General features: G+C 57.1%; 79 protein-coding genes and 10 pseudogenes. 34 read left to right on the top strand and 55 right to left on the bottom strand.

Annotated elements, in window-relative coordinates; all coding sequences use genetic code 11:
* Window positions 1-56 precede the first annotated feature (56 nt).
* The 9 genes and pseudogenes from GA0061101_RS32155 to GA0061101_RS32185 form a co-directional block, all read right to left on the bottom strand.
* The gene (locus GA0061101_RS32155; RefSeq protein ID WP_081598422.1) at window positions 57-371 is read right to left on the bottom strand and encodes a thioredoxin domain-containing protein; all 315 of its coding nucleotides are present in this window, start codon (window positions 369-371) and stop codon (window positions 57-59) included.
* A gap of 283 nt (window positions 372-654) precedes the next feature.
* On the bottom strand, window positions 655-1446 hold the full coding sequence (locus tag GA0061101_RS32160) for an amino acid ABC transporter ATP-binding protein (RefSeq protein WP_004112771.1): 792 nt from the start codon (window positions 1444-1446) through the stop codon (window positions 655-657).
* 12 nt (window positions 1447-1458) lie between these two features.
* A complete protein-coding gene (locus tag GA0061101_RS40450; RefSeq protein WP_240535386.1) occupies window positions 1459-1968 on the bottom strand; it encodes an amino acid ABC transporter permease in 510 nt (169 codons plus the stop codon).
* 5 nt (window positions 1969-1973) lie between these two features.
* Complete coding sequence (locus GA0061101_RS40455) at window positions 1974-2747, bottom strand: hypothetical protein (RefSeq protein ID WP_004112775.1); 774 nt, start codon at window positions 2745-2747, stop codon at window positions 1974-1976.
* A gap of 1 nt (window position 2748) precedes the next feature.
* Entirely contained in the window at window positions 2749-3243 is a 495-nt protein-coding gene (locus GA0061101_RS40460; protein ID WP_081598423.1) for an ABC transporter permease subunit, read from the bottom strand.
* A gap of 379 nt (window positions 3244-3622) precedes the next feature.
* Window positions 3623-4003, bottom strand: a pseudogene (locus tag GA0061101_RS40975) (amino acid ABC transporter permease); the annotation flags it as partial.
* A 94-nt stretch (window positions 4004-4097) separates the two neighbouring features.
* The gene (locus GA0061101_RS32175; RefSeq protein ID WP_004112780.1) at window positions 4098-5114 is read right to left on the bottom strand and encodes an amino acid ABC transporter substrate-binding protein; all 1017 of its coding nucleotides are present in this window, start codon (window positions 5112-5114) and stop codon (window positions 4098-4100) included.
* A gap of 114 nt (window positions 5115-5228) precedes the next feature.
* Window positions 5229-5696 (bottom strand): RidA family protein, encoded by a 468-nt coding sequence (locus tag GA0061101_RS32180; protein WP_004112782.1) that lies wholly within the window; start codon window positions 5694-5696, stop codon window positions 5229-5231.
* A gap of 9 nt (window positions 5697-5705) precedes the next feature.
* On the bottom strand, window positions 5706-6899 hold the full coding sequence (locus tag GA0061101_RS32185; protein ID WP_244441505.1) for a MalY/PatB family protein: 1194 nt from the start codon (window positions 6897-6899) through the stop codon (window positions 5706-5708).
* 164 nt (window positions 6900-7063) lie between these two features.
* Between GA0061101_RS32185 and GA0061101_RS32190 the strand changes: the two genes are divergently transcribed.
* Complete coding sequence (locus tag GA0061101_RS32190) at window positions 7064-7963, top strand: LysR family transcriptional regulator (RefSeq protein ID WP_004112786.1); 900 nt, start codon at window positions 7064-7066, stop codon at window positions 7961-7963.
* A gap of 226 nt (window positions 7964-8189) precedes the next feature.
* Here GA0061101_RS32190 and GA0061101_RS32195 read toward each other — a convergent pair whose 3' ends face one another.
* The 6 genes from GA0061101_RS32195 to gcvA all read right to left on the bottom strand — a co-directional run bounded on the left by GA0061101_RS32195 (window position 8190) and on the right by gcvA (window position 12947).
* Window positions 8190-9422 (bottom strand): MFS transporter, encoded by a 1233-nt coding sequence (locus GA0061101_RS32195; protein ID WP_015341989.1) that lies wholly within the window; start codon window positions 9420-9422, stop codon window positions 8190-8192.
* A complete protein-coding gene (locus GA0061101_RS32200; protein ID WP_004112789.1) occupies window positions 9338-10108 on the bottom strand; it encodes a cupin domain-containing protein in 771 nt (256 codons plus the stop codon). Before GA0061101_RS32200 ends, GA0061101_RS32195 begins: the two co-directional genes overlap by 85 nt.
* Window positions 10095-11126, bottom strand: a complete 1032-nt coding sequence (locus GA0061101_RS32205) for an alcohol dehydrogenase (RefSeq protein ID WP_004112791.1) — start codon at window positions 11124-11126, stop codon at window positions 10095-10097. Before GA0061101_RS32205 ends, GA0061101_RS32200 begins: the two co-directional genes overlap by 14 nt.
* 81 nt (window positions 11127-11207) lie before the next feature.
* A complete protein-coding gene (locus GA0061101_RS32210) occupies window positions 11208-11555 on the bottom strand; it encodes an FAD-dependent oxidoreductase (protein ID WP_081598424.1) in 348 nt (115 codons plus the stop codon).
* Window positions 11555-12052: a hypothetical protein gene (locus tag GA0061101_RS40470; protein WP_240535388.1), complete on the bottom strand. Its 498-nt coding sequence runs from the start codon at window positions 12050-12052 to the stop codon at window positions 11555-11557. The genes GA0061101_RS32210 and GA0061101_RS40470 overlap by 1 nt, the downstream gene beginning before the upstream one ends.
* Window positions 12024-12947, bottom strand: a complete 924-nt coding sequence (gcvA, locus tag GA0061101_RS32220; RefSeq protein WP_004112795.1) for a transcriptional regulator GcvA — start codon at window positions 12945-12947, stop codon at window positions 12024-12026. The genes GA0061101_RS40470 and gcvA overlap by 29 nt, the downstream gene beginning before the upstream one ends.
* 406 nt (window positions 12948-13353) lie before the next feature.
* Here gcvA and GA0061101_RS32225 point away from each other — a divergent pair, with 406 nt between their 5' ends.
* Window positions 13354-13617 (top strand): winged helix-turn-helix transcriptional regulator, encoded by a 264-nt coding sequence (locus tag GA0061101_RS32225; protein ID WP_004112797.1) that lies wholly within the window; start codon window positions 13354-13356, stop codon window positions 13615-13617.
* 12 nt (window positions 13618-13629) lie between these two features.
* On the opposite strand, the gene GA0061101_RS32230 is transcribed toward GA0061101_RS32225, so the two are convergent.
* Window positions 13630-14370, bottom strand: coding sequence for an AraC family transcriptional regulator (locus GA0061101_RS32230; RefSeq protein ID WP_240535389.1), 741 nt, complete (start codon window positions 14368-14370; stop codon window positions 13630-13632).
* A 274-nt stretch (window positions 14371-14644) separates the two neighbouring features.
* Here GA0061101_RS32230 and GA0061101_RS40825 point away from each other — a divergent pair, with 274 nt between their 5' ends.
* Together GA0061101_RS40825 and GA0061101_RS40830 are read left to right on the top strand one after the other, a co-directional pair.
* Window positions 14645-15103 carry an aldo/keto reductase gene (locus tag GA0061101_RS40825; RefSeq protein WP_004112801.1) on the top strand — a complete coding sequence of 153 codons (459 nt, stop codon included), beginning with the start codon at window positions 14645-14647 and terminating at the stop codon, window positions 15101-15103.
* Between the two features lie 40 nt (window positions 15104-15143).
* Window positions 15144-15590, top strand: coding sequence for an aldo/keto reductase (locus GA0061101_RS40830; protein ID WP_276307812.1), 447 nt, complete (start codon window positions 15144-15146; stop codon window positions 15588-15590).
* Between the two features lie 96 nt (window positions 15591-15686).
* On the opposite strand, the pseudogene GA0061101_RS40475 reads toward GA0061101_RS40830, so the two are convergent.
* The 5 genes and pseudogenes from GA0061101_RS40475 to GA0061101_RS32255 form a co-directional block, all read right to left on the bottom strand.
* Window positions 15687-15794 (bottom strand): annotated as a pseudogene (locus tag GA0061101_RS40475) (non-homologous end-joining DNA ligase); the annotation flags it as partial.
* A gap of 10 nt (window positions 15795-15804) precedes the next feature.
* Window positions 15805-16521 (bottom strand): GntR family transcriptional regulator, encoded by a 717-nt coding sequence (locus tag GA0061101_RS32240; RefSeq protein WP_004112807.1) that lies wholly within the window; start codon window positions 16519-16521, stop codon window positions 15805-15807.
* 274 nt (window positions 16522-16795) lie between these two features.
* Entirely contained in the window at window positions 16796-17299 is a 504-nt protein-coding gene (locus GA0061101_RS32245; protein ID WP_004112810.1) for a GNAT family N-acetyltransferase, read from the bottom strand.
* A gap of 201 nt (window positions 17300-17500) precedes the next feature.
* Window positions 17501-18169, bottom strand: coding sequence for an HAD-IA family hydrolase (locus GA0061101_RS32250; RefSeq protein ID WP_004112813.1), 669 nt, complete (start codon window positions 18167-18169; stop codon window positions 17501-17503).
* A gap of 78 nt (window positions 18170-18247) precedes the next feature.
* Window positions 18248-19534: a DegT/DnrJ/EryC1/StrS family aminotransferase gene (locus GA0061101_RS32255; RefSeq protein ID WP_004112816.1), complete on the bottom strand. Its 1287-nt coding sequence runs from the start codon at window positions 19532-19534 to the stop codon at window positions 18248-18250.
* 544 nt (window positions 19535-20078) lie between these two features.
* On the opposite strand from GA0061101_RS32255, the gene GA0061101_RS32260 reads away from it, so the two are divergent.
* Window positions 20079-21203: an ROK family protein gene (locus tag GA0061101_RS32260; protein WP_240535390.1), complete on the top strand. Its 1125-nt coding sequence runs from the start codon at window positions 20079-20081 to the stop codon at window positions 21201-21203.
* Between the two features lie 235 nt (window positions 21204-21438).
* Here GA0061101_RS32260 and GA0061101_RS40480 read toward each other — a convergent pair.
* Window positions 21439-21734 (bottom strand): annotated as a pseudogene (locus GA0061101_RS40480) (hypothetical protein).
* A 393-nt stretch (window positions 21735-22127) separates the two neighbouring features.
* On the opposite strand from GA0061101_RS40480, the gene GA0061101_RS32270 reads away from it, so the two are divergent.
* The 3 genes from GA0061101_RS32270 (at window position 22128) to GA0061101_RS32280 (ending at window position 23914) form a co-directional block, all read left to right on the top strand.
* A complete protein-coding gene (locus GA0061101_RS32270) occupies window positions 22128-22565 on the top strand; it encodes a hypothetical protein (RefSeq protein ID WP_004112820.1) in 438 nt (145 codons plus the stop codon).
* A gap of 142 nt (window positions 22566-22707) precedes the next feature.
* The gene (locus GA0061101_RS32275; protein WP_004112823.1) at window positions 22708-23301 is read left to right on the top strand and encodes a hypothetical protein; all 594 of its coding nucleotides are present in this window, start codon (window positions 22708-22710) and stop codon (window positions 23299-23301) included.
* A 31-nt stretch (window positions 23302-23332) separates the two neighbouring features.
* Window positions 23333-23914 carry a hypothetical protein gene (locus GA0061101_RS32280; protein ID WP_004112825.1) on the top strand — a complete coding sequence of 194 codons (582 nt, stop codon included), beginning with the start codon at window positions 23333-23335 and terminating at the stop codon, window positions 23912-23914.
* 146 nt (window positions 23915-24060) lie between these two features.
* Here the strand turns inward: GA0061101_RS32280 and hypE are convergent, their stop codons facing one another.
* The 15 genes from hypE to GA0061101_RS32355 all read right to left on the bottom strand — a co-directional run bounded on the left by hypE (window position 24061) and on the right by GA0061101_RS32355 (window position 39215).
* Window positions 24061-25107: a hydrogenase expression/formation protein HypE gene (gene hypE, locus GA0061101_RS32285; RefSeq protein WP_004112828.1), complete on the bottom strand. Its 1047-nt coding sequence runs from the start codon at window positions 25105-25107 to the stop codon at window positions 24061-24063.
* Complete coding sequence (hypD, locus tag GA0061101_RS32290; protein WP_004112837.1) at window positions 25104-26261, bottom strand: hydrogenase formation protein HypD; 1158 nt, start codon at window positions 26259-26261, stop codon at window positions 25104-25106. Before hypD ends, hypE begins: the two co-directional genes overlap by 4 nt.
* Window positions 26258-26485, bottom strand: a complete 228-nt coding sequence (locus tag GA0061101_RS32295) for a HypC/HybG/HupF family hydrogenase formation chaperone (RefSeq protein ID WP_004112840.1) — start codon at window positions 26483-26485, stop codon at window positions 26258-26260. Before GA0061101_RS32295 ends, hypD begins: the two co-directional genes overlap by 4 nt.
* A complete protein-coding gene (gene hypF, locus GA0061101_RS32300; protein ID WP_004112843.1) occupies window positions 26476-28749 on the bottom strand; it encodes a carbamoyltransferase HypF in 2274 nt (757 codons plus the stop codon). The genes GA0061101_RS32295 and hypF overlap by 10 nt, the downstream gene beginning before the upstream one ends.
* A gap of 2 nt (window positions 28750-28751) precedes the next feature.
* Entirely contained in the window at window positions 28752-29621 is an 870-nt protein-coding gene (gene hypB / locus GA0061101_RS32305; RefSeq protein WP_004112846.1) for a hydrogenase nickel incorporation protein HypB, read from the bottom strand.
* Complete coding sequence (hypA, locus tag GA0061101_RS32310; RefSeq protein WP_004112848.1) at window positions 29621-29962, bottom strand: hydrogenase maturation nickel metallochaperone HypA; 342 nt, start codon at window positions 29960-29962, stop codon at window positions 29621-29623. Before hypA ends, hypB begins: the two co-directional genes overlap by 1 nt.
* Entirely contained in the window at window positions 29955-30809 is an 855-nt protein-coding gene (locus tag GA0061101_RS32315) for a hydrogenase assembly protein HupF (protein ID WP_245276690.1), read from the bottom strand. Before GA0061101_RS32315 ends, hypA begins: the two co-directional genes overlap by 8 nt.
* A gap of 251 nt (window positions 30810-31060) precedes the next feature.
* Complete coding sequence (locus GA0061101_RS32320) at window positions 31061-31495, bottom strand: hypothetical protein (RefSeq protein WP_028754846.1); 435 nt, start codon at window positions 31493-31495, stop codon at window positions 31061-31063.
* Window positions 31492-32187, bottom strand: coding sequence for a hydrogenase expression/formation protein (locus tag GA0061101_RS32325; RefSeq protein ID WP_004112855.1), 696 nt, complete (start codon window positions 32185-32187; stop codon window positions 31492-31494). The genes GA0061101_RS32320 and GA0061101_RS32325 overlap by 4 nt, the downstream gene beginning before the upstream one ends.
* Before the next feature lie 326 nt (window positions 32188-32513).
* Window positions 32514-32828, bottom strand: a complete 315-nt coding sequence (gene hypC, locus GA0061101_RS32330; protein ID WP_004112857.1) for a HypC/HybG/HupF family hydrogenase formation chaperone — start codon at window positions 32826-32828, stop codon at window positions 32514-32516.
* 141 nt (window positions 32829-32969) lie between these two features.
* Window positions 32970-33551: a HyaD/HybD family hydrogenase maturation endopeptidase gene (locus GA0061101_RS32335; RefSeq protein ID WP_004112860.1), complete on the bottom strand. Its 582-nt coding sequence runs from the start codon at window positions 33549-33551 to the stop codon at window positions 32970-32972.
* A gap of 1 nt (window position 33552) precedes the next feature.
* Window positions 33553-34281, bottom strand: coding sequence for a Ni/Fe-hydrogenase, b-type cytochrome subunit (gene cybH, locus GA0061101_RS32340; RefSeq protein WP_004112862.1), 729 nt, complete (start codon window positions 34279-34281; stop codon window positions 33553-33555).
* Window positions 34278-36068: a nickel-dependent hydrogenase large subunit gene (locus GA0061101_RS32345; RefSeq protein ID WP_004112865.1), complete on the bottom strand. Its 1791-nt coding sequence runs from the start codon at window positions 36066-36068 to the stop codon at window positions 34278-34280. Before GA0061101_RS32345 ends, cybH begins: the two co-directional genes overlap by 4 nt.
* Window positions 36065-37177: a hydrogenase small subunit gene (locus GA0061101_RS32350; protein WP_004112868.1), complete on the bottom strand. Its 1113-nt coding sequence runs from the start codon at window positions 37175-37177 to the stop codon at window positions 36065-36067. Before GA0061101_RS32350 ends, GA0061101_RS32345 begins: the two co-directional genes overlap by 4 nt.
* 94 nt (window positions 37178-37271) lie before the next feature.
* Entirely contained in the window at window positions 37272-39215 is a 1944-nt protein-coding gene (locus GA0061101_RS32355) for a flavin-containing monooxygenase (RefSeq protein WP_004112870.1), read from the bottom strand.
* Between the two features lie 17 nt (window positions 39216-39232).
* On the opposite strand from GA0061101_RS32355, the gene GA0061101_RS39630 reads away from it, so the two are divergent.
* Window positions 39233-39406 (top strand): hypothetical protein, encoded by a 174-nt coding sequence (locus tag GA0061101_RS39630; protein ID WP_154660802.1) that lies wholly within the window; start codon window positions 39233-39235, stop codon window positions 39404-39406.
* A 606-nt stretch (window positions 39407-40012) separates the two neighbouring features.
* Here GA0061101_RS39630 and GA0061101_RS32360 read toward each other — a convergent pair.
* Window positions 40013-41035: an L-histidine N(alpha)-methyltransferase gene (locus GA0061101_RS32360; protein ID WP_240535393.1), complete on the bottom strand. Its 1023-nt coding sequence runs from the start codon at window positions 41033-41035 to the stop codon at window positions 40013-40015.
* Window positions 41036-41789: 754 nt separating this feature from the next.
* Between GA0061101_RS32360 and GA0061101_RS32370 the strand changes: the two genes are divergently transcribed.
* The 5 genes from GA0061101_RS32370 (at window position 41790) to tnpB (ending at window position 45125) form a co-directional block, all read left to right on the top strand.
* The gene (locus GA0061101_RS32370; protein ID WP_051043313.1) at window positions 41790-42968 is read left to right on the top strand and encodes a cytochrome P450; all 1179 of its coding nucleotides are present in this window, start codon (window positions 41790-41792) and stop codon (window positions 42966-42968) included.
* Window positions 42969-43002: 34 nt separating this feature from the next.
* Window positions 43003-43221: a ferredoxin gene (locus tag GA0061101_RS32375; protein ID WP_004112880.1), complete on the top strand. Its 219-nt coding sequence runs from the start codon at window positions 43003-43005 to the stop codon at window positions 43219-43221.
* A gap of 517 nt (window positions 43222-43738) precedes the next feature.
* Window positions 43739-44431 (top strand): porin, encoded by a 693-nt coding sequence (locus GA0061101_RS32380; protein WP_004112883.1) that lies wholly within the window; start codon window positions 43739-43741, stop codon window positions 44429-44431.
* Window positions 44353-44796, top strand: a complete 444-nt coding sequence (gene tnpA / locus GA0061101_RS32385) for an IS66-like element accessory protein TnpA (RefSeq protein WP_015341991.1) — start codon at window positions 44353-44355, stop codon at window positions 44794-44796. The genes GA0061101_RS32380 and tnpA overlap by 79 nt, the downstream gene beginning before the upstream one ends.
* Window positions 44793-45125, top strand: a complete 333-nt coding sequence (tnpB, locus tag GA0061101_RS32390) for an IS66 family insertion sequence element accessory protein TnpB (protein WP_081598427.1) — start codon at window positions 44793-44795, stop codon at window positions 45123-45125. Before tnpA ends, tnpB begins: the two co-directional genes overlap by 4 nt.
* Here tnpB and GA0061101_RS32395 read toward each other — a convergent pair.
* The 3 genes from GA0061101_RS32395 to GA0061101_RS32405 are packed head-to-tail and all read right to left on the bottom strand — an operon-like array spanning window position 45033 to window position 47886.
* Window positions 45033-47138, bottom strand: coding sequence for a recombinase family protein (locus GA0061101_RS32395; RefSeq protein ID WP_240535394.1), 2106 nt, complete (start codon window positions 47136-47138; stop codon window positions 45033-45035). The genes tnpB and GA0061101_RS32395 overlap by 93 nt on opposite strands.
* Window positions 47135-47371, bottom strand: coding sequence for a hypothetical protein (locus GA0061101_RS32400; RefSeq protein WP_028754843.1), 237 nt, complete (start codon window positions 47369-47371; stop codon window positions 47135-47137). The genes GA0061101_RS32395 and GA0061101_RS32400 overlap by 4 nt, the downstream gene beginning before the upstream one ends.
* A gap of 53 nt (window positions 47372-47424) precedes the next feature.
* Window positions 47425-47886 carry a helix-turn-helix domain-containing protein gene (locus tag GA0061101_RS32405; protein WP_004112894.1) on the bottom strand — a complete coding sequence of 154 codons (462 nt, stop codon included), beginning with the start codon at window positions 47884-47886 and terminating at the stop codon, window positions 47425-47427.
* Between the two features lie 304 nt (window positions 47887-48190).
* Here GA0061101_RS32405 and tnpC point away from each other — a divergent pair.
* A pseudogene (gene tnpC, locus GA0061101_RS32410) lies at window positions 48191-49023 on the top strand (IS66 family transposase).
* On the opposite strand, the gene GA0061101_RS32415 reads toward tnpC, so the two are convergent.
* From GA0061101_RS32415 to GA0061101_RS40490, 3 genes and pseudogenes are all read right to left on the bottom strand, one after another.
* Window positions 48914-50869 carry a recombinase family protein gene (locus tag GA0061101_RS32415; protein ID WP_004112912.1) on the bottom strand — a complete coding sequence of 652 codons (1956 nt, stop codon included), beginning with the start codon at window positions 50867-50869 and terminating at the stop codon, window positions 48914-48916. The pseudogene tnpC and the gene GA0061101_RS32415 sit on opposite strands and share 110 nt — an antisense overlap.
* Window positions 50862-51038 (bottom strand): hypothetical protein, encoded by a 177-nt coding sequence (locus GA0061101_RS40485; RefSeq protein ID WP_240535395.1) that lies wholly within the window; start codon window positions 51036-51038, stop codon window positions 50862-50864. Before GA0061101_RS40485 ends, GA0061101_RS32415 begins: the two co-directional genes overlap by 8 nt.
* A gap of 106 nt (window positions 51039-51144) precedes the next feature.
* Window positions 51145-51261 (bottom strand): annotated as a pseudogene (locus GA0061101_RS40490) (hypothetical protein); the annotation flags it as partial.
* A gap of 77 nt (window positions 51262-51338) precedes the next feature.
* Here GA0061101_RS40490 and GA0061101_RS32425 point away from each other — a divergent pair.
* Window positions 51339-51527: pseudogene (locus tag GA0061101_RS32425) on the top strand (transposase domain-containing protein); the annotation flags it as partial.
* 97 nt (window positions 51528-51624) lie between these two features.
* Here GA0061101_RS32425 and GA0061101_RS32430 read toward each other — a convergent pair.
* Window positions 51625-52641 (bottom strand): annotated as a pseudogene (locus GA0061101_RS32430) (radical SAM protein); the annotation flags it as partial.
* A 914-nt stretch (window positions 52642-53555) separates the two neighbouring features.
* Complete coding sequence (locus GA0061101_RS32435) at window positions 53556-54008, bottom strand: SgcJ/EcaC family oxidoreductase (protein ID WP_004112919.1); 453 nt, start codon at window positions 54006-54008, stop codon at window positions 53556-53558.
* A gap of 1179 nt (window positions 54009-55187) precedes the next feature.
* On the opposite strand from GA0061101_RS32435, the gene GA0061101_RS32450 reads away from it, so the two are divergent.
* The gene (locus GA0061101_RS32450) at window positions 55188-56126 is read left to right on the top strand and encodes a LysR family transcriptional regulator (RefSeq protein WP_004112925.1); all 939 of its coding nucleotides are present in this window, start codon (window positions 55188-55190) and stop codon (window positions 56124-56126) included.
* A 205-nt stretch (window positions 56127-56331) separates the two neighbouring features.
* A complete protein-coding gene (locus tag GA0061101_RS32455; RefSeq protein ID WP_004112928.1) occupies window positions 56332-57381 on the top strand; it encodes an AraC family transcriptional regulator in 1050 nt (349 codons plus the stop codon).
* Between the two features lie 603 nt (window positions 57382-57984).
* Here the strand turns inward: GA0061101_RS32455 and GA0061101_RS32465 are convergent.
* Window positions 57985-58204: pseudogene (locus GA0061101_RS32465) on the bottom strand (hypothetical protein).
* A gap of 491 nt (window positions 58205-58695) precedes the next feature.
* Here GA0061101_RS32465 and GA0061101_RS32470 point away from each other — a divergent pair.
* The 5 genes from GA0061101_RS32470 (at window position 58696) to GA0061101_RS32490 (ending at window position 64584) form a co-directional block, all read left to right on the top strand.
* Window positions 58696-59286 (top strand): NodA family N-acyltransferase, encoded by a 591-nt coding sequence (locus tag GA0061101_RS32470; RefSeq protein ID WP_004125869.1) that lies wholly within the window; start codon window positions 58696-58698, stop codon window positions 59284-59286.
* A gap of 172 nt (window positions 59287-59458) precedes the next feature.
* On the top strand, window positions 59459-61384 hold the full coding sequence (locus tag GA0061101_RS32475) for an acyltransferase family protein (protein WP_004125873.1): 1926 nt from the start codon (window positions 59459-59461) through the stop codon (window positions 61382-61384).
* A 95-nt stretch (window positions 61385-61479) separates the two neighbouring features.
* A complete protein-coding gene (locus tag GA0061101_RS32480; RefSeq protein WP_004125878.1) occupies window positions 61480-61761 on the top strand; it encodes an acyl carrier protein in 282 nt (93 codons plus the stop codon).
* Entirely contained in the window at window positions 61762-62970 is a 1209-nt protein-coding gene (locus GA0061101_RS32485) for a beta-ketoacyl-[acyl-carrier-protein] synthase family protein (RefSeq protein ID WP_004125883.1), read from the top strand.
* Window positions 62971-63144: 174 nt separating this feature from the next.
* Window positions 63145-64584 carry an amino acid permease gene (locus GA0061101_RS32490; RefSeq protein ID WP_004125885.1) on the top strand — a complete coding sequence of 480 codons (1440 nt, stop codon included), beginning with the start codon at window positions 63145-63147 and terminating at the stop codon, window positions 64582-64584.
* 465 nt (window positions 64585-65049) lie between these two features.
* Here GA0061101_RS32490 and GA0061101_RS32495 read toward each other — a convergent pair whose 3' ends face one another.
* The 7 genes and pseudogenes from GA0061101_RS32495 to GA0061101_RS32525 form a co-directional block, all read right to left on the bottom strand.
* Window positions 65050-66591: a SulP family inorganic anion transporter gene (locus GA0061101_RS32495; RefSeq protein WP_004125887.1), complete on the bottom strand. Its 1542-nt coding sequence runs from the start codon at window positions 66589-66591 to the stop codon at window positions 65050-65052.
* A gap of 4 nt (window positions 66592-66595) precedes the next feature.
* Window positions 66596-67288, bottom strand: coding sequence for a carbonic anhydrase (locus GA0061101_RS32500; RefSeq protein ID WP_004125890.1), 693 nt, complete (start codon window positions 67286-67288; stop codon window positions 66596-66598).
* Between the two features lie 549 nt (window positions 67289-67837).
* Window positions 67838-68206 carry an MFS transporter gene (locus GA0061101_RS40495; RefSeq protein WP_240535516.1) on the bottom strand — a complete coding sequence of 123 codons (369 nt, stop codon included), beginning with the start codon at window positions 68204-68206 and terminating at the stop codon, window positions 67838-67840.
* A gap of 151 nt (window positions 68207-68357) precedes the next feature.
* Window positions 68358-68816 (bottom strand): annotated as a pseudogene (locus GA0061101_RS41185) (MFS transporter); the annotation flags it as partial.
* 92 nt (window positions 68817-68908) lie between these two features.
* Window positions 68909-69877: a class I SAM-dependent methyltransferase gene (locus GA0061101_RS32515; protein WP_004125894.1), complete on the bottom strand. Its 969-nt coding sequence runs from the start codon at window positions 69875-69877 to the stop codon at window positions 68909-68911.
* Window positions 69874-71226, bottom strand: a complete 1353-nt coding sequence (locus tag GA0061101_RS32520; protein WP_004125896.1) for an STM4012 family radical SAM protein — start codon at window positions 71224-71226, stop codon at window positions 69874-69876. Before GA0061101_RS32520 ends, GA0061101_RS32515 begins: the two co-directional genes overlap by 4 nt.
* 23 nt (window positions 71227-71249) lie before the next feature.
* Entirely contained in the window at window positions 71250-71693 is a 444-nt protein-coding gene (locus GA0061101_RS32525) for a pseudoazurin (RefSeq protein ID WP_004125898.1), read from the bottom strand.
* A gap of 344 nt (window positions 71694-72037) precedes the next feature.
* On the opposite strand from GA0061101_RS32525, the gene ccoN reads away from it, so the two are divergent.
* The 11 genes and pseudogenes from ccoN to thiS all read left to right on the top strand — a co-directional run bounded on the left by ccoN (window position 72038) and on the right by thiS (window position 82837).
* The gene (gene ccoN / locus GA0061101_RS32530) at window positions 72038-73654 is read left to right on the top strand and encodes a cytochrome-c oxidase, cbb3-type subunit I (protein WP_004125900.1); all 1617 of its coding nucleotides are present in this window, start codon (window positions 72038-72040) and stop codon (window positions 73652-73654) included.
* Window positions 73655-73661: 7 nt separating this feature from the next.
* Window positions 73662-74393 carry a cytochrome-c oxidase, cbb3-type subunit II gene (ccoO, locus tag GA0061101_RS32535; RefSeq protein ID WP_004125901.1) on the top strand — a complete coding sequence of 244 codons (732 nt, stop codon included), beginning with the start codon at window positions 73662-73664 and terminating at the stop codon, window positions 74391-74393.
* A gap of 9 nt (window positions 74394-74402) precedes the next feature.
* Entirely contained in the window at window positions 74403-74555 is a 153-nt protein-coding gene (locus GA0061101_RS32540) for a CcoQ/FixQ family Cbb3-type cytochrome c oxidase assembly chaperone (RefSeq protein WP_028755102.1), read from the top strand.
* Between the two features lies 1 nt (window position 74556).
* The gene (gene ccoP, locus GA0061101_RS32545; protein ID WP_004125903.1) at window positions 74557-75420 is read left to right on the top strand and encodes a cytochrome-c oxidase, cbb3-type subunit III; all 864 of its coding nucleotides are present in this window, start codon (window positions 74557-74559) and stop codon (window positions 75418-75420) included.
* Between the two features lie 376 nt (window positions 75421-75796).
* Window positions 75797-77371 (top strand): cytochrome c oxidase accessory protein CcoG, encoded by a 1575-nt coding sequence (ccoG, locus tag GA0061101_RS32550; RefSeq protein WP_004125904.1) that lies wholly within the window; start codon window positions 75797-75799, stop codon window positions 77369-77371.
* Window positions 77368-77862, top strand: coding sequence for a FixH family protein (locus tag GA0061101_RS32555; RefSeq protein WP_004125905.1), 495 nt, complete (start codon window positions 77368-77370; stop codon window positions 77860-77862). Before ccoG ends, GA0061101_RS32555 begins: the two co-directional genes overlap by 4 nt.
* Entirely contained in the window at window positions 77859-80144 is a 2286-nt protein-coding gene (locus tag GA0061101_RS32560) for a cation-translocating P-type ATPase (protein ID WP_004125906.1), read from the top strand. Before GA0061101_RS32555 ends, GA0061101_RS32560 begins: the two co-directional genes overlap by 4 nt.
* Window positions 80141-80281: pseudogene (ccoS, locus tag GA0061101_RS40500) on the top strand (cbb3-type cytochrome oxidase assembly protein CcoS); the annotation flags it as partial. The gene GA0061101_RS32560 and the pseudogene ccoS, both read left to right, overlap by 4 nt.
* A gap of 347 nt (window positions 80282-80628) precedes the next feature.
* A complete protein-coding gene (locus GA0061101_RS32570; RefSeq protein ID WP_004125911.1) occupies window positions 80629-81309 on the top strand; it encodes an OmpW/AlkL family protein in 681 nt (226 codons plus the stop codon).
* A gap of 359 nt (window positions 81310-81668) precedes the next feature.
* On the top strand, window positions 81669-82649 hold the full coding sequence (gene thiO / locus GA0061101_RS32575; RefSeq protein ID WP_004125914.1) for a glycine oxidase ThiO: 981 nt from the start codon (window positions 81669-81671) through the stop codon (window positions 82647-82649).
* Window positions 82640-82837 carry a sulfur carrier protein ThiS gene (gene thiS, locus GA0061101_RS32580; RefSeq protein ID WP_004125916.1) on the top strand — a complete coding sequence of 66 codons (198 nt, stop codon included), beginning with the start codon at window positions 82640-82642 and terminating at the stop codon, window positions 82835-82837. The genes thiO and thiS overlap by 10 nt, the downstream gene beginning before the upstream one ends.
* A gap of 561 nt (window positions 82838-83398) precedes the next feature.
* Here the strand turns inward: thiS and GA0061101_RS32585 are convergent.
* A partial coding sequence (locus GA0061101_RS32585; RefSeq protein WP_037136713.1) for an IS256 family transposase occupies window positions 83399-83693 on the bottom strand: 295 nt, incomplete at its 5' end.

The following is an 83693-nucleotide window of genomic DNA, read 5'->3' on the forward strand; positions in this document are numbered from 1 at the left end:
CAGTATCAAACTCAGACGAAACAAAGCAGGCAGAAACCCACAATACATGGCCGAAATCATCCGAGCATGACTGTTAACCCGGATTCAGCGCCGTGCTGTTCGATGTTGCTCGATTGCACGATCTCGTCATGCCTTGCATAATAGGCATCCAGGATTTGCTGGGACTTCGGTGCGGGCTGCCGTTCGGCAAGCATCAAGATGACCATGTCCACATTGTTGCGCACAATTAGTCGGAAGACAATCCTGACCTTACCGGTGCGGACGAATTCCTCTTCGATCTGCAGTGCGACATGCGTTCGGTATTCGACGCGATGGGGGCAGGTCGGCGACGAGTATTCGATCACGGTGACGGGTGCTGAGGCGGAGCCAATCGGCGGTCCGCACGCCCTACGGGTGCATCATGTCCCCCGCGTTAGATGCGGTTGGAAGGTTGCCAATCCAAACACTGAGAATTCCCGCGGCGAGGCGCGAGAATAGAAACTTGGCCAAGATATGAATGTCTCCGGATGATTGCCGGTAAGTTCAGGGCGTCAGTGCTTGGATTTAGACCGCCTCAAACAGATGTCCGTGCAGTCCCGAGTCGGTTCGTCACTGACACTGCTGTGTCATCAAATGCTATACGGCCAGTGCCCAAACTTCAACGGTAGCTATTGCCTAGTGACCCAAGATCTGACTGAGGAATGCGCGCGTGCGTTCCGATTGCGGCGCGCCGAAAAATGCCTTGGGTTCGTTCTGTTCTACGATTTGACCCCGATCCATGAAGATCACCCTGTTGGCCACCGCTTGGGCAAAACCCATTTCATGGGTGACGCAGAGCATGGTCATGCCTTCTTCGGCAAGCGCGATCATCGTATCGAGCACTTCCTTGATCATCTCTGGATCAAGCGCGGAGGTCGGCTCATCGAACAACATCAGCCGCGGCTTCATGCAGAGAGCTCGCGCGATCGCCACGCGCTGCTGCTGCCCGCCGGAGAGCTGACCCGGATATTTATGCGCCTGATCCGGTATTTTCACTTTCTCAAGAAAGTGCATGGCGAGTTCCCTGGCTTCCTTTTGCGGCATCTTGCGGACCCAGATCGGTGCGAGGGTGCAGTTCTGAAGGATCGTCAAATGCGGAAAGAGATTGAAATGCTGGAACACCATTCCGACTTCGCGGCGGACTTCCTCGATCTTCTTCAGGTCGTTGGTCAGTTCGATACCGTCGACGACGATCTTGCCGGCCTGATGTTCCTCAAGCCGATTGATGCAGCGGATCATGGTTGATTTTCCGGAGCCGGACGGTCCGCAAATGACGATCCGCTCGCCCCGCTGCACGGTGAGATTGATGTCGCGCAGGACGTGGAACTCGCCATACCACTTGTTCATGGCGCTAATCTCGACGGCGATATCTGCAAGACTTGGCCGGTCGTCCTGTAACGACGCCGTTTTCATCATGATGTTGGTCATTATGATATCCTCCTACCGGTGGTCGGTCTTCAGCCGACGCTCCAAATATTGCGAGTAGCGCGACATGCTGAAGCAGAAGACGAAAAACACGGCGCCGATGAAGATGAAGAGCTCCCAGTATATGCCCTGCCAGTTGGTGTTGGCACGAATGGCGGCGGCAAGGGCGATCGGGTCAAGCAATCCGATGAACATGACGAGCGTCGTGTCCTTGAACAGCCCGATGAAGGAATTGACGATGCCGGGGATTGAGATCTTGAGGGCCTGCGGCAGGATGACGAGCTGCTGGGACTTCCAGTAGTCAAGGCCGAGCGCTTCCGCCGCCTCATACTGTCCTTTCGGTAGAGCGGCCAGACCGCCACGAATGACCTCGGCCATATAGGCGCTGGCAAAGAGCGTCACCATGATCACAACGCGCAGGATGAGGTCAAAGTTCGTGCCGGGCGGCAGGAAGTAGTTGAGCAGCAGCGAAGCCGTGAAAAGGAGCGTGATCAGCGGCACGCCGCGGATGAATTCAATGAACACGACGCTCAGCATATGGATGAGGGCAGGTTGGAACGGCGGCCAAGTGCAAGCAGGATCCCGAGCGGCAGCGACATAGCTATCCCTGTTACGCCAATGATGATCGATAGCAGGAAGCCGCCGACATCGCGCGAGGCGATGCTATCGAGAGCGATTGGAGCCATGCCGTCTGCGAGGGACGAGATCGGCTGGGCCGCATAAACCCACCAGACGCTCGCGCCGATGACAGCAATGCCGACGCTCGGCCCTTTTCCGGCCCGTGCTGCCAACATGAACAGTCCAGCGCCGACAGCGAAGCCGAAATAGACCGAGATCGGAAACCAGAGGCTGCCACCCCAGATCAGGAAATAGGCTATGCCGGGGTAGACGATGCTGAACCAGAGAGCCCGTCGCGGCAAAGCGCGGAGCAGAACTGGCGCCAAAGCGGCGAAGAGCAGCGCGAATGCCAGCACCGGCCGCCAGTAGAGATGCGCAGGGTAGAAACCGAAGAGAAGCTGCGGCCAGCGGTCGCGGATCACGCCCCAACACGCGCCCGGCGCATCGCCCAGGACTTGCCGACACTCGACAAGTGAGTTGGCCCGCCAGACTGAATTGCCGAGCCATGGTGCGACGGCCACGATGAGCCATGCGACCGTAAGTACGGACCCGACTGTTAGAAGCGTGCTGAGCCAGCTGTTGAAAAGATTTTTTCTCGTCCATTCGAGCGTCCCCCCTCGCCCCGAAGGCCTTGGCGATGCGGCGACCATGTCCTGGCGCACAAAGGAGAGGTTTTGCATGTTCATCTCAACGCTCCTTCAGGCTGACGCGATTGTTGTAGATGTTCATGGCAGCCGAGATGCTGAGGCTGATCGCGACATAAGTCAGCATCAGCATCAGCATGCCTTCGAGCTCGCGCCCGGTCTGGTTGATCGTGATGCCCCCGAGCGTCGAACGGAGATCCATGTAGCCGACGGCTAGGCCCAGCGACGTATTTTTCGTGATGTTGAGATATTGCGAGATCAGCGGCGGCACGATGACCCGCAGGGCCTGCGGCAAGATTACCAGACGCATCGTGCGTCCTGAGGAGAGCCCAAGCGCATGCGCCGCTTCAGACTGGCCCTTCGAAATGGCAAGAATGCCGGAACGAACGATTTCCGCAATGAAGGCGCCGGTATAGAGGCTCAGCCCTATCCAGAGCGCGATGAAGGCATTGCGCAACTGCAGACCGCCGGTGAAGTTCAAGCCCTTCAAGGCCGGACAGTCTAAGTGGAAGCCGAGTACGTAAAGGAGGATTATCATCGGCAACGCAAAGACGCCCAGGCTCTTCCACCACGTGGCCGGGCGCTGACCGGTTTTGCCTTGGACCTGCGCGGCGTGCTTTTACCAATCCCCGATGCCCGATGAGTGAAAGCGCCACAATAGTCAGAATCGCTACGTAATTGAGATCAAATGCTCCAAGCACATCAGGAGCCGGCCCCAGGCTTTGCGAGAAGGCGGGCGTGGGTAGGTAGATGCCGCGGTTCGTAACCGCGATGCTGTCCCAGAGCATTATCGCTGCTGTGGGATGCTCGCCGCGAAATGCGTTCGGTGTCGGCATCGCCTGCGACATCACCGCAGCTACGACGATGATCCAGAGCAGAGCCGGAATGTTGCGGAAGCTCTCGACATAAACCGTCATCAAGCGGGCGACGATCCAGTTGTCTGAAAGCCTCAGCACCCCTGCCAAAACGCCAAGAATTGATGCGGTCAAGCACGCCATTGCGGCGACAATCAGCGTGTTGAGCAGGCCGACGACGGCGGCACGGGCGTGTGTGCTTGTGCTGGAGTAGTCGATGGCATGCGGAGAAATGTCGTAACCGGCCGTGCTCCATAGAAAACCGAAGGAGAAGTCTTTTCCAAGTGCGGCGAGATTGCGAATCGTGTTGTCGACCAGCCACGCTGCCGCAAGCAGGAGCAGGATGAACGCCAGGATCTGGATCGTCCGTGCTCGATAACGGGTGTCGTTAAACAGCATGCCCAGGTGAAACGGCTGGCGCGGAGCACCGGTTTTCATTGTCATGCGAGATATCTCCCTGAAGGTCTGCGCGGCCTTCGGTGCGGGCAGACGAGGCGAAAGCGAAAGGCGCGGGGGCAAGCCCGCACCTTGAAGGCTCTCAGCGGAACGGCAGCGGGTACATAAGACCGCCCTGGTTCCACAAGGCGTTTTGTCCGCGGGCCAATCCGATCGGCGTTTTCTCGCCGATGTTCTTGGCGAAGATTTCCCCGTAATTGCCCTCGGCGGCAATCACACGTTTGGCCCAGGCGGCATCGAGGCCGAGCTGTTCGCCGAGATTGCCTTCCTTGCCCAACAGGCGGTTTATTTCGGGGTTGTCGGTGCCGGCGGAAAGCTTCTCGACATTCTCTGCGGTGACGTCGAGCTCTTCGGCAGCAATCAGCGCCTGCAACGTCCATCGCGCCACATCAGCCCATTGGTCGTCGCCCTGACGCACAAGCGGACCCAATGGCTCTTTCGAGATGACATCCGGAAGAATGACGTGGTCCTGCGGAGTCTTGAAGCTGGAGCGCGTAGAGGCGAGGTCCGATCCGTCGCTGGTATAAACGTCGCAGGCGCCAGCCAAGTACTTCTGGGCGATGTCGGCATTGTTCTCGACCGGTACCGGCTCGTAGGTCATGCTGTTCTTGCGAAAATATTCCGCAAGGTTCAGCTCGGTGGTGGTGCCTGTCTGGATGCAGATCGTCGCGCCGTTCAGGTCCTTGGCGCTCTTTGCGCCGAGCGCCTTTGGCACCATGAAGGCTTGCCCGTCATAGAAATTCACGCCGGCAAAGGTGAACTTGAGGTCGACGTCGCGCGAAAACGTCCAGGTCGTAGTGCGCGACAGGATGTCGATTTCGCCCGATGCGAGCGCCGTAAAGCGCGTCTGGCCGGTCGTCGGCACGAAGTTCACCGCATTGGGGTCCTTCAGGACCGCGGCGGCGATCGCCCGACAATAGGCGACGTCCATGCCTTGCCAAACGCCGGACGCATCCGGCGCGGAGAAACCAGCCTGACCACCGGTCACGCCGCAGTTGAGCTTGCCACGCGCCTGGACGTCGGCCATCGTGCCGGCCGACGCTATGCCCGCCGTCAGCGTCGCCGCGGCCACTGTGGCCAACAACAAAGTCTTCTTCATTGACATTCTCCCGGTTTGTGATCCGAAAGCAGCGGCTTCCTGCCGGTTCTCCGCTTTGGGATCGGTTGAGTTCCCGATTGTTCGTCGTTCCGCAGAGCCTGGTGACACGTATTGTTATTGGTCGATTTCGAGCATCGCCTCTATCTCGACGGGTGCATTCATCGGCAAAGCGGCGACGCCGACGGCGGAGCGCGCGTGCTTGCCTTTGTCGCCGCAGACAGCGAGGAGGACATCAGACGCCCCGTTTGCAACGAGATGTTGCTCGGTGAAGTCCTCAGCCGAAGCCACGAAGACCGTGATCTTGATGATCCGTGCAATCCGATCGAGGCTGCCGAGATGTGCCTGCGCCTGGGCGAGGATGTTCAAGGCGCATTGTCTGGCAGCCAGCGCTGCGGCCGTGACGTCAAGCTCGCGGCCGACGAGACCTGTGGCAATCAACTTGCCGTTCGACAGTGGCAGCTGACCCGACGTGAGAATGAGATTGCCGCTTGCGACGATGGGGAGATAGTTCGCTACCGACTTCGCCGCTTCAGGCAGTTCTAGCCCGAGTTCGGCCATGCGTTTTTCAATCGTTTGAGACATCGGCGCGCCTCACAGTTTAGAGATGGCGGCGTTGATGCGGGTGATCGCATCATCGACAGTCGAGCGAGGACAGCCGAGATTGACGCGCATATAGCCGCGGCCCTCAATCCCAAACTTCTGGCCCTTGTCGAGCCAGACGCGCGCCTTGGTCAGCATGAATTTTTCGAGTGTTGCGGCATCCATGCCGAGCCCACGGCAATCCATCCAGGCGAGATAGAGCGAGTCTGCCGGAAGCACGCGGACCTTGTCGGTCGCATTATTGATCCGATCCGCGAAATAGAGGTGATTGCCGCGCACATAGGCGAGCATCTCCTCCAGCCAGGGTTCGCCATGGGCATAGGCCGCTTCGCAAGCGACCATGCCCAGTACGTTGACCAGCGGGAACATGTTGCGGTCGTATTGGCGCAGCAGTTCACCACGCAGCCGCGGATTCGGCACGAAGATATTTGCGCATTGCAGACCCGGCAGATTGAAGGTCTTGCTCGGCGCGGTGCACGTGATGCTCATTTGCGCGAATTTTTCGCCCAGCGATGCGAAGGCGATGTGTTTCTTCGCCGGGTTGAGGATCAGGTCCTGGTGAATTTCGTCGGAAATCACCAGAATGTCGTGCCGGGCGCAGATCTCTCCCATGGTCCGCAGTTCTTCTTCCGACCAGACATTTCCGGTCGGATTGTGCGGATTGCTGAGGATGAAGATCTTCGTGTTGGGCCGTATGGCCGCCTCGAAAATGGCGGCATCGAACCGGTAGCCGTCCTCGGTGCGAACGAGCGGGGCGAAGGCCAGATGACGGCCATTCATCAGCATGTCGTTGTGGAAATGGGCATAGACGGGCGGCTGGATGAGAATGGAGTCGCCAGGCGCGGAAAACGCCTGTGCGGCGACCTTCAGGATGGTAATGATGCCGGCCGAGGCAACAACCCATTCCGGCGCCACGTCAAAACCGAAGCGCTTTGCCTGCCATCCGGTCACGGCCTCAAGGTAATTTTTGGTCATGCCGCCGGGATAGCCGAAGACGCCGTGCTGGACAGCCTCGGCAAGCGCATCGATGACCGGTCGCGGGGCTTTGAAATCGGTATCGGCAACCCACATGGGAAGAGGATCGGCGGCCGCTTCGTCTGCGGACAGCAGGCGCTCGGCGAAAGCCCATTTCATCGAGTTGCTGTTCTTGCGATCGATGACCTCGTCAAAAATAGATGACGGCATGGCGTGATCCCCACGCGGATGCGGCGCAGTTGCAAGCTTCGTCAATACATTTCCTTTCGTCCGTCGCGGCTGCCTCGGCAGGATCATGGTTGACGAAAAGGTTAATCGCAGTTCATTATGAATGGAAATGGTATGAATTCATGTGGTGATGAGCGGAGGTCATAATGATAGATCGGCAGCATCTTGCGATCCTGAGGGAAGTCAACCGTCACGGCAGCGTCACCGCGGCGGCCGAGAAGATGAACGTCACACAGTCGGCGCTCAGCCACACGATCGCGAAGTTCGAGGATCGGCATGGCATCAAGATCTGGATGAAAACCGGTCGGGGTTTGCGCCTAACGCAAACGGGCGAATACCTGCTCACCGTGGCCGAGCGGGTTCTGCCGCAACTGGAGCACGCGGAACGGGTCCTCATAGACTTCTCATTGGGGCGAAGAGGAATGCTCCGAGTTGGCATGGAATGCCATCCCTGCCAGCGCTGGCTCTCGAGAATGGCGACACCCTATCTGGCTCAGTGGCTCGACGTGGATTTCGACGTGCGCACCGCCTTTCGCTTCGACGGGGTCGAGGCGCTGCTCGGTTATGAAATCGACCTCTTGATAACGCCGGACCCGGTAGAGGCGCCGGAGCTGCTGTTCACGCCCGTGTTCGATTACGAGCTGGTCCTTATGGTGCACGAGTCCCATCCTCTTGCCGGCAGGACATGCGTGCAACCGCACGATCTGATGGACGAAGAGCTAATCACTGTTCCCGTCACCCTAGAGCGATTGGACATTTACACCAAGTTTCTCGTTCCCGCCCATTATCGGCCCCGTCAGCACCGCACGGCCGAAACCGTAGACCTGATGTTGCAACTCGTCTGCGCGGGCAGGGGGGTCACCGTCCTTCCGGACTGGTTGCTGCACGAGGATGGGGCAGGAATGCCGATACGGGCGCTCAGCCTCGGAGAAGCCGGCATCCGGAAGAGCATCAATCTGGGCGTCAGGCGCGGCGAGGAGACCATCTCCTATATCGATGGCTTCCTGACGCTTGCCCGAGAGATGGGCCGCACACCCCTCGCGTGATTGCGGGATGCGTGGTGAGGCAGTTTCGTTCGCCGCGCAAGTTGCGTGTCCTGCCGCATTAGCCGTCCGAGACAAAACCGATTGCCATGCCAAGGCGTCCTGGGTGACGGTTGCGCGCGCCACGCCGGAAGCCAAGCGCTCGTAGAAACGCGCTGCGGCCTCAAGACATGAAGCGCGAGTACAATCTGATCGAGCGACGCGCGGAAACCGACACTAGAGTCCTTCCTCATCTGTTGCGGGGTAAGCTGGCGGCGCGCGATACCAACGGAACGAGCATAAAAGCTACGGCCGGCAGCACAAGCCAGTTGACCGTGCTCCAGCCTGAGCTGTGCAGCAGCGAACCGGCGAAAAAGGAGGCGCAGGCAACTGTCCCGAACACCATAAATGCATTAGCGCCCTGCGCCTTGCCGCGTTCGGATGGCGAATGACACTCGGCAACCATCGCCGTGGCGCCAATGAAGCCGCAATTCCAGCCCAGCCCCAAGAGGATAAGCGATCCCCAGAAGTGCGCGATATCGACACCGCTGAGCGCAATAAGCGCCGACCCGCCGATCAGGAGAAGTCCCACCGCCGCCACGCGCTCCTTGCCGAAGCGTGCCATGAGGCGGCCGGTAATGAAGCTTGGCCCGAACATGGCGAGAACGTGCCACTGAATACCAAGCGCTGCGGAATCGACGGAATGGCCGTGTCCGACCATGGCCATAGGTGCCGCCGTCATGACGAAGGTCATCAGGCCGTAGGAGACGACGCCGGTCGCAACGGCCAGCAGATAGCCTGGCGAGGTCAGTATCTGTGCAAGCGGGCGGGCGCTGATGGCGGTGGCATGCACGGCGGCGGAACCCGCCGGGCGGCGCAGTGGCAAAAGGATCGGCACCGCGAGCAGGGCGAGCATCGCCTGGCTGAGGAAACTGCCGGCAAAGGCATGTCCCGGCAGAGCGTTACGCGTCCATATGACGAGTTGCGGCCCGATGATGGCAGCAATCAGCCCGCCGACCATCACGCGCGATATTGCGCGGTCACGCCCGGCGCCAGTCAGGCCGTCGGTCGCCGCAAAGCGGTAGCTCTGGACATAGGCCGAGTAAAAACCGGCGATCAGCGTGCCCATGCAGAAGACAATGAAGCTTGATTGGACGATGCCCATCGTGGCAACGATCCCCGCGATCGTACCGAGCGCTGCACCTATTATATATCCGGCGCGCCGTCCGAACCGGCGCATAACGGCCGCAGCCGGCAGCGTTCCCAGAGCAAGCCCCAGGTTGAGCATGCTGACCGGCAAAGTTGCTGCGGCCGGATCAGATGCCAGATGCTGGCCGACGAGCCCGCCGAGCGAAATGACGATGGGAGAATTGGCGCCCCCGAGCGACTGTGCCGCCGTCAGAACCCAGACGTTTCTTGACGCAATTTTTTCCTGTTTCGCGACATCGTCCTTGTCGCGGAACGTCGCCTCGGCGATCCCCATTTGGCCGAGGAGGGCATCGGCAGCACATCGGCGTGCTGAAGAGGGGCGTCCTTGATCCAGATTTCGGCGCCCTCTGGGCCTGTCGCCACCTCAAATGATCTGCCTGCCGGCAACCGTCCCCAGCATTGCGGCTCCAGCGTCTCGCCCTGCAATATCAGGCTGCCGGACAGCACCAGAAATTCGAGGCCACGGCGATTTTCGATGGCAATGGCTGAGCCGGACTGCCAGGTCTCGATCGAAACGCGTTCCGCGATATCCTCGAAGAGAACACGCGCCGCACGGGCGCCGGCGCGCAATGGGGCCGCTTGGCCTTCGCCTGGCTGCCGGACAATCTGCATGCTGTCGCCCTGACGAAACTGCCAAAGGCGCACGAAAATCATGCAGCCCTCCTCCGGCGCCGGTACGTGCGAGGTGCCGGGCGGGTTGCGGAAATAGCTTCCGGCCGGATAGTCGCCATGCTCATCTTGGAACGTCCCCTGAAGCACAAGAATTTCTTCGCCGCCGCTATGGACATGGCGGGGAAAGGCGCTTGCCGGCGCGTAGCGCACGATCGAGGTCGCACGCGCGACTTCACCGCCGACGCGGTAGAGCATCCGTCGGTCGACGCCGGCGGCGGGGCTCGGCACCCAGTCGAGCTTGGCCGCATGGGCGATGACCGGCTTTGTCAGGTCTTCATTGATCCGCATTGGTCTGGTCTCCCATCGTCAGAACGATCCGGAATTTCGCCTCACCGGAACGCATTCTTCGGACCGCTTCGGCGGCCTGCTCCAGCGGCATGGTTTCGATCATCGGCCGCACGCCGGCCAGGACGCTGAAGTCCAATGTCTTCTCGTTCTCGAACGGCGACCCCGTAATTGAGCCGATCACGCCTCGCTCAGCGCCCACCAGATATCCAGTCGATACCGGCAGGGGATCCTTGCCGACGCCGAGCACGACCAGGCGGCCTTCCGGTGTAAGTGCAGGCATCAAAACCAAGACGGCGTCCGGATTGCCGATCGTGGTCAGGATCGCTTTGGCGCCGCCCATCTTATTCAAAGCCTCGGCGGCATTTTCCTTGTTCGTGTCAATGTAACGATGGGCGCCGAGCTTCACAGCATCTTCGGCAATATTGTCGCCCCGACCCACCGCGACCACGCGGAAGCCCATCTTGCGGGCATATTGCAGCGCCATGTGCCCGAGCCCGCCTATTCCGAGAATAGCAACCGTATCGCCTGCCTCAGCGCCCGATTTCTTCAAGGCATTGAATGTGGCGATGCCGGCGCAAAGGATCGGTGCTGCCTCTTCCGATGAAAGCTTGTCCGGAATGGAAACGAGTCCGGTCGCGCGCGCAATCATCATTTCCGCGTAACCGCCATCGCAGGAAGAACCGAGAACGGGCTGGTTGCGGCATAGATTGAAACGGCCACGGCATTCATTGCATTCGTTGCAATGCCCGCCGAGCCGGCCAACGCCGACGCGCTGGCCGAGCTTCCAAGCCGAGGGCGTGTTTGATCCAAGCGCGATGATCCGGCCGACCACTTCGTGGCCGGGAACGCGCGGCGGCTGTAGTCTCCGGTCCGCCTTGTCGATGTCGCTTAAATCCGCGCCGCAGATGCCGCAGGCTTCAACCGCAATCAGCACTTCTTCGTCGCCCGGCGTCGGTCGGTCCACAAGCTCAAGGCCGCCGGACGTGGATATCTGCATCGCCCGATAGGTTGTTTTCATGACCTGCTCCTTTCCTCGCATTTCAAGATAGGGGATGAACGATCTCCGTCTCGCCTGGTGATCAGGGGCGTGGCCACACGCTCACCGGCTTCGATGGCCCCAGCCAGATAACCGGGATCGTTGAGTGCTGTTCGCTGCCTGCCAAACTGATCCAGCTCTGCCAGGTCTGATCGACCCCCCAACTCGCGTGCAAATTCCTGAACCGACGGATGCATGTCGGGCCAGCCAGGAAGGGCGGAGATCGAAACCGTCGTGCGAGACATCGGTTTGCGGGTCAGCCGTGAGAATGCGGCCGCCCAGCCGTTCCCGTGCCTCGACCAGGGTAAAGTCGAGCCCGTTGCGATGAAGGTGATAGGCTGCCGTAAGTCCGGCAAGGCCGCCGCCGACGATGACAATGGCCTTAGTCGATATTGTTGTCGTTGAAGCCATTAGCGGGTTATCTGGATGTTATGCTCGCTGCAGTTCAGGCGATGGCGTAAATCCGAATGTCCGGCGCTGCCGCCAGCAGCGGCTTCAATCGGTGACGTCGTCGTCGTTGAAGAGTTCGCTTTCGAGATAGGCCCTGCGTCCTCAACGCTGTTGAACCCATGGAGAACCTGCACGTCATCGTCGCGGATCAGAAGCTCCTTGGAGGTCGCTCCGATGTCTGTGAGGAACGTTTCCTTGTATTTCTGATAGATGCCGATGGCAGCGCGACGGTTCGCGGCGGCGATCTGAAGGGTGATTTGGAGATAAGCCACGGTCATACTTTCGGGTTTCGCTTGGCCGCACGCGGCGAGGGATGTTCCTCGCCAAAAATGCATATGCGCCGTTTGATGCGCCCGCATGGCCGGCTTGACAAATGAGAGTTTCTTGGGCGCGGCAAAGAAAATCTTGGCGCGCTGCGCTGCGGCCGAGTTAGGGCCGTGCCGTGCCGGCTTCTTCAAGCAGCCAGTTGCGAAAGGCCTGCAGTTTCGGCAGCGACGCATACTGCGACCGGTAGACGATGTAGTAGGCAAGCGTCGATGGCACGGTCACATCGGGGAAGAGCCGCTTGAGCCTTCCCGCAGTCAGATCGTCATGGGCGAGGATGCTGCGGGCCAGCGCTACGCCCCGACCCTCGATCGCAGCCTGCAGGACGGCAGCGGAATTATTGATACTCATGCCCCTTTGCGGCTGGGAATCTGATACGCCGCCGGCGCGCAGCCAGCGGTCCCAGGTGACAAAACCGAGTGCCGGGTCCACGGAGAGATCGTGTATGAGCGTCTGGCGCGTCAGATCGGCTGGGACGTTTAGACTTCCAATTTCTGAAAACCTGGGCGAACAGACAGGAAAGACTTCCTCGTCCATCAGCTTTTCGGCGATCAGGTCCGGCCAGCTTCCATCTCCGTAGCGCACGCCAATGTCTATTCCATGTGCCTTGTAATCGACCAGCTTCAGGCTCGTCTCGAGCCGAATGTCGGTCTCCGGACATCTGGCCTGGAAGCGGTCGATGCGGGGCAATAGCCATTTGGCGGCGAAAGCAGGACTGACGGTTACGTTGAGGATTCCGCTCGTTGCGGACGCGCGAAGACGCTCCAGCCCAATGACTAGCTGATCGAGCCCTGCCCTGATATCGGGAAGGGCATGTTCGGCCCGTTCGGTCGGGGTAAGCCTCGCCTTTCCGGTGGTGGTACGATGAAAGAGCGGCATTCCCAGCCAATCCTCCAACCCCCGCACCATCTGTCCTACCGCAGCTGAGGTGACTTTGAGTTCCTCGGCAGCCCCGGAGAAGCTGCCGTGACGTGCACTGGCTTCAAAGGCACGCAGCGCGTTCAGATAGACCGGTGACTTTCTGTTCAAAGTGACTTTCTCCTACGCGAAGAAGGGAGAATTGAGCGGCAAAGCCACGAAGCGACATCTCCATTATGGGCCACACCCCGTCAAGTCCTGTGAGGCAAAGAACGACGTTGTTTGAGTTCCGACGCGCCGCCGATCACGACTCATCGCCGGAACCAGCTTAGGGTTTGCGCGAGACCCAATCAGACTGTCGTGTGCTCTCTCGTTCCACCACTTCAAATCCCACGTCGATGATCTGGCAGGAACGGTCGTTACTGACTGCCGATGCCGCAACAACGCATATTTTCGAGGCGTAGTCACATGCATATGCCTGTCCCGCCAAATCAGCCTTATACCAAACCCCAACTGTCGCAGGGTCAACGCGATTCTCGGCCGCATCCGCGACAAATGGACCATCCTGAAGATCACGATGCTTGCCGACCGGCCGCGGCGCTTCAATGAGTTGAAACGCGTGATAGGCGAGATTTCCCAACAAATGCTCACCCGCAACCTGAAGTCTCTGGAAGCGGACGGGATGGTGACCCGCAAGGTCTATGCGACCGTGCCGCCTCAGGTCGAGTATGGCGTGACAGATCTCGGCAGGTCTCTTGCCGCACCGATCATGCAACTGGCGACCTGGGTGCTGGATCATCTGGGCGAAATTGAAGCCTGTCGCGCGCTGGTTCGTGCATGAGCTCTAAGAAGACTAGGCTACCGATTCAACGATGTTCTGCAGTTTTCCGGCGTCCTGCCGGGGTGGTGCGCCGAACAGCCGTTTGTATTCGCGACTGAACTGCGAAACGCTCTCGTAGCCGACAGCGTAGGCGACGCTTGCTGCTTCTGAGCGCTCCGCGATCAGGCGCCGACGCGCCTCGTGCAGGCGGATTTGCTTCTGGTACTGGAGCGGGCTCAAGCCGCTAATCGCCTTGAAGCGGCGATGGAACACCGACACGCTCATGCCGGCCACAGTGGCCATGGCTGCGATGCTGAGATGCTCCGTGTAATGCTCGCGAATCCATGCCATTGCCCGCCGGACATGGGACAGGCGGCTACCGTTGCCGGCAATCTGCCGGAGCAACGCCCCTTGAGGTCCCATGAGCAAGCGAAACATGAGTTCGTGCTCCCTGTGACGCGCCATGATCGGGATTTCATCCTGGCGGTCGAGAAGTTCAACGAGGCGCCGCCAGGCGTCGATCAATGCCGGCCCTGCGGGGCTGAAGCCGAATCCTTTATTCATTGGGGGTTCCGGCATGCTGCCCATCTCCAGGAGCAGTGCGGATATTACCTCCGGATCGATGTAGAGGTTGAGAGCGACATAGGGCTCCTCGGGTGACGCTTCGCTGATCTGTCCCATGGCGGCGAGTTCGGCCGCCACGACCATGCAGTGGCCGGCGCCATACTCAAGCACCTGGTCGCCGATGAAGACCTGCTTGGATCCTTGCAGCACGAAGCAGACAACCGGGTTGTAGACCGCCAGCCCGGCTCCGACGGTCGATCGAAGGTGCTGACGCTGACCCGCGGCATCTTCGGTTGGGGCTTGCCTGCATGGCGCAAGACAATGGCTTTGAGCTGGGCAAGATCGGTCATGGGGCCCTCTGCCCTCGTTAGCCTGCAAACGTCAAGCGATCAGCAGGATCAGGCAATGAAACGGTAGGATCGGACATCGTCAATCGAAGTGTCAAACTCAAAATGGGCGCATCGGATAAGAAAGGACATTCACGATGCAGCAACGCAAGCTTGGCCGACACGGCCTTACGGTCGGCGCCATTGGTTACGGTGCCACGGGCACCGCCATCGGTTACGGCCCCAGCGACGATCAGGAATCGATCACGGCCATCCGCCGCGCCCATGAGCTCGGCGTCACCCACTTCGACACCGCACGCATGTACGGCTGGGGTGAAGGTGAGAAGCTGCTCGGCATTGCGCTGCGGCCAATTCGTGATCAGGTGACGATCGCAACGAAATTCGGCTTGACGGAAAGCTACTCCCCTGACTCCCGGCCGGAGACCATCCGTGACGTTGTGGACTCCAGACTCAAGAATCTGAACATCGACACCATCGATCTGCTTTACCAGCACATTCCCGACCCCAACGTCCCGATCGAAGACGTGGTCGGCGTGATGCAGGAGTTTGTCCACGCGGGTAAGGTGAAATGCCTCGGTCCTCTCCAACTCGGATGAGGACACCATCCGTCGCGCCAGTGCCGTTGCCCCTATCTCGATTCAGCAATACCAGTATTCCATCCTCGCCAGGGACGTGGAGCCGCTGCTGCCGGTCCTTGAAGAATTAGGCATCGGACTGGTTGCCTATTCCCCGTTGGCGCGTGGTTTCCTGACTGGCCACGTAGCATCTCGCGATCAATACGCCGCCGACGATTTCCGGCAGAACCTCGGGTGGTGGGCGCCGGCGAATTTCGCCAAGAACGTCGAGATTGCAAAAGAGCTCACCTCGCTCGCCGCGGCGAAAGGCGTCAGCCTCTCCCAGCTTGCGTTGGCTTGGCTGCTCACGCGAAAGGACTACATCGTGCCGATCCCAGGTGCTCGCAATCAGCAACGTGTGTCGGAGAACATTTCCGCCGCGGAACTGGTACTGACGGACGCGGACCTCAAGCGTATCGACGAGATCGCTCCAAATGGGGGCATCGGCGGACGAATTTGGGGTGAGTAATGTCAGCAGGTGATTTGCTCGGCCCGCCGCGCGCGATCGTCCAGGTTCGATAGGGCGCTCCTCGAAAGGGTCGAGCGCCCTCGCAGGCCGCTCGGCGATGTCGAAGACAGCGGCATTATCCTGGTTTTCGCGCAAACCCTTGTAGGAGGCATGACGAAGGTTGCCGTCATGTGTCCAGCCGCGGAGCTCGATTTCGGCAATCACAACTGCATATTTACAAACTTCTCACCAGCCGAGGAAAACTTGTCGACCGCCGCCTGTTTACCTCTTGTACGACGCGTGGGAGCGCGTTCTGTTCGAGATCAAGGTGACTCATCAATGCTGATTCCACCGCGCCCGTTGCCTTGCTCAATAACCGCATCGCGTCGATCAGCCTTGCAAGGCTTTGTTCGTAGGAAGGGCCAAGCTCCGAGATAATTATTTCCATCCGGACGGGATGTGAGCAAAAACAGAATTTGTCGACAATTCGGCAGATTTCGCAGTTTGCCGACAGCTGGGCAATTTGGGCAAAGACGGCTTCGGCATGTATCGCGAGCTGGTCGCGGGGCGGGTTGTCACGCTCGCCGTCAGTATCCGGCACATGCGGCCGCATACGCCAGAGCGCGTAGGTGAGGGTTTGACGTGCGATACCATACAAGTCCAACAATGCTCCCTCCACGAGCGGCCTGGTGAAATAGCCTTTCTGAGGGATCGAAACGATCTTGCCCTCTGCGGCAAGTCGGATGAGTGCTTCGCGTATCGGTGTCCGCCCAAGGTCCAGTTCGCAGGCAAGCTCCTGATCACTAAGATGTTGCACCGGCACGCGAGCATAGCGGTAAAGCAATTGAAGTACCGCATTATAGGCCGCGTCAGCCTTTGCGGGGACCTGTTCACCAGCGGAAGTTGGAACGGCTATTCCGCGACATTGGAGAGCATTCTCGCAAAGCCACATTTTTCAGTTTCCTCTGTCGATGCAATTGAAGACCGCGTGACGCCGGGAAATTCAAACGCCACAACGCTTTGGGCTGCTTAAGGATTCGTGGGGACGTGATTTTTGAAGTCCACTATAGATGACAGTCTGGCTGAGGTCACGCCTTCCATGATCTGATGGTCCGAAACACGATTCATGGCAGTCTACGATATGTTCACACGGTCAGATCAGTTGGAGTCCCGGAGGAGGTTTGAGTACACGCAGACCAACACAGGCGCCCCTTGGCCCGTCTGACCTAGGCCGTACTTGCGACCAGCAACATCTTTGTCATTAAAGTCGCATCACCATAAGGTGTCTGTACGTGGTCCATTTCCGACCAGCCATTCTTTGTATAGAGGAGCTTTGCGCTCTCCGTGGTAAGATAAAGCCTTTCGTAGCCGAGGCGCAAAGCTTCGTGTTCCAGCCTCTTAACCAGCAATGAAGCTGTACCCTTATTGCGATGAAATGGATGGACGTACAGCGACTTTAGCCAGGGCGAAAGATCAGGCCTTCCTTTAAAATCACAATTGGAAAGGCTGATCATCCCTGTGGGTCTGCTGTCTTCGCTAGCAACCAAAGTTAGCGGCATAGAACTTCTTGAGGAGGCTTGGAACTCACGCTGTGTCTGCTCGAATGAGCCATTGGCCTGACAACCCCATTGCCCAAAGGACCAGCTTGCACAAACCGGAACCAGATCGCGACAATTCTCCAGATACTCAATCACTATTGGAGCTTGAATGTGTATTTGCTTTTCAGCCATCGTCTCTTCCTATTTGCCGAGTGTCGGGTTGCTTTAGATTGAAGCTCTTCCTAAAGAGCATTGCAGCGGGATAATCTGACGCTGATCAGTAGCCGCGGACAAAAGGGGTCCTCACCTGGGTAACCCTCCAACGCAAACGCATTTGCGCGTTTGGTTCGCTCGCTACGGCTCCAGCCTGCCTGGCACACCATCGCCCAACCATCAACTTGATAGAATTTCTGGCAAAGCCGCCATCTGGCTGAATGTTCTCATGGCGCCGGCTTCCAGCAATTTTTCAGCATGTCCAAGAGGACAATGAGAACCACCGACGAAACCAATTACCCGCATTTTAGCCGCCACAGCCGCCTGGACCCCGGCAACGCTATCTTCGATGACCAAGCAATTATCCGCCGACGTGTTCATTCTCTCAGACGCAAATAGAAAAAGATCCGGGGCGGGCTTGCCACGTGAGACTTGGGAAGCACTGAATACATTCGGCGAAAAATAATCGTAGAGGTCTGTTAGCTTGAGCGCGAAATGCAGTTCCTTCAGATTGCTGCTCGATGCCACGCAACGCGCCACATCAATGGCATCCAGAACTTCGTTGACGCCTGAGATGGCTTTGAGATCGCTGGCATACCGTCTACCAATTTCTGCCATAGCATATTCATGATGCCCCGCCGGCAAGCGCAAGCCAGACTCAGCTTCGATGGTTGAATAGGTTTGCCGATCAGTCATGCCTGTGAAGCGACGATTGTAAGTCTCCGCAGCTATATTATATCCGTGCGCTGCCAACACTTCGATATGAACCGCTGTCGCAATGATTTCGCTGTCGATTAGGACTCCATCACAATCGAAAATCAGAAGTTTTGGCGTTTTGTACGAGGTCATGGGATCACTCCGTTGTCGCTGGAAAACGGCGTTGCAAGAGAGCAAGCGCGAAGGTGACTTTGCTTGGATTCAGCTTGTTCAGACGGTTGTCATGATATCGGAAATCTTTGGGCCAAACTTGGAAAGAGCCGTCCAGACCCGATGAAATGCTTCTGCGTAAAGTTCCATTACCCCGGCTTCGTTGGGTGGCGCGATTTCCGATACGCAAAACATGGTATCTAAAAGTTTTACCGTGTTTGGAAAATCGGCGGCTTTCCAATCCTTGGCAATATTCGGCAGATATTCGAACACTGGCTTCCTGAGCCAGATCAAAACGGGCACGCCCTCCGCCTGCAGCAGTTTGACGATGGTATCCCTTGCCGTCGGACCCGGACCAAAACCGAGAGCTTCCGGCTCGATGCGAAGTGGGAAGCTGAGCATGGACTGATTGCAGTCAGATGGGTCGAAGAGGGGAAATATACCGGAGAGATCTCGGATCATTTCCCATAGAATTTTCCCATTATTCCTTCGAATCTGAAGTTGTGTCTCGAGGTTGCTCAATCGCATTTTTGCTATGGAGGAGGAGAAGACGTTCGGACGGTAGTTATATCCTGCTGAAGACGGCGAAAAAGTCCGATCTCCGTTTCGAGATGAACTCGTCAGTGAAACGCAGTCCACATGTTCAATTAGATCTTTGTCCTCCGTAATCACGAATCCGAGCTCGCCGGCTCCAAGATGCTTGGCGCCGTTGCCAGACAAAGCGAGGGCGTCTGTATCAATGTATGCCCCATTTGCGATCGCTTTTATGGCGCCGATCGATTGGCAGACGTCATCAATCACGGCAATCCCTTCGGCGCGCGCGGCAGATCTTGCATCAGGAACACGAATGTTATTCCCGAAGAGATGGGTAATGAGAACCGCTCCGACACCGGGTCCGAATCGGTCGGCTGCCGCGTCTTGATCGATCCCGGCGAGGTTCATGTCGACATCAACGAAATCGGGCTGAAGGCCACTAATCGCAATTGGCCCCACCGCGCCCGGCCAATTTAGCGCCGCAGTCACCACCTGCTCGCCTCGACCTTTAAAATAATCAAGCTCGATATGGATTGCCGCCGTACCACTGCCGACGGCGCGCACCTTCCACTTCCCCGTCCAAGTAGCGAGATCCTGCTCCAAATCGGCCACGATAGGGTGATTGACCCGATGATACTTTCCACTGTCTACAACTTCGCGGAGTGCATCCAAATGCTCCGTCTGTGTGGCTGGCCAAGGCGTGATCCGCCCGGAAGGAACGGTGGGCTCCCCACCAAGGAGAGCGAGATCCCTTTCTCGCTGGTGCCCTCCGGACTCACAGAGGTCCAGATTATTGCTGGCAAATTCGTTCATTTATTCCTCCGGCGATTGGTTACGTCGATGTCTGTCGATTTGCTGAAGAGTTCTAATGTTTTAGGAGGTCAGATCAACAGTAGTTCTGAAATATATTTAAAAGTATATTTTGCGTTTGTGGGACTTTCTGTTGTAGTGCTCCGGTTTTTGGAAATTTTAATCCCGAATATAAATATATACTCGAAGGATAATTCTTCGTTTTCGAAATGAACATTCAAACGGCGGTGGAGAAAAGCAGGTGTGTGATGATTGCTATATCGGTTCGGGGGTTCGGGAGCGTTCGGCAACGACTGCAGGCACTCAGGCGGGAGTGGCGTAAAGACGATCGAGTTTCCACAACAAGAGAAAGTCGGATCAGACGGAGTCCATGATAAAAAGAACGGAAAAACCATCAATTGCGTGTGCGAGCAACGCGAACACTCACGAAGGATCTGGCAAGCGCCTCATCAGGCCGGCCGAGGGGGACCAGAGCGACAGTAAAGGATTTAGGCCAGCTCATCCCCTAATCGCCGCGCGGACGCTAGGGATTGCAAATCGAGGACGCTTGCTGCAGGCCCTTTACGATATGGGTCCGTCCAGCAGGGTCGAGCTTGCGCGCGTCACCGGTGCCAGCCGCGCAACCATCGGCGGCATAGTCCAACCACTGATCAATCAGAGTATTCTTGAAGAAGGCGACCTGGTACCCCCCGATCGGTCCGGCGGAAAACCCGCTACAAAGCTGTGGTTCTCGAAAGGGGCCAAGCCGATCTGCGCAGTTCGGCTGATGCACGACCGTGTCCACACATGCTTGGTCTCTCTGGAGGGCGAGCTCTATGCTCAACACGAGGTGGATTTGGCGAAAGATCTGACAGATGCTGCCGATGCATTTCAGATCGTCAGTGCCTGCATTGAGAAGTCAGTCGCATCTGCCGACCAAGAGGTTCTAGGCATCGGCATGGCAGTTGCAGGAGAGCTCAACCCGCAAACGGGCTCGATCGCGGCTATGGATTTCGCGCCGTACCTTCATGGCTTTCCGATAAAAGCGGAGTTAGCAAAGCGTTTCGGGGTTCCGGCTTGCGTCGACCAAGATGCCAGAGCCTTGCTGGTTGGCGACCGTTGGTTCGGGCAAGGACGTGGACAGAGAAATTTTGCGGTCGTTTACATCGGTCAGTCGTTGGGCGCGGCCCTCTATGTCGATGGACATCCTTATAGGGCCGCCGGGGGTAAACACTGCCAGATCGGCCATACCATCGTGCAACTCAATGGCCAAATGTGCAGATGCGGACGACGCGGATGTTGGGAAACGATCGCGACACTGCCATGGCTGAGAGGCGAAGCAAGGGCCAGGGGCCTGCCGCAGGCTGGCTTGTTGGATGCGAGCCGCTTGGTGTGGCTCGCCGAAACTGGCGCTAAAGGGGCAAAAGAACTGCTTGAAGACTACGCGTCCAATATTTCTGTCGGGTTAGTGAACCTTCAACAGCTGATGGCACCCAGCTGCATCACTTTGCATGGCGACATCGTGCATGGCGGAAAATTGATGTTAGATCTTATTCGAAAGAGCGTCAGGCAACTGATGTTCAATCCCGGAGATAACGAGATCGCCCTTGCCCTCGGCGATCGTGAAGATGTCGCCGGCCTGCGCGGCGCGGCGGGTCTCGTCGTCTGCGAATTGCTGAATTTCATAATCTAAGCAGAGAACGGCCCCAGTCCTTAGAGACCGCATCTGGTCAAATCCTTTGCAATCATCCACATTTCAAATGAAAACCGCCATCTTTCTCGAAAACCGAATTGCAACAAATTGCTGGTGGATTTGGGGGTTCCTGGGCAGCTGAAGCTGTTGGCGCATGGAGTTGCGTACTGGATGTGCTCGATCCAGCCAAGGAACTGCACAGACCCTGCAATCCCAGTCTGGTGCGGACTGAGGCTTAAGAAAAAAACGACACGAGAACGGACAACCAGATCAATGCGACGCCCAGCAACAGCGCTCGCCTGGCGGCTACGATCTTTTCCTGGCCTTCCTCCGCGACAGGGGTCGTTACGATCCAAGGAACTGAGCCAAGCGCCGCAAAACCGATTAGCGCCAAGACACGACGATCAAATCGGACCGATGCCAGCCGCCTGGCTCATACACTCCCCAATAGCCAAGGAACGCCATTCCGACAGCGAACATGGTGGCGGAGGCAGAGCAAAGTCCGGGAACAGAACCTGATGGTGCACGCATTTCGTATCCTCTTTGTCGGTCAAACCAAGGGCCAATTTCCATGACGGTGCAAACGGGCTTTGCACATATCTGTCAAGAATCGGGTGCCAGCTGAAGCATCGATCTATTGCAAATGATTTAGGAAAATCCGAACATTGAATGACGTGAGCGATCGCAGAAGCTGGTAGGGGGAGCTCCCTTTCCTGGCAGATGTGGTCGCTAACTCGTCGTTCGACAGACGGTTCGACCTCGCAAGCTCTGCATTTTTTCATTGCCAAAGTCCGCAGGCCAGCCGCTCGCCTTTAGGCACGAGTTTTGAGAGGTGCTGTCCAAAAAGTAGGCCACAAAATCACCAATGTTGACTCTGTCTTTCACTCAGCCGAAAAGAACTCCTGCCGACAGAGGGAGATACTCATGGCTGACGAGAATAATACTGGCACAAGCACTGAGATGGCAGACACGAATATACCGGTAAAAACGCCGGCGCCTAAAAAACAGCGCGCTCCGCGACGCCCGAAAGCAACTGCCGAGGCAGCGGGTACTACGCAGGTTGGGAAACCCGCGAAGGCGCCGCGAGGTCGCAGGAAGCGTAGCGACCAAGCCGCAGACACAAAGTCCCAGCCTGTCGAAATGCAGGTGGCCGACATCTCCGTCAAGGAACCCATAAAGGACACTGCAGCCAAGAGGCCGGCACAGCAGTCCGTGCAAAAAGGTACGACGGCCATTTCGGCAAGGGACGAGATGGCGGATCTTCTTCAGCTGGAAGAAGAGAATAAGAGGCTGCGTAACCTCTTGGCAGAGAAATTGCGTGCCGAAAATGCCGATCTGCGCAAGCGGCTCGGGCTAGATTGATCGCCGATCAACAGCGGGATGGTGGCGAAATCGACCTGAGCTATCCTTCTCGGCAGAAGATGCGTTCGCCGGGCTCGCCTTCCGAGCCCGGTGTCAAGCTGCGGCGCCACTATGGATACGGACTGGTCGAGGTTGAGGCACTATGAAATTACCCTGGAAATTCCTTGCTCGATTAACGTCGCGGCGACAGTCCGCACCCGAAAGTTCGATTGGGCATGGTGTCGATACCGACGCAAGCCAAAGCAAAACTCAAGACGTACCGCAGCTTGCGCTAAACCCACCAGAGCCCTCCAGTAGCTCCGAGCCCGATGAAAGCCGATCTATTGAGATCATAAGGACTGATTCAAAAGAATTCGAAGGTGAGGTCGAAATTGAAGGTGCGGCACCGGTTGAAGGTGACGAGGTTCAAGAACTGTCGCCTCCGGAGGTCGGGCAGCCGAGCGCTGAAGCTTCCGCGGTGCCGCTTGAAAGCAATACGCGCAGTCGGGTCCCTGGCATACCGCGGACGAAAAAGCCGGCACATGCGAAAGGAGTTCACATTGACGTCACTGCGCAGAGCACAGCTGTCTCAAGCAATGCTCAAGATGAGACATCCTCATCGTCTGAGGACGGCTTTTTCGAAGAGGTGACAAACCTGGACGAGGAAATCACGCAACTGAGGGTTAAATTGGCTCAAAAGCTGCTTTTGCAGAATGATCAGCTTAAAAAGATGCTTGAGCGATTTGACCGATCGTAATCCTCCTTACGATCTCAAAGATGGGACATACATGAAAACACAGCAGCGAAAATTCGTTGTCGAGCTCAAATCGGCCCGGCGCAGATCAACGATCCAGCCAGCTTCTATCTGGGGTGATACCGACCTCAAGACGCTGGCGCGCGAGGCGGAGGCAGACGCACCACATCTCTTCGAGCCTGACACCGTCTCAGATGTTCCGAAGCGAGAAAGCGAGCTGTGGTCGGATCCAATACCAGAGACTCATCTCAACGACGAGGTTGAAACCGGCGATGATAAACGGATTGCGGCGTCCTCTCTCGAAACCGAACAAACGTGCCCGTCTCAGAAGGACGATGGGGCGATCTTCGCCTCTGTTTCACAACCGAAAGAGGGCTCTTCCAGCCGGTCTCGAAAGAACATAAAGCGTCGACGTGAAGCGAATATCGATAATGCCGACGAAATGACAAGCGGCCAATCAAACGCCAGCCACGACGATATCTCAGGCGAGGAGCTAATCGCACTTGAAGAAGAGAATCGACGGCTTAAGGCTTTGCTGATGAAATATCTTCGTCAAGAAAATATGCAGATTCGACAGATGCTCGCGCGATTCAGCGATCAGCGCGAGATCTTGTGAACCAATCATGTTTGTGTGCCCGCACTTAGATCTCTTCATGGCCACAGGAGGGAGTGCGTATGGAAAGTACGCATTAAAGCTGCTCACCAAGCTCGTTGCTGGCTCCGGGCACGCCGTCTTGCGTGAAGCGATATGCACAGCCGTGCTCAGCAGATCCGCGGCAACTGTTCGCCCCATAGCCAATCGACAATGCGACTGCCACCAAACGACGTCGCCATCTGGACGAAGCAATGGTCGTCATCCTCGGCATGGCCGATCAATGCGGCCTGCGCACCCAACGGATGCGCGCGCATGACGGCGAGCAGCGCATTCGCAAACTCTGGCGCCACCAATACGACGAGCTTGCCCTCGTTGGCGACGTTGAGCGGGTCGAGGCCGAGCAATTCGCAGGCCGCGGCTACTTCCGGTTTGATCGGAATGGTCTCCTCGTCGATGCGGAGGCCGACATTTGAGGCATTGGCGATTTCGTTGAGTGTCGCCGCAAGTCCACCGCGCGTTGGATCTCGCATCAGCCTGATTGACGATCCGGCGACCTCGACCATTGCCGCTACTAACCCGTGCAGCGCAGCGCAATCCGATATGATGTCCGTATCGAAATCCAGGTTCTCGCGCTTCGACATCACGGCGACGCCGTGATCGCCTATCGAACCAGAGATGATGACCGCATCGCCTGGCCGCGCGGCATCGGAGCGTAGGTCGAGACCGGCTCGAATCATGCCGATGCCGGAGGTGGATATGAACACGCCGTCGGCTTTGCCGCGCTCAACCACTTTCGTATCGCCAGTGATGATTGGCACACCTGCCGCGCGGGAGGCCGCTCCCATGGCGTCGGCAATTCGATTAAGATCTGCGAGCGGAAACCCCTCTTCAATAATGAAACCTGCCGAAAGATAGAGCGGGCATGCGCCGGCCATGGCAATGTCGTTAATCGTCCCATGCACCGCAAGCGAGCCAATATTGCCCCCCGGAAAGAACAGCGGCGAGACAACATAGCTGTCGGTGGTCATCACCATGCACCCTGCCGGAACCGCAAATGCCGACTGATCGTTGCCAGCCCGGAGCCAGTCATTGTCGAAGGCCCTGTGGAAAATGCCCTTGACCAACTGGTCCGTGGCGCACCCCCCCGCCCCATGCGAGAGATCGATGCGTCCGTTCCTGAGGTCGAGCCGCGACCTTTTGGCTTTCGTGGTCATGCGATCGTCCTGCTGCTTTCGTCCGCCTTTCCCTGCCTGCCGAAACGGCCGTAGAGCCAATACGCGGCGCAGGCGCCTTCCGACGACACCATGCAGGAACCCATCGGCGAATCGGGCGTGCAAACCTTACCAAACAGCTTACAGTCGGACGGCTTCTTCACACCGCGCAGGATGGCGCCGCATTCGCAGGCCGGATTGTCTTTTGCCGCCGGCGTCACGACGTCGAAACGTTTCTCGGCATCGTATTTGGCATATCCAGGCCTGAGGCCAAGCCCACTTTGGGGAATCGCGCCCAGTCCCCGCCATTCGAAGCTTTCCCGCAATTCGAAGACATTGGCGATCTCGCGCCTCGCCTTCTCGTTGCCAAGGGTGGTCACGGCTCGGATATACTGGTTCTCGACTTTATGGACGCCCTCATTGACCTGGCGGACGAGCATCAGGATTGAATAGATGACATCGAGCGGCTCGAAGCCTGCCACCACGATCGGCTTGTTATATTCTTCGGCAAGGACTTCAAATGGCTGCGTACCAATGACGGTGCTGACATGTGCAGGGCCGAGCAATCCGTCGATCTTGATAGTGCCGAGCGTGCGAGCATCGGAGTTTTCAAGGATAGTCTGGATCGCAGCCGGTGTTAGCACGTGGTTTGAGAAGATCGAAAAGTTTGCGAGGTCCTTAGCGATCGCGAACCGCAGCGACAGCGCCGTCGGCGGCGTCGTGGTCTCGAAACCGATGGCAAAGAAGACGACTTGCCTGTTCGGTTCGGCTTCGGAGATGTTTAGCGAATCGAGTGTCGAATAGACCATGCGAATATCGGCGCCGGTCGCCCTGGCCTTGAGCAGACTCGAGCCGTTTGAGGATGGTACACGCATCAAGTCACCATAGGTGCAAAGTGTGATTTCTGGGCACATGGCAAGCGCGATCGCTGCGTCGATGCGGCCGATCGGCAGCACACAGACTGGACATCCCGGTCCATGAATCATCTGCACATTGGACGGCAGCAGGTCTTCAAGGCCATAGCGCGAAATTGCATGGGTATGGCCGCCGCAGAATTCCATGAAATGATAGCTGCGCGCCGGATCTACCGCCGCTGCGATTTGGCGAGCAATATCTTTGGCGAGCTTGGCATCGCGGTATTCGTCTATATATTTCACGCCGGACCTCCCAGGGCAGCTTCGCGGATCAAGGCAAGCGTCCTTTCTGCTTCTTCAGTTTCGATCTTTGCAAGCGCGTAGCCGACGTGGAGGATGAGATAGTCACCGGGCGTCACATCCTCCACGAGTGCAATCGATATGACCTTTAAGACGCCGTCCAGCGTTACCTTGGCCATATTGTCTGGCAGCAATTCCACCACCTGGACCGGTAGGGCTAGGCACATGTCCGGTGCTCCCAGTTCTGGGCGCAGTCGTGTTTGATGACGTGCCGTGCAAAGGCGGCCTGACCGAGCGCTATACCCCCGTCATTGGGCGGGATCTGGTGCGGCAGGTAGGGCTCGAGGCCATGGTCGCGCAAGGCGCTGGAAAGACCTTCGGCCAGAATGCGGTTTGTGATGCAGCCGCCGCCGAGCATGATCGCTCGCGTGCCAGCCTGCGATGCACCAAGGGAAGCCCAATCGGCGAGGCCGCTGATCAGCGTGCCGTGGAATAGGTCTGCGGCCTTTCGGCGGCCAAGCTGCCGCTCCGCCAGATGGATGATGAGGGGTCGGAAATCAAGCAGGCCATCGGCGAGACTGTAGCCCCCGGCAAGACATTGGGGATCATCGACGAGTGCTTCGAGTTCCATTGCTGCCTGCCCCTCGTAGCTCTGGACGAGGCGGACGCCCGCTATCGCAGCCACTGCATCGAATAGCCGCCCCAAGCTGGACGTATCGGCTGATTGCAAGCCGCGGGAAAACATCGCATCAAGTTGCGCGACACCAGGATGTCCGGGCCAAAGCGTGGCCGCAAGGTCGCGCCGGCCGGCGGCCTGAAGAGCGGCAATTCCCATGCGCCAGGGCTCCCGCGCGACCCGGCCGGCGCCTGGCGCCGGCAAGGGCAGAAGCGAAGAGAGCCGTCGCCAGCGAGGACCGTTGACGACCAGCATTTCGCCTCCCCAACTACTGCCATCGACGCCATAGCCGTGGCCGTCGAGTGCAAGCCCGAGGACCGGCCCGCCGGCATGATGTTCCGCCGCCACGGCCGCGACATGGGCGAGGTGATGTTGCACCGGCAGAAGCGGCAAATCCAAATGTTCCGCGATCCGCGCTGAACGAAAATCCGGATGCAGATCGCAGGCAGCAAATTCGGGCCTGACATCAAGGATAGAGCAGAGATGCTCGAGGGCTTCCCGCTGGAATCTGATCGCTTTGACATTGTCGAGACCGCCGATGTGCTGCGACAGGAACGCTTCCCGGCCCCGTGTCACGCAGATCGCGTTTTTGAAGTCCGCGCCGGTGGCAATCACGCATGGGCCGTCCTCGCCAAGATCGACCGGCTCCGGGACAAAACCCCGGGCGCGCCTCAGAAAGCTCGGCGCGCCGTCAATTACCTGCATGACGGAATCGTCAGCGCGAATGGCAATGTCACGGTCATGTGTGACGATCAGGTCGGCAACCCCGGGAAGCCGATGCATGGCATCGTCATTATCTGATACGAGCGGTTCACCCTCCGGATTGGCGCTGGTCGCAATCAGAGCGGCGGGAGCGCCGGCCGCTTCTGCTGCAAACGCGGCAAACAACAGGTGGTGCACCGGCGCATGGGCGAGCAGCAGGCCGATCCGACTGAGGCCGGGAGCGATGAGCTTGGAAAGGTGATCACGCGCCTCGATAAGGACGATCGGGGCGGCGGTCGAGGCGAGCAAATCCTCTTGCGCCCGCGAGGGCCTGGCAAGTATTCGGGCTGTCTCAATGTCCGGCACCATGATCGCGAACGGCTTCTCGTCGCGCATTTTGCGTCGTCGGAGACGATCAATCGCCGTATCATTGCGTGCGTCGCAGAAGAGCTGGAAGCCGCCGACGCCCTTGATCGCAATGATCTGGCCATTCATGAGCCGCGCGGAGACCTCCGCGATAGGATGGCTAAGCTGTGGGCCGCAAGCCGGGCAGGCGAGGGGCTCACTATGGAACCGCCGGCTTTCGGGGTTGGCATAGTCTGCGCCGCAGGCGCTGCACATCGGGAACGCAGCCATCGAGGTCCGGCCGCGATCATAGGGGAGCGCACGGGTGATGGTGAAGCGCGGGCCACAATGAGTGCAGTTGACAAAAGGATAACCGAAAAAGCGGTTGTCCGGATCATTCAGTTCGTGCCGGCATTCGACGCAGGTGGCAGCGTCGGCGCCAATGCGCGTGGCGCCACGGCCGCCGACGCTTTCGAGGATTTCGAACGTTTCGTCGCCGGCCGGCTCCAGTTCCAGCTTATCGACGGTATCGACGCGGGCAAGCGGCGGCGCCTCCTTCCAGACGCGTTCCGCAAAGCAGTCGACAGCGGTGCCCTCGACCTCGATCAGCACGCCGGCGCTGTCGTTGAGCACGAAGCCGGTAAGCTGCATCATTCTCGCAAGCCTATAGACGAACGGCCGGAATCCCACCCCTTGCACGGCACCGCGCACACGCACTCGCAACCGCCGGACACGATCTTCCGCCATGGATGCCAAGGTGCTCACCATCGTCAGACTACCTGCGAAGCTTTCGCGATCCGGGCCGCCTCAGCCTCCAGCCAGAAATAGAACGCTTCCATGCCGTCGCCGCTGCGCGCAGAAACCGTGAGAGTGCGAAGGCGTGGATTGACGCGCAGCGCATTAGCGATGCAGCGCCCGACATCGAAGTCGAGATGCGGTAGCAGGTCGGACTTGTTGAGAATCATCAGGTCGGCGGCCGCGAACATGTCGGGATATTTGAGCGGCTTGTCCTCGCCCTCGGTAACCGAAAGCACCACGACCTTATGGGCCTCGCCGAGATCGAAAGCGGAGGGACAGACAAGATTGCCGACATTTTCGATGAACAAGACTGAACCGGGCTCGGGCGCCAGGTCCTCGACCGCGTGGCCGACCATGTGGGCGTCGAGGTGACAGCCCTTGCCGGTGTTGATCTGGATTGCGGAAACACCGGTCTTGCGGATGCGTGCGGCATCGTTGGAGGTCTCCTGGTCGCCTTCAATCACGCTGATCGACATTCGGTCCTTGAGGTCGTGAATGGCGCGCACCAGAAAGCTGGTCTTTCCCGACCCGGGGCTTGAAACGAAATTCAGCGCAAAGATGCTGTCACGAACGAACCGAGCCCGGTTTTCGGCAGCATAGGCATTGTTTTTGGACAGGATGTCCTTTTCGATCTGGACGATGCGCTCCGGGTTCATGCCCGGGACATGCACGCCGGCAATCCGTTGATGATGTTGGAGCGCACCGTGTTCCGCGTAGTGACGATCATGAGGATGTCCATGATCGTGCAGGTGACCGCGATGATGATCATGGTCGCCTTGCGCGCCTGTCTTGCTCTTGCCATCTTCCAATGTTGCCATCTCGCAGCCGCATACCGTGCACATCAGATCACCTCCATGTCCTTGATCCTCAATTCATCGCCCGCCGTCGCCTGCACCTGATACCGCCCACAATCCGGGCAGGCGCCAAATCGCTCATCGAGGGGCACCGTCTTCCCACAATCGAGGCACCAGCCCTCGCCGGCGATGCGGTTGATTTCGAGTGCGGCATGTTCGGCAATCGTCCCACGCCGCACAGCTTCGTAGCAGAACAGGAGCGAATCCGGATTGATATGGCTCAAGACACCGACATCGAGGCGGATCGATTTGACTGCGCTCGCACCATTTAGCTGCGCCATCTCGCAGACGATGGCGATCACACTCTCCATCAACGACATTTCATGCATGCGCGGCATCGCGAACGTTAAGCTTGAACTCGACGCAGGGATCGAACAGAGCCGCGAGGCGATAAACTGACCGGGCTGCTGATTCATGAGCACCGATCCGCGATGACAGTAGGGTTTTGACAAATGGACCGGCCGGATGAAAATTCCATTCGGTCGGGGCCAGTATCCGGTAGGCGCAAAGTTTCCCGTTCGCGTCGATCTCGGCCTGATGATAAAGTCTGCCACGCCCACATTCCACCACGCCAAAGCCGCCGTCGCCGGGCACCGAACCACCGGCCATCAGTTCGGAAGGATCATTCTGGCCCTTGGCAAGATGCGCGAGTTGCTTCAAGCAAAGGCCAACGTCGCCTATGCGTGCCATGAAGCGTTGCCTAAGGTGCGGATCGTCTGGCCTGCTGGTGTCGCAATGCCGGGCATAAGCACCGGTTTCGACGACCCGACCGGCAAGATGCGGCAAGGCGCAGTAGTGCGCATCTTTGCAAAGATGGGCAATAACTTCGGCATCATCGGCGGCACTCAGCGGATCAGGGCGCCGGCCTGAAAAAGTTCGGTCGTCCTTGATATCTCGAAAAATCGCCGCGCAAGCCGTGCCATCCGGCGACAATCCGTCGTCTTTCGAGATGCCGAGCCCCTCTGCTGCATCGGCAAGCCGCCGCGCGTTGGCAGCCAGGGCACTATGGTTCACTTTTTTCTCTCGCGATTGGCCGATGATTGCCTGCGACGCGGCCAGGGCGCCGCGCAGATATTGGCCCGCGTCAGCCACCAGACGTAACGATATTGATGAGGGCCAGTGCAAAATCAGCGCCCTCAAAGTTTCGAATATCCGTTCGGCAAGCAATCCGGCCACCGCCGCGAGCTGCTCCTCGATGGGCATCGGTAGGCCGGCTGCATTCAGGATGGCAAGGCGCGCCGCCACCGATTGCGAATAGCCACAGAGCGAAAAAACCCATCCGACAAGCATGGGCGCCTCTTCCGGTCGATGGCCAATGAACATGCGTGCCAATTCTTGCGGGCGGTTGACCCTCACGTCCACGAAACAGGCAAGCGCTTGCGACACCGTCACATCGATCCGGATCGAGCCGGCGCTAAGGAGATAGGTCATGCAACAAGCTCCCGAAGCGCTCGGAAAACCCTCCAACGCAGATCACGGCGCATGGGGCTGGCGGTTGGATGGGATGGCGGCGCGAGCGCAACGATGTTGAAAAATGCGCGCATCGCCTTCAACACCGTCCCCATCGTTTCAAACTCAAAGGCCATGAAAAACAGCAAGCAGGAATCAAAACCGCCAGTCGTCTCGGATTTTTGCCGGCGATGAATTCGATCACGCCTGCCCGCACATTCCGAGTCGTGCCTACAGCAGCCAAAATCATGAACCGTGGCGTCGCGACGATGCGGTCGTTCGCCCGCCGAATGCCAGCAAGCTCGTTTCCGAAGCGCCTTTCGCGGGCGCATAGACGTCCAGCATGTGCCGCCTTTCACCCTATCCTTATCCGAAACGGTCACATGCGTGACGAGATTCTCGAAGCTGATCATTTGAAATAAGCCTCCTCGACATCACGCAGGCGCGCGGCGGAGTCGCGGAAATCCTCTTCAGTCGCGAGGGCGAGGGATGGGATGTCGACGATTTGCAGCATGTCGAGGACGATCTCATCCATGTTGTCGTAAAACTGTACGGACCAAACGTTTCGGGCCCCTGCTGCCGTCACGCGACAGGTGCGGTAGCCGCGTGATGTCAGTTGTACGGGACCGGCTCCGAGCGTGACCTGCAGGAAATTCACATCCTCGATGCTCATCGGAAACAACGACAAAATGATAGCGTGCGCAGGATCGCCATCCCGGTACTGGACAATGCGGTCACCGATCTCGGTCAGCACCGGCATGACGTTCATAGCGCCAGGCGGCGCAGGTCCATGTGAGACCAAGGCCGGCAGCGCCGTGCAGGCCCTCCGCACCGTCATAGGAATCGGGCCGACCTCGATATATTCCGCAATGAGGTCGCCGGCGGGGTCGGTAAAGCGCATATGCCAGACGCCGGCCATAACCGCTTCCTTGAACTGCGCCAGGACCCCGGAGGGCAGCGCCGCTACCCCGCAAACCTCGCCCTTGCCGAGCGTCTGCGTGACCAATTTCTTGTCATCGTCGTCGAATTCGAAAATGTCGAATAGCTGCCCCGGCTGGCCGGCTTTTTGCACCGCAAGCGTTGCAGCAATGTCGGATATGAGCATTGCGGCTCGGCAGCTTCGGCCGTTTAGGGAGCCAACTGGGTAGGCTGGCATTGTCTGCTCCAAATCAGCGTGTAATTCATTCTCGCACTTGGGATCTGCAAGCGGCGTACCAGTTGCTGAGAAAGATGGGTCGTATTGATCTGAAGGAAAATTCCGGTCGCGGTCTTATGCGGATGCGCACACGCGGCCCCGATGCTGAGGCAGCGCGTTACGCTTCGCAATATTCAGCAATCCGCCCGCAGCCAGCAGGATCGATCTCGTCCGTCTCCGGCTGCCCTTGGACAGTCCACATGAACATGTGGCCGACAAGGAAGAGGAGATTGCGTTCAGTTGAGAAATACGAACTGCCAGTTTTCCCGCAAATGCAACGGTAATTCCGGCTCGCGGGAGATAAGATCGGCAAATAGCGTTTCGAATGACCGTCCTTCGACCGCTTCAGCAAGACCGGCCAACGCATCGTCGATCTTGTGTGCTTCGTCGGCATCGAGCACCCGGATCGCAGATCCTAGATGAGTAAGAACGTACGTCCCAACCGGTTGCGGGCCGACCAGCACCATCGAAATCGCAAAAACCGATCCGTGGCGCTCGCACTCCGCTGTAAATTCGCCACCAGTCACCTGCATCGGAATTCCTATGCACACAATCAGCCCCTCGATCTGCCTGGGTTCATGATATTGGGAACCGGAAGGGTTCTCGCGCGGGTCCTTGGGTTTTGGATGCAGCCGGCGAACAGGAACGCAACCGACGACTGCCTCGGTTGCATCGGAACCCCCCTGAACCACTCAATTCGCCCGGTCCGCTCGCCGCTCGTAATGTGCAAAATCGATGTCGTTGGCGAGGAGAGCGGGCGCGGCGGTGCGGCGCGAACTGATGGCGACGCCCCATCGCTCCAGGATGCCGGCGGCTACCATTACGGCGGCCGGGATTACGGATTTGACGGGCTCAGTCACCGGTCCGCCCCAGCTATCGAGGTCCACCGGTTGGCAGCCGATCAGTGCGAGTCTTGCGGGATAGCGATCGAGAAGGTCGGCAGCGCTCAGAACTTCCTGGAAGCCTGTCTGGTGCAGGCTCATCTTTTTGGCGCCGGTGAATTTCGGCACGTCGTCATTCTCGACGATCTTCAGCGTGCCGGGCGCGAGACCGAAGTCGACCGCGTCGAATACAATCAGATGATCGGCTTCGGTGACATATTGCACGAGATAAAGGCCCTGGGTGCCGCCGTCGAGCACGGTGACGTTGGTCGGCACCGCATAGGCCTGGTGGAAGGCTTCGACAGCGCGGACGCCAAAACCCTCGTCCGCCCAGAGAATATTGCCAATGCCGAGCACCAAAACGTTCGGTTTGCGAGAGTTCGCTTCGTCCATCCTAGTCCTCGTTGTGCTTGGACAGCCGCTCGCCCGAAATCATCGACGAAACGATGCTCTGGCGGCTGACGATGTCCTCGCGTACCGCGATATAGATATGGATCATCACGAAGATCAGGATCACCCACATTCCCAGATGATGAAGGGTATGAACGGACTGGCTGTTCGGCCAGATGAAGAATACCCGACCAAACAGCCTGTATGCCCAGCTGTCGTGGCCGACGCTTTCGCCATAGAGCGCAAATCCGGTGATCACCATGAATGTCAGCGGCAGCGTGAACGTCACGAACATGACGAATTGCGACAGCGGATTGTGGCCAGCATATTTCAACGCGCGTCCAGTAAGGAATGTGTAAACGCGCACCTCGTGCAGCCATTCGCTCCAGAACCGTCCGCTCCAGAAGGGAACGTAGAAGATTTGGCGTGCATGCACGTTGCCGACGAAGACCCAGTAGATTCTGAGGATCAGGGCCACGGCCAGGATCTGCCCGGCGGCGAAATGGACAAAACGGATATAGCCCATCAGGAAATTGGCGCTCGCCTCGCCGGGTGCCGCCGCCAATGGGCTGCCGATGAAATAACCCGTCAGCGCCAGCGCCAGGATGGAGAAAGCGTTTATCCAGTGCCAGAGGCGAACGGGCGCCTCGTAGGCATACACGTTTTCGCGCTCGCTGGCGCGTTCGTCATCGGCGTTTGAGATAGCAGAGATGCTCATGATCGTCCTCCTCATCTGACTTGGACCTTGGCCATTTCCTGTCCGTCCGGGCTCATGATATGGGTGGAGCATGCAAGGCACGGATCGAAGGAATGGAGGGTTCGGAGGATTTCGAGCGGCTGCGACGGATCCGACATAGGCGTGTCAATCAGTGAGGCCTCGAACGCGCCGATATTGCCGTGCGGATCGCGCGGACTACCGTTCCAGGTGGTCGGCACCACACATTGATAATTGTCGATCTTGCCCCCCTTGATCTTGATCCAGTGTGCGAGGGCGCCGCGCGGGGCCTCGGTGAAGCCGACGCCCTTGACCTCGCAAGGCCAAGTCTCCGGCTTCCATTTGTCGATGAAGGCGGTGGCGCTGTCGCCGGCCTTGATATTGGCGACCAGCTTGTTGTGGAAATAGCGCATCTGCCGGCCTGCCCAGACGGATTCGAGCGCGCGAGCGGCGGTACGCCCTAGTGTCGAAAATAACGCCGCGGTCGGCAGGCCGAGGTCCTTCAGGACCTTGTCGACGGGATCCTTGAATTCTGCCTTGCCCTGGGCGTAGCCCAAGACCCAACGGGAAAGCGGGCCGACTTCCATGGCGTGGCCGCGCCAGCGCGGCGCCTTGATCCAAGAATATTTTCCGCCTTCGTCCAGCTCTTGAATGTTGGTCTTGGTGCCCTTGGCATTCGGCCCAAGCTCGTAATGCGGCACGGTGACACCGTCCCAGGGATGCAAGCCCTTGGCCTCGTCCGGATATTCGTACCAGGAGTGACTGACGAATTCCTGGATCTGCTCTGGATCGGAATGGTCGACTGGCAGGACTTCGTTGAAATTGCCATTAATGATCGCACCGCGCGGAAGCTTCAGGCTCGCCTCCGTGTAGTCATTTGCGTGTTCCGGCACGTCGCCATAGGCAAGCACGTTCTTGCCCGACAACCCGCCGCCGAACAGCCAATCCTTGTAGAAGGAACCGATCGCCATGATGTCCGGTAGGTATACCTTCTCGTTGAACTCGATCAGCTGGTCGATCACCGACGAAATTTGGTTTAACCGTTCCATTGTAATCGCGCCGACGGCTCCCGTGCCGTCGAGGTTGATCGGACAGGGCACTCCGCCGACCAGCCAATTCGGATGCGGATTTTTCCCGCCGAAGATCGTGTGGATCTTGACGATCTCCCTCTGGAAATCGAGGGCTTCGAGATAGTGTGCTACGGCCATCAGGTTCGCTTCAGGCGGCAGCTTATAGGATAGATTGCCCCAGTAGCCGTTCTTGAATGGACCAAGCTGGCCGGATTGGACGAACTTTCTCAGCCGTGTCTGGATGTCTTTGAAGTAGCCCGGCGAAGACAATGGCCAATCGGACACCGATTGGGCAAGCGCCGAGGTGGCCTTCACATCGGCCGTGAGGGCAGATATGACATCCACCCAGTCGAGCGCATGCAGGTGATAGAAATGCACGACGTGGTCATGAACCTGCAATGCCAGCTGCATGAGATTGCGGATCGAATTGGCGTTTTCCGGAATGGTTATGCCGAGCGCATTTTCAACCGCCCGCACCGATGTGAGCGCATGGGTTCCGGTGCAGACGCCGCAGATCCGTTCCGTGAAAGCCCAGGCATCGCGTGGATCGCGATTTTTGAGGATGACTTCAATGCCTCGCCACATTGTGCCGGTGGAAACGGCATTGCGGATGATATTGTCCTCGTCGACATTGACCTCGACCCGCATGTGGCCTTCGATGCGGGTTACAGGATCGACCACAAGACGCTTGCCGGAATTGTCGAGCGTGAAGCCATCTGGCGTTTGGATGGTCATCGTGATCTTTCCTGTCCATTGCCGTTTTTAGGACCGGTTTTCCCGCGCTTGGCGGTGACCTGCTTGACGGCGCTGATTGCAGCATGGGCAGCAATCGCCCCACCGACAACACCAGCTGCGGTCATGCCCACCTGGTCTGCAGTGGCTTCCACGCCGAATGGGCTGACCTCGGTCAGTCGGGAGTAAAAGCTTCCTGCGTCCCAGAAATTTTGTTCCGAGCAGCCGATGCAGCCATGACCCGACTGGATCGGGAAAGAGACGCCGCCATTCCAGCGAACGGTCGAGCAGGCGTTATAGGTGGTCGGGCCTTTGCAGCCCATCTTGTAGAGGCAGTAGCCCTTGCGCGCGCCTTCGTCGTCCCACTCCTCGACGAACTGGCCGGCGTCGAAATGAGCGCGCCGATAGCACTTGTCGTGGATGCGCTGCGAATAAAACATCTTAGGCCGACCCTGATGATCGAGTTCGGGGAGCTTGCCGAACGTGGTGATGAAGGTGACGACGCCGGTCATCACCTCTGCGATCGGCGGACAGCCAGGCACTTTGATGATCGGCTTGTCGCGGATCACTTTGTCGATCGGCGTCGCCTCGGTGGGGTTGGGCGTTGCGGCCTGAACGCAGCCCGAAGAGGCACAGGTTCCCCAGGCGATGACAGCCAGGGCGCCTTCGGCCATCCATTTGAGTTTCTCGACGAAGGGTCGCCCGCCATCGATGCAGAACATCCCGCCTTCGTTGAGCGGCGGATTGCCTTCGACGGCAAGAATGTACTTGCCCTTGTGCTTCTCCTTGGTCTCTTTGAGGATCGCCTCGGCCTGGTAGCCGGCCGCCGCCATGATTGTATCGTCGTAATCGAGTGAAATCATCGACAGGACTACATCCTTGGCCAGCGGATAGGCGGAGCGGATGAAGCTTTCCGAGCAGCAGGTGCATTCGAGCCCATGCATCCAGATCACCGGCACACGCTCTTTGGTTTCAAGTGCCTCGGCCATCGCTGCGGCCGTATCGGAGCCAAGGCCGAGGCAGGCCGCCGTGAGGCTGCAGAACTTCATGAAACTGCGCCGGGTTATGCCCTGGCGACGGATAACATCGTAAAACGTTTCGGTCGCGGCCATCCTGCTCCTCCACCTTCCCACCCCTGAGGCCTTTTTATTCAGTGAGCGATTTTAATCCTCGATCTCAACTCGACCCCTGAGTGGCGACCGCTTTTCAAACCGCTTCAGCCGAGGCCTTTGACTGGTAGCCGACGTTCCCCATGATGTGGTAGTCACTGAGGTCTGCCTCCTTCGTTAGGTTCCAATAGTCGATAAGGCGCCAAGGGCTGTTTGTTACGATTCGCCCCCGGGCGTTGCGGAAATAAGTGGACATGCCGGGATGGCTCCAGATCATCTTCTGGTGCATTTCCTGGATCGTCCGGTTGTAGTGTTGATAAACGTCTTGCCGGCATTCCACCTCGGATAACTTCTTTTCTCCCATCTGGCGCAGAACGCTCAGCACGTAGTCCAGCTGGCTTTCGATCGTGAAGATGAAGTTCCCGCGATGACCGAGGGCTGTATTGGGGCCGTAGAGCATGAAGAAGTTCGGGAAACCCGGCATGACGCTACCAAGATACGCCTGACAGTCGTCATCGTCCCAAGCCTCACGTACTGTCACGCCATCGCGTCCGAATATCTGAACTGGAAGCAAGAAGCGTGTGATATCGTAGCCCGAGGCGACGATGAGAACATCTGCCTCATGGCTGTCGCCATTTATCGCTCGGATCGACTTGCCTTCGACCTGTGCAGCAGCGCTGTCCACCAGACTGACCTGCGGCTTCAGAAGGGTTCTGTACCAGCCATTGTCCAGGAGCATTCGCTTGCCGAACGGCGGGTAGGGGGGAATGACCTTCGCCAGTAGCTCGGGCCGCCCGGCGAGCTGTTCTTCGATATATCGTGTACACGTCTCGCGGTGGCCGTCGTTCAGCGCATTCACAGAGCGATCGGGATGCGGCCATGCCGGATCCTTCTGCAGGGATTCGTGCACTTGAGTATCAAAAATCCAACTCAGCCGGAGCCTATAAAGCCATTCGTAATGTGGTACCGCGCGGAGCAAGAACTGCATCGACTCGGGAACCGACATAAGAAATTTTGGAAAGGGTGCCGCCCATTGGCGCGATCGTTGGAAGATTGTCAGGGCGCTCACCCGATCGGCGATGGCCGGGACAATCTGCATTGCCGATGCTCCGTTTCCGATCACAGCCACGCGTTTGCCGTCGAGCGTAACCCCGGGATCCCAATTGGAGGTGTGCACCAACGGTCCGTCGAAGTCACGCAGCCCGGGAATGTTTGGCCATTTTGGCGTGGTAAATCCGCCCACGGCTGAAATGACCACATTGGTTACAAGGGTTTCTTCCCGCCCGTCTGGCAAGCGCAATCGAGAATGCCAAGTCCGGCTTTCCTCATCATAACGAGAAAACAGGCATTCCGTGCCGTAGCGGATTGAGCTTTCAATACCGAAGTCGCAGGCGACCCGGTTGAGATATTCATCAATTTCCTGCTGCAACGGGAAGAACTTACTCCAGTCGCCGCTGGCAAACGTGAAGGAGTATAGATGTCCGGGCGTGTCGACCCCGCAGCCAGGATAGCGATGTGAATGCCAGACCCCGCCTGTGCGGTCCTGCTTTTCAATCTGGATGTAAGAAACGCCCAGTTGTCGCAGCCGAACTGCGGCCGCGATGCCGGACATGCCGGCTCCGATGACAAGTATGCGGAAGTTGTCCGGCAAACACACCGGATCAGGAACCGCGCCTGAATACCTCCGCAGCTTGTGGATCATCATGTCAGCATATTCCGGCGGAATAGGCTCAGCTTCTGACATGGAGAGCATGCGGATCAATTCTTCTGCCGATAAGTCTGCCCTTGCGATGGGAACGCCTTGGCGCCAAGCCATGATGGCGCTCAGTGCTGCATCGCGAATCTCCGCCTGCAATTCGATTGCCAGACCACCGGAGTCGTTGTCGTCCCAGCCGCTCTTGGCAGGAATAAACCGCGGACCTAGCCAATATTCTCGTCCTGTGAACTGATAAAGCAGGAGCAACAAGGTTGGGATATTGGCCGAAGGGAGTGCTTCGGCGATACGCTGACGAAACTGGTCGATGTCTTCAAAGTGAGCCATGGATTAGGTTCCTGCGGTTGAAGGATCTGGACCAATCGTCCAAGGCCTCGCGCCTGGATGCGATTGCTGTCCAAGTTCGAGGGTTCCACGACGGGCGTTTGGGGAGATTCTGCAGCAATTCGGCAAATATCAATTCAAAACGCGCCGGACCGGTCGGCATTGATCGCCGCGAACAAAAAGCCGCCTATTGAGGCGCCGTCAGATTAGAGGTTATGACGACGATGAGGGTTTGCTCGTGCGTTCGTCGCGACCACCCAGGTACAACCTGATGCGTCTGCGTGGCCACCGTTCGATATTCCTCGGCGAACATGGCCTGTTCCTTCTTCGGGATCTGGAGCCTTCTGCTCTCGGATGACCGGGCATAGGTCCCGGCAGATAATTTGGCGCTAACATTTCGACATCTCCATGCGGTACCGTCGGACCGTGACGCGTCTGCAAATGCTTCGCAGCAATATGCGTGCCAAAGGAAAAAATGTTTTCTTGTTCAACATAATCGATCAAACCGCCCGGCGTTGCATATCGATCGATTGTCGCATATCGGACAAGGCCAAGTGATCTTGACCCGTTAACCGCCTGACGAGCGCGAGGGACTGCTGCCGACCTCCTCGCCGGGACATCGAGTTCGGGGCCGAGCGTCTCGGCCGCGAATGTTGCCCAATCCGTTATGCCCGATATTCCCTCGCGCTTTGGCCGAAAGGGCACGACAAATCGTTGCCAGACATGGGTGGAATGGCTGGTTATTGCCAATAGCATGCGAAGGATTGGCTCTTCGCCGGCAGCGGCGGCAGGACTTGTTCTTAGGTCGCCTTTTCCAGCACGTGAATGTCTGAGCCGGCGGCATCTGAAAGCACATCAACCGACACAAGCCCTGCCAGGTTCGCGCATTCTCTGAAAAACTCTTCCGAAAAAGAAAATGAGTTCTTCAAATGCAGCCGATCACCATTTTTAAGTTCGATGCTTTTTCCTTTGAGTCGAAACGACAAATTTCTATTCACCGTCGCGGTGTGGATCACCTGCATGAAGCTGTCATCACCTCTTATATCCGCCTCATACTCAAACACTCCTGGATCAAAGTTATCGTCGACGGGTAATTCTGCCTTCATTCGATAAAATACGTTTAGCTGAAATTCTGGATGCGCTTCGTAGTAGGCTTTTGCGACATTCCACCTCAGATCCGAGCCTATTGAGATCGCAAGCCAGCACTTCTCAGCGCTGTTCGATATCCTCCTCAACGCCTGGACAACCGCCGCAACCGGAGGAGCCTCACTTATGGAAGCGGCAAGATTCCCAAAAGTCCGCCCGAACATGACGACCAATGCCGTTTCCTCATCGGAAAAAAAGCGCCGCCCGGAAAAAATGTCATCTCGTATGAACTCGATCTTCAGGTCGAACGATGGTGGCGATCGCTCTATATCCGAGAGGAACTCGTTCGAGCGATCAACCAGTACGCAACGTGAGGTTTTTCCGCGCAACTCCGTTGCAAGGGGAAGGGTCTTCTGCTGAAATGCTCGCACTGTTCCGGGGCCAAAGTCGAGAATTGACACCCCTTTTTGAGATCGCTTGCCCTGAGGCCATCGGACATACTCTTTTACTCTCTGCTGAAGGTCTCGTGCCAACTTGATCTCGGCGTCGACCATATTGGTTGTCCCGGTATCCAACGCATTGTTCATCCTCTGGGTTTCAGCCCTTGCCCACAACAGCGAGCCGCTCATCGAATTGCCGTCCCGATCACATCCAGTGTGGTGAGCGTATTGTTCTGGACCTAAGTCTGGCGCATATTTTTGTTGAAACAGCTTCAAACTCGTTTCAAGAAAGCTCACAATTGCTCTCCTCTGTGGGTGGCGATGGATTGGCGACAGGCGAAACTTTTGCGCAAAAAATTCTTTTGCCCGTCGCATTGAGCGCACGGATCGTGGCGGCGGCTTTCTGTGCCATACGTATGGCGGTGTCTTTGCAGCTACCCACCTTTTTGTGTGGGGCCGACTGTCGGATTTTCCTCCTCCAGCAAGTCGGCGGCGGTTCAGGCATTATTCAGGCCAAGGCAGAACATCGTTTTAAAACAATGAAGTGCTACTCATGCGCCTTTGACCGTGTCCGGCATTGTCGGAAGCGCGACACCGTAATGTCGCGTGTTTGCTCGTCGACCTCTACGCCAAGTTGCTTGCGCGAGCGCGATCGCGTTTCACCGGTTTTTGTTAGCTCCTCGACACAAGCTTTTTCAGCTTGCTCGGGATCAAATAGCCGAAGAGCAACGGGAAGATCGCTTTTCGGCCGACCAAAGGGAACTGGCATGAATTTTGAACTCTCTCTGCGAGGCGATCAGCGCTGCCGGCACCTTGAGTGGCCTCATAATCGGGGGATGTCGGGTCGCGATCGACCGGACAACCAGATCGCGACGGTCAATAGCCGGAGTTGCCGAGTATCGCCACTCGCCCTCTTGGCTTTTCGATCGGCAGATGAAGAGCGGCAATGGGACTTCAGCCGTCAAAGAACATGACGGGCTAATGCAGCCAGCCGCCGTTCAGGAGAAATCAATTCGTGGGTGACCCAATTCCAGATCATGTTCCGCGCGAAATGGTGAGCGACTTCAGCTTGTTCACGTCACCCGGCATGCAACGCGTCTCCAATGGAGATCCTCATGGAGCCGCCGCTCGTGTTCACGCCGGACCACCAGTGTTTTATTCACTCCACAATACGCGTGATGGTCGTGGCACGTGGCTCAGAACCCGGGCCAAAGACCAACGCAAAGTGCTGCAGGACCCTGATACTTTTTCCAGCAATCGCAGCATTTTCGCCTCTGCGCTCGGTGACGACTGGCCGTTGATCCCACTCGAGCTTGATCCACCGGCCCACGGCATCTTTCGCTCCCTGCTTAACCCCCTGTTCTCGCCAAAACGAGTGATGGCGCTGGAAGCGTCTATCCGTGCGCAAGCGATCACCATTGTCGAAAAGATCTCCGTGTCGGGTAAAAGCTGCGAGGTGATGAAAGATTTTGCCATTCCATTCACAGTTGGCGTCTTTCTTCAGTTTTTGGGATTACCGAACGAGCGGCTCGACGTATTTGTCGGCTGGGCGAAGGCCTTGCTCCACGGAGATAAGGTCCAACGATCGGCAGCCGCTCGGTCTATTCTGGAGTTTATCGATGAACTTGCGGCCTTGCGCCGGAAAGAGCCTGCAGGCGACTTCATGACCTTCGTCGTGCAGGCACAGATCGATAGCCGCCTGCTGGCCGAAAACGAAGTCCGTGGCATCGGCGTACTATTGTTCGTCGCGGGGCTCGATACGGTCGCAGCCGCGATCGGCTTTGACTTGGCCCATCTGGCACGCAATCCAAAAGACCAAAATTTGTTGCGCAGTGAACCGGAACGGATCGTGCTCGCAACCGAAGAATTGTTGCGGGCATATTCGACCGTACAGATGATTCGTGTGGCAACGAAAGATATCGATTTCGAAGGCGCGCCGATTCGCAAAGGGGATTATGTTTGCTGCGCTACGATGATTGCCAATCGTGATCCGGCGGAGTTCGAGGATCCCAACGTGATTGACCTGGCACGCGAGGACAACTGCCACACCGCGTTCGCCGCAGGTCCCCATCGTTGTCTTGGTTCGCACCTTGCCCGGCGGGAGATCATCATCGGCTTGGAGGAATGGCTGTCTCATATTCCTCATTTCCGTATCAAAGAAGGTACGGCCCCCATAACCCATGGCGGCCATGTGTTCGGGATCGAAAATCTGGTCCTGGAATGGTCATAACTCGAGCGCCGCTATGCAGCTTCGGAGGTGCGGCATGCACATCATCGTCCACACTGCCAAATGCCAGGGACACGCGCGATGCTGGTTCCAAGCGCCGGAGATCTTCAAGTTGGATGAGGATGGTTATATCCTGCCCGGCAATATCGACGTTGCTGCAGGGAACGAATTTCGCGCATCCCGGGGTGCTCGATCATGCCCCGAACGTGCGCTGGAAATCACCCGCTCATTCGATACAGTTGGAGTCACGGCGTGAACTGAGGCTTTAGACCTGCAAGCGATAAGCAGACGGTTGATCGACGATCCACCCGTGTTTCAAAAGCTGCTACCTGCAAACATCATGCGCCGATGTCGCTCAGGTCTGTCTGACATGCGACAATGGCGGACTTGCCGGAGAGCTGCTTTAAGAAAGTTACTGCAAAACAAAGGGTTTTTCCTGCGGCATGCATATTGCTTCGAGCCATTTGCGAACGCTTCACGATCAAAGTCAACTGAGCGGAAATGTCGAAAATGTCAGCAAAATGCTCTCTGCCGCCGCCTACCTCCTGCCATCAGATTTCCGGACGTAATGGAGAGATCTGGTCTTGTCACCAAGGAATATTCAGGACGAATTGCTTCTCTTGAAAACGTAACGATAGTCCTTGCTTGCTCAGGGATGGGAATGAATCCCTGATCCCAAATCTCATGCATAAAATTCGCTTTCCAGGACGATTGTTGAGCACGCGTTTAGCGCGGGCGATGAATTTCTCTTTGACCCAAACATCGGAGCTTCAGTGAATATCAGACCCATTCTTCTCGGCGGGATTGCAACACTTTCAGTCGCGCCTTCCGTATGCGCTATCGATCAAGTCGTCGCCGTCGAGCCGGAACCGGCTGAACTTGTCCGCATCTGCGATGCCTACGGCAAGGGCTATTTCTATATCCCTGGATCTGAAACCTGCATGCAAGTCGGGGGTATGGTCCGCACGCAGGCATCGTCATACAATCCTTACGCCCCAGTTGAACCCAGCGGCACCACCTGGCTGACGCGAAGCGAAATCTATGTCAATGCGGCAACGGAGACTGAATATGGCCTCCTGAAGACGACGACGACTCTACGGTTCGATTATACGGACGATAGTAGCACGATCGGCGCCGATCTACCTGTGGCGAATATATCGCTTGGTGGTTTCCTCATCGGCCGCGCCGGCTCTCAATATAATGATTGGATCGGCTATGTCGGCAATGTCATCAATCCGGATGTAATCGGCAATGGCCCTCTCAAATTGAATCAACTTTCGTATTTTTATGATTGCGGCGTAAGCGCCGTCTCCGCCCCATTGAATTGGCTATATTTTGAGGCTTGCCGGGTGTGCGAGAAGGTTTCCAGGACTATCTGGAGATTTGCATGGCAGATGATGGATTTGTTGGGCGTTACGAAGTTGTCGAGCCGCGCCGCGGAAACCGGCGTTGGCCGGACGATGTGAAGGCGCGGATCGTGGCGGAAAGCCTTGAGCCTGGCGTTCGTGTTGTTGATGTCGCGCGCCGTCATGACGTTGTTGCGCACCAGCTTTCCTTGTGGCGCCGGCAAGTGCGCGAGGGCATTCTGGCGTTGCCTTTTGAGACTATGTCGGGCCAGTCGGAGAGCGGCGATGCCGAGCCTGCATTTGTGCCTTTGGCGATTGCGGCAGAGCCGAGCGAGGCTGTGAGTGTTTTGGCGCCGCCGCTGCCGGCGACGGTTTCGTCGGTCTTGACATTGGAGATCGGCCCGGACGTTGTGATGCGGGTTCCCGGCGATGTGCCGGTTGAACGTGTGGCGGCTCTGGTGCGAGCCATGCGAGGGACGGCATGATCGTCGCGGGCCAACGCCTGCCGATCCTGATTGCAACGCGGCCGGTTGACTTCCGCTGTGGGCATCAGGCGCTGGCTCTGATGGTGCAGACCGAATTGAAGCTCGATCCGCATTCCGGGGTGACGGTGATCTTCCGGTCGAAGCGCGGCGATCGCCTGAAGATCCTGGTGTGGGATGGCACCGGAATGGTGCTAACCTACAACGATCTGCATTCATACTGCATCTCTCTTTCGGATTCAGTTGAAGGTTTTGGCGTGTCTGGCATTTTCCTTATGGGCGGCGAGGCGATCGACGAGTTGGTTCCATCGACTGCATTGCTTTTGCGGTAAATCGCTCTTCGGAAGCTCGTACAGGTAATAGTGTCCGTTGTAGGCATGGCTGGTGACGAGGCCATGTTCAGCCCATCTGGCGAGGGTATGCTCATGGATATTGAGGTGTGCAGCCGCCTCCTTCTTTGTCAACATCCCACGATCCCGGAGCCGGTCATAGCGTGATCTCAGCTTGTATTCGCGAACAAGATAGGTGACGCGTTTGGTTGTGAAGCGGGCGTTGCGCTGGTCACGGCGCGTCACCGAGCCCGGACGGTATCCCTGATTGTTGAGAATGTCGGCGATCTCGGAAAAAATATGATCGTCGAGGAGTTTATCGATCAGTTGGATGACGTCGGGGCTCGTCTTGACCTGCTGGCTGGGCGATTTTGGGCTGATGGTGACGAGTGTCTGGGTTTTGCCGCCTTTGAAGCGAATATGAGCCTTGGTTGTGCCTCTCTTCGGTAGTTTGAGGAGGGTGACATCCTCAATGATGTGGGCAAGCAAGCGCTTTCGTTCGCGGTTCGGGGTCTCTGAATTGGTCCAGAGCTTTTTGAAGTCCGCCGTCATTGTGACCAACCGCTCTTGGACGGCCTTATTGAGGATGAATTGATCGTGCTCCTGGGCGCGCTCGCGCTCTTCGCGGGCATTAGCCAAGATGCGGAGCTTCTCGTTCCATTCCCCTTCGAGCGTGTCGGCGACAAGGCGGTTATTGGGATCGACGAGCATGAAACGGCGCTGGGCGAGATCGGCCTCGGTTTGGGCGCGCTCGATTGCGCGACAGCGCAGCCGGTCCGCCTCTTCATGTCGCGCTTCGATTTCTTTGCGGACTTCAATTGCCAGTTCGACGGCTGCCGGCGTCATCTGATCCGCGATCAACATGCCGATGGCTTCGTCGACGGGAGGAGCAGCGATCGCCTGGCACACGTGTTCTCCGCGATTGCTACGGGCGCGGTCACAAACGTACCAGGCTTCCTGTCGACCGCGTCGGGCAGCGTAGCGCATGTGAAAATGCCTGCCGCATTGCCCACACACGGCCCGTCCCTGCAGCAGCGCCGGTCCTTCCCGCGGAGGCGATGCGACACCGGCGTTCCATTTATGGCAGATGTTCGACTTTAGAATCCTCAGGTTCTCTTGGTGCTGCTCCCAGCTGATATAGCCGGGATGGGCATCTGGAATACACGCCGTCCAATCGTCGGTACCTTGTTCACGGACGAGCTTTTTGCCATCGATGGTTCGTCGATAGCGACGGCGACCATAGGCATAGGCTCCGGCGTAACGTGGATTATGCAGCACGCGCATCGCCGTCGAAGGCGTCAGTGGCCGAAAAACAGTCTGGCTATCGTGCAGGCGGGAGGGAAAGAGAATACCTTCCTGACGAAAGGCCTTGACGGTCTGGGAGGCGGATCCGACGCGAGAGAACGTCTCAAAGAAATGAGCAATCGTCTCTCTAATTTGCATGTCCGGATCGAGAGCCACATTGCCGGAATGGTCATAGACCAGTCCGGTTGGCAGGGGGCAACGGAACTCGCCGCGCCGTGCCTTGTTGAGAATACCGCCGCGCAGCCTTGCCTTGATCACATGCAGTTCGGCCTCACTCATTGTTCCCTTGAGGCCGAGCAGGAGGCGGTCGTTGAAACTTGCCGGGTCATAGACACCGTCCTCGTCGAGGATCAGGGTGTCAGCAAGGGCGCAGATCTCCAGTAGACGCTGCCAGTCGGCATTGTTGCGCGCCAGCCGGGAGACCTCCAGACCCATGACGATCCCGGCATGCCCCATGCCGACATCGCTGACCAGCCGCTGAAATCCCTCGCGCCAGACCGCCGATGCGCCGGATTCACCCTGATCGTTATCGATGACGATAATTTGCTCCTCGCGCCAACCAAGTGCGATAGCGCGCCCGCGAAGCGCATATTGCCGCATGGCGCTCTCGGTATTGTCGATGACTTGCCGCATCGAAGATTGGCGGATGTAGAGGTAGGCGCTGCGTTCACGGTGATGGGACTGGACTTTGAGGTGTACATTCATGTTCATGGTGCTCTCCGTTGGTGGATGCTCATGGCGATGGTCGCCAGGACATGAACGACGGCGCTGAGGTCGTCGCGCGCCGGTCGGGTGGCCAATGACAGGTAAAACGGGTCTTGATCAGGGCTTGCCGCCGCAGGCAGTGCACGGGCCCATCCCCACATGCCGCGGCGCAGAAAAAGCATGAGGCCGCTACGGGCCTTGAGCGGCAGAACTTCGCCGAGAGCTGCACTGCGCAGCATCTCGTACTGGTCCGCGATGGCCGGCAATGAACATGCCGGTCCCGTGGCAACGTCTAGCGGATCGTTTTTTTTAACACCCGCTCGATCGTCCTGGGATGAAGCTCGATATCGAGTTCGTTGCGGACCATCTTGGCGAGCTCGCGTGCATGAACGGGTACGCCCGGAACCAGCCTTGCCTGCAGAAATGCCAGGACTTTGTCGTCGACCTTGTGGGGCCCGCGGGGACCCGGCTTTGCCGGCACCAGTCCAGCAATCCCACTCGTGTCGAAGTTTGCCTTGGCCTGGTAGTAGGTCGGTCTGGAAACACCATACTCGTCGGAAGCGTCCGTTACCGAGACGTTGTCGACGGAGACGCGTCGCAGCATCTCGTATTTGACCTGGACGGCGTCGCGCGGATCGAAGAACTCGCTGCCGCGGAACTTCGGGTCGCGCACCTTCTCGGAATTTGGATTGAAGGTGCCCTCGTCGATGAGGGCATCCATCTTTGATCGCTTGCCGCCGTACTTCGCAGGCATTGCGGGCTCCGGGTATGAGATCGAGCATTAATGTAATGCTAATTATACCGCACTTCTGATTTGTATCAAGGACATTCTCTGAGCAAATTAGGGAAATATGCCATACAGCGAGTCCTCTTGCGGCATAATCTCGTTTACATTAGCGGCATAATTGTCCTTACACTCCGCTCGCCACCGCGCTGCCAACCTGTCACAAAGGTGTTCCACCATGTTGGCCAATTCCATCAAGTTCGAAACCAGCAAGAGCGCCCGCCCGTTGCTCGCGGCAACTTCCGGATCAACGCTCACAAGATTGGTCGACTACATGGCAAAACGGCTGCTGTTTGAAAGCACGCGGCTCTATGTCGACGAGACCACGGCTCCGGTGTTGGATCCGGGGCGAGGCAAGACGAAGACCGGTTATCTCTGGGCCGTGTTGCGTGACGACCGCGGCTGGAACGGTTCTGCGCCGCCGGGCGTGGTGTTCCATTATCGGCCCGGGCGTAAAGGCGAATATGCCGCTGAAATCCTCGACGGGTTCAACGGGACAATCCAGGTGGATGCCTACGGTGGTTACTCTCACCTCGCCACGTCGGACCGGATGGGCGGTGATCCCTTGAAGCTGGCTTTCTGTTGGGCGCACGGGCGCAGAAAGCTGATCAAGGCCGCGCCAAAGAGTGGATCGCCCATCGTCGACGAGGCGCTGGTGCGGATCGCCGCGCTCTACAAGATCGAAGGCAGTATCCGGGGCTCAGATCCCGAACATCGCCGGGCAGTTCGACAGGACCTGTCCCTCCCGCTGGTGGACGAATTCTTCACCTGGCTCGCAGCGCAAGCCAGCGCGTCTCACGCAAGTCCGACCTCGGAAAAGCCCTGGCCTATATGCTGACGCGGCAGGACGGATTCCGGCTGTTTCTGGACGACGGCCACGTCGATATCGACTCCAACCTGGTGGAAAACGCGATCCGCCGACCAGCCATGAATCGCCGCAATGCGCTCTTTGCCGGTAGCGACGTTGGCGCGACATACTGCTCATCTGACGATGTCCTTAAAATAAAAGGGGATTTTGAACCGGATCCTGAGATATCGGACGTCTTGATCGCCTGGCATCTGCTTCGCGGCGAACAGTGTCGTCTTGAAGGTCGGAAAGTTGAATGATCCAAGGCGCTCCAGCACATAGCTGTCGAGCGGGAAGGACGCCGCTGCTTACCATCCGATAAGCCGTAGCTCGACTTACCTTCAGAATGTCGGCGGTCTCGTCGAGGGTTCTCTCGCCGCGTTCAGCCCGTTCGCCTTCCCGATAGACGGGGATGCCGTGGATGTTGCGAAGACTGCAGACGTGGCTTCGTGTCCAGCTGGCGCCATGTCCAGTCCGCTTGCCGGAGCGGTTCAGGATCGCTGCGATTGACAAATCAGGTAACTGCCTTGCCAAGGCGCGCACGAGATCGACAACAATTTCCGTGATTAGTAGCCGAATGATCTTTTTGCGCGTCTCAATGGATACGCTGGGGCTGTCCCATGCCTGCCCCAGGTCCCTGCCGAGCTTCATCAGTCTTGCACGGTCATCTGCCGATAGCGCGGGCATGTCGCGGTCGGTCGAGAGCGTCTCAAGCTCGATCTCCAGGTCACGCAATTGGATCAGTTTCTCATTCCAGCGTCTTTCCAACTCGCCCGCGACCAACCGATTGTCGGGATCGACAGCGTCATACTGGCGCCGCGCTCGAGCAGCCTCATATTGTGCTTGCTTGATTGAGTTCTCGAGTTGCTGACGCTTATCGCTATGACGCTGCGTGTGCGCCTCCATTGCCTGCAACGCCGCCTCGATCCCGAGGGGTTGCAGTCGTTCGAGAACTTCCTGCGCGACGGCCCGATCGACGCGCATGCCACCGAACCCGATGCAGTTTGCAGCCGCCATGTCGCCGAATGTGCCGCGACAAACGTATCGCTGCGTGTTGCCGCCTTTCCCAGAATATTGAATATGCAGTCGACGACCGCAGCGACCGCAACGAAATAGTCCAGGCAACAAAGCTTCGCCACGCCTTATCGAACCCCGCCCTATGTAGCTTTTTCCATTCGCATTCTCGGCGATCAGATGCTGATTCCTTTCAAACTCGGCCCAGCTAATATAGCCTTCATGATGGTCGTGGATCAAAACTTCCCAGTCCTTCGAATTACGCCGCAACGTATCACGGATGACCCGTTTGCGCCCATCCTTGATCATCACCCGTGTCCCACGCCGGCCGTAGGCGTACGAGCCAGCGTAGACGGGGTTTGTCAGTATGTGATGAAGGGTATGATAAACCGGAGCTTTCCACTCGATCGGCGGTTTGCCGCGCCCTTGATTGACAGACGGAACCAAGACATTCTCTTGCCTGAACCAGAGCAACACCTGGCGGACGGTCTGCAGTTCGGCGAATTTACGAAAGACGAGCAGAATGCTCTCCTGAACGCGCCGATCAGGATCTTTCTCGACACGGGCATCATCCGTCTTCACATATCCGACGGCAACAGTCAGATGAAGTTCGCCGCGCCGCGCTTTTTGGCGCATGGCCTCGACGGATCGTTGCCGAAACACGGATAACTCCATCTCGCTCATCGTACCCTTCATGCCAAGAAGGAGACGATCGTTAGGCGAGCGCGGATCGTAAATAGCCTCTTCGTCAACGATCAGAGTGCCGACCAGACCACAAAATTCCAGCAACGTATGCCAATCACGGCCATTGCGCGCCAGACGTGAGGCCTCAAGCGATACGACTGCTCCCACCCGACCTTCACATATCGCCGCCAACAGCTTCTCGAATCCTGGGCGGGCGATGCCACCTCCGGATCGTCCAAGGTCATCGTCGACGATCTCGACGGTCTCCCAACCCAACTGTCGAGCACGCTCGACTAAGCCGTACTGCCGTCGTTGGCTTTCCAGGTTATTGGCAACCTGGTAGGCTGTCGACTGCCGGACGTAGACGAAGGCGCTAAGGCTAAGATGGTCGGCGGTAATCTTACTCATTGCCCGCCTCCTTTCCGCCGTCGGCGAACCGCTTGCCGGCCAGCTTTGCCGCCGCTTCCGTCAACAGTAATTGAAGGAGTGTTAAGGCTTCCCGGCGCTGGGTGTCGCTCAGGTCTACCGGCCGGGCTGTCACGAACAGATCCAATTGCATGCGAAATTGCTTTCTCATGGCTTATCCCTTCGGCTTCTTGAACCGAGCGAAAAGGTACGTGAGAATCAATGAATGCGCGCAGTTCAATAAGCTTGGCTGCCGAAAGGCGCGGCTCGGCTACAATCTCGATCGAACTTGCCGCAGGATCAAACATCCATGCGGGGATTTGAAATGAGCCACCATGGGCTTGTCGAATCAGCAGATAATGAACACCTTCGTGCTCATGGCTGCCGGTTACCAATACGGTTTGGTCAACCAGTGGATGGAAGGGATAAGTGACCGTGGACTCGAATGCCAGAAACCCGGCATTATGAACCCGGCTTCGAGGGAGGGGGCCGCAACTGGGCCCGGTTTGCCAGCCTGATCGGCACTTGTAAAATGAACAGCGTTGAACCCTACGCCTATCTGTGCGATCTCTTCGTCAGCCTCGCAAACGGCCACCTAGCAAAAGACATCGATGCCCTCATGCCCTGGGCCTACGCCGCCCGCATCAAGGCCTCACAATGAGCTCGTCAGGTACTCTTCGGTGAGCTCATTTGACGGGCCGTAGATCAACCTCAGATCACTGCAACTGAAAAATCGATGGGGCGTGGACGCCGCATACGTTTTGAACGTAGCCTTCGCCGCAACGACCGATGGCCGACGCGCCGAAGCCGATCACAGTTGGGCGTGTTTCGGCCGAGTAACCAAGCAAATTGCGCCGCAGACGACCAGTTCTCTCCGCTAATGCAAGCTCATCATCCGGCAGCGCGAAATGGTCGAGCCCGATTTGCAGATAGCCGGCAGCGGCTAACGTTTCGGCCATGACCGAGGCCTGCTCAGCGCGCCCGGCTATATCGGGCAATGCTGCCCGGTCAATCAGGAGCTGATTTTTTCTATAGGATAGATCGTGCGAATAACCGAAGACCGCGAGACGGTCGGGACGCATCTCAATAGCTAACTTCGCGCTCTGGCGACAGGACTGGACTGTTTGATAGGGCAATCCAAACATCAGGTCGAAATTGATGCGCCCTATTCCATGCAGGCGAAGGTTCTGGACGGCAGTCATCACCTGCGCCTCGCTCTGAACCCGGTTGATCGCCTTTTGTACGATGGGATCAAAGCTCTGCACACCAACGCTTGCGCGGTTCACACCGGCTTTCTCCAAGGCTTCGGCCATATCGGTGGTGAAGGTGCGCGGGTCGACCTCGATAGCGATGTTAGCCGCTTTCTCGAACGCGAAGTGGCCGCGCAAAAGTTCCATTAGCGACAGGAAGTCTGCTGGCGGCATGATGGTCGGGGATCCGCCCCCGAAGTGCACGTCGCTCACGCCAAGTGCCTTCGGCGCTTGCTCGGCGACCAAGCGGATCTCCTCACGGAGCATTGCTAGATAGTGGATGATCAAATTATCCAGACGAGTGATGCTCGTTGGAAAACCACAATACCAGCACATCGAGCGGCAAAATGGAATGTGCAGATAGAGCGAAACAGCGTCATCGGTTGGCAGGCTCCGCAGCCATTCCTCATACGTATGGGCGCCGATTGCAGAGGAAAACTCCTGTATCGTTGGATAGATGGTATACCAAGGTAAATGCGCCTCGCTATGTTTTTTCGAGATGAAAGTTGATGATGAGGCGCGCAATGACTTTCGTCTCCAGTCCGGCTTATCATGTCCAGATTTCACGCGTCGTCTTCCTTTCGATCAGATGGGATTCTGCGCTCGAGGGGTGCTTTTTCGCCGCCAGGCATCATGGCTTCCCGTCTTCCAATGCCGGTCGCCCGTTCCCGCCGCCCTTAAATCGCAAACGCAAAGGTCATTCCAGTCGAGTGAACGATCCAGGACTTGCGTATCATCGACGTCGCTGAAATGAGCTGTCCTTAGTTCGAATGCCGAAAGACGTTTGTGCTTAAATTCGGATTGTGACGATGACCCAACGCCTTGAAGCCAAATGCAACGTTGTCCTTTCGACAATGTCCGACATAGGACAAGCGCGCCGCCCAATCATCTCGATGTTTTGAATCCCATTTGTCGCTTGGCATGATGGATGCGTAGCTCCACAATGCACTGCGTCAAGGAGGAGGAGCCGTCCCGCGATCGGCCTCTCCGAGGAGGCGGGCACCGTTGCTGAGAGTGGGCTCTGGTCGAACGCTTTGAATTTGTACTCTGATTGATCGCTGCGCCGGCTAAGGGCGGAGAATCTGTTCGGCCCCTGGCGCCGGTTGACAGAAACGGCCTCAAAAGGTGACGGGCCGCGGCAGCCTCTTCCTCGCCGGCAATTTCGACCAGTGCTTTTGCAAGAACGACGGAGACGACGTGTCGACGAGGCCGCCGGAAGCCGCTTTTTCAAAGATGACGCCGGCATAGACCTTCATGCCATGACCCTTTCGGCGGTTTCAAGCTCACGTTATGGCCCGTCATACGATCCAGCGATTTTCGTTGGGAAGAAAGAACAGTGAGGCAAGTGTTGCTGGCGAAAGTTCTGGCTTGGAGTGATGAGCTGGAGTTCACCGCAAGCGTGTGCTGGCATATCGCCAGCACGCGTGCTCGAGCCATCCCTATGTCTCAGGCATCGATGAGGAGTGATGGGCTGTAATCATCCATTTTCCGTCCATGAATTCATAGGTGTAGGTGTAACGTGCGGGAATTTTGGTGCCATCGGCGAATGAAAAAGTATAAATGCCGCTGTCCGTTGCCATGTTACATCCGATCCTGATCACGCGCAGATCGATCGATCCTTTCGGCCGCTTTTTGAGAAAGTGCTCGAAATAAGCGGCTCGCTGCTCGTGTGTCAGGCGCGGTGTGTTCGACAGCGTCGGCAGCAGGATCGCATTTTCCGCATAATTCGCGGCAACTTTTTCGGAGTCGAGTGTTCTGAGCGACGCATTCCAGCGATCGAACAATTCTGCTACCTGCTGCTCGGTGATCGGAGCGCAGTTTACAGTGCCAGCGACGGCTTGCTGCAAAGATAAAGTGGAAAGTACCGCCGCGGCGGCAAGTGTAAGACGCATGCTTCATCTCCGGTTTTTGATTGCGCGATAGTTCTCGGCAGGGCTTCTCCTGACTGCTTTTGATTGCTTTCAGCGTCACTCTTGTGCCGTCGACGCCCCAGGTTCTCTGCAATCAATGGTCCGCCTGATGCAGCACCGCCATCAATTCGCAAAATCGATTGTTTGAATAGCACACATCCACGGCATCAATTTACACGCTAAACAGCGCATCCCTCGTTAGGAATCGCCGAGCCGGCCAAGCTCCTGCCGCGGCGCATCTCAGCAATCTGAAGTTAGGGGCTGCTCTCGATCAACGAGCTTCTTCATGACAAGTCGCGGCAAATGCAAAAGATAGGATGATTTGCCACGACGCTTTGCCCCTTATCGGATACATGGTTTTGCCTGTCCGGGAGGGTCGCCGCTCGCAGCCCTTCGATTGGACTTTTGCGGTTGGTGATTCCACTCAAGCAACCGAATATTTTTCGTGCCCGGCACTCTGATATGTCGAATTCCTCAAGCGAGTTCTGGAGGCCGCCGCGGGCTTCTTCCCACATGTTCGCGGAGTGCAATTTGGCTTTGCAAAATTGTGACCGCCTGGAGGGAAGAGCAAGCCAATTGAGCTTTTCTTTAAACAACTGACAATTTAGCGACGATGAGCGATCGGGCTCTCGGCGCTTCCGGGTGTTGCTGCGCGATTTTGCTGGAACGCAAGCTGAACCCGACCGGGCAGACACGTCGCAGTCAGGAGGCACGGCGTGCCCGAATCCCTTTTGAAGCACGGTGTCGACATGTCTTCCAGTAGCTCGTTCGAAGCCGCGTTCCAGGCAAGTTCGCCCACTGAAATTAACGATGTGCCAGTTCGGTCCCGTCCTGTCCAGCATCTGACACGCAAGAAGTTGGGCGTTGAAACCATGCGGCACCATCAAAGTGCCGTCAGAAAAAACTGGACGAAGCCAAACTCAACACCCTGGAGACTGTGAAAAATGCAACGGCAGGCAGTAGGCCATAATGTCCAGAATGTGAGGTTGCCTACAATCAAAACTGGTCAATTCAATCCTAAGATATCCGTATTACGCACTCAATAGTCTTTGCGATAATGATTGATCTTGCTTTGAAAGGTCACGACGTCAGATCTGCCCGCAAACATCGGAACACTACTGTTCTTTTCAACCCTCACGATAATTCTGGGGCTAAATCGGTATGCGTTTCAAGGGTCTTGATCTTAATCTTCTCGTCGCATTTGACGCTTTGATGACGGAACGCAACGTTTCGGCAGCGGCGCGCAGCATCAATCTCAGTCAGCCTGCAATGAGTGCCGCCGTCCGCCGGCTGCGCGACTATTTCGGCGATGACCTGTTTACGATGCAGAACCGGAAACTTATCCTGACGCCACGTGCGGAAAGCCTCGCCTCCGCGGTCCGAGAGACACTACAGCACATTCAACTCAACATTATTTCTGCAGATAGCTTCGCATTAGACGAACCGGAGCGACACTTTACGATCGCGCTTTGTGATTTCATGACGACAGTATTCTTCCGGAAAATCATAAAGCGTCTGGCAAGGGAAGCTCCCGCTGTCAGTTTCGAGTTAATTCCGCTCCCAGATAATCCGGACCAGCTTCTGCGGCGGGGCAAAGCCGATTTTCTAATTCTTCCGGAATTGTTTATGTCAAGCGCACATCCCAGAGCGAAGCTGTTCGACGAAAAGTTCGTGTCCGTTGGCTGTACGACGAATACGAAACTATCTGGTCAACTTACGGTCAGAGAGTATATGGCGATGGGCCACGTCACAGCTAAGTCTGGGGTTGGTCAACAGCAGTCGCTTGAGGACTTTTATTTATCGGAACGAGGTGTCAAAAGGCGTGTCGAAGTTGCCGTTCAGAGCTTCGGGATGGTGCCCGCAGCGCTATTGGGCACCGACAGGCTCGCAATTCTGCCTCTGCGACTGGTGAAGCATCTCGCACCATCTATGCCCTTGCGAATTGTGGAAAGTCCAATACCTCTTCCGGCGTTCACCGAGGGCATCCAGTGGCCAGCCTCGCATGAAAACGATCCGGCGAGCACCTGGATGCGTGAGATAATTCTGCAGGAGGCGGGCCGCGTAGCAAGTCCTTCGATGTGTCGCGAAAGTGACATTTAGGAGACCGAAATGAAACTGAACGTCTTTGAGTGGGTGCCGCCCACAAGATTACTGGGCGGATTTGGGCCTATTACGACGACGAGGTGCGGATGGACTTCCAGGGCTTCATGGGACTATGAGCTGAATTCGTTACCGCGGCGACTAACCGCAAATAGGCTCGCCAAGAGTGTAGTATCCCAATTGCAACCACGAACAGGCGTATCGGATGTTTCAAAGCAGCAGCCCCCATTTGACATTTAAGCGTGGTGGATCGTCATTTGATGGCATGATCGAAACACTCGGTACTGCCTTTGGTGAGTATAAAGCCGCGCTGGTCAGCCCTGTCGATGACTTCCAGTGGAGTCTGGATTTTTCGACCTGTGACTATGCCACCGTGATCAAGGGTTTTCATCAACACGAGTTTGAGTTTCAAATCCAGCCTACCATCAACGCTGTGCAGCATTTGTCGATTGTGCTACCGCGTAGCGGAGGCATGGGAGTGACCTACGCCTCGCGCGAAGCCACCGCTCGACCCGGTAAGTTGCTCCTATACAACAATCTTGAGCCAGAGAGCGTTGTGATGTATGGCCGATCGAACGTCATTGACGAGCTTTTGCTCGACTGGAATGTGATTCTGCAGACGCTTGATCAAACGTTCGAGACGCCATTCAGTGGATCATTGGACCTTCTGCCGGAATTGGAAACGTCGACGTCGGCCGGTCAAATGATCGGCTCTCTCGCGGAGACCGTCATTCGTGGGTTGCGCGATCCCTCAGTTCGATCCCCAATCGCAATGGCGCACGTCACTCAAGCTTTGGCCGACCTGATAGTACGCTTTGTCCCGCACAAGCTTTCGCACCTGCTCGACAGGAAGCCCTACATGATAGCCCCCAGGCATGTCCGGCGCGCGATTGAATATATGGAAGCCAATATCAGCCAGCCGATCAGAATGCCGATGGTCGCGAAAGCCGCGGGGGTGTCGACACGCGCATTGCAACTCGGGTTCCGTGCCTTCCGGGAGACCACGCCGGCCGCGTATTTGGCCATGCTTCGTTTGCGGGCGGCGCGGGTGGAGTTACTTGATCCGGCGAACGGGCATACAACGAGGGAAATTTGCTTGAAATGGGGATTTCTTCACTTCGGACGGTTCTCGGCGATGTACAAGGCAAGTTACGGGGAAAGCCCTTCTCACACGAGAAAGCGCGTCAGGGGTATGCAGCCCCGCTCTCGCCGGCAACCACAAACTGTGGTGGGCCATTCAATCTTGCGCAGATGATCTCTCGCGCGACAGATGATTGGATGCGTGTGGCGGCTTGCCGTGCGCGCCTCAGGCAGTCTCCTTAACTGCCCCGCTCTCCCGTGTCATTGAGCGATATCGATGTCTTTTCGGATCATTGCATGCCTCCTCTATGACCATCTTCATTTTTCGCGAACAGGATTCCTCCCGGACCGATTGTCTGGTATAGACCGGGCGCCCTGTCGCTGGCGCACCACTGCCACCCGCGTCAGCGCACCCGCCCCGTCATTGCTTGCCACGTGGAATGACAGGGCGCCTGTCGATCGAGCGCAATGATTGGCAAGAATGCAGGGGGGCAATTCCCTCGGCCGACCCATCAGCAATCGGTGTCATGGTATCAACCACGCCGCAGCCGGCGAACACCAGAGTGGATCACAGCCTGCATCGCGAGCCGTATGCCGCTTTCGATCCCATTGTTCGCCCGTCCTGTGCTGCCGACCGAAGCTCATCCCGGGACAAGAGAACCAAGCCGACGACGTTCTTAATTTCTTAATCAGCGTTGCTGAAGATGATTCGTGAAGGCAGCTGTGCTCGGACGGGGCATTCCGGAGCGAATTGCTACACCGTCAATGTTGCGAGGGCTTAGTCTCGCGCGCCTTCAAGGAGGCCGTCGTAGACGTCCATGAGCGCAGTGGTGATAGCCTGCCCGAGAGCATTGCCTGCTTGCCGGACTGCGTCTTCAGTTCCATCACGCGCAGCCTTTGGCGAGATCAAAACCCTGTTCGCCGACAATCTGCTTGGCAACTTCAATAGCCCAGATACCAAAGTCACCCCGGTTGTCGATCCCAATGCTTTCTTCCATTTTTCGTCCTATCCATTTATGCAGAGCGCTTTACACCTCCATTCCCGAAATGGCCGGCACTGCTGGCCATCGCCATCCAGCACTATGATGATTCGAATAAGTGTGAGCAGTCTTTCTCACAGTGCAAGCGGACGCTCCGTTGTTGGCCCATTGAGTTCAATAAGGACTTTAGTCGCACTTATCGGATGCAATCCATTCATCGCATGGATGCGCCACATCCAAATAATCGATTTTACGAATTAAGCGTTATGATCCATTAAAAAGGAACATCGTTTGATTACTATCAAATACATTGATGGCTATCGCAAGCGGTTCGCGAATGGACAAGTATTTGGTTGCAAAGCCGAACAGTAAGGAACCCAGCGCCACGAGCGATCCTATGGGCATGAGGGCTACAGCCGGCGGCAGACGAATGCCTTTTAGGCGCCCTCAACCCGGTGCCTTTCATCGCACAGCTGCTTCAAAAAACACTCGGAAGAGGAGATCTTTGCATGTGCTCTCAAATGCGGTGGAGACTATGCTGGGAAAACGAGCTGGAACTCGCCGATCATGTCGAACTCGCCAAGTTCTTTCGAGCGACCTATGGACCAACCGGGGCCTTTAATGCAAAACCATTCGAGGGAAGTCGAAGCTGGGCCGGAGCGAGACCCGAACTTCGCCTCATCGGCTATGACGTTGACGGGATCGCCGCTCATCTGGGACTGCTACGCCGCTTCATTAAAGTTGACGGAATAGACCTGCCGGTGGCTGAGTTGGGATTGTACGGGATACGCACCGATCTTGAAAGACTCGGAATAAGCCATTCAATCCGAGCCATGCTTCCAACACTCCAGGATCTCGCCGTTCCGTTTGCATTCGGCACGGTTCGGCCGGAGTTGCAAAGACATATCCGGAGGTTCGGCCGTTACGGTCCTGTGACGGTTTTTCCGCACGTTCGCGTGCGGTCCACCTTACAAGAGCCGCGCCTCGATAAGCCGCCCACACGCATCGATGACGCACTTGTCGTCGTTCTACCGATTGGACGATCAATGTCCGATTGGCCTTCTGGTTCGATGATCGATCGCAATGGACCGGAGCTATGACGCTTCTGGGTTGCCAATGCGCCGCATACGTCGAGTGCACCTAGGCAGCAGCGCGTTCATGGTCAACATCAGAGTTGATCCAAGCGCGGGCTTGCTTGGGGAAACCTAAAAGCCACCCTGCGGCCAAACGATCGCGAATCTAATTAGTAGAGAATTACATCAGGTCCCTCCAATGCCGCGTGAAATTCGAACCGATATCCAAGCGTTGCGTGGCTTGGCTGTTTTGCTGGTCGTCCTCTATCATGCACGTATTGGGCCGTTTACAGCTGGCTATCTTGGCGTTGACGTATTTTTCGTAATTTCCGGCTTTCTGATCACCAAGCTGGTCCGGACGCAGCTTGAGCAATCGCGCTTCAGCTTTTCGGAGTTCTATTACCGACGTGCGAAGCGTCTATTGCCGGCGGCCTACATCGTCATTGCGCTTACGACGGTCGCCTCGCCGTTTTTGCTTTCGGACGTGGGGCTGCAGGAGTTCCGCAATCAGGTCATAGGGGCCCTCACATTTTCCAGTAACATCGTTCCTTGGTACCAAGTGGACTATTTCGGCCCCGCCGCCGAAACGATGCCCCTCCTGCATTTTTGGTCGCTCTCCGTCGAAGAACAGTACTACCTGCTGCTGCCTCTCTTCTTGGCTTTGGCGCCGAGGAGATGGTGGCTCATCGGAATAGCGGCGTTCCTTGTCGCTAGCCTTGCGCTATGTTTTTATCTGGTCGCCCAGAACCCATCTGCTGTGTTTTATCTTCTGCCGACCCGATCTTGGGAAATGTCCATTGGTTCACTTGGCGCATTGCTTCCAACGATGCCAGTGGTGTCTGCCGTGCTTGTGAAGTTACGTTTCCCAGCACTCGCGCTTCTCCTCCTTGCCCCGATGGGTTTCGCTCATCCAGTCGTGGATGCCGCTTTGATTTGCTTGGCAACTCTGACCTTCCTGCTTGCGCGCACCCGGGACAACATTGTCGTGCGAGGCATGGCGAGGATTGGCGACATCTCTTACTCGCTCTATTTGATCCACTGGCCCGTGCTTGTCTATATGAGAGCTGTTTGGCTGGCGGAGCCTCCGGCGCTTGCGATCTATGCGGCCGTTGCTTTCTCATTTGTTGGAAGCTGGGCGCTTTACTCGTTCGTGGAGGAGCCATTCCGACGGGGGTACGTCATGTCTCGTCTCCGGCTGGTCTCAGGATTGGCGGCCGCATCGGTCCTTCTCGCCTTCTCGCCCTCCGTTGCCATAGCCACAACCGAGAACAAGTTTGATTTTGCCACCATCCGGCGGATCAACTACGGTCTCGCGAGAGCGTGTGATTTCAAACCCGGTCCGCCTCCTCAGGACGTCCCCAAGAGCTGCCAGACCACAAACAGACCAGAATTGCTGGTCTGGGGCGATTCATTTGCCATGGCGCTGGTTCCCGGCTTAGCCAAAACAATCGGCGAAGGCGGACTAGCTCAGCTCACAATGAGCGGATGCTTCCCGGCCATCGGCGTTGCTGCGGTTTCAAAGGAGTTAGCGTCACCCTTTTCTCGTGCCTTCGGCGAGGATTGCATTGACTTCAATGACCGTGTTTTGGCCGTTTTGAAAAATCGGCCGGAGATCAGTACGGTGGCTATTTCAAGCCCTTTCGATACGCCTGTATCGAATGAATATATGGTGCTTAAGAGGAACGGTGAGACTTTCACCGATGCCAAGGTCTCGCAATATATAACCATTGAGGGGATTAAGGCCCTCGTCGAAGGTGTTCGCGCGTTAGGCAAGCGCGTGGTTGTGGTTGCTCCTCCGCCAGTCGGAAACTTCGACATTGGCGATTGCCTGGAGAGGAAGGCGAGGGGAAGCATTATGCTTGGGCGCTACAGCGACTGCAAAATAGATGTCAGTGAATACCGTCGCAGACGCGCCCGTACCCTCGAGCTGTTAAACGAAGTGGCGCTCAAGGCCGACGTAGAAGTCGTTTCCTACCACGACTTTCTCTGCGACGGCACAACATGCAAAACCGAGATTGACGGCAAATTCCTTTACCGAGATAGCGGTCACCTTTCCTATGAAGGATCTGAGATCATCGCTCGCCAGACAAATCTTGCTGAGAGGCTGATCAGGGCCGCTCGTTAGAGCGTGTTTGGCCAATGCACTCCTTCCATTTCGAGGGAAGAGGCAGGCGCCCTGGTGCCACCTATGCGTCGTAACAAAAATCGATAGGAGACAATATGCCAGATCAAATCGCAGATAACGTCATCGCCATGATCAAGAAAAACGCTGCTGCGCACGGCACCGACAAAGATCCCTCCTTGAGCGACGACGAAATAACGACTGAGACCGAACTGAGCTCGCTCGATATCGATTCGATAACACTGGCGGATATCCTCTGGGATCTAGAGCAAGCCTATGACATCGGCATCGAGTTTAACACCGCCGAAGCTTGGGCAAATCTTAAAAGTGTTGGCGATCTCATTGAAGCCGTCCGCGCTTTGATAGCAAGGGAGGCTTGAATGGACAGGCGCGTCGTTATCACTGGAATAGGCGGCCTATGCGGGCTCGGAACCAACCACGCCTCCATCTGGGACGCAATGCGCGAAGGGCGTTCAGCTATCGGCCCAATTGCCAATTCAGAACTTCACGAGTTGAAGGGCATGATCGGCGCCGAGATCAAGACGCTACCGGAGCATGGCCTAAATTCGAAGCAATCCAATTCAATGGACCGCTTCAGCTTGCTTGCCGTGATTGCCGCACGCGAAGCCGCAAGACATGCCGAACTCTCCATCGACGAAGGAAATACCTATCGCATCGGTGCGACAGTAGGTGTCGGCGTCTGCGGCTGGGAAGCGGTCGAAGCAAACTATCGTGCTCTTCTTTTAGATGGCGCTCGCCGGGCTGCCATCCTTACTGCACCCAAGGTTATGCCGAGTGCTGCCGCCGCTCACGTCAGCATGAGCCTTGGCTTGAGGGGGCCGGTTTTCGGCGTCACGTCAGCCTGTGCCTCGGCCAACCATGCCATCGCCTCGGCGGTGGATCAGATTAGACCTGGCCGCGCCGACGTCATGCTTGCTGGCGGCAGCGATGCCCCGCTTGTGTGGGGCGTGCTGAAGTCTTGGGAAGCACTGCGTATACTTGCACCCGATACCTGCCGCCCCTTCTCGGCCGACAGAAGAGGCGTGGTATTAGGCGAGGGTGCGGCCATCGCGGTATTGGAAAGCTATCAACATGCCGCACGGCGCGGTGCCCCAATTCTTGCTGAAATCGCCGGCGCTGGTCATTCCGCCGATGCGTTCGACATCGTTGCGCCTTCCGTCGAAGGGCCAGTGGCAGCGATGCGAGCCTGCCTTTTAGATGCTGAGCTGAATGCTGAGGACGTGGATTATGTAAATGCGCATGGCACTGGTACCAGAGCCAACGATCAGATCGAAACTGAAGCGATCAAACGTGTCTTCCGGCATCATGCCCACTCAATGTCCGTCTCTTCAACCAAATCCGTGCATGGGCATTGCCTCGGCGCGTCGAGCGCGCTCGAGATGATCGCCTGTGTGATGGCTCTGCGCGAGGGCGTCGTGCCGCCGACCGCCAATCACCGCGAGCCGGATCCCGCTTGCGATCTCGACTTTACTCCCAATGTGCCGCGCGAGCGGAAGGTACACGTAGCGCTGAGCAACGCCTTCGCCATGGGTGGCACGAATGCCGTCGTGGCATTCAAGCGGGTATAGAACCGGGCGTTTTCCTCGCCTTGCCTGTTAATGATTCCGTGCTGAACGTCGGATCTTAGTCGTCTTGGCGCGAGCTGTGCCAGTGGCTCTCTGACTTGGATGATGTTGTCTGCTGGCGCCCGTGAGGTTTGGCCGATCATCGGCGCGTCGATCATGAAGGACGAGAGGTAGTCAATGAATGTAGCACCACGGAACTCCGTAGATTCTCATCGAAAAGAGGATGATCATCTTGCACGTCATCTGTCCAACCGGCACCTCCAGCTTATAGCCATCGGAGGCGCAATTGGAACCGGTCTTTTCATGGGATCAGGAAAGACCATTTCGCTCGCCGGGCCCTCGATTTTGCTCGTCTATGCGATCATCGGCTTCATGCTGTTCTTCGTCATGCGTGCGCTTGGAGAAATCCTGCTATCCAATCCGGACTATCGTTCGTTTGCGGATTTCGCCGGGGATTATCTCGGCCCCTGGGCGCAATTTTTCACCGGCTGGACCTACTGGCTCTCCTGGATTGTGACCGGGGTGGCCGACGTCGTGGCCGTCTCCAGCTACGTGTCATTTTGGATCCCAGATATGGCGCTCTGGATACCGGCGCTTGGTCTTATATTCACGCTTCTCGCCCTCAACCTGCCGACCGTACGCAATTTCGGTGAAATCGAATTCTGGTTTGCGCTCATCAAGATCGTCACCATCGTGTCGCTTATCGTTACCGGTGCTTACATGCTTTCCACAGGCCTCACACTGCCCGATGGAAGCAGGGCATCGGTCTCGCATCTATGGCTGCATGGCGGCTTCTTTCCGAACGGCTTCCACGGCTTCGTTGCCGGTTTCCAAATTGCTGTGTTTGCCTTTGCGGGTATCGAACTCGTTGGAATGACCGCGGCAGAGACCAAAGACTCGACCCGCAACCTGCCGAAGGCAATCAACTCGATTCCGGTCCGTGTGGCACTCTTCTATCTCGGTGCCCTGTTCGTCATCCTCACGGTCATTCCATGGAATCAAGTCGATCCGAATTCGAGCCCCTTTGTCGCTATGTTTTCGCTTGCCGGCCTCGGTATTGCCGCCCATGTGGTGAATTTCGTCGTACTGACCTCGGCGGCATCAAGTGCCAACTCAGGCATATATTCAACATCGCGCATGGTCTACGGACTTGCGACCCTCCGGCTGGCGCCGGGCTTATTCGGCAAGTTGAACCGAAGGAAGGTCCCGGTAAATGCCTTGTTCTTCTCGTGCGTCTTTCTGCTGGCGGGGATCGGCCTGCTTTATTCCGGAGACAATGTCATCGAGGCTTTCACGATCGTCACGACGGTTTCTGCAGTGCTTATCATCTTTATTTGGTCGATCATCCTTGCATCTTACCTGCAATATCGCCGCAAGCGGCCTGACTTACACGAAAAATCGACCTTCAAAATGCCCGGCGGACGTGCCGCTGTCGCGATGGTCTTCGGCTTCTTCACCTTTATCTTGTGGGCTTTGGCGCAGAAGCCGGACACGGCTATCGCCTTGAAGGTTACGCCGCTGTGGTTCGTATTGCTCGCAATCGCCTATGTAGTAGTCAAAAAGGCACGGCGCTCGCGATTGCCCGGCGAGGGCGTAAATGGTCTTGATCAAATATGATGAAGAGTTTCCGCCGGATAAGAAGCTGCGAGACGCCAGTGCGCCATGCTGCCGATGCGTCGTCCCCTGATCGCCTTTTCCGAAGACCTGCTCGTGTAACTCAAGAAAGTGGCAGATGCGCCACCGGGTTCCTGGTTCGTATTGGCGAGTTTGTAGGAAGAACCACGAATTGTCAGAAACACCACACGGCCGGCTGCCAATCAAGCACCGGAGCTGTTCCTTCGCTATCTTGCAAAGGCTCAAAAACGAACCGCGGGCCGGCCTAACAATGCGACGTTCAGCACGCCATTTCGAAGCCAGACACGACGGTCGCTCCTTTTAAGCTGGCCAGCGGACGGACCTCAAAATCTAAGGAGAAACATGCAAGGTTCTCTAAATTATAATTTGCGAGGCGGTTGATCACGGCAGAAGGTCCGGATGGCTGAGAATGTCTTCGCCCATCCGCTGTTCAGCAGTCCCTGCCACTTATCCTGTCGGGTCGGCGGTCTCGGCGGTCAATCGCTTGAAGATTGGCACCAGCCGCGGATGGCGGCCGGCGGGTGGATGCTGAATATCGACCGTGCGACCTAATTTTTTCTGCCGCTTAAGCCAGTCGCGTAAGGTCTCTGCGCAGATATGGTCCACATAGTGCAAATCGCTGCTGGCGATCCGGACTGTGCAACCAGCTGGAAGCGATTCCAAAGTATTAAGGAGCGCGGGAACATCCCTGCAAGTCGCAACGCCACCAAGCGTCAGATGAACCGTCTCAGCATCTTCCATTCGATCGATAGCAAGCTTGCGCCGCAGATAAGGAAGGATCTCGAAAATCGAGAGCGTCAAACCTAGAGCAACACCCACGAGCAGGTCTTGCAGTACGACCATCGCAACAGTCGCAATCCAGATGCCCACGGGAAGCCAACCATGATGATCGAAGAGATCGCGCACGTGATGAAGGCTGATCAGCCGCCAACCCGTCACGAGCAGTATTGCGGCCAGGGCCGTCAGCGGCACCATGGAAAGCAATTGCGGCAGCAACACCGTAAGGCCAAGAATCCAGACGCCATGCAGGACAGCCGATGCCCGTGTACGCGCCCCGGCTTGGATATTTGCCGAGGAGCGTACGATAACACCAGTGATCGGCAGACCACCGAGCAGTCCGCAGAGCCCGTTGCCAATACCTTGTGCAAAAAGCTCCTTGTTGAAGCGTGTGCTGGCGCCGTCATGCATCCGGTCGACAGCCGCAGACGACAGCAATGATTCCGCACTGGCGATGACCGCAATCACCAGCGATGTGACGACGATTCCAGGCTGAGCCATATTCGCGAAACTTTCCACTGTCGGCAATGAAATGCTGTTTGCTAGAGATGCAGGAACCTCGACCCTGGCAATCGGTAGCCGCAATGCAGCCGTTAATGTAGTTCCGATGGCAACGCCTACCAGCGCACTCGGGACCAGCCTCAGCCGGTTGGGCCTGAATTTTTCCCAGCCGATCATCGCGAGCAAGGAAATCAGCCCTATAAGCAAGTCGACGGATTCGCTCGTCATGCCGCCTCCCCAAAGATGTCCGAATGTTCGTTCCATCGCCACGACGTTTTCAATGCCCCCCGCAGCCGGTTTGGCCCCCATCAAAACGTGTATTTGTCCGAGGATGATCAGAATGCCGATACCGGCGAGCATACCGTGAACGACAGCGGGCGAGATTGCCCGAAACCATGATCCGATCTTCAGGAACGCGGCAAGGATCTGCAAAAGCCCAGCAACGATCAGGACCGGCCCGAGCATGGCCACTCCATATTGTTCGACAAAGCCGAAGACGATGACCGCCAGACCAGCGGCAGGGCCCGATACTTGCAGGGGCGAACCCGCCAGCAAGCCCACGACAATGCCGCCGACGATGCCTGATATCAGGCCCATGGCAACAGGCACGCCAGAGGCAACTGCAATTCCAAGGCAAAGCGGGATAGCAACGAAAAAGACGACAAGCGACGAGGCGAAATCGCGCGAAAAAGCGAAGCTGTTATTGGTCATGGCACTACTCCGCTGCAACTGCGGCTAGGACTTGCGGCCGATCGCGACCGGTAACGGCGACCGGTAACGGCCCGTCCTCGCGTATCTTTGTGAAGCGGGCGGCCGACCCGTCGTAAACCTCCACCTCTCCCGTTTCGATATCGAAAAACCACCCGTGCAGCGTCATGTCATTGGTCGCAAGCCTTGCTGCAACGGAAGGATGTGTGCGCAGGTGGTCAAGCTGAACAATGACGTTCTCCATAGCGATAGCGCGGACCTTTTGACGTTCGGAAAGGTCGGCCGGATAGGCTTGGCAAACGATCGAATGCGCAGCGTAACCATGCTTTAGCCAAGCGGCGACGTTGGGCATGGACTTTAGCAATTCGGGACGGCAGAGCCCTTTCATCGCGCCACAATCGGAATGGCCACAAACGATGATGTCTCGAACCGCGAGAGCTACGACGGCATATTCTATTGCTGACGAAACGCCACCGTTTGCGGTTGAAAATGGTGGAACGATATTTCCGGCATTGCGGCATACGAACAGCTCACCTGGTCCTGACTGGGTAATGGTTTCGGGCAAGACTCGACTGTCGGCGCACGAAATCATCAAGGCGTGCGGCTGCTGTCCCTCTTGCGCAAGCTTGCGGTAAAGTGCCTGGTAGTTCGGGAACACGGCACCGCGGAAGTTCGAGATTCCTTTTAGTAGATCACCCATAGCAAGTCCTCATTGTCGGGGTGGATGGAAGCAGGGCGCGCGCGATCGTCGGAATCCGCAATCATTTCGCAACTGCGAGATGGAAGTGTGATACGCAAAGAGGATGCCAAGACGTCGATCGCCTCGTTTATTTCGCACTAATACGAGCATGCTCAGTCATTGACGACAGCTTGTCGCTGTAGTCATTCCAGACATCCAGTGAGCGCGAGCGCTTGATCGTAGGTCCCCAGATCAATGTGATGCTGCAATGCAAAATTTTAGAACTTCATAGTTCCTTGCTTGCTCGGATTGAGGCGCAATGCCGAGTCTGGGAGCCATGGTTCTACGCCCGCTCGTAAGAATAACGACGAGTAGGGGCGCGCGACTACGGACCAGCACCGCAGTATCAATGCGAGGTTCTGACCGACAAGATCGCCGCGGCCAAAGCCATCGCAGCTAGGCCTGCCGCCCCGATCGGCAGCACCGACAAGTCATAATTTGCAATAAGCCTGCCGCCGACTACGGTACCGCCGGCAACGCCCACGTGCATTGCGGTGACATTCGCACCGATTATAATGTCGCTCGGGCTTCGGCCGAGATCCGCAATATCGCTCTGGACGATCGGCGAAATCGACCAGCTCGCGCATCCCCAAATTGAAAGGCTGGCGAAAAAAAGATGCTGCTTTCTGACACGCATAGCAGCAACGTTGTGACGAGATAGATTGCAGGGCTCGCGACCAGCGCGAGCCGACGACCTGCGAGGTCAGAAAGAATACCGGCCAGCACGCCCCCCGCCATGCCCGACGACCCGAAAACGGCGTAAAGAAAGGCCTCCCAGTGTGGCCCGAAGAACCCCTTGCTCGCGGCGTAAGAGGTCAAATAACTGAAGAGGGTGAAATGACCTGCAATGAACAAAATAGAAACACGCTGCGCCATCATCTGATTGCGATCCCGGAAATGAGCTAGATACAGTTTGCCAAAAGGCGAGCGCTTGCTCGGCGACCCGACATTCGGTAGCACGACGATTACAAGCCATATAGCGACGACAGATAGGCCAATCATTGCAAGGCCTACGGCGGCGCCAACCAATCAAATGTGTAATCCACACGCCCAGAGGTACCCCCAAAAAAAGCGAGCCGCTTATTCCAAGGTACACGGAGGCTATGGCACGAGCTCGATATCTTTCCGAGACGATCTGAACTGCACAACCGACGGCGCATACCGATATCTGCGCGCAAGCCATAGCCGTGATGATCCTCGAGGCGCTTATTGGGAGCAGCCCCGATCCACCGATCACAACCGGCACATTGCTCCCTGCAAAGATTGACATGGCCGCGAGGAGCGTCGGTTTTACATCGAAGCGATAGGAAATCAGTGTAGCTATCGGCGCGAAGAACGCGTAGGTGACCGAGAACACTGAAATGAGGATACTTGCTTCGGACTCGCCTACTCCAAGGCTGCCGGCTACATTCGGCAGCACCCCGATGAAAACGTTCTCGGCCAATCCGGTGATAAACACAGCAGTAGTGAGTACGAGAATTCGATTCATACCGCCAACTGCGCTGGATTGGCCGGCGCTTGCGCGGTCTCTTTTCCACCAGCTCTGCCCGATGCTCTCATCAGTCCTCGTATGCCCTGACTTCAATCAGTTTTTTGCGGGCCGAGATGGGCTCCTGCCTCATACCGATTGGACGCCCTGGGAACAGTTTGCAACGAGATCGGCTGCGTAAAGTACTCGTACTTGCCCGTCAGCACGCCTTGCGTGAATTGAAGCGCATGCTTGCCAAAGAACCACTCTTCAACAGCATAGCCGCGGGTCAGTTCGATTGGCGAGGTAAGGTTCAGTCCGGGCATTTCGATCCGATTGACCGTCGTCGGCCGGTTGCATAACAGTCTGAGGTCCTCAACGTGGATCCCGAGCGGGATCTTTTCGAACAAATCGCCAGGCAGAGCGTCGCTGTTCGACAGGTCGACTTTGGTGAATGGCAAAGGGCCGTCGGGTCCTGCCTTTCTAGAGAGGAACTTTTCTACGGCGTGGACATGCGTCGCAATCCCGGGATGGGAATCCCATTTCGCGTAAAAATCAGAGCGTAGTACCTGCCAGTCTGCATAGAGTGAGTCGAGATCGCCCCGATCAAATGAATTCGCGTGCCGGCACTCGTACGGGACCGGATACCGGGAAGTCCCGATGATCGATGTAAAATTGTGAAATCCACCCTCGTTGGTCCGTTGTCTCAACTCGTTGATCAACGGAACCCACACATCCTTGGTCACAAAGTGCAACGACGAGTGTGCCAAAGCCAGGTCGTATCTCTCATCAGGGACGAAATCCTCGATTCTCCCTTCGATCACATCGATATTCAACGAATGTTCGTCTGCAACCGATCGCAGTTTTCTGACCGCGCTCGATGACGGTTCCAATGCAGTTACCGCATGCCCCCTGAATGCAAGAAAGAGAGCGTTCCTGCCTTCGCCGCATCCTAGGTCGACGACCATTGCGTTTCTTGGCAGTTGCTGTTCTATCTCATAGACTTCGACGCTTGGCCCGCCCATCGTCCAGACGTTGGGATCCGAATAGCCTCGTTCCCAAAACCGCTCGCTGTTTTTCATTTAGGAACGTACCTTTCTTCACGGATTTTCACGTGGTCCGAGAAGAGATGATGCGCTATCAGGTTGCTGTACTTGTAACCTTTCCGGGTCAGAGCAATGGCGCCATCGCCCCGCAAATCGATGCAGCCTTCGACTTCCAGAGCATCTATCACCTCCAAAAAATCGGCGCGGAGGTCCCGTCCGAATCGTCGTGAATAATCTGCTTCTGAAAGCTGGTTGAGCGTAAGGTTAAGTATAAAATATCTCAACCGTTCTTCGGATTCGTCTAATATAACTCCGTATTTCAGCAAATTCCGACTAGTCATCTCGAGATGTATATAATCGTCGATGGCTTTGCCGACATTCTTCAGCGCGACGGCATAGTCGAGGCTGTAGTGATATTTCCCGTTATAACTTCGCGCGCCTGCTCCGATGCCTATCATCGGAACACCGAGGAAGTCAGAGGTTTCCTGGCCGTAGGCGCTGGTGCCTTCTGGAAGGCAGGTAAAACGGGTGAAAGATTCCTGTCGATACTCATTGTCCTGCATAAAATCGACATTGCTGTCGTAGATCTCATATTTGAGGCGGTCTTCCACATATTCTTGCGGTCGAGATCGCTGCTGCTTTTGCATAGCAGTGAGCGGCCGGCTGATCGCCGGATAAAGCGAAACGGTTGTTGGCCGAAAGGACAAAATCTGCTCCAGCGAGCGCTTCCAACTTTCCGGCGTTTGACGGAAGAGGCCGTAGATCAAGTCGAGATTGAAGTTATCGAAACGCTTGCGAACTGCTTCAATGGACGAAATCGACACAGAAACCTGATATGGGCGGCCGGACGCTCTCAGTTCGACGGAATCCATCGTTTGGATTCCCATGCTGATCCGGTTCACGCCTTGGTTCTTCAAAAAATCCAGCAGTTCCCCCGACACAGTGTCGGGAGATCCTTCGACGCACACCTCGGTCGAACGGTCGATATTTGGAAAGCCATCTCGAACGGAAGAGAAAATCTGGGCCAGCCGATCGATGGGCAGGAGAGTTGGGGTTCCGCCGCCGATATAGACCGATGCGACAGATCTGTGACCGGCAAATGTTGCATAAAGGCTTATCTGCCAGCAGATCTTTTCGACATAACGTCGAATAAGATCCTCCGTGTGCCGCGTGGTCAGAAAGAGCGTGCAATAGGTGCACCTATATCGGCAAAATGGCACATGTATGTATAACGCTACCGGCGCCTGGTCGTTTGAATCCCACACATCGCTCAATCGAATGTTTTCAAGCTCTTTATATGTCCGTTTTGGGGGGTAGCTGTATACATACGCCTTGAGGTCGCCTTTGCCGATGGCTTCCCTCAAGGAATTTGCAAATGATTGCATGCTCCTTTCTCCTGCGGCCGGCACTATTCGGCAATCTGCGCGAGGTCGGCGTCAAGGCGCTTGCGCACGAGATTTGGAACGGTTGCAGTCTTGATGGCATCGAGATTGGTGGGGCTGTCGCCAACTTGAATGAGGGCCACCATGCCCAAGCTCATATGCGGCGTGCATTTCACCACATAGGCCCCGGGCATATCGAGTTTTGCGCGATATTCCTCGTTCGCTTTAGATTTGAACTCCGGTGCGCCTTTTGGGATCAAACCTTTGAACGTTTCGACATTGTGTCCCTTATCAACCGGAATAAACGTCACCGTGTCGCCTGGTGCGATCTTCGTGAAACCTGGCTCAAAAACCATTGCGCCGTCCGTGCCCCTGTTCAACATCCGGATTTGGTGGTCCGCCGCCATCAGTGGCATCGCTGATGCGGTCAGCATCGCCGTTGCGACGATCGGACAGATTTTCAAACCCATTTCTGATCTCCTTTCGCGATAGCCCGATTAATTGTCCGCCCGAAGCTTTAGGCGCGAACGGGCTGACATTCCTTGAGATCGAGCAATCTTTGATCAATTTCTACGTCAAGCCCGCGCGCCGGTGTCCATCCGCGCGCGGACGAAGTCGCTGCGGCACTCGAGGGGCGCCTCATCCGCGGGTGATCAAAGCGCAGTTGGATGCAATCAGGTGATCATCAAACAAAATCGCGGCGTTCGTTGAGAGAGATCAAGGACTGAGTGCCCGTCACGTGCGAATAGTTCCCAAAAGTGGCGAGAAAGGCGGCCGCCTTTGGCGTGGTCGTCTGTACATCGGGAAGCATGACATGAATTACACCGCTGAAACCATGCTGGTTGCGGTCGGGGCTTTTTTGGCACTGGTCGGCGCGGGGGTCGCTCATGACCAGCTTTTTGCAACCCACATGGGGATACTGTTCTTCTGTTTGCTAGCGGGCACGGTACTGCTTCTGCGGCGAATTGATTTTTCCCCCGTGACAGTGAGCGCCAAACCCAAAAACGGAGCCTATTTTGACGAGGTCATCCGCTATGGATTGATTGCCACCGTCTTTTGGGGGGTGATCGGCTTCCTGATCGGTGTCGTGATCGCCCTGCAACTTGCCTATCCGGATCTGAACGTCGCGCCGTATTTCAATTTTGGTCGCTTGCGCCCACTTCATACCTCTGCCGTCATCTTCGCCTTCGGCGGCAACGGGTTGATAATGACCTCCTTTTACGTCGTCCAGCGCACCTGCCGAGCCCGGCTCTTCGGCGGCAATCTCGGTTGGTTCGTGTTCTGGGGATATCAACTTTTCATCGTCATGGCCGCGACCGGCTATGTTCTCGGGATCACGCAGGCTCGCGAATATGCCGAGCCCGAATGGTATGTCGACATCTGGCTCACCATTGTCTGGGTCGCCTATCTTGTCACCTTTTTGGGAACGATCCTGAAGCGCAAGGAGCCGCACATCTATGTCGCGAACTGGTTCTATCTGAGTTTCATCGTCACCATCGCCGTGCTGCATGTCGTCAACAATCTCGCGATGCCGGTGTCTTTCCTTGGCTCAAAGAGCTATTCGCTATTTTCGGGCGTGCAGGGTGCCCTGACACAATGGTGGTACGGCCACAACGCCGTCGGCTTTTTCCTGACCGCCGGCTTCCTTGGCATGATGTACTATTTCGTACCGAAGCAGGCGAACCGCCCAATCTATTCCTATCGCCTGTCGATCATCCATTTCTGGGCCCTGATCTTCATGTACATCTGGGCTGGTCCGCATCATCTGCATTACACGGCATTGCCCGATTGGGCGCAGACTTTGGGCATGGTCTTCTCGGTGATGCTGTGGATGCCTTCCTGGGGCGGCATGATCAACGGTCTGATGACTCTTTCGGGCGCCTGGGACAAGATCCGTACCGACCCGATCATCCGCATGATGATCGTCGCGATCGCCTTTTATGGCATGTCGACCTTCGAAGGCCCGATGATGTCGGTCAAGACGGTCAACTCGCTCAGTCACTATACCGAATGGACCATCGGTCACGTTCATTCCGGCGCGCTCGGCTGGGTCGGCATGATCACGTTCGGCGCCATCTACTACCTGACGCCAAAGCTCTGGGGGCGCGAGCGGCTTTACAGCCTCCGTATGGTCAACTGGCATTTCTGGCTCGCCACGCTGGGCATCGTTATCTACGCCGCGGTGCTGTGGGTCGCCGGCATCCAGCAAGGCCTGATGTGGCGCGAATACAATAGTCAGGGTTTCCTCGTCTATTCCTTCGCAGAGACCGTGGCTGCGATGTTCCCCTATTATCTTCTGCGCGCCGTCGGTGGTGCTCTCTATCTGGCAGGGGGAGTGATCATGGCCTGGAACGTCGCAATGACCATCCGGGGCCGCCAGCGCGACGAAGCCGCGATCCCCAGCGCTTTCATCGCCAAGGCCGCCGAGTGAGAGAAACATGTCAATACTCGCCAAACACCAGATCATCGAGAAAAATGCTACCCTTCTGCTTGTCGGGTCGCTGTTGGTGGTCAGCATTGGCGGCATCGTCGAGATCGCGCCGCTGTTCTATCTCCAGAACACGATCGAGAAGGTGGAAGGCATGCGCCCGTACACGCCTCTCGAGCTGGCCGGGCGCAATATCTACATCCGCGAAGGCTGCTATCTCTGCCATAGCCAGATGATCCGACCGTTCCGCGACGAAGTGGAGCGTTACGGCCATTATTCGCTCGCCGCCGAGTCCATGTATGACCATCCGTTCCAGTGGGGCTCGAAGCGCACGGGACCGGATCTGGCGCGTGTCGGCGGTCGTTATTCCAATGAGTGGCACGTCCAGCATCTGTCCAACCCGCGCGAGGTGGTGCCGGAGTCGATCATGCCTACTTACGCCTTTCTCAAGGAGAGGGAGGTCACGGTTAAGGATATCGGCATGGATCTCAAGGCGAACGAGGATGTCGGCGTACCCTATAGCCAAGACATGCTGGCGAATGCGGAAGCCGACATGCGGGCGCAAGCCGATCCAAACGCAAATACGACGGATCTGCTGGCGCGATATCCGAAAGCGAAGGTCGGCGATTTCGATGGCGATGCCGCCAGGCTGACCGAGGTGGACGCGCTCGTCGCATATCTGCAAATGCTCGGAACGCTGGTTGATTTCTCGACTTACGACGATGCCACCGGCTATCGCTGAGGTGCCTCCGTGGAAACATACACTGCAATGCGTCACTTCGCCGACAGTTGGGGGCTCCTCGCACTGGCCTTGTTTTTCGTGGGGGCTATAGCCTTCACGCTCCGGCCAGGCAGCAAAAAAGGCGCCAACGAAGCCGCTGACATACCTTTAAAGGACGATTGAGATGTCGGACAAACCTATAGACGAACTCAGCGGCGTCGAAACAACGGGCCATGAGTGGGACGGCATCCGCGAACTCAACAATCCCATGCCCCGATGGTGGGTGTGGACATTCTATGCCACGATCCTCTGGGCCGTCGGCTATGCCATCGCCTATCCCTCCATACCCCTGATCAGGGATACCACCAAAGGACTGATCGGGTTCTCAAGCCGGGCTGAACTGCAGCACGAAATGAACAACGCCAAGATTGAGCAGGCTCGCCTCGATGTTCTGATCGCCGCGAAATCCGTTGAAGAAATCGATGCCGACCCAACGCTGCGTGAGTTTGCAATTGCAGGCGGCGCCTCGGCCTTCAAGGTCAATTGCGCGCCGTGTCATGGCTCCGGTGCCACCGGCGCTCCGGGGTTTCCCAATCTAAACGACGACGATTGGCTATGGGGCGGCAGTCTTCCCGCCATTCAACAGACAATCGCTCATGGCATCCGCTTCGATGCCGATCCCGAGACGCATGTCTCTGAGATGCCCGCCTTCGGTGATGTACTCGAACGCACCCAGATACGCCAGGTAGCCGCTTACATTTGGGCCTTGACCAACACAGTTTCCGATCCGGCAGCGGCCGACGCCGGCAAGCAGGTATTCCTCGACAATTGCGCCGTCTGTCATGGCGAAGACGACAGGGGAAAACAGGAGTTTGGCGCACCAAATCTCGCCGACGCGATCTGGCTTAAGGGGCGAGGGGAGCAAGCGATCATCCGCCAGGTGACCCTGCCCAAACACGGCGTTATGCCAGCTTGGTCTGCCCGGCTGGGCGAAACCACCGTGAAGGAGTTGACGGTGTTTGTTCATTCCTTGGGCGGTGGAAAATAGAAAAGAAAAATCACGAATTCACGTGCATCACAATCTTTATGGCCTGATGGCGATACGGTCAGCAGTCGATCACGATCTTGTCTCTCTACGCAATGCGGTTGCGTTCGGACAGCCAGAAAACTTGCTCGTAGAACTGAAAAAGTTAGCAGCGTTTTGATTTCACTCAACGATCGCAAGCTAGCAAGCTGCTATTCTCCGGGCCTGGAGGACGTCCCTTCGTGCTGTGGCTCGTAGTTCCTCCGGGCCACACCCCCCTCCCGGAGTGTGGCTCTCCTTTTGATTGAGCCGATAGGCTTGCTTTTTCTCTCCCGGACTTGCGTCGAGAACGCTTGGTTCGTCAAATGCAGGATGAGGATCATCAACAGGATGGTATGCGATGATCCTCACCATAGCTCCCATGACAGGTGACGATCGCATCGAACGGACAGGCGCCGACGACGTTGGTGTCCGGCGCAACCGTCAGCCGCTTTATGCCGCGCGAAAGAAAGTGTTTCCAAAGCGAGCGCAGGGTCGGTTCCGGCGATTCAAATGGATCATCATGCTGATCACGCTCGGCATCTACCATCTTTCTCCGTGGATTCGCTGGGACCGAGGTCCATATGCGCCCGACCAGGCGATTCTCATCGACCTCGCCTCTCGTCGCTTCTTCTTCTTTTTCATCGAGATATGGCCACAGGAGTTCTTCTATGTGGCCGGTCTGCTTGTCATGGCTGGCTTTGGCCTGTTTCTCGTAACGTCGGCGGTGGGGCGGGCATGGTGTGGTTATGCCTGTCCACAGACGGTATGGGTCGATGTCTTCCTTGTCGTGGAACGCGCGATCGAAGGTGATCGCAACGCGCGCATGAAACTCGATGCGAGTCCCTGGACACCGGACAAGATTGCAAAGCGGGTCGCCATACATGGCATATGGGTTCTTATCGGCGTCCTCACAGGCGGCGTATGGATCTTCTATTTCGCGGATGCGCCATCCCTTGCTGTTGCCTTATTCAAGGGCCAGGCGCCGGCCGTCGCCTATGCCACGGTCGCCCTTCTCACCTCGACCACTTACATTCTTGGCGGGCTGATGAGGGAACAGGTCTGCACCTACATGTGTCCGTGGCCCCGCATCCAGGGCGCGATGCTGGACGAAAATTCCCTCGTCGTGACCTACAACGACTGGCGCGGTGAGCCGCGCTCCCGTCACGCCAAAAAAGCCCAAGCGGCGGGCCTGGCTACCGGCGATTGCGTGGACTGCAACGCTTGCGTTGCCGTCTGTCCGATGGGGATAGATATCCGCGACGGTCAGCAAATGGAATGCATCACCTGCGCCTTGTGCATCGACGCCTGCGACGGTGTGATGAATAAGCTCGATAAGCCACGCGGCGTGATCTCCTATGCGACGCTAAGCGAGTATGCCGCGAACATGAACCTGGCGACGAATGGTGGCGCGAGCCCTGTGCAACCGCATCTCGTGCGAAACGCCGATGGCGACTTCATCGAGAATATCCAGCACTTCAACTGGCGCGTGATCTTCAGGCCGCGCGTTCTTTTCTATGCGGCTGTTTGGGCAGCGATCGGGGTGGCGATGCTCGTGCATTTGGCGCTCCGGGAGCGGCTGGAACTGAACGTGGTTCACGACCGCAATCCGCAATATGTCCTGGAGTCCGATGGATCGATCCGCAACGGCTATACGCTTCGCGTGCTCAATATGGTGCCGATGCCGAGGAGAATCGATATCCGACTGGACGGCGCGGAGGGAGCGACGATGAAGATCCCCGAACTCTCGAAGGAGGAAGGCCGGCACTTCACTGTCGATGTGGATCCGGACGCGGCCACCTCGCTCAAAGTGTTCGTCACGCAAAAGGCCAAGCCGGAAACAATCAAGGAATTCCTGTTCGTCATAGAGGACGAAAATCATGCGGATCGGGCTACGCACCGGGCCGCCTTCAACGTGCCGGGAGCGCCGAAATGAGAAGCCAAGTTATCACCGGAGGTCCCTTCACCGGCCGCCATATGCTGATCGTCATTGTTGCGTTCTTCGCCGTGGTGATCGGAGTGAACGTGACGATGGCAGTTCTCGCTTCCACGAGCTGGAGCGGGCTTGTGGTGGAAAATACCTATGTGGCAAGCCAGGAATTCAACGGCAAGGCCGCCGCCATGCGTGCTATGGCGAGCAGCGGCATTTCGGGCGATCTGTTACTGCGCCGCGATGTCATTCAGTACGATATTCATAACCGTGACGGGTCGCCGGCGGTGGTTGACGACGTGACGCTGACGTTCAGAAGGCCCGTGGGCGACCGGGAGGACTTCGCGCTTGCACTGACGAAGACAAGCGAAGGCCATTTCGAAGCGAAACATCGCATTGAGGGAGGCGACTGGATCGTGGAAACCGTCTCGCGCAGAGACGGTGTCACGGTAATGCATGAGGCTAGGCGCATCGACACGGCGGAGTTTGGACAATGACCTGCTGCACGATGGACGCGGAAAGCGTCATGACAACGAGCAATAGCTGCGCCAGTGCCGAGGAGATCGTCCTCGCCAGCCATCCGCTGGGGGAGGGCCTTCGTCAATTGGACCTCAGCGTTCCCGATATGCACTGTGGCGCTTGCATTTCGACCATTGAACGGTCCTTATGCAGGTTACCCTATGTAACGCGCGCCCGGGTCAACCTGACTGCGCGGCGGGTCAGTTGCACCTATGTCGAGCACCTTGATAATGCTGTCGTCGATCCGTCGGGTATTCTGTCCGCGATCACCGAAGCCGGGTACCGGGCGCATATTTTCACTCCCGCCGCGCCCCAGACGAATAGTCTGCGCAATCAATTGCTCTTGGCCGTTGGTGTCTGCGGCTTTGCCGCAGCCAATATCATGCTGCTCTCGGTATCGGTCTGGTCCGGTGCAGATGCAGCAACGCGAGACCTGTTTCATTGGATTTCCGCGATGATTACAGCGCCGGCCCTAATTTATGGCGGCCGTTTCTTTTTTCGATCGGCTTGGAATGCCTTGAAGAATGGGCGCACCAACATGGATGTGCCGATTTCGCTCGCTGTCACGCTCTCCTATGCCGTATCGTTGTGGGAGACGATCCATCACGGAGAGCATGCATGGTTTGACGCCTCCGTGTCGCTGCTGTTCTTCCTGCTCATTGGCCGCACGCTCGACCACATCATGCGGCAAAAGGCGCGAGCCGCGGTCAACAGCCTGGCGAGACTTGCGCCACGCGGCGCGCTGGTGATAGCTGCCGATGGGAGCAAGCGCTACACCGCGATTGAAGATATCAGCATCGGTGATCATGTTTTCATCGCTGCCGGCGAACGCATCCCCGTCGACGGCGCCGTGACCGCAGGTACGAGCGAGCTGGATCTCTCTATTGTCACGGGCGAAAGTATACCAGTTGCTGTCGCGAACAGCGCGGAGGTGAGATCTGGTGCGATGAACCTCATGGCGTCATTGACCATTCGCGCGACGAAGACGGCGCAAAACTCGCTGCTTGCGGAAACCATCAACCTTATGGAGGCAGCAGAAGGAGGCAGGGCGCGCTATCGCAGGGTCGCGGATCGTGCAGCCGGCCTTTACGCTCCGGCGGTTCATTTACTTGCGCTGCTTTCCTTTCTTGCCTGGGGCTCCCTTGGTGGAGATTGGAAGCATGCCATGCTTGTCGCCGTCGCGGTGCTGATCATCACTTGTCCTTGCGCGCTTGGTCTAGCAGTGCCGGTCGTCCAGGTTGTTGCCGCAGGCAACCTGTTTCGCCGCGGCATCATGATCAAGGACGGCTCCGCTTTGGAGCGTCTCGCGGAAATCGATGCCGTCGCGTTTGACAAGACCGGCACGTTGACGATGGGCCAGCCGCGGCTCGTCGAGATGGTGGATGTGGGGTCGGAGGAAAGGGCGATCGCGGCCGGAATTGCTGCGCATTCCCGCCATCCGCTCTCTCAGGCGTTGCTGCGGAGTGCCGGCGGCAAGGGGCAACGGTTCGACAGCGTCGTCGAGATACCGGGCGCGGGCCTGGAAGTCGAAACCGCCAGGGGGCTATATCGTCTCGGCCATATGGAGTTCGCTTGTTCGATCCCGCCCCGAGAAGAAAAAGAAGCGGATGACTCGCTCTCCGAGGTCGTTCTGTCGAGGAACGGTATCGCACTTGCCCGATTCTATTTCGAAGACACGCTTCGCCCCGGAGTAGCCGTAGCCATTCGTCAGCTCGGTCTTGCAGGGCTGCAGACGATGATCCTGTCTGGCGATCGGCAAGCCGTCGTCGAGTCGACAGCGCGGCTATTGCATGTGGATCGCTGGATTGCGGAATTGGATCCGAAACAGAAAGTGGAAGAGTGCACACGCTTGGCCGAGGCGGGCAACAAGGTCATGATGGTTGGTGACGGCATCAACGATGCGCCGGCACTTACGGCGGCGCATGTGTCGATGGCTCCCGCGACTGCGTCCGACATTGGCCGACAGGCGGCAGACCTGGTTTTCCTGAATGACCGTCTCGACGCGGTTCCGGAGGCGATCTGCGTCGCGCGGCGCGCGGCAGCTTTGATCCGTCAGAACTTCGCCCTTGCCATCGGTTACAATGTGCTCGCTGTTCCCATCGCTATCGCGGGCTATGCGACGCCGCTTATCGCCGCCGTCGCCATGTCGTCGTCTTCGCTGATCGTCGTGACGAATGCATTGCGACTCAACCACTGGAATCGGCGGGAGCAACTTAGGCATGATGGCAAACATGCAGCCTCAGCAGGAGGGTCCATATGAATATGCTGATCTATTTGATCCCGCTGGCATTGTTCATGGGTACGCTCGGGCTGGGAGGCTTTCTGTGGTCGCTAAAGAGCGGACAGTATGATGATTTGGAAGGGGCTTCGTGGCGCATCTTAGTGAGTGAGGATAATGCGCCCGAGGGGGCGCAACAATCGACAAGCGCCAGTGCAGATGACCCGACGAAACTGCTAAATTCCCAACTGCCTGGAATCCACAGACGGTCTTACACGAAGAGGTTTTTCCGAAATGATGATTCGAAACCGCGTTGAATTGCGCGAGGCTTTCTGCCCGGATAATCCAACACGTCTCATGCCAAACGTCATTCAAGTGACTGAAACGTTGCGAAATTGCCACACAAGGCCAGGGTTTGTCTGCGACAGGCAGTCCAATTTTCTTTAGTTGAGCCGCCTCAAATCCTGACGTGCCAGCCGATGTTACTGCTCCTCGATTCACGAATTTCAGATCGAAGGAGACAAGAATGACTTCCAAGGACATCATACGGGTCATCATCGCTACTGCAATATTGGGTATCGTGAGCACCGCGCACGCTGCCGATCTGACGACACCACCAAGTAGGGCTCCCATTCCCGCGGCAGCCAACAGAAACCCATGGCAGATGCGGCTGCGCGCGCTTGGTGTGATCACTACTGACTCTGGGCGCGTCGACGGCTTGCCGGGTTCGGATCTTTCCTTTTCGGACACGGTCGTGCCGGAATTCGACATCTCGTATTTCTTCACCGAGAATATCGCCGCTGAACTCATCCTGGGCACAACCTACGCTAAGGTGCATGGCGGCGGCTCGATTTCAGCGCTCGGCGAGATCGGCAAGACTTGGCTGCTGCCGCCAACGCTCACCCTACAATACCATTTCACCGACCTTGGCGCTTTTCGGCCATATGTCGGCGCCGGCCTCAACTATACGCTGTTTTACAACCAGTCGGGAAAAAGTGCTCGCAGCCTTGATGTCAAGAACTCCTTCGGTGTCGCGCTCCAGGCCGGCTTCGACTATATGATCGACGATCACTGGGGTGTGAACGTCGACGCCAAAAAGATCTTCCTAAGGCCTGATTTCGACGCCAACGTCGGCGGGGCCAACGTCAGCGGCAAGGCCAGGCTCGATCCATGGCTGCTTGGCGCGGGCGTAACCTATCGTTTCTAGGCCCTCATAAAATCGCTTGGTGTTTAGCGACTTGCGTCATCCAAGGCTCGACCAGCGTTTGGATGGCGTTGGCGTTAGTGATGCTGGGTACGTGCATGCCGACTTGGTCATCAACTTTATGAGAAGATCAAGGTCAACTCGAAGTGGAGTAACTTGAGAAATGGACAAATTCGCAAGCAAGTCACAGCACCGCCGAGCACCCAAAGAGTTCACTTGAGCCTCGTATCCAGGTGCGGCCCGAATTCTGCTCGTACGAATATCGCACGACATCGACGCCGAGGCGCAAAAGGAGGGGCTGGATTACGTAGTCGCAAATGCCCGTAAGGGGGCGATCTCTATATGCCTATGGGAGCATGACATTGCGGGTTCTCGTTAAGGGCGCCGGAATTGCCGGCCTAACAGTAGCACGTCAACTGTGCGCGCGCGGCGCTCACGTAACAGTCTCCGACCCGCATCTTGGATTCGGGCGCTCTGCATCCTGGCTCGCCGGCGGCATGCTGGCGCCCTGGTGCGAGCGGGTAAACGCCGACGAGAGAGTAATGACGTTGGGGAAAATGGCCGTGGAATGGTGGGATGCCGTCCTGCCCGGCCAAGTCATTCATAAAGGGACACTGGTCGCCGCACCTCAGCGGGATTCGGGCGAACTCGGCCGCTTTGCGGCCCGTACGTCTGGGTATGAATGGTTGGACGAAGATGGCATAGCCGAGCTGGATCCCGCCCTTGCACAGCGTTTTCGCAGGGGTCTGTTCTTCCAACATGAAGCTCATCTGAACCCCCGTCAGGCGCTACGGACGTTGAAAGAGCTGCTGTCGGCAGCAGGCGTCGTCTTTACTAGCGATGATGTGAGCGAAGACGATTTCCCAGATATCGTTGATTGCACCGGTGCTGCCCGCATCGGGCAAAGTCGCGATCTGCGCGGCGTGCGCGGCGAAATGCTCTATCTGCATACAGAGGAGGTCATGCTCGCCAGGCCTATCCGCCTGCTGCATCCTCGCTTTCCCGTCTATGTCGTCCCTCGCGGCGAAGGCCTGTTTATGGTCGGGGCGACGATGATCGAGACGGAATTCGACGGGGCGATCACCGCACGCTCGACGATGGAACTGCTGAACGCAGCCTATACACTGCATCCGGCCTTTGCGGACGCCACCGTGGTCGAAACTGGCGCCGGCATCCGCCCGGCCTTTCCCGACAATTTTCCGCGCGTGATGCGGGACGGCAGAGTCATCCACGTGAACGGCCTTTATCGCCACGGTTTTCTGCTGGCGCCCACAATGGCGGCCGAAGCGGCCGATCTCGTCTTTTCCGATCGGACGAAGCAAAGGAGTTTCCAATGCACCTGATCATCAATGGCGAAACGCAGTCCATCGCCGCTAAGACGCTTTCGCAGCTTTTGGCCGCACTCGACCATGAAGGCGACTGGCTGGCAACAGCCGCCAACGGCGAACTGGTTCATCGCGAAGATCGCGACGAACATATTTTCGCCGACTATGACAGGATCGAGATACTGACACCCATGCAAGGAGGCTGATCGTGCTCGATCTCTATGGAAGCCAGATTGGGTCACCCTGCTGCTCGGCACCGCCCGCTATCCCTCGCCAGCCGTCCTAGCCCATGCGGTCACGCGCGCCGCAGAGTCTTGATCGCATCGGGGATCGAAGGCGCGAATCGGCAGCATAGCGCTTGTGGTGATCGTCGGCTGACTGTGGAACGCGTCGCCGGTCTTCGAGAACGGGGCGGATAGTGCTGCAGTGGTGAGGGATACTCTATTGCATGCGAATCCTAAGCTGAACCAGGCGATGGATCGGAGTAAAGAGGCCTAGAGGTGCCCTAAACAACATCGCGCATTGGGAGCCGAAGCGCCGAGACACTGCACCCATGCCTGAAACGAAAAAATTTTGAACCAGCAAACAAAATGGACGCTGCGGCAAAATTCGGGATGCGTGGCTAACGACACGTCACGGTTAATCTTTTAGAAAATAAGCATAATCGCAGTGCAGTTAAGAGAGAAATGCAGGACAGGTCTAGATCATGTCCCAGGACGTGGTGTAGCTTAGACGACCACGGCTCATCCCAGAGGGTCGGATGAGTATCAGCTTGCTGCTGGCAGGCTGATGAGCGGATCATCGCTCATTGTGGCGATTGTCTCAAGTGTCATGTAGCGGGATCGCTGGACGGCCCATTCATCGTTCTGTTCGAGCAGCAGCGCACCGACCAGGCGCACGATGGCGTCGTCGTTGGGGAAAATGCCGACGACCTCTGTGCGCCGCTTGATCTCACCGTTCAATCGCTCAATGGGGTTGGTCGAGTGAAGTTTGGCCCAATGCTGCTTGGGAAAGGTCATGTAGGCGAGCACGTCTTGCTCGGCACTGTCCATGAGACTGGCG

This window comes from Martinezella lusitana, from assembly GCF_900094565.1.
Lineage (GTDB): Bacteria > Pseudomonadota > Alphaproteobacteria > Rhizobiales > Rhizobiaceae > Rhizobium > Rhizobium lusitanum.

Coding starts and splice junctions, on each gene's coding strand:
- GA0061101_RS32160 (WP_004112771.1), bottom strand. CDS start 1,446: ATGACCAACATCATGATGAAAACGGCGTCGTTACAGGACGACCGGCCA.
- GA0061101_RS40455 (WP_004112775.1), bottom strand. CDS start 2,747: ATGAACATGCAAAACCTCTCCTTTGTGCGCCAGGACATGGTCGCCGCA.
- GA0061101_RS40460 (WP_081598423.1), bottom strand. CDS start 3,243: ATGATAATCCTCCTTTACGTACTCGGCTTCCACTTAGACTGTCCGGCC.
- GA0061101_RS32175 (WP_004112780.1), bottom strand. CDS start 5,114: ATGAAGAAGACTTTGTTGTTGGCCACAGTGGCCGCGGCGACGCTGACG.
- GA0061101_RS32180 (WP_004112782.1), bottom strand. CDS start 5,696: ATGTCTCAAACGATTGAAAAACGCATGGCCGAACTCGGGCTAGAACTG.
- GA0061101_RS32185 (WP_244441505.1), bottom strand. CDS start 6,899: ATGCCGTCATCTATTTTTGACGAGGTCATCGATCGCAAGAACAGCAAC.
- GA0061101_RS32190 (WP_004112786.1), top strand. CDS start 7,064: ATGATAGATCGGCAGCATCTTGCGATCCTGAGGGAAGTCAACCGTCAC.
- GA0061101_RS32195 (WP_015341989.1), bottom strand. CDS start 9,422: ATGGGGATCGCCGAGGCGACGTTCCGCGACAAGGACGATGTCGCGAAA.
- GA0061101_RS32200 (WP_004112789.1), bottom strand. CDS start 10,108: ATGCGGATCAATGAAGACCTGACAAAGCCGGTCATCGCCCATGCGGCC.
- GA0061101_RS32205 (WP_004112791.1), bottom strand. CDS start 11,126: ATGAAAACAACCTATCGGGCGATGCAGATATCCACGTCCGGCGGCCTT.
- GA0061101_RS32210 (WP_081598424.1), bottom strand. CDS start 11,555: ATGGCTTCAACGACAACAATATCGACTAAGGCCATTGTCATCGTCGGC.
- GA0061101_RS32225 (WP_004112797.1), top strand. CDS start 13,354: ATGCTTGCCGACCGGCCGCGGCGCTTCAATGAGTTGAAACGCGTGATA.
- GA0061101_RS40825 (WP_004112801.1), top strand. CDS start 14,645: ATGCAGCAACGCAAGCTTGGCCGACACGGCCTTACGGTCGGCGCCATT.
- GA0061101_RS32240 (WP_004112807.1), bottom strand. CDS start 16,521: ATGTGGCTTTGCGAGAATGCTCTCCAATGTCGCGGAATAGCCGTTCCA.
- GA0061101_RS32245 (WP_004112810.1), bottom strand. CDS start 17,299: ATGGCTGAAAAGCAAATACACATTCAAGCTCCAATAGTGATTGAGTAT.
- GA0061101_RS32250 (WP_004112813.1), bottom strand. CDS start 18,169: ATGACCTCGTACAAAACGCCAAAACTTCTGATTTTCGATTGTGATGGA.
- GA0061101_RS32255 (WP_004112816.1), bottom strand. CDS start 19,534: ATGAACGAATTTGCCAGCAATAATCTGGACCTCTGTGAGTCCGGAGGG.
- GA0061101_RS32270 (WP_004112820.1), top strand. CDS start 22,128: ATGGCTGACGAGAATAATACTGGCACAAGCACTGAGATGGCAGACACG.
- GA0061101_RS32275 (WP_004112823.1), top strand. CDS start 22,708: ATGAAATTACCCTGGAAATTCCTTGCTCGATTAACGTCGCGGCGACAG.
- GA0061101_RS32280 (WP_004112825.1), top strand. CDS start 23,333: ATGAAAACACAGCAGCGAAAATTCGTTGTCGAGCTCAAATCGGCCCGG.
- hypE (WP_004112828.1), bottom strand. CDS start 25,107: ATGACCACGAAAGCCAAAAGGTCGCGGCTCGACCTCAGGAACGGACGC.
- GA0061101_RS32295 (WP_004112840.1), bottom strand. CDS start 26,485: ATGTGCCTAGCCCTACCGGTCCAGGTGGTGGAATTGCTGCCAGACAAT.
- hypF (WP_004112843.1), bottom strand. CDS start 28,749: ATGGTGAGCACCTTGGCATCCATGGCGGAAGATCGTGTCCGGCGGTTG.
- hypB (WP_004112846.1), bottom strand. CDS start 29,621: ATGTGCACGGTATGCGGCTGCGAGATGGCAACATTGGAAGATGGCAAG.
- hypA (WP_004112848.1), bottom strand. CDS start 29,962: ATGCATGAAATGTCGTTGATGGAGAGTGTGATCGCCATCGTCTGCGAG.
- GA0061101_RS32320 (WP_028754846.1), bottom strand. CDS start 31,495: ATGATCAGCTTCGAGAATCTCGTCACGCATGTGACCGTTTCGGATAAG.
- GA0061101_RS32325 (WP_004112855.1), bottom strand. CDS start 32,187: ATGCTCATATCCGACATTGCTGCAACGCTTGCGGTGCAAAAAGCCGGC.
- GA0061101_RS32335 (WP_004112860.1), bottom strand. CDS start 33,551: ATGGACGAAGCGAACTCTCGCAAACCGAACGTTTTGGTGCTCGGCATT.
- cybH (WP_004112862.1), bottom strand. CDS start 34,281: ATGAGGAGGACGATCATGAGCATCTCTGCTATCTCAAACGCCGATGAC.
- GA0061101_RS32345 (WP_004112865.1), bottom strand. CDS start 36,068: ATGACCATCCAAACGCCAGATGGCTTCACGCTCGACAATTCCGGCAAG.
- GA0061101_RS32350 (WP_004112868.1), bottom strand. CDS start 37,177: ATGGCCGCGACCGAAACGTTTTACGATGTTATCCGTCGCCAGGGCATA.
- GA0061101_RS32355 (WP_004112870.1), bottom strand. CDS start 39,215: ATGGCTCACTTTGAAGACATCGACCAGTTTCGTCAGCGTATCGCCGAA.
- GA0061101_RS32370 (WP_051043313.1), top strand. CDS start 41,790: ATGGTGAGCGACTTCAGCTTGTTCACGTCACCCGGCATGCAACGCGTC.
- GA0061101_RS32375 (WP_004112880.1), top strand. CDS start 43,003: ATGCACATCATCGTCCACACTGCCAAATGCCAGGGACACGCGCGATGC.
- tnpA (WP_015341991.1), top strand. CDS start 44,353: ATGGCAGATGATGGATTTGTTGGGCGTTACGAAGTTGTCGAGCCGCGC.
- tnpB (WP_081598427.1), top strand. CDS start 44,793: ATGATCGTCGCGGGCCAACGCCTGCCGATCCTGATTGCAACGCGGCCG.
- GA0061101_RS32395 (WP_240535394.1), bottom strand. CDS start 47,138: ATGAACATGAATGTACACCTCAAAGTCCAGTCCCATCACCGTGAACGC.
- GA0061101_RS32400 (WP_028754843.1), bottom strand. CDS start 47,371: ATGCTGCGCAGTGCAGCTCTCGGCGAAGTTCTGCCGCTCAAGGCCCGT.
- GA0061101_RS32405 (WP_004112894.1), bottom strand. CDS start 47,886: ATGCCTGCGAAGTACGGCGGCAAGCGATCAAAGATGGATGCCCTCATC.
- GA0061101_RS32415 (WP_004112912.1), bottom strand. CDS start 50,869: ATGAGTAAGATTACCGCCGACCATCTTAGCCTTAGCGCCTTCGTCTAC.
- GA0061101_RS40485 (WP_240535395.1), bottom strand. CDS start 51,038: ATGAGAAAGCAATTTCGCATGCAATTGGATCTGTTCGTGACAGCCCGG.
- GA0061101_RS32435 (WP_004112919.1), bottom strand. CDS start 54,008: ATGCGTCTTACACTTGCCGCCGCGGCGGTACTTTCCACTTTATCTTTG.
- GA0061101_RS32450 (WP_004112925.1), top strand. CDS start 55,188: ATGCGTTTCAAGGGTCTTGATCTTAATCTTCTCGTCGCATTTGACGCT.
- GA0061101_RS32455 (WP_004112928.1), top strand. CDS start 56,332: ATGTTTCAAAGCAGCAGCCCCCATTTGACATTTAAGCGTGGTGGATCG.
- GA0061101_RS32470 (WP_004125869.1), top strand. CDS start 58,696: ATGTGCTCTCAAATGCGGTGGAGACTATGCTGGGAAAACGAGCTGGAA.
- GA0061101_RS32475 (WP_004125873.1), top strand. CDS start 59,459: ATGCCGCGTGAAATTCGAACCGATATCCAAGCGTTGCGTGGCTTGGCT.
- GA0061101_RS32480 (WP_004125878.1), top strand. CDS start 61,480: ATGCCAGATCAAATCGCAGATAACGTCATCGCCATGATCAAGAAAAAC.
- GA0061101_RS32485 (WP_004125883.1), top strand. CDS start 61,762: ATGGACAGGCGCGTCGTTATCACTGGAATAGGCGGCCTATGCGGGCTC.
- GA0061101_RS32490 (WP_004125885.1), top strand. CDS start 63,145: ATGAATGTAGCACCACGGAACTCCGTAGATTCTCATCGAAAAGAGGAT.
- GA0061101_RS32495 (WP_004125887.1), bottom strand. CDS start 66,591: ATGACCAATAACAGCTTCGCTTTTTCGCGCGATTTCGCCTCGTCGCTT.
- GA0061101_RS32500 (WP_004125890.1), bottom strand. CDS start 67,288: ATGGGTGATCTACTAAAAGGAATCTCGAACTTCCGCGGTGCCGTGTTC.
- GA0061101_RS40495 (WP_240535516.1), bottom strand. CDS start 68,206: ATGATGGCGCAGCGTGTTTCTATTTTGTTCATTGCAGGTCATTTCACC.
- GA0061101_RS32515 (WP_004125894.1), bottom strand. CDS start 69,877: ATGAAAAACAGCGAGCGGTTTTGGGAACGAGGCTATTCGGATCCCAAC.
- GA0061101_RS32520 (WP_004125896.1), bottom strand. CDS start 71,226: ATGCAATCATTTGCAAATTCCTTGAGGGAAGCCATCGGCAAAGGCGAC.
- GA0061101_RS32525 (WP_004125898.1), bottom strand. CDS start 71,693: ATGGGTTTGAAAATCTGTCCGATCGTCGCAACGGCGATGCTGACCGCA.
- ccoN (WP_004125900.1), top strand. CDS start 72,038: ATGAATTACACCGCTGAAACCATGCTGGTTGCGGTCGGGGCTTTTTTG.
- ccoO (WP_004125901.1), top strand. CDS start 73,662: ATGTCAATACTCGCCAAACACCAGATCATCGAGAAAAATGCTACCCTT.
- ccoP (WP_004125903.1), top strand. CDS start 74,557: ATGTCGGACAAACCTATAGACGAACTCAGCGGCGTCGAAACAACGGGC.
- ccoG (WP_004125904.1), top strand. CDS start 75,797: ATGATCCTCACCATAGCTCCCATGACAGGTGACGATCGCATCGAACGG.
- GA0061101_RS32555 (WP_004125905.1), top strand. CDS start 77,368: ATGAGAAGCCAAGTTATCACCGGAGGTCCCTTCACCGGCCGCCATATG.
- GA0061101_RS32560 (WP_004125906.1), top strand. CDS start 77,859: ATGACCTGCTGCACGATGGACGCGGAAAGCGTCATGACAACGAGCAAT.
- GA0061101_RS32570 (WP_004125911.1), top strand. CDS start 80,629: ATGACTTCCAAGGACATCATACGGGTCATCATCGCTACTGCAATATTG.
- thiS (WP_004125916.1), top strand. CDS start 82,640: ATGCACCTGATCATCAATGGCGAAACGCAGTCCATCGCCGCTAAGACG.